Annotated in this window: 99 protein-coding genes, 1 tRNA gene and 2 riboswitches (2 of these 102 running past the window's edge); of the genes, 37 read left to right on the forward strand and 63 right to left on the reverse strand. The window is 60.0% G+C overall.

Annotated elements, in window-relative coordinates:
- From C9E91_RS18850 to epmA, 7 genes are all read right to left on the reverse strand, one after another.
- On the reverse strand, positions 1–246 hold the 5' portion of the coding sequence (locus tag C9E91_RS18850; RefSeq protein WP_107109789.1) for a glycoside hydrolase family 2 protein. It extends 2,226 nt beyond the left edge of the window; only the first 246 of its 2,472 coding nucleotides appear in the window; it begins with the start codon at positions 244–246; its stop codon lies off the left edge, out of view.
- A 62-nt stretch (positions 247–308) separates the two neighbouring features.
- Positions 309–1,268: a DUF1839 family protein gene (locus C9E91_RS18855; protein ID WP_107109949.1), complete on the reverse strand. Its 960-nt coding sequence runs from the start codon at positions 1,266–1,268 to the stop codon at positions 309–311.
- Between the two features lie 8 nt (positions 1,269–1,276).
- Positions 1,277–2,185, reverse strand: a complete 909-nt coding sequence (locus C9E91_RS18860; protein ID WP_107109790.1) for an amino acid--[acyl-carrier-protein] ligase — start codon at positions 2,183–2,185, stop codon at positions 1,277–1,279.
- A gap of 5 nt (positions 2,186–2,190) precedes the next feature.
- On the reverse strand, positions 2,191–3,384 hold the full coding sequence (locus C9E91_RS18865) for an acyl-CoA dehydrogenase family protein (protein ID WP_107109791.1): 1,194 nt from the start codon (positions 3,382–3,384) through the stop codon (positions 2,191–2,193).
- On the reverse strand, positions 3,384–3,635 hold the full coding sequence (locus C9E91_RS18870; protein WP_107109792.1) for an acyl carrier protein: 252 nt from the start codon (positions 3,633–3,635) through the stop codon (positions 3,384–3,386). Before C9E91_RS18870 ends, C9E91_RS18865 begins: the two co-directional genes overlap by 1 nt.
- Before the next feature lie 356 nt (positions 3,636–3,991).
- A complete protein-coding gene (locus C9E91_RS18875) occupies positions 3,992–5,044 on the reverse strand; it encodes a lysine-2,3-aminomutase-like protein (protein ID WP_107109793.1) in 1,053 nt (350 codons plus the stop codon).
- Positions 5,041–6,105 carry an EF-P lysine aminoacylase EpmA gene (gene epmA / locus C9E91_RS18880; protein WP_107109794.1) on the reverse strand — a complete coding sequence of 355 codons (1,065 nt, stop codon included), beginning with the start codon at positions 6,103–6,105 and terminating at the stop codon, positions 5,041–5,043. The genes C9E91_RS18875 and epmA overlap by 4 nt, the downstream gene beginning before the upstream one ends.
- 149 nt (positions 6,106–6,254) lie before the next feature.
- On the opposite strand from epmA, the gene efp reads away from it, so the two are divergent.
- Positions 6,255–6,824, forward strand: coding sequence for an elongation factor P (gene efp, locus C9E91_RS18885; protein WP_028751515.1), 570 nt, complete (start codon positions 6,255–6,257; stop codon positions 6,822–6,824).
- Positions 6,825–6,957: 133 nt separating this feature from the next.
- Here the strand turns inward: efp and C9E91_RS18890 are convergent, their stop codons facing one another.
- Together C9E91_RS18890 and C9E91_RS18895 are read right to left on the reverse strand one after the other, a co-directional pair.
- Positions 6,958–9,138, reverse strand: coding sequence for a mechanosensitive ion channel family protein (locus C9E91_RS18890; protein ID WP_245407527.1), 2,181 nt, complete (start codon positions 9,136–9,138; stop codon positions 6,958–6,960).
- Positions 9,139–9,342: 204 nt separating this feature from the next.
- Positions 9,343–11,196 (reverse strand): ABC transporter ATP-binding protein/permease, encoded by a 1,854-nt coding sequence (locus C9E91_RS18895; RefSeq protein ID WP_107109795.1) that lies wholly within the window; start codon positions 11,194–11,196, stop codon positions 9,343–9,345.
- Positions 11,197–11,364: 168 nt separating this feature from the next.
- Between C9E91_RS18895 and C9E91_RS18900 the strand changes: the two genes are divergently transcribed.
- From C9E91_RS18900 to C9E91_RS18945, 10 genes are all read left to right on the forward strand, one after another.
- A complete protein-coding gene (locus C9E91_RS18900) occupies positions 11,365–12,207 on the forward strand; it encodes an AAA family ATPase (protein ID WP_107109796.1) in 843 nt (280 codons plus the stop codon).
- Positions 12,207–12,629 (forward strand): NUDIX hydrolase, encoded by a 423-nt coding sequence (locus tag C9E91_RS18905; RefSeq protein ID WP_107109797.1) that lies wholly within the window; start codon positions 12,207–12,209, stop codon positions 12,627–12,629. The genes C9E91_RS18900 and C9E91_RS18905 overlap by 1 nt, the downstream gene beginning before the upstream one ends.
- Positions 12,630–12,708: 79 nt before the next feature.
- Positions 12,709–12,786: riboswitch (SAM riboswitch) on the forward strand.
- A gap of 49 nt (positions 12,787–12,835) precedes the next feature.
- On the forward strand, positions 12,836–13,762 hold the full coding sequence (gene metA / locus C9E91_RS18910) for a homoserine O-acetyltransferase MetA (protein ID WP_107109798.1): 927 nt from the start codon (positions 12,836–12,838) through the stop codon (positions 13,760–13,762).
- Positions 13,763–13,764: 2 nt separating this feature from the next.
- Entirely contained in the window at positions 13,765–14,952 is a 1,188-nt protein-coding gene (locus C9E91_RS18915) for a vWA domain-containing protein (protein ID WP_107109799.1), read from the forward strand.
- 133 nt (positions 14,953–15,085) lie between these two features.
- Positions 15,086–15,508 carry a hypothetical protein gene (locus tag C9E91_RS18920; protein WP_146144007.1) on the forward strand — a complete coding sequence of 141 codons (423 nt, stop codon included), beginning with the start codon at positions 15,086–15,088 and terminating at the stop codon, positions 15,506–15,508.
- A gap of 267 nt (positions 15,509–15,775) precedes the next feature.
- Positions 15,776–16,801, forward strand: a complete 1,026-nt coding sequence (locus C9E91_RS18925; protein WP_107109801.1) for an aldose epimerase family protein — start codon at positions 15,776–15,778, stop codon at positions 16,799–16,801.
- Positions 16,802–16,913: 112 nt separating this feature from the next.
- Positions 16,914–17,687, forward strand: coding sequence for a GntR family transcriptional regulator (locus tag C9E91_RS18930; protein ID WP_107109802.1), 774 nt, complete (start codon positions 16,914–16,916; stop codon positions 17,685–17,687).
- Positions 17,684–18,715 carry an SIS domain-containing protein gene (locus C9E91_RS18935; RefSeq protein WP_107109803.1) on the forward strand — a complete coding sequence of 344 codons (1,032 nt, stop codon included), beginning with the start codon at positions 17,684–17,686 and terminating at the stop codon, positions 18,713–18,715. The genes C9E91_RS18930 and C9E91_RS18935 overlap by 4 nt, the downstream gene beginning before the upstream one ends.
- The gene (gene nagA / locus C9E91_RS18940) at positions 18,715–19,872 is read left to right on the forward strand and encodes an N-acetylglucosamine-6-phosphate deacetylase (protein WP_107109804.1); all 1,158 of its coding nucleotides are present in this window, start codon (positions 18,715–18,717) and stop codon (positions 19,870–19,872) included. Before C9E91_RS18935 ends, nagA begins: the two co-directional genes overlap by 1 nt.
- Positions 19,873–19,956: 84 nt before the next feature.
- Positions 19,957–20,685, forward strand: a complete 729-nt coding sequence (locus tag C9E91_RS18945; RefSeq protein ID WP_107109805.1) for an SIS domain-containing protein — start codon at positions 19,957–19,959, stop codon at positions 20,683–20,685.
- A 6-nt stretch (positions 20,686–20,691) separates the two neighbouring features.
- Here C9E91_RS18945 and C9E91_RS18950 read toward each other — a convergent pair whose 3' ends face one another.
- From C9E91_RS18950 to C9E91_RS18970, 5 genes are all read right to left on the reverse strand, one after another.
- Entirely contained in the window at positions 20,692–23,874 is a 3,183-nt protein-coding gene (locus C9E91_RS18950; protein ID WP_107109806.1) for an efflux RND transporter permease subunit, read from the reverse strand.
- Positions 23,871–25,055 (reverse strand): efflux RND transporter periplasmic adaptor subunit, encoded by a 1,185-nt coding sequence (locus C9E91_RS18955; protein WP_107109807.1) that lies wholly within the window; start codon positions 25,053–25,055, stop codon positions 23,871–23,873. Before C9E91_RS18955 ends, C9E91_RS18950 begins: the two co-directional genes overlap by 4 nt.
- A 416-nt stretch (positions 25,056–25,471) precedes the next feature.
- Positions 25,472–27,301, reverse strand: a complete 1,830-nt coding sequence (locus C9E91_RS18960) for an ABC-F family ATP-binding cassette domain-containing protein (protein WP_107109808.1) — start codon at positions 27,299–27,301, stop codon at positions 25,472–25,474.
- A 2-nt stretch (positions 27,302–27,303) separates the two neighbouring features.
- Complete coding sequence (locus C9E91_RS18965) at positions 27,304–27,957, reverse strand: thiamine diphosphokinase (RefSeq protein ID WP_107109809.1); 654 nt, start codon at positions 27,955–27,957, stop codon at positions 27,304–27,306.
- Between the two features lie 72 nt (positions 27,958–28,029).
- Positions 28,030–28,557, reverse strand: a complete 528-nt coding sequence (locus C9E91_RS18970) for a MarR family winged helix-turn-helix transcriptional regulator (RefSeq protein ID WP_107109951.1) — start codon at positions 28,555–28,557, stop codon at positions 28,030–28,032.
- A gap of 213 nt (positions 28,558–28,770) precedes the next feature.
- Here C9E91_RS18970 and C9E91_RS18975 point away from each other — a divergent pair, with 213 nt between their 5' ends.
- The 5 genes from C9E91_RS18975 to C9E91_RS18995 all read left to right on the forward strand — a co-directional run bounded on the left by C9E91_RS18975 (position 28,771) and on the right by C9E91_RS18995 (position 35,758).
- Positions 28,771–30,306, forward strand: a complete 1,536-nt coding sequence (locus C9E91_RS18975) for an MDR family MFS transporter (protein ID WP_107109810.1) — start codon at positions 28,771–28,773, stop codon at positions 30,304–30,306.
- Between the two features lie 80 nt (positions 30,307–30,386).
- Positions 30,387–30,503, forward strand: a riboswitch (TPP riboswitch).
- Positions 30,504–30,552: 49 nt separating this feature from the next.
- Positions 30,553–31,581 (forward strand): thiamine ABC transporter substrate binding subunit, encoded by a 1,029-nt coding sequence (thiB, locus tag C9E91_RS18980; protein WP_107109811.1) that lies wholly within the window; start codon positions 30,553–30,555, stop codon positions 31,579–31,581.
- A gap of 7 nt (positions 31,582–31,588) precedes the next feature.
- Complete coding sequence (gene thiP / locus C9E91_RS18985; protein WP_107109812.1) at positions 31,589–33,235, forward strand: thiamine/thiamine pyrophosphate ABC transporter permease ThiP; 1,647 nt, start codon at positions 31,589–31,591, stop codon at positions 33,233–33,235.
- On the forward strand, positions 33,225–33,953 hold the full coding sequence (locus tag C9E91_RS18990) for a thiamine ABC transporter ATP-binding protein (RefSeq protein WP_107109813.1): 729 nt from the start codon (positions 33,225–33,227) through the stop codon (positions 33,951–33,953). Before thiP ends, C9E91_RS18990 begins: the two co-directional genes overlap by 11 nt.
- A 344-nt stretch (positions 33,954–34,297) precedes the next feature.
- Positions 34,298–35,758: a M48 family metalloprotease gene (locus C9E91_RS18995; protein ID WP_107109814.1), complete on the forward strand. Its 1,461-nt coding sequence runs from the start codon at positions 34,298–34,300 to the stop codon at positions 35,756–35,758.
- A 126-nt stretch (positions 35,759–35,884) separates the two neighbouring features.
- Here the strand turns inward: C9E91_RS18995 and C9E91_RS19000 are convergent, their stop codons facing one another.
- The 5 genes from C9E91_RS19000 to C9E91_RS19020 form a co-directional block, all read right to left on the reverse strand.
- Complete coding sequence (locus C9E91_RS19000; protein ID WP_107109952.1) at positions 35,885–36,748, reverse strand: RNA polymerase factor sigma-32; 864 nt, start codon at positions 36,746–36,748, stop codon at positions 35,885–35,887.
- A gap of 406 nt (positions 36,749–37,154) precedes the next feature.
- A complete protein-coding gene (locus C9E91_RS19005) occupies positions 37,155–37,727 on the reverse strand; it encodes a CarD family transcriptional regulator (protein ID WP_107109815.1) in 573 nt (190 codons plus the stop codon).
- Between the two features lie 400 nt (positions 37,728–38,127).
- Complete coding sequence (fdxA, locus tag C9E91_RS19010; RefSeq protein WP_107109816.1) at positions 38,128–38,466, reverse strand: ferredoxin FdxA; 339 nt, start codon at positions 38,464–38,466, stop codon at positions 38,128–38,130.
- A gap of 207 nt (positions 38,467–38,673) precedes the next feature.
- Complete coding sequence (locus C9E91_RS19015) at positions 38,674–39,078, reverse strand: Hsp15 family ribosome-associated heat shock protein (protein WP_107109817.1); 405 nt, start codon at positions 39,076–39,078, stop codon at positions 38,674–38,676.
- 3 nt (positions 39,079–39,081) lie between these two features.
- Complete coding sequence (locus tag C9E91_RS19020) at positions 39,082–42,249, reverse strand: helicase-related protein (protein ID WP_107109818.1); 3,168 nt, start codon at positions 42,247–42,249, stop codon at positions 39,082–39,084.
- Between the two features lie 1,291 nt (positions 42,250–43,540).
- Between C9E91_RS19020 and C9E91_RS19025 the strand changes: the two genes are divergently transcribed.
- From C9E91_RS19025 to C9E91_RS19865, 3 genes are all read left to right on the forward strand, one after another.
- A complete protein-coding gene (locus tag C9E91_RS19025) occupies positions 43,541–43,696 on the forward strand; it encodes a DUF3309 domain-containing protein (RefSeq protein ID WP_107109819.1) in 156 nt (51 codons plus the stop codon).
- 45 nt (positions 43,697–43,741) lie between these two features.
- Positions 43,742–43,996 (forward strand): YMGG-like glycine zipper-containing protein, encoded by a 255-nt coding sequence (locus C9E91_RS19030; protein ID WP_107109820.1) that lies wholly within the window; start codon positions 43,742–43,744, stop codon positions 43,994–43,996.
- Between the two features lie 170 nt (positions 43,997–44,166).
- A complete protein-coding gene (locus C9E91_RS19865; protein ID WP_181316111.1) occupies positions 44,167–44,340 on the forward strand; it encodes a hypothetical protein in 174 nt (57 codons plus the stop codon).
- Between the two features lie 45 nt (positions 44,341–44,385).
- On the opposite strand, the gene C9E91_RS19035 is transcribed toward C9E91_RS19865, so the two are convergent.
- A complete protein-coding gene (locus C9E91_RS19035) occupies positions 44,386–45,111 on the reverse strand; it encodes a beta-ketoacyl-ACP reductase (RefSeq protein WP_107109821.1) in 726 nt (241 codons plus the stop codon).
- Between the two features lie 209 nt (positions 45,112–45,320).
- Entirely contained in the window at positions 45,321–46,502 is a 1,182-nt protein-coding gene (locus C9E91_RS19040; protein WP_107109822.1) for an acetyl-CoA C-acetyltransferase, read from the reverse strand.
- Between the two features lie 238 nt (positions 46,503–46,740).
- Here C9E91_RS19040 and phaR point away from each other — a divergent pair, with 238 nt between their 5' ends.
- On the forward strand, positions 46,741–47,313 hold the full coding sequence (gene phaR / locus C9E91_RS19045) for a polyhydroxyalkanoate synthesis repressor PhaR (RefSeq protein WP_107109823.1): 573 nt from the start codon (positions 46,741–46,743) through the stop codon (positions 47,311–47,313).
- A 96-nt stretch (positions 47,314–47,409) separates the two neighbouring features.
- On the opposite strand, the gene C9E91_RS19050 is transcribed toward phaR, so the two are convergent.
- From C9E91_RS19050 to mtgA, 5 genes are all read right to left on the reverse strand, one after another.
- Positions 47,410–47,817: a hypothetical protein gene (locus tag C9E91_RS19050; RefSeq protein ID WP_107109824.1), complete on the reverse strand. Its 408-nt coding sequence runs from the start codon at positions 47,815–47,817 to the stop codon at positions 47,410–47,412.
- 164 nt (positions 47,818–47,981) lie between these two features.
- Entirely contained in the window at positions 47,982–48,167 is a 186-nt protein-coding gene (gene rpmF / locus C9E91_RS19055; RefSeq protein WP_003543812.1) for a 50S ribosomal protein L32, read from the reverse strand.
- A 179-nt stretch (positions 48,168–48,346) separates the two neighbouring features.
- Positions 48,347–48,994, reverse strand: coding sequence for a glutathione S-transferase family protein (locus tag C9E91_RS19060; RefSeq protein ID WP_107109825.1), 648 nt, complete (start codon positions 48,992–48,994; stop codon positions 48,347–48,349).
- Between the two features lie 12 nt (positions 48,995–49,006).
- Positions 49,007–49,735: a DUF1868 domain-containing protein gene (locus tag C9E91_RS19065; RefSeq protein WP_107109826.1), complete on the reverse strand. Its 729-nt coding sequence runs from the start codon at positions 49,733–49,735 to the stop codon at positions 49,007–49,009.
- Between the two features lie 88 nt (positions 49,736–49,823).
- Positions 49,824–50,534, reverse strand: coding sequence for a monofunctional biosynthetic peptidoglycan transglycosylase (gene mtgA, locus C9E91_RS19070; RefSeq protein ID WP_107109827.1), 711 nt, complete (start codon positions 50,532–50,534; stop codon positions 49,824–49,826).
- 217 nt (positions 50,535–50,751) lie between these two features.
- Between mtgA and C9E91_RS19075 the strand changes: the two genes are divergently transcribed.
- The gene (locus tag C9E91_RS19075) at positions 50,752–51,666 is read left to right on the forward strand and encodes a polyprenyl synthetase family protein (protein ID WP_107109828.1); all 915 of its coding nucleotides are present in this window, start codon (positions 50,752–50,754) and stop codon (positions 51,664–51,666) included.
- A gap of 44 nt (positions 51,667–51,710) precedes the next feature.
- Here C9E91_RS19075 and C9E91_RS19080 read toward each other — a convergent pair whose 3' ends face one another.
- Positions 51,711–52,739, reverse strand: coding sequence for a GlxA family transcriptional regulator (locus C9E91_RS19080; protein ID WP_107109953.1), 1,029 nt, complete (start codon positions 52,737–52,739; stop codon positions 51,711–51,713).
- A gap of 116 nt (positions 52,740–52,855) precedes the next feature.
- Here C9E91_RS19080 and C9E91_RS19085 point away from each other — a divergent pair, with 116 nt between their 5' ends.
- Positions 52,856–54,250, forward strand: a complete 1,395-nt coding sequence (locus C9E91_RS19085) for an FAD-binding oxidoreductase (RefSeq protein WP_107109829.1) — start codon at positions 52,856–52,858, stop codon at positions 54,248–54,250.
- Between the two features lie 197 nt (positions 54,251–54,447).
- Positions 54,448–55,089 carry a LysE family translocator gene (locus C9E91_RS19090; RefSeq protein WP_107109830.1) on the forward strand — a complete coding sequence of 214 codons (642 nt, stop codon included), beginning with the start codon at positions 54,448–54,450 and terminating at the stop codon, positions 55,087–55,089.
- 33 nt (positions 55,090–55,122) lie between these two features.
- Here C9E91_RS19090 and ispG read toward each other — a convergent pair whose 3' ends face one another.
- Positions 55,123–56,376 carry a flavodoxin-dependent (E)-4-hydroxy-3-methylbut-2-enyl-diphosphate synthase gene (gene ispG / locus C9E91_RS19095; protein ID WP_107109831.1) on the reverse strand — a complete coding sequence of 418 codons (1,254 nt, stop codon included), beginning with the start codon at positions 56,374–56,376 and terminating at the stop codon, positions 55,123–55,125.
- A gap of 129 nt (positions 56,377–56,505) precedes the next feature.
- A complete protein-coding gene (locus C9E91_RS19100) occupies positions 56,506–57,705 on the reverse strand; it encodes an MFS transporter (RefSeq protein ID WP_107109832.1) in 1,200 nt (399 codons plus the stop codon).
- Between the two features lie 254 nt (positions 57,706–57,959).
- On the opposite strand from C9E91_RS19100, the gene C9E91_RS19105 reads away from it, so the two are divergent.
- Complete coding sequence (locus C9E91_RS19105) at positions 57,960–58,832, forward strand: DMT family transporter (RefSeq protein ID WP_107109833.1); 873 nt, start codon at positions 57,960–57,962, stop codon at positions 58,830–58,832.
- A gap of 144 nt (positions 58,833–58,976) precedes the next feature.
- Here C9E91_RS19105 and C9E91_RS19110 read toward each other — a convergent pair whose 3' ends face one another.
- Positions 58,977–59,489, reverse strand: a complete 513-nt coding sequence (locus C9E91_RS19110; protein ID WP_107109954.1) for a BA14K family protein — start codon at positions 59,487–59,489, stop codon at positions 58,977–58,979.
- A gap of 175 nt (positions 59,490–59,664) precedes the next feature.
- Here C9E91_RS19110 and C9E91_RS19115 point away from each other — a divergent pair, with 175 nt between their 5' ends.
- The 4 genes from C9E91_RS19115 to C9E91_RS19130 all read left to right on the forward strand — a co-directional run bounded on the left by C9E91_RS19115 (position 59,665) and on the right by C9E91_RS19130 (position 62,535).
- Entirely contained in the window at positions 59,665–60,129 is a 465-nt protein-coding gene (locus C9E91_RS19115) for a GNAT family N-acetyltransferase (protein ID WP_210203689.1), read from the forward strand.
- A 112-nt stretch (positions 60,130–60,241) separates the two neighbouring features.
- Positions 60,242–61,015: an amino acid ABC transporter substrate-binding protein gene (locus tag C9E91_RS19120; RefSeq protein ID WP_107109835.1), complete on the forward strand. Its 774-nt coding sequence runs from the start codon at positions 60,242–60,244 to the stop codon at positions 61,013–61,015.
- Between the two features lie 81 nt (positions 61,016–61,096).
- The gene (locus tag C9E91_RS19125; RefSeq protein WP_107109955.1) at positions 61,097–61,777 is read left to right on the forward strand and encodes an amino acid ABC transporter permease; all 681 of its coding nucleotides are present in this window, start codon (positions 61,097–61,099) and stop codon (positions 61,775–61,777) included.
- On the forward strand, positions 61,774–62,535 hold the full coding sequence (locus tag C9E91_RS19130; RefSeq protein ID WP_107109836.1) for an amino acid ABC transporter ATP-binding protein: 762 nt from the start codon (positions 61,774–61,776) through the stop codon (positions 62,533–62,535). Before C9E91_RS19125 ends, C9E91_RS19130 begins: the two co-directional genes overlap by 4 nt.
- Positions 62,536–62,651: 116 nt before the next feature.
- On the opposite strand, the gene aidB is transcribed toward C9E91_RS19130, so the two are convergent.
- The 3 genes from aidB to C9E91_RS19145 all read right to left on the reverse strand — a co-directional run bounded on the left by aidB (position 62,652) and on the right by C9E91_RS19145 (position 67,876).
- Positions 62,652–63,473 (reverse strand): AidB family quorum-quenching N-acyl homoserine lactonase, encoded by an 822-nt coding sequence (gene aidB / locus C9E91_RS19135; protein WP_107109837.1) that lies wholly within the window; start codon positions 63,471–63,473, stop codon positions 62,652–62,654.
- Positions 63,474–63,555: 82 nt separating this feature from the next.
- The gene (gene pyc, locus C9E91_RS19140) at positions 63,556–67,017 is read right to left on the reverse strand and encodes a pyruvate carboxylase (protein WP_107109838.1); all 3,462 of its coding nucleotides are present in this window, start codon (positions 67,015–67,017) and stop codon (positions 63,556–63,558) included.
- 118 nt (positions 67,018–67,135) lie between these two features.
- On the reverse strand, positions 67,136–67,876 hold the full coding sequence (locus C9E91_RS19145) for a helix-turn-helix transcriptional regulator (RefSeq protein WP_107109839.1): 741 nt from the start codon (positions 67,874–67,876) through the stop codon (positions 67,136–67,138).
- Between the two features lie 367 nt (positions 67,877–68,243).
- On the opposite strand from C9E91_RS19145, the gene C9E91_RS19150 reads away from it, so the two are divergent.
- The gene (locus C9E91_RS19150; RefSeq protein WP_107109840.1) at positions 68,244–70,013 is read left to right on the forward strand and encodes a glucan ABC transporter ATP-binding protein/ permease; all 1,770 of its coding nucleotides are present in this window, start codon (positions 68,244–68,246) and stop codon (positions 70,011–70,013) included.
- Between the two features lie 448 nt (positions 70,014–70,461).
- On the opposite strand, the gene C9E91_RS19155 is transcribed toward C9E91_RS19150, so the two are convergent.
- The 15 genes from C9E91_RS19155 to C9E91_RS19220 form a co-directional block, all read right to left on the reverse strand.
- Positions 70,462–71,553, reverse strand: coding sequence for a porin (locus C9E91_RS19155; protein WP_107109841.1), 1,092 nt, complete (start codon positions 71,551–71,553; stop codon positions 70,462–70,464).
- A 343-nt stretch (positions 71,554–71,896) separates the two neighbouring features.
- Positions 71,897–73,111: an OpgC family protein gene (locus C9E91_RS19160; RefSeq protein ID WP_107109842.1), complete on the reverse strand. Its 1,215-nt coding sequence runs from the start codon at positions 73,109–73,111 to the stop codon at positions 71,897–71,899.
- A 191-nt stretch (positions 73,112–73,302) separates the two neighbouring features.
- Positions 73,303–81,813 carry a glycoside hydrolase family 94 protein gene (locus tag C9E91_RS19165; protein WP_107109843.1) on the reverse strand — a complete coding sequence of 2,837 codons (8,511 nt, stop codon included), beginning with the start codon at positions 81,811–81,813 and terminating at the stop codon, positions 73,303–73,305.
- Between the two features lie 424 nt (positions 81,814–82,237).
- The gene (locus C9E91_RS19170; protein ID WP_210318822.1) at positions 82,238–82,921 is read right to left on the reverse strand and encodes a helix-turn-helix domain-containing protein; all 684 of its coding nucleotides are present in this window, start codon (positions 82,919–82,921) and stop codon (positions 82,238–82,240) included.
- A 274-nt stretch (positions 82,922–83,195) separates the two neighbouring features.
- Positions 83,196–83,354 carry a hypothetical protein gene (locus tag C9E91_RS19870; RefSeq protein WP_181316113.1) on the reverse strand — a complete coding sequence of 53 codons (159 nt, stop codon included), beginning with the start codon at positions 83,352–83,354 and terminating at the stop codon, positions 83,196–83,198.
- A 167-nt stretch (positions 83,355–83,521) separates the two neighbouring features.
- The gene (locus tag C9E91_RS19175; protein ID WP_107109844.1) at positions 83,522–83,716 is read right to left on the reverse strand and encodes a hypothetical protein; all 195 of its coding nucleotides are present in this window, start codon (positions 83,714–83,716) and stop codon (positions 83,522–83,524) included.
- Positions 83,717–83,880: 164 nt separating this feature from the next.
- Complete coding sequence (locus tag C9E91_RS19180; RefSeq protein WP_107109845.1) at positions 83,881–84,630, reverse strand: ABC transporter ATP-binding protein; 750 nt, start codon at positions 84,628–84,630, stop codon at positions 83,881–83,883.
- On the reverse strand, positions 84,627–85,460 hold the full coding sequence (locus C9E91_RS19185; protein ID WP_107109846.1) for an ABC transporter ATP-binding protein: 834 nt from the start codon (positions 85,458–85,460) through the stop codon (positions 84,627–84,629). The genes C9E91_RS19180 and C9E91_RS19185 overlap by 4 nt, the downstream gene beginning before the upstream one ends.
- Positions 85,457–86,383: an ABC transporter permease gene (locus C9E91_RS19190; RefSeq protein WP_107109847.1), complete on the reverse strand. Its 927-nt coding sequence runs from the start codon at positions 86,381–86,383 to the stop codon at positions 85,457–85,459. The genes C9E91_RS19185 and C9E91_RS19190 overlap by 4 nt, the downstream gene beginning before the upstream one ends.
- The gene (locus C9E91_RS19195; protein ID WP_107109848.1) at positions 86,380–87,447 is read right to left on the reverse strand and encodes an ABC transporter permease; all 1,068 of its coding nucleotides are present in this window, start codon (positions 87,445–87,447) and stop codon (positions 86,380–86,382) included. Before C9E91_RS19195 ends, C9E91_RS19190 begins: the two co-directional genes overlap by 4 nt.
- Positions 87,448–87,468: 21 nt before the next feature.
- Positions 87,469–89,109 carry an ABC transporter substrate-binding protein gene (locus tag C9E91_RS19200; RefSeq protein ID WP_107109849.1) on the reverse strand — a complete coding sequence of 547 codons (1,641 nt, stop codon included), beginning with the start codon at positions 89,107–89,109 and terminating at the stop codon, positions 87,469–87,471.
- Between the two features lie 38 nt (positions 89,110–89,147).
- Positions 89,148–90,215: a dipeptidase gene (locus tag C9E91_RS19205; RefSeq protein WP_107109850.1), complete on the reverse strand. Its 1,068-nt coding sequence runs from the start codon at positions 90,213–90,215 to the stop codon at positions 89,148–89,150.
- 175 nt (positions 90,216–90,390) lie between these two features.
- Positions 90,391–91,416 (reverse strand): ABC transporter permease, encoded by a 1,026-nt coding sequence (locus C9E91_RS19210; protein WP_107109851.1) that lies wholly within the window; start codon positions 91,414–91,416, stop codon positions 90,391–90,393.
- A 33-nt stretch (positions 91,417–91,449) separates the two neighbouring features.
- Complete coding sequence (locus C9E91_RS19215; RefSeq protein WP_107109852.1) at positions 91,450–92,991, reverse strand: sugar ABC transporter ATP-binding protein; 1,542 nt, start codon at positions 92,989–92,991, stop codon at positions 91,450–91,452.
- Positions 92,992–93,066: 75 nt separating this feature from the next.
- The gene (locus C9E91_RS19220; RefSeq protein ID WP_107109853.1) at positions 93,067–93,996 is read right to left on the reverse strand and encodes a sugar ABC transporter substrate-binding protein; all 930 of its coding nucleotides are present in this window, start codon (positions 93,994–93,996) and stop codon (positions 93,067–93,069) included.
- A gap of 387 nt (positions 93,997–94,383) precedes the next feature.
- Between C9E91_RS19220 and C9E91_RS19225 the strand changes: the two genes are divergently transcribed.
- Positions 94,384–94,890 (forward strand): DUF1993 domain-containing protein, encoded by a 507-nt coding sequence (locus C9E91_RS19225; RefSeq protein WP_107109854.1) that lies wholly within the window; start codon positions 94,384–94,386, stop codon positions 94,888–94,890.
- A gap of 21 nt (positions 94,891–94,911) precedes the next feature.
- Here the strand turns inward: C9E91_RS19225 and C9E91_RS19230 are convergent, their stop codons facing one another.
- From C9E91_RS19230 to C9E91_RS19245, 4 genes are all read right to left on the reverse strand, one after another.
- The gene (locus tag C9E91_RS19230) at positions 94,912–96,468 is read right to left on the reverse strand and encodes an alkaline phosphatase family protein (RefSeq protein ID WP_107109855.1); all 1,557 of its coding nucleotides are present in this window, start codon (positions 96,466–96,468) and stop codon (positions 94,912–94,914) included.
- Positions 96,446–97,429: a UDP-glucose 4-epimerase GalE gene (gene galE, locus C9E91_RS19235; RefSeq protein ID WP_028751579.1), complete on the reverse strand. Its 984-nt coding sequence runs from the start codon at positions 97,427–97,429 to the stop codon at positions 96,446–96,448. The genes C9E91_RS19230 and galE overlap by 23 nt, the downstream gene beginning before the upstream one ends.
- Positions 97,430–97,551: 122 nt before the next feature.
- Entirely contained in the window at positions 97,552–97,740 is a 189-nt protein-coding gene (locus C9E91_RS20025) for a hypothetical protein (RefSeq protein ID WP_107109856.1), read from the reverse strand.
- A gap of 130 nt (positions 97,741–97,870) precedes the next feature.
- Positions 97,871–98,437, reverse strand: coding sequence for a cytochrome b (locus C9E91_RS19245; RefSeq protein ID WP_107109857.1), 567 nt, complete (start codon positions 98,435–98,437; stop codon positions 97,871–97,873).
- A 237-nt stretch (positions 98,438–98,674) separates the two neighbouring features.
- On the opposite strand from C9E91_RS19245, the gene C9E91_RS19250 reads away from it, so the two are divergent.
- Complete coding sequence (locus C9E91_RS19250) at positions 98,675–99,961, forward strand: nucleotide sugar dehydrogenase (protein WP_107109858.1); 1,287 nt, start codon at positions 98,675–98,677, stop codon at positions 99,959–99,961.
- A 7-nt stretch (positions 99,962–99,968) separates the two neighbouring features.
- On the opposite strand, the gene C9E91_RS19255 is transcribed toward C9E91_RS19250, so the two are convergent.
- The gene (locus C9E91_RS19255; RefSeq protein ID WP_107109859.1) at positions 99,969–100,901 is read right to left on the reverse strand and encodes an NAD-dependent epimerase/dehydratase family protein; all 933 of its coding nucleotides are present in this window, start codon (positions 100,899–100,901) and stop codon (positions 99,969–99,971) included.
- 189 nt (positions 100,902–101,090) lie between these two features.
- Here C9E91_RS19255 and C9E91_RS19260 point away from each other — a divergent pair, with 189 nt between their 5' ends.
- Complete coding sequence (locus tag C9E91_RS19260) at positions 101,091–101,666, forward strand: sugar transferase (RefSeq protein ID WP_107109860.1); 576 nt, start codon at positions 101,091–101,093, stop codon at positions 101,664–101,666.
- 211 nt (positions 101,667–101,877) lie between these two features.
- Positions 101,878–103,212: an O-antigen ligase family protein gene (locus tag C9E91_RS19265; RefSeq protein WP_245407529.1), complete on the forward strand. Its 1,335-nt coding sequence runs from the start codon at positions 101,878–101,880 to the stop codon at positions 103,210–103,212.
- Positions 103,213–103,235: 23 nt separating this feature from the next.
- On the opposite strand, the gene C9E91_RS19270 is transcribed toward C9E91_RS19265, so the two are convergent.
- The 8 genes from C9E91_RS19270 to C9E91_RS19305 all read right to left on the reverse strand — a co-directional run bounded on the left by C9E91_RS19270 (position 103,236) and on the right by C9E91_RS19305 (position 109,824).
- Positions 103,236–104,372: a glycosyltransferase family 4 protein gene (locus C9E91_RS19270; RefSeq protein ID WP_107109862.1), complete on the reverse strand. Its 1,137-nt coding sequence runs from the start codon at positions 104,370–104,372 to the stop codon at positions 103,236–103,238.
- A 123-nt stretch (positions 104,373–104,495) separates the two neighbouring features.
- Positions 104,496–105,044 carry a dTDP-4-dehydrorhamnose 3,5-epimerase gene (gene rfbC, locus C9E91_RS19275; protein ID WP_107109863.1) on the reverse strand — a complete coding sequence of 183 codons (549 nt, stop codon included), beginning with the start codon at positions 105,042–105,044 and terminating at the stop codon, positions 104,496–104,498.
- A 67-nt stretch (positions 105,045–105,111) separates the two neighbouring features.
- The gene (gene rfbA, locus C9E91_RS19280; RefSeq protein ID WP_107109864.1) at positions 105,112–105,999 is read right to left on the reverse strand and encodes a glucose-1-phosphate thymidylyltransferase RfbA; all 888 of its coding nucleotides are present in this window, start codon (positions 105,997–105,999) and stop codon (positions 105,112–105,114) included.
- A gap of 79 nt (positions 106,000–106,078) precedes the next feature.
- Positions 106,079–106,978, reverse strand: a complete 900-nt coding sequence (gene rfbD / locus C9E91_RS19285; RefSeq protein ID WP_107109865.1) for a dTDP-4-dehydrorhamnose reductase — start codon at positions 106,976–106,978, stop codon at positions 106,079–106,081.
- Positions 106,975–108,042 carry a dTDP-glucose 4,6-dehydratase gene (rfbB, locus tag C9E91_RS19290; RefSeq protein WP_107109866.1) on the reverse strand — a complete coding sequence of 356 codons (1,068 nt, stop codon included), beginning with the start codon at positions 108,040–108,042 and terminating at the stop codon, positions 106,975–106,977. Before rfbB ends, rfbD begins: the two co-directional genes overlap by 4 nt.
- Positions 108,043–108,312: 270 nt before the next feature.
- Positions 108,313–108,386: transfer RNA gene (locus C9E91_RS19295), tRNA-Gln, on the reverse strand.
- A 249-nt stretch (positions 108,387–108,635) separates the two neighbouring features.
- Positions 108,636–109,271, reverse strand: a complete 636-nt coding sequence (locus C9E91_RS19300; protein WP_107109867.1) for an NrsF family protein — start codon at positions 109,269–109,271, stop codon at positions 108,636–108,638.
- Positions 109,258–109,824 (reverse strand): sigma-70 family RNA polymerase sigma factor, encoded by a 567-nt coding sequence (locus C9E91_RS19305; RefSeq protein ID WP_107109868.1) that lies wholly within the window; start codon positions 109,822–109,824, stop codon positions 109,258–109,260. The genes C9E91_RS19300 and C9E91_RS19305 overlap by 14 nt, the downstream gene beginning before the upstream one ends.
- A gap of 388 nt (positions 109,825–110,212) precedes the next feature.
- Here C9E91_RS19305 and C9E91_RS19310 point away from each other — a divergent pair, with 388 nt between their 5' ends.
- Positions 110,213–110,503, forward strand: a complete 291-nt coding sequence (locus tag C9E91_RS19310; protein ID WP_107109869.1) for a BufA1 family periplasmic bufferin-type metallophore — start codon at positions 110,213–110,215, stop codon at positions 110,501–110,503.
- Positions 110,504–110,558: 55 nt separating this feature from the next.
- Here the strand turns inward: C9E91_RS19310 and C9E91_RS20030 are convergent, their stop codons facing one another.
- Complete coding sequence (locus C9E91_RS20030; protein WP_107109957.1) at positions 110,559–111,515, reverse strand: phytanoyl-CoA dioxygenase family protein; 957 nt, start codon at positions 111,513–111,515, stop codon at positions 110,559–110,561.
- A gap of 477 nt (positions 111,516–111,992) precedes the next feature.
- On the opposite strand from C9E91_RS20030, the gene C9E91_RS19320 reads away from it, so the two are divergent.
- Entirely contained in the window at positions 111,993–112,916 is a 924-nt protein-coding gene (locus C9E91_RS19320; RefSeq protein ID WP_107109870.1) for a DUF1003 domain-containing protein, read from the forward strand.
- Positions 112,917–113,037: 121 nt separating this feature from the next.
- On the opposite strand, the gene C9E91_RS19325 is transcribed toward C9E91_RS19320, so the two are convergent.
- Positions 113,038–113,310 carry a hypothetical protein gene (locus tag C9E91_RS19325; protein ID WP_107109871.1) on the reverse strand — a complete coding sequence of 91 codons (273 nt, stop codon included), beginning with the start codon at positions 113,308–113,310 and terminating at the stop codon, positions 113,038–113,040.
- Between the two features lie 284 nt (positions 113,311–113,594).
- Here C9E91_RS19325 and C9E91_RS19330 point away from each other — a divergent pair, with 284 nt between their 5' ends.
- Both C9E91_RS19330 and C9E91_RS19335 read left to right on the forward strand, forming a co-directional pair.
- On the forward strand, positions 113,595–113,813 hold the full coding sequence (locus C9E91_RS19330; protein ID WP_028751596.1) for a hypothetical protein: 219 nt from the start codon (positions 113,595–113,597) through the stop codon (positions 113,811–113,813).
- Positions 113,814–114,788: 975 nt separating this feature from the next.
- Positions 114,789–115,343: the 5' portion of an IS630 family transposase gene (locus C9E91_RS19335; RefSeq protein ID WP_107109872.1), read on the forward strand. Its footprint extends 591 nt past the window's final position; only the first 555 of its 1,146 coding nucleotides appear in the window; its start codon is at positions 114,789–114,791; its stop codon lies off the right edge, out of view.

Below are 115,343 nucleotides of genomic sequence, written 5' to 3' on the forward strand. Positions count from 1 at the left end.
GTCGGCGTCAACCAATCTGCAAAGATACCAGGCGTCCTTGTCGTTCAGCGGATGGGGATGCTCACGATTGAAAAGCCCGGCCTTTTCCAGCGCCCCGGCCACCGTGCCTGGCACCGACGCGGGGATGAACCCGGCCGAAAGCGGCACGTCCGAAGGCGAAGCGCAGGCGCCCGCATCCGTCAGAACCAGGTTCCACCCTTCGCTCAGCAGCGTCTCGCCGCCAATATCAGCCAAACGCCCGTGCATTGCATTCCTCAGCTCAGAACAGGATTCCCAAAGAGCAGGCTTTGGGAGGAGATCACGTTCGCCTACAGCTTTTGTTCAAGCAGCCCCATCATCGAATCCCATGCATCCGCGGCCGGATCAAGGGCCGTCTGCAACGGCTCGAATTTCTTGCGTGTTACGGCGCGGGCGAGCTGAAACTGCACGGATTTCGCCACTTCCGAAATTCGCCGGGCCTCGCCAGCAGCTTCCGAAAACGCCCCCGACAGCCAGTCGAGATGACTGCCCGCCAGCTCGAAATTGGCGCCGAGCTGGCGCAGCGTATTGAAGGCATATTTGTGGAAAAAGCCGAAGGGCCGTTCGGCTACCACTTCCACCTGCGCCGGGAAAACCGCTGCGAAGGCACGGATGGGATTGGCCGCGGGACGGCGGCGGAAATGGAAGGCCAGAAGTTGCCTGGACGTCTGCCGGATGGCGGCCTCGCCCGGCACATTCTCGGGAAACTTCGCGAATTCCGTATAGGGCAGGAAGGGCAGATCTTCATCCGTCAGATGCAATTGAAACAGCCCGTCGAAATCTTCGCCCGACAGCCGGAAGAAGCCGCCATTGTGGAAATAGTCGAGCTCGCGGCCCGCCATGTCCAGCCTGTTGATGGCGACGGTCGTCTTGCCGTGCTCGCGGCGATAGCCGACACCCTGAGTGTCCGGCATGTAGAAGGAATCCATCTCGACCAGGCAGAGCCGGCGACGGCCGATCTGCTCGGCGACGTGGTGCTGGATCTTGTCGTAGATTGCGAGTTCCGTGCAGCGGATGCCGTACAACGCTTCCAGATCTTCGAGCGGCACTTTGAAGAAGGTAAACTGATCACCCTCGAAATCTTGGCCCACCGTGAAGCCGAGCATGGCTTCCGGCGACAGTTTCAGGCTTGAGAGCACCTCGATCCAGAGATCGATATAGCAATTGGTTTCCGGCCACACGCGCTCGCTGTCGTGCAGCGCATGGGACCTGTAGCTGGTGGGATCGAGTCCCGCGAAGACGGAAGCCATGGAACCGATCAGCCCCACAGCGCCTTGCGCACGCTTTCGGGCCATTCCTTGGTGTCGAGACCGTGGTGATGGAACAGCGCCAGCGCAATGCGTTCCAGACCGAAGCCGACGCAGGCCGTGTGTGCAACGCTGCCGTCCTCGAAGTTCAAACCCCATTTCGCGCCGAAGGCGTCCTGGTGATAATTGAAGCTCATGCAAGCGGTCGGATTGGCCGAGGAGGTGATCTGGATCAGCAGCTCGAACTTCAGGTTCTGGTCGCGCTGGTTGTTGGCGAGCATCTTGCCGGCGCGGCCGAAGAACGGGTCGTTGGCGACATCGATGGTCACTTCAAGGCCGACGGCCCTCATCATCTCGACGCCGCGATCCATCCAGTTCTGGCGGAAATCCGTCACATGCTTATCGGTGCCCATGCAGACATATTCGCGCATGCGGAACAGTTGCTGACGGGCCGGATCCTTGGAAGGCTCATGGCGGAAGCAATAGGACTGCAGGTCGAAGAGCGCGCCGCTCTCAGGCAACGCGCCACGCTTGGCGACCGTCGGGTAGAGCGGATAGCAGGCCGCCGGCGTCAGTACGATGTCGGTCGCTTCCTGATCCTTCGTCCAATCTTCTCCCACCTCCATGCACTTCAGGAGGCTCATGTGATCGAGCTCGTTGCCGCAGAAGCTGTGCACCGTGCCGGCAAGCTGCGGGAAGCTCTTCATGTAGCCGCTCTTTTCGAAGAAGGCGCGGTTCATGCCGGGCGGAAAGCGGATGGCCTCGGCACCATCGGCGCCGCCGAACTTGTCGATCAGCCTCTCGAAAGCGGAAATGACGTCTTCGAACTGGCCGCTGCGGCCATAGAGGCCATCAACGCCGGTGTCGATCAGAAGACCGGATTCAAAAAGGCGGTCGAGAAACGAGGTCTGCATATCCATGACGATTATCCCAGTAGGCTGGTATCTTGTTTGTGGACGAGCAACATGGTCGACGTATTGCCGAGAATGCGGTCGTTCGAGATCATCAGTTGAGCGGAGTGCGCATCGCGCAAATGGCGGCCGAGGCTGTAGGGCGTGCCGTTCTTGTAGCCCATGATGCCGCAGATCAGCATCGCATGGTTGATGATCGGCAGGATCATCTCCGACGACGCGATCTTGACGTTGTTCATGGCGACGGCAAACGCCATCGAAGAGAGCCGGTCGGCATCGGCCTTGGCCTCTTCATAGACTTTCAGGCCGGCGACGACATTCGACTTCACCATCTGCAGCAGGCTGGAAACTTCCGCCAGCCGCAACGCGCCGGGCGGCTGCTGGCCAGGCGACTTGCGGGCCGCGGCGCGCACGAAAGCCTGGGCGCGGGCCACCGCGTCGGCTGCGATGCCATACCAGACGCCGCTCCAGAGCAGATGCGAGCTTGCCAACATCGACTGCGCGGCAATCTCGGCAAACGGCTTCGGCAGGATCTGCTCGGCCGGTGCTTCGCCTTTGAACAGGAAGCCGTCGGAGCAGGTGCCGCGCATGCCGAGCGTGTTCCACTCGATGGTGCGCTCCAGCGTGTATTGATCCCTAAGGAATACCGTCATGACCTGATCGGAGGAAGCCGCCTCGGCATGGCTGCGCGAGGTGATGAGAATAGCGTCTGCATGGGCGCCATAGGAAATGACGGTTGCGTCCTTCTCGAGGAAGCACTGGTCGCCTTCCACCTTGATGGCGCAGATACTGTTGCGGAGATTGCCGCCGATGCCGCCTTCGGTCGTCGCCGATGCCAGCAGAAGCTGTTCCTTGGCGATGCGGTGCATGAACTCGCGGTGCCAGTCGCTCTCAGCACCATGCTCGACCAGGCTCGACAGCTTGATCTGATGCATGGCGAAGACCATGGCGCTGGCCGCGCAGGCCTGGCCGAGAATCGAGCAGAGTTCGGCTATTTCGGTGGTCGATGCACCCTCGCCGCCAAGATCGGCGGGGATCTGGATCGACAGCAGCCTTTCGGCGCGCATCGCGTCCACAGCCTCGCGCGGGAACCGGCCCTCTATGTCGACTGCATCAGCATGTTTACCGGCGATCGCCGCAACGCGTGCGGCACGCACCGCCGCCGTATCTGCGGCTCCGGCTTCAACCAAAGCGACCGCGACACTCATCAGGCAACCTTTCGGCTGTCCAGGATCATGCCGACCGTCTTTTCGATGGCGACGATGCTGGCAAAGGATTTGCGGTTCAGCAGATTGTCGGGAAACTCGATGTCGAAGGCTTCTTCGATGCCAAGCATGAGCTGCACCGACGCAAAGGAAGACAGCCCGGCCGCGTAGAGATCGGCGTCGTCGGCAATCTGATCCATCGCAACGGGGAGCGCACCAAACTTGGCCAGCAAATCGCGAATCGTCTCATTCATCCTTTAGTCCCTCCAAGCGATCGTAAACGCGACGGCAGCAACGCCGTCCTATCCTGCGCCGAGAAGTAACAGGGAAAATAGAACATTCCGCTAAGCGACGTGGTAAATATAACCAGGATATACTTATCAAGAAAATCTTATTTTTTAGATTTTTCTAAAAGAAATTTACGATATTTAAGCCATATAACATGTCGTTTACGGGACAATATCTTACAATTCTAAAATCTGTACGGAATGAGGTGCGGAAAAATGGTACTTGACCGCAAGGTTAATGCACCAAATTTTTCCCAGCAAAGTTCATTTACAAAAGCGGCGCTACAGACATCCTGAAGTAGCGGAAACGGCCAGTGAGCAGACTATCCTTCCGGCGGATAGATATGCTCGCCGCCACGATAATCCGAGATGGAATAGCAGCCTTCGCCGATCTCGCGGACGGCGTTTCTGCCGATGTCTGCCTTGCCGTGCCCACCTGGGATATCGAGGATATAGGTGGGCTGGCAGAGGCCGGAAATGCGGCCGCGCAGCGCGGCGACGATCTTCTGCCCCTCCGCTATCGTCAGGCGGAAATGGCTGGTGCCGGGGGCAAGATCGGGATGATGCAGGTAATAAGGCTTGATCCGCGTCTCGACGAAAGCCTTCATCAACGCCGCCAGCACATCCGGATCGTCGTTGACGCCCTTCAGCAAAACGGATTGGCTGACCAGGACAACGCCGGCATCGACAAGCCGCGCGCAGGCGGCACGCGCCTCGGCGGTCAGCTCGCGAGGATGGTTGGCATGCAGCGCCACATAGACCGTCTTGCCGCTCGCCTTCAGCGCCGCGATCAGCGCCTCGTCGATCTTCAGGGGATCGACGACGGGCACGCGAGTGTGGAACCGGACAATCTTCACATGGTCGATATCGGCGAGCGCACTGAGCATCTCCTCCAGCCGGCGCGGCGACAGCACCAACGGATCGCCGCCGGTCAGGATAACCTCCCAGATCTCGCGGTGATCGCGGATATAGGCGAAGGCGGCATCGAGTGCCGCCGCATCCAGCGTGCCGAGACCCTGCGGCCCGACCATCTCGCGACGGAAACAGAAACGGCAATAGACAGGGCAGACATGCACGGCCTTCAACAGCACACGGTCGGGATAGCGATGGACGATCCCCTCGACCGGACTATAGGCATGATCACCGATCGGATCGGCCCGCTCTTCCGGCGTAACGACAAGTTCGACCATGTCAGGCACGAATTGCCGCGCAATCGGATCGGCTGGGTCGCTGCGGTCGATCAGCTTTGCCATCGTAGGCGTCAGGGCAATGGCATAACGCGCGGCAACCGCCTCCAGCGACAGAGCCTCACCGGCATCGATCAAACCGGCCTGTTCAAGGTCGTCGACGCTTCTGATCGGACGCATCACGTTCATGAACCAAACTCCGAAACGGGCGCCCAGAGCACCTGTTCGATCCGCGATGCACCCGTCGCCAGCATCACCAGTCGATCGAAGCCGAGCGCTATGCCGCTCGCCTCCGGCATGACGGCAAGGGCTTCGAGAAACTCCTCATCCAGCGGATAGGTCTCGCCGTAGATGCGAGCCTTCTCGGCCATCTCTATCTCAAACCGCCGCCGCTGCTCGTCGGCATTGGTGAGTTCGCCGAAAGCATTGGCGAGCTCGACGCCGCAAGCATAGAGCTCGAAGCGCTCAGCCACGCGATGATCGCGCGCCGAGGGCCGGGCAAGGGCCGCTTCCGAGACCGGATATTCGTCGAGGATCGTCGCCCGGCCGAAGCCAAGATAGGGCTCGACCTTCTCGACCAGCACGCGGCTGAAAAGATCGGGCCAGTGATCGTCTTTTGCCACACGCATACCCACGCGCTGCATCTCGGCCGCCAAATGTTCGCGATCCGTCGATCCGTCGAGGCCGATCGAGCCCAGCAGATCGATCTTGGCATAACGTTCAAAGGCGGCAGCGACGCTGATGCGCTCCGGCGCAAGGAACGGATCGGTTTCGGCGCCGCGATAGCTGAGTTTCTTTGCCCCCACCGTCTCCGCCGCCAGCGCCAGCAGCGCAGCACAATCGGTCATCAGCGTCTCGTAGGTCTCGCCCGCCCGATACCATTCCAGCATGGTGAATTCCGGATGGTGCAGCGGCCCGCGCTCGCGGTTGCGATAGACATGGGCGAAGCAGGCAATGCGCTCCTCGCCGGCGGCGAGCAACTTCTTGCAGGCGAACTCCGGCGAAGTGTGGAGATAGAAGGGCGCCTTCTGGCCATCCGTCGTCAGCGCCTCGGTGGCGAAGGCATGAAGATGCGCCTCGTTGCCCGGCGACACCTGCAGCGTCGGCGTGTCGACTTCGATGAAATCGTTGCGGATGAAGAATTCACGCAGAGCCGCCTGGATGGCATTGCGGCCAATGAGGAACGGCCGCCGATCCGCGTGGACGGTGCGGGTCCACCAGGGGGACGCTTTGCTGCTCGTTGGCTCCATTGCACGCTTTCTTCTCGGGTCGCCAGGGATGGGGGTGGCTATTTCTGTTGATTTAGGGTAGTTGCGCCCCCAAGCAAACAATAGCTGCGTCGCGAGGTGCATTTCGACAGTCCTCTACGACGTGACAGGCCGAGTTACAAGGAAGTCTTATGGTCAAGGTCATCGCCTCTTCAGTCCGCAAGGGCAACGTTCTCGACGTCGACGGCAAACTCTACGTCGTTCTCACCGCTCAGAACTTTCATCCGGGCAAGGGCACGCCGGTCACCCAGGTCGACATGCGCCGCATCGTCGACGGCGTAAAGGTGTCCGAGCGCTGGCGCACCACTGAGCAGGTCGAGCGCGCCTTCGTCGAAGACGTGAACTTCCAGTACCTCTATGAAGATGGCGAAGGCTTCCACTTCATGAACCCGGCCAACTACGACCAGGTCGTCGTCGACGTCGAAACCATGGGTGACCAGAAGGCCTATCTGCAGGAAGGCATGACCTGCATCCTGTCGATCCACGAAGGCATTCCGCTGGCACTTGAGCTGCCGCGCCACGTCACGCTGGAAATCACCGAGACCGAACCGGTCGTGAAGGGCCAGACGGCATCGTCCTCCTACAAGCCCGCCATGCTGTCGAACGGCGTGCGCACCATGGTGCCGCCGCATATCAACGCCGGCACCCGCGTCGTCATCGCCACGGAAGACAATTCCTACGTCGAGCGCGCCAAGGACTGAGTGATCGGCCTATCGTTCAACGGAAACGCCCTATCCTTGCGGATGGGGCGTTTTTGTTTTTGGGCCTTGGCATGGTGATGGTCAGGTGAACGTTCTACCGCCGCGATTACGTGCGTGGCCCCTCAGCCCAGCTTCAGCCGCCCTCTTCTGCGGTCGGGGCGGCCTTTCTCAACGCAATCGCATTGTTCACTGCAAGTGCAGCGGCTGTGGCGGTCGAGGTGCTGGACACTGTAGGCGCGCCGTCAGCGCCAACCTTTCCTTCATTGGCGACCTGAACCGTCGGAGAGGCGAATTCAATGCCGTTTTCGGCGAATACCTCGCGGATCATCGCGTAGGCGCGCCGTCGGATCCCGGACTGATGACCGGGCTTGGTGGTCATAGCAAAGCTGACGGTCATTCCGTAGTCTCCGAACTGCTCGACGCCCTTGAACTTTACGGTCTCGAGGATCAGCGGCCCGAATTCCGGATCTTCGAGCAACGTCGCTCCGACTCCCTTCACCAGCTTCTTCACCTTGACGAGATCAGTGTCGAAGGCCACGTCGATCTTAAACTTGTCGATCGCCCAATCCCGCGACATGTTTTGGACCGCGCCGAGGACGCCAAAGGGCACGGTAAAGACCGGACCGCGATGGTGCCGCAATCGCACCGATCGGATGCTGAAGGATTCAACGGTGCCCTTGTAGCTGCCGCTCTGGATGTATTCGCCGACACGGAAGGCGTCGTCCATCATGTAAAACACGCCGCTGAGGACGTCCTTGACAAGTGTCTGCGAGCCGAAACCGATGGCTACGCCGAAGATGCCTGCGCCGGCTATCAGCGGGCCAATCGCGACCCCGAGTCCCGACAGCACCGTCAGGATCGCGATGACGGCAATCAAGACGGCGAGGAAGTTCTTGAGAATCGGCAGCAGCGTCAGAAGGCGGCCATTCCGGGCTGCTTCTGCAGCATCGTTATCGGCAGCATGCGCCTTTGCTAGCCTACTCTCGATCAGAGCCTTCACAACTTGCCAAAGAATGTCGGCCACAAGAAGAATTACGACACCGCTTAGCACGCCGCGGAAGATACGGCTCGCGGTCTCGTCCTGCATCATCATTGAGTTAAGGCGCATCACGCTCGTCAGCCACAGAGCCGCAAGTGCGATGAAGACGGCCCTTGCAGTGCGTTCGACGATGACCTCGAGAACCGGCTTCGCGGCACCCGCATCGCTAGCGGAGCGCAGAAACGCGCCGTGGGTAACGGCGGTCACGATCTTTAGACCGGCGGGGACAAGAATGAGATAAGCGCAAAGCCACATCAGGACGCTCGCGCCACCCACCCAGAGGACCCAGATCAGGCATAGCCAGAAAACGAGTAGCCAGTCCAACACGCCATGGCGGCTGTGATGCTCGGTCTCGCGCGGACGGTGCCATGCCATCTCAATCGCCGATGCAAGCAGGAGAAGGCCGAGGCAATAGACGACCACTTCCCTCGCTGCAGGCAGGAAGCCGAGATCAAGCATGATACCATTCGCTGCCCAGCCAAAAACGAAGATTGAAATGAACAGGGTTAGGCGGCTGAACCAGAAATGGGCGGCACTTTCCCCGATCGGAATCAAGCGCGTCGCGCCATCGCCACTTTCGTTGGGGTAGGGCGTCAGCAAGATCCTGGTAAGACGGATCATGAAGCGTCCGGCAATCAATCCAAGCAGAGTTGGCACTATAAGTTCTGTCAATAGTTGCGGCCAACTGAAACTCAAGAAAAGGCCCAGGCTTGCGATGCCGAAGATCACGAGGGGCGCAATCTCCGCAAAGAGATACCGGCCCAGAATTTGGAAACCACTCGGTGGAGACTGCGAGGCATCTACCTCCCGGTTCGTTTGCATGCGGCGTGCAAAACGGCCAAATACCCATTCAACAGTTCGACCAATCGCCACAAGAAGCAGGAAGAAAGTCAGGACGGTGATTGGTCGGCGATCGTTAATGCCCGCCATCGTCGTCTCTCTGGCCTTCTCGAACTCGCCCGGCACGAGTGGCACTGCGGCCACGACCGACGTCACATGATCCCTTATGGCGTTGAGCCGCTGCGTGAATTCGTTGGCGGAGGCGCCCGGCATCCCTTCGTCTGCTGGGGCCGGCTTGGCGCGCGAAGCGAGCAACGACCGAATGTCGGCGTCGTCGAGGAGCTTTGTAAGCTGATTGATCTTCTGCTGCGTCGCCTCAGAGACGGCAGTTTGATCGGCGGCTAGGCCGGCGCTGCCGCTGGCCACAATCAACAGAAACGCCGCCAAGATAATGAATGGCCTTGACCAGACTAATCGCGCACTCGTGAACATCATGCTCCGCCCCCTCCCTCAATATACAGTCATTATCCGCTCACTTTCGAAAAAAGCCTAATTTTGTTGAAGCATCATCTCGCTTTTTGGCGGACTGCGGCGCTCAACGACACGCTCACAGGCGGTAGATGATAAGTTACAAGAGCGGGGGGAGGGGCCAGGCAGAAAATTGCGTCGTCCGTAGCCGTGCCTGACTATCGCCCCAAACTACCGCGACGGCGAATTCGCCCTCTTGGGGCTTATATCCGGTATCGCTACGGCCGGCGGCACGACTTCGGCGACGACCTCCTCGTGCGGCACCAGTGCCTGCAGGTGCAGCACGCGCGGCGACATTGCCTGGAGATAGGCTTCGGAACGGCCGATATAGATGACGGTGGCGTCGGTGAATTCCGTCAGCAGCGCCGAGAACTTGGCCTGGATATCCGGCTCCAGCCCTTCCATGACTTCGTCGAGGATGATCCATTTCGGTTGCGCCAGCAGCAGATGCGCGAAGGAGAGCGCCTTTTGCTCGTCATTGTCCAGCAGCCGATCCCAACGCGCCTGCGTATCGAGCCGGCTCTTCAGGCGGCTAAGGCCGACCCTGTCCATCGCGGCCTCGACGGCGGCATCCTCATAGGCATCCCGATCCTCGGGGAAGCAGATCGCTTCGCGGAGCGTACCGCCCGGGACATAGGGCGTATGCGGCATGAACAACATGTCTTCCATCGGCGGCAGGCTGATCTTGCCGGCGCCGCAGTTCCACTGATGCGCCAGCGACTGGAACAGCAGCCTGCGGTTCACGCCATGATCGCCGTTGACCATGATGTGCTCGCCGGCGGCAATCGTCACCGTGCCTTCGCGGATACGGAAACCGTTCTCGATGACATCCTCGCTGGTCTTGGTGGAAATCTCCATATCCGTCCAGACCATTTCACCGGGCGCAGCATGATCGAAAGCAATGGTGTGCGGCATGACCGTGCCGTCATCCATCTCCGTCAACGCCTGACGGAAATCGGTGACACGCATCAGTGTGGCCCGCCACTCTGCGATCGGGCCGAAATTGGCGACATACCAACGCAAGGCGGAATTGACCTGGTTGAAGGCACCGACCGCCACCATCAACTGACCGATGGTCAGTCCGCCGGAGAAATAGGCGGGCGCAGCCACCAGGATCGGAATGATCAGCACCAGCCAGCCATAACCGGCCGAAACCCAGGTGAGATTGGTATTGGCGATGGCGAGCTGGCGGATGACGGCAAGCACAGCGGAGATATCGAGATTGATCCGCCGGCGCTCATTCTCCTCGCCGCCGGCAATGGTGATCGCCGGCATATGCTCATTGGCATGCATCAGCGCAAAGCGCAGCTCGGCTTCCTTGGAATAGCGGTCGGCGTTCAGCCGCACCAGCCGGCGGCCGACGAACTGGCTGAGGAACGAGGCAGACCCCGCATAGATGATCGCCGCCCAGACCATGTAACCGGGAATGGAGAAGCTCATGCCTTTGAAATTGAAGACCATGCCGCTGGACAATTCCCAGAGCACGCCGATGAAGCTCAGCAGCAGGATCGTCGCCTGCACCAGGCCGATCGCGAGGCCTGTCGTGCTTTCAGCCAGATTGCGCGCATCCTCATGCAGCCGCTGATCCGGATTGACGCCGATCAAGCCGGAGGAGGCGAGACGAAGCGCACGCTTGGCCTGCAGCCATTGGTCGACGAGATCGCGCGCCAAGCCCTCGCGCATATAGAGCGCGGTCATTTGATTGAGCCATGCCTGCACGACGTTGAGGACCAAAAGCAGGCCTGCGATAATGCCGAAGACGCCGAGCTGATGGAAGAACGCATGGGTGTCGCGCCGCGCCAGCGAATCGTAAAATGGCGCATTCCAATTGTTGAGAAGAACCTGGACGTACGCCGTAACCAGGATAATCACGAACAATGCGATCGTAAGGGAAATAATCTTGATGCGTACCGCCGAATTCCAAAAAGCGGAAAACATCATGCGCAGCCGATAGAGAACGCTAAAGTCGTAACCGACCCGGTCAGCACTCTCGATATTCGGCTTGGCTTGTGCTTCAACTGCCATCAACAGGTCCCTGCAACGCACTTAATCCCCAGTTAATCATGACCTGCTCACATGTCCATCCATGCGTTACATCAGCGTGATCACGTTCAGTATATACACCGTTTCACGCCTTGAACCGAATAAGGCCAAGGGATAGCTTGCGCCCGAAAGATTGATGAAAGCCTTCCAATGCAATTTCACGGCACCGCGGACTATATTGCCGACAAGGATCTGATGGTCGCCGTCAATGCCGCCATACGGCTGGAACGACCGCTTTTGGTGAAAGGCGAGCCGGGAACCGGCAAGACGGAACTGGCTCGTCAGGTCGCCGCGGCCCTGGGTCTCGACCTCATCGAATGGAACATCAAATCCACCACGAAGGCGCAGCAAGGCCTCTACGAGTATGATGCCGTCTCGCGCCTGCGCGACAGCCAATTGGGCGACGCCCACGTCAATGACGTCAGGAACTACATCCGCCAAGGCAAGCTCTGGCAGGCCTTTACGGCACCGAAGAAATGCGTGCTGCTGATCGACGAGATCGACAAGGCCGACATCGAATTCCCGAACGATCTGCTGCAGGAACTCGACCGCATGGAGTTCCATGTCTACGAAACCGGCGAAACGATCCACGCCGCTGTCAGACCGATCGTCATCATTACTTCGAACAATGAAAAGGAGCTGCCAGACGCCTTCCTGCGCCGCTGCTTCTTCCACTATATCCGCTTCCCCGATGCTGAAACGCTGACGCATATCGTCGAGGTGCACTATCCCGGCATCAAGCAGGCGCTGGTGCGGGCGGCACTCACCCAATTTTTCGAGATCCGCGATGTGCCGGGGCTGAAGAAGAAACCCTCGACCTCCGAAGCGCTCGATTGGATCCGCCTGCTGGTCGCCGACGACGTCGATCCCGCCACCCTGCGTGCCGATGCGAAGAGCGCGCTGCCGAAGCTGCATGGCGCGCTGCTAAAGAACGAGCAGGACGTCCATCTCTTCGAACGGCTGGCCTTCATGGCGCGCGGGCAAGGGAAATGATGCAGCCGGATGCAGTGAAGGTCTTGATCTACGCGTTGCGCGACCGGCATCTGCTGGTATTCGATGAGCCGGATTTTCCCGCCATCCAGCTCCAGGTTCCCGGCGGCACCGTCGAACCCGGCGAAGATATTGCAACGGCGGCGGCGCGCGAATTCGAAGAGGAGACCGGTTTTGCGCCGGACGAACTCCATCCGCTCGACGTCCATGACTACCGTTTCGAGAAGGAAGGTCGCGAGCACCATCACCGCCGGCACTATTTCCGCTGCCATATCTCCGAGACGGCGCCTGCCACCTGGCTTCACTACGAAATGACGCCGTTCGGCGGCGGCGATCCGATTGGCTTCCGTTTCTTCTGGCTGCCGATCGAGGACGCCAAGCAACGTCTGGGCTATGGCATGCAGGCACTCCTTGAACATCTGTAGGCTACATCCGAAATAGGGCGCGGCCGCCAGCTTCCTTCAACGCTTGCCCCATTGACCCGCCGGGGTAGCAGGTCTATTGAATTTCTCCCGTGGTGATTTGGCCGGCCGGCTTGCAGCCACGTTAAAAAAGTCGCTAAAGGGCCGCGTGCGGACCGGTAGCGATTCTTATCGCGGCCGGTTTTTTTGTTTTTGGTCGAGTGACAACGATGCCCATCAAGATTCCCGATACGCTGCCCGCGTTTGAAGCCCTCCAGAGCGAGGGTGTGCGGGTGATGACCGAAACGGTGGCAATCCGGCAGGATATTCGCCCCCTTCAGATCGGGCTTCTCAATCTCATGCCGAACAAGATCAAGACCGAAGTTCAGATGGCGCGCCTTGTCGGCGCCTCGCCGCTCCAGGTGGAATTCTCGCTGATCCGCGTTGGCGGCCACAAGGCCAAGAATACATCCGAAGAGCATCTGCTCGCCTTCTACCAAACCTGGGAGGAGGTGAAGCACCGCAAATATGATGGCTTCATCATCACCGGCGCGCCGATCGAGCTGCTGGATTATGAGGAAGTCACCTACTGGGACGAGATGCAGCAGATCTTCGACTGGACGGCGACCAATGTCCATTCCACAATGAACGTCTGCTGGGGCGCAATGGCGGCTGCCTATCATTTCCATAAGGTGCCAAAATATACGCTGAAGGAAAAAGCCTTCGGGGTCTATCGCCACCAGAACCTGAAGCCCTCCTCGGTCTATCTCAACGGCTTCTCCGATGATTTCGCCATTCCGGTCTCGCGTTGGACGGAAGTGCGTCGCGCCGACATCGAAAAGGTGCTGGGATTGCAGATCTTGATGGAATCGAGCGAGATGGGCGTCTGCCTGGTCCACGAGCAGGCCTGTAATCGGCTCTACATGTTCAATCATGTGGAGTATGATTCCACTTCGCTGGCGGACGAATATTTTCGGGACGTGAATGCGGGCGTGCCGATCAAGATGCCGCATAATTATTTCCCGCATAACGACCCGGAGATCGCACCGCAGAACCGTTGGCGCAGCCATGCGCATCTGTTCTTCGGCAACTGGATCAACGAGATCTACCAGACGACGCCTTATGATCTCGAGGAGATCGGCCAAGAGAGGTTCTGAGCTTGTTCATTCCCTTCCTCCTGAAGCTGAAGGAAGCAAAGGTTCCGGTGACACTCCGGGAATTCCTGTCGCTTCTGGAGGGAATGGAAGAGGGGATCGCCGATTACGACGTCGAGGCCTTCTATTATCTGGCCCGCGCGACGCTGATCAAGGACGAGCGCTTCATCGACCGTTTCGATCAGGTCTTTGCCGATTATTTCCGCGGTGTCGAGGCCGTCGGCGGCGATACGGCGCCGGCTGAGGCGGTCGCTATCCCCGATGAATGGCTGCGCAAGCTGGCCGAAAGACATCTGGCGGACGAGGAAAAGAAGCTGGTCGAGGCGCTCGGCGGTTTCGAAAAGCTGATGGAGACGCTGCGTGAGCGTCTTGCCGAACAACAGGGCCGACATCAGGGCGGCTCGAAATGGATCGGCACGGCGGGCACGGCGCCATTCGGCGCCTATGGCTATAACCCGGAAGGCGTGCGCATTGGCCAGGATGCGTCCCGTCACCGCAAGGCGGCGAAAGTCTGGGACCGTCGAGAATTTCAAAACCTCGACGACAGCGTCGAGCTCGGCACCCGCAACATCAAGGTGGCGCTGAAACGGCTGCGTCGCTGGGTGCGCGAAGGGGCGGCCGAAGAGCTCGACCTTTCCGGCACGATCCGCTCCACCGCCGAGCACGGCTATCTCGACGTCCAGACCCGGCCCGAACGGCGCAATGCCATCAAACTGCTGATGTTCTTCGATGTCGGCGGCTCGATGGACGATCATATCCGCGTGGTCGAGGAACTATTCTCCGCGGCCCGCGCCGAATTCCGGCACATGGAATATTTCTACTTCCACAACTGTCTCTACGAAGGCGTGTGGAAGGACAATCGCCGCCGGCGCGCCGATGCCACCGCGACGACCGATCTGATCCGTACCTTCGGCCCGGATTATCGCGTCGTCTTCGTCGGCGATGCCTCGATGAGCCCCTATGAGATCACCCATCCCGGCGGCTCGGTGGAACATTGGAACAAGGAGGCTGGCGATATTTGGCTCAGCCGCATCACCGGCCATTTCCGCAAATGCGTCTGGCTCAATCCCGTGCCGGAAAATTACTGGGGCTACACGACCTCGATCTCCATCATCCGCCGCCTGCTTACGGAGCGGATGTATCCTCTGACGCTCGGCGGCTTGGAGAAGGCGACGAGGGAATTGTCGCGCTGAGCTACGTCTCCTCGGGGCAGCCGCAGCCTTTGCAAGCCGAAATGCCACCAAATCACCACAACCCCTTGTAGAAAGAAACATGCGGCATTGGTGAATACTATCCCGGATCACGGGGAAATTGGTGGAGATGTGCGTGCGCTACGCTGTTAAATTGCTTCTCTTCATCTCAACCGTTTTGTTGGTCTCGCATCAGGCAAGATCGGAAGAAGGTAACTTCTCCGGTCAGTGGGAGCAGATCCATTCCGACGCCGGTCCATGCGAAAAATGCCTTGTGGGAATAGTAAGGCAGGGCAAATTCATGATGATCAGCGCAAACAACGGCTGGAGCGCCACGGCGGAGACGAGCAGAAACGGAAATGTGAGCTACGCGGCAGGCACAGGCCAATGGGACGCCCAGATAGAAAAATATAGCCAAAAGGCGTTCGATATCCTTCTTACCATTCGCGGCGATAGGCTGATGGTGATCATAACAACCGAAAAAGCGGACGGGTCGAAACAATCGATCAAAGCGTTTTTCAGCAGGCGGGCAGCTAAACTTCTTTACGACAAGGCGTAGCTCGAACGCACATCTTCACGGATCAGGCAACGAGCACTCTTGCTCGGTATAGGCAAAGCACACACAGATGATGGGAAAATCGGCCGCCTGTCGTACGCGCTGCACATTTGCGGCGCAATTTGCCAGTCCGAAGCTATCGGCGAACGCCGTATGCAGCCTTGATCCCCCTCTGCCCGCCCCTAAATTTCGCGATCGGACCGGTTGCGGAGCGGCGCAAATGGGGGCAGGGTCTGGCCTCGAATTTTCGATAGAAATGGATGAGTTGATATGACGAAAGATAGTTTGGAGCGGGAAGTTTTCGGAACGACGGCCGATGGAGAAACGGTCTATCGCGTCAAGATATCAGGCGGCGGTCTGACGGCCCATATCATGACCTGGGGTGCCGTCATTCAGGACCTGCGGCTGGACGGCCACGGCCCGGCGCTGCTGCTCGGCTTCGACAATTTCGCCGATTATCCGGCCCATTCCTCCTATTTCGGCGCCACACCCGGCCGCTGCGCCAACCGCATCGGCGCCGGCCGTTTCACGCTGGACGGCAAGGACTATCAGCTCGATCTCAACGAAAAAGGCGTTACCCATCTGCACGGCGGCAGGGACAACACCGCCAAGCGCAACTGGACGATCGTCGAGCACGCCGCCGACCGCGTCGTGTTGAAGATCGTCGATCCCGACGGCCGGGCCGGCTATCCTGGCAATTGCACGATCCAGGCGACCTATTGGGTACATGGCAATGGCGAATTCTCGGTCACCTATGAATCGACGACCGACAAGCCGACGCTCGCCAATGTCTGCCAGCATGCCTATTTCAACCTCGATGGACGCGACGACGCGCTCGGCCACGACATCATGATCGCCGCCGACCATTACACGCCGACGGACGAGAAGCAGATACCGACGGGCGAAGTGCGTCCCGTTGCCGGCACCGTCTTCGATTTCCGCGAAATGGCGCCGATGAAGCGCTTCGATGGCGCCGAACAGGCGCTCTACGACCATAATTTCTGCCTGTCATCCGAACGCACCGCCAAGCGCTCTGTGGTGCTGGCGCGCAGCGTCAATTCCGGCGTGTCGCTGGAAGTGCGCACGACCGAGCCCGGCGTGCAGTTCTATGCCGGTTTCAAGCTGGATGTGCCCGTTCCCGGTCACGATGGCCAGAAGATCGGTCCCTTCGCAGGTTTCTGCCTGGAAACTCAGGTCTGGCCGGATGCCATCAACCACCAGAACTTCCCGAACGCCGTCCTTCGCCCCGGTGAAGTGCTGCGGCAGGAAACGGACTACATCTTCACCAAGAATTGAGCTGACGACATCCTTTTCGACCGGGCGCACATCACGCCCGGTCGATTCATTTTTGGCCGATAGATCAGATTCACCTTGCAGATTGGTTCTAAATAGGTTCTATAAAGAACTCATGGATAGAACCAGTTTGATCGCTGAATTGAACAGCCGTGGTCTGCGCGACGAGGCCATGACCGGCCCGTTGTACAAACGCCTGGCACAGGCGCTGACCGGCCTTATCCAGGAAGGCCTGCTGAAATCCGGAACGGCTTTGCCGGGAGAGCGTGATCTGGCCGAGGCGCTGCAGGTCGGCCGCGTCACGGTCCGCACCGCCTATCGCGATCTGCTTGCCTCCGGCGCGATCGAGTCGCGCCATGGCAGCGGCACTTTCGTGTCGCAGCGCGTCGAGCGTATCGAACAACCGCTCTGGCGCCTCTCTTCCTTCTCGGCCGATATGCGCTCGCGTGGCCGCGAGCCGGCGGCAAAGATCCTATCGCGCACCGTCAGCGCCCCTGCCCCCGAAGAATCCTTCCTGCTCGGTCTCGGCCTGGACGAGCCGGTGCTGCGGCTCGACCGCCTGCGCCTGGCGGACGGCCAGCCGCTCGCCATCGAGCGCGCCGTCGTGCCGATCAAATTTCTCGGCGAGGATGCGGTTTCAGAGGGTTCGCTCTATGATGCGCTGGCTGGGAACGGCTTCAAGCCGGTCCGGGCTCTGCAGCGACTGACAGCAGTGACGCTCGATCCGACCTCCGCGTCGATCCTCAACGTCAAAGCCGGCGCGCCCGCGCTTTTGATCGAACGTATTTCACGCCTGGAAGACCAGCGCGTCGTTGAATACACCCGCTCGCATTATCGCGGCGATGCCTATGATTTCGTTGCCGAATTGAGAATTGGAGATGACTTATGAGCGAGACCCAATCCCTGATGCTGACGGAAGCCGGCCAGTCGCCGGACGTCGTCGCGGCCCTGCTTGAAAAAGAAAAGCCCGTCTTTGCGGAAATCGCAAAGCTCTTCGCCTCCACCCGCCCCTCCCTGATCACCACGGCGGCGCGCGGTTCTTCCGATCACGCAGCCACTTTCTTCAAATATCTCTTCGAAATCTCCCACGGCGTGCCCGTCGCCTCGGTCGGCCCATCGATCGCCTCGGTCTATGGCGCCCCTCTGCACCTGAAGGGCGGCATCCACTTCACCGTATCGCAATCCGGCGGCAGCCCCGACATCATTGCGCTGCAGGCCGCCGCCAAACAGGGCGACGCCACCACAATCGCCGTCGTCAACGTCACCGACAGCCCGCTCGCCAAGGAGGCCGATATCGTGCTCGGCCTCAATGCCGGCCCGGAAAAAAGCGTCGCCGCCACGAAATCCTTCATCGCCTCCGCCGCAGCACTTGCCGGCGTCACTGCCGCAATCTCGAAAGACCAGGCGCTTGCCGCCGGCCTCACCAAATTGCCGGAAGCGCTAGCCGCGACATCGGGGATCGACGGCCAGGCCGCCGAGGACGTGCTGTTCAACGCCACATCGCTTTATACCGGCGGACGCGGTCCTGCCTTCGCTATTGCGCTGGAGGCAGCGCTGAAGGCCAAGGAAACCTCCGGCCTGCATGCCGAAGCCTTTTCGCTTGCCGAGCTGATGCACGGACCGATGCGACTGGTGCAGCCGGGCTTCCCGATCGTCGCCTTTTCACCCGATGATGCGGCCTTCGCCAACAACGCCCAGGCGCTGGAGCGCCTGCAGAAGCTCGGCGCCACCGCCGTATCCTTCTCCACCGCGCCCCTCCCCGGCATCAATCTGCGCATGCCGAGCACCGGCAACGGCCTGCTCGACCCGCTGGTGTCGCTGCTCTGCTATTATCGCCTCATCGAGTCAGTGACCCGGCGCAAGGGTTTCGATCCGGATAAGCCGGCTAATCTTCTTAAGGTAACGGAGACCATGTGATGGACTACAAGGTCTTTACCGGCGCCCGCATCTTCGATGGCGACCGGTTTCATGAGGACAGTGCGCTTGTGATCGGCAATGGCCGCGTACACGCCATTACAGGCGCGAACGACGTGCCCGACAATGCCGAAACGATCCGCTTCAATGGCGGCGTGTTGGCCCCCGGTTTCATCGATGCGCAGGTGAACGGCGGCGGCGGCCGCATGCTGAACGACGAGCCCTCGCCCGAATCCATGTACATGATCGCCGAGGGGCACCGTCCCTACGGCACGACATCGGTGCTGCCGACGCTCATCACCGATGTCGCAGCAGCTACGACGGCGGCGATCGAAGCCGCCATCGAGGCCGTCAAGGCCAATCGCGGCGTCGCCGGCCTGCATCTCGAAGGTCCGCATCTGGCGCCGGCCCGCAAGGGTGCGCATCTCGCGGAACTGATGCGCCCGGTCGAAGACGGCGACGTCAAGACCTTCATCCGCGCCCGCGAAGCGATCGGCACCCTGTTGATCACTATGGCGGCCGAGCAGGTTACAGAACGCCAAGTGCAGGCGCTGAACGAAGGCGGCGTCATCGTCAGCATCGGCCACAGCGACAGCACGGCGGACGCGGCCGATGCCCGCTTCGACGCAGGCGCCCGTGGCGTCACGCATCTGTTCAATGCCATGAGCCAGTTGGGCCATCGCGCCCCGGGCCTCGTGGGAGCTGCGATCGACCATCCCGCGCCCTGGTGCGGCATCATCGCCGATGGCCACCATGTCGATCCGCGAGCCCTGCGCATCGCGCTGCGCGCCAAGCGTGGCGAAGGCCGGCTGTTCTTCGTCACCGACGCCATGTCGCTCGTCGGCACCGACCTTCCGAGCTTTACCCTGAACGGCCGCACGGTCTATCGCACCAAGGGCGGCTATTGCTCGAAGCTGACGCTGGACGACGGCACGCTTGCCGGCTCCGACGTCGATATGGCCTCGACGATCCGCTACGGCGTCGACATCCTTGAATTGCCGCTGGCGGAAGCCCTGCGCATGGCGACGTCCTATCCGGCACAGTTCCTGCGGCTCACCGACCGTGGATATCTGACGCCCGGCACGAGGGCCGATCTCGTCCATATCAACAACGGCATCGAAGTCACCGCAACGTGGATTTCCGGCCAGCGATCGGCCTAGAGCAATTCCAGGAAAAGTGCGTGAGCCGCTTTCCATTCGGAATTGCGTGGAAACAAAGAGATAGAGCAAACGAGAGAGGCACAGATGACCGCAGTCACGGACAGCTATTTCTCCGCCCTCATTGGCCGGCTGGAAACCTTGCGCGAAACGCTTGCCGAGCCGATGGAAAAGGCAGTCGACGTCATCTCAGCGGCGGCGCGCGCCGATCGGCGCGTCTATGTCTTCGGCACCGGTCATTCGCATATGCTGGCGGAAGAGGTGCATTACCGCGCCGGCGGTCTGGCCTTCACCATCCCGGTGCTGGTCGGCTCCGCCATGCTACATGAAGGCGCAGTCATCAGCTCGGTCTACGAGCGCACCGAGGGTCTGATACGGCCGATTTTCGAGCGCTACGGCATGCAGCCCGGCGATGTCCTGATCATCGCCTCCAATTCCGGCGTCAATGCCGCCCCGATCGAGGCCGCCGATTACGGCCGTGAGATCGGCGCGACCGTTATCGCCATCACCTCACTCGCCTACTCCGCAGCCATTGCCAATGGCCGCCTGCGCTTGGCCGATATTGCCGACATCGTCCTCGACAACGGCCTGCCGCCGGGCGACGCCATCATCGATCTGCCGGGGAGCGATTTGAAGGTCGGGCCCGCGTCGACCGCGATCGGCGCGACCGTGCTGAACGCCATCTTCGCCGAAGTCGCCGCCGAGCTTTGCAAGGACGGCGACCCGCCGGTCTATCTCAGCGCCAACATGCCGCGCGCCAAGGAGATCAATCAGCGGCTGGTCAAAAAATACCGGCCGCGCAATCCGCATCTCTGATCGGCATTACTGCGCCGCTGCATCGTGGGCCGAAGACGCTTCCGCCGCAGCCTCCTCCGCCTGCCGGCGACGCCTGCGCAGCACGACGTAGAAGACGGGCGTCAGGAACAGGCCGAACAGCGTCACGCCGAGCATGCCCGAGAAGACCGCAGTCCCCAGCGACTGGCGCATCTCGGCACCGGGGCCGGTTGCGATCATCAGCGGCACGACGCCAAAGATGAAGGCAAAGGCGGTCATCAGGATCGGCCGCAGGCGCAGATGGCTGGCCTCGATTGCTGCTTCAACGGCAGTCTTGCCCTCCAATTGCGCCTGGCGGGCAAATTCCACGATCAGGATCGCGTTCTTCGCCGCAAGGCCGATCAGCACGATGAGGCCGATCTGCGTCAGGATATTGTTGTCCATGCCCCTCAGATGCACGCCGATGAGAGCAGCGAGCACCGCCAGCGGCACGATCAGGATGATGGCAAGCGGCAGGATCCAGCTTTCATACTGCGCCGAAAGCGCCAGGAAGACGAAGATGACCGACAGCGCGAAAATATAAACCGCCGTGTTGCCGGTATTCCTTTCCTGATAGGCGAGCTCCGTCCATTCGAAGGTGGTGCCGGGCGGCAGGAGGTTCTTTGCCAGTCCCTCCATCGTATCGAGCGCGCTGCCGGTCGAAACACCCGGCCCCGGGTTACCCTGCAGGGGAACCGAGACATACATGTTGTACCGCTGAACGAGCGTCGGCCCGGTCGTATCCTGAATGTCGACAAGCGTGCCGAGCGGCACGAGCGCACCGGTTGCCGAACGAACCTTCAGAGCAAGGATATCGTCGCGGTCCATGCGGTATTCCTGATCCGCCTGCGCGCGCACCTGGTAGACGCGACCGAAAGCGTTGAAGTCATTGACATAGGACGTGCCGAGATTGATCGACAAGGTCTCGAAGATATTCGGGATCGGCACGTTCAACGCCCGCGCCTTGTCGCGATCGACCGCCAGGAAATATTGCGGACTGTTGGCGGAGAAGGTGGTGAAGACGCCGCTGACACCCTTGTTCTGCGCGGCCGCACCCATGAGCTGATAGGCAAGCGGGAGAATCCGGCGCATGTCGGCATTTTCCCGGTCCATGATCTGCATCTTGAAGCCGCCGGAATTGCCGACGCCGCGAATCGAAGGCGGCGGAATGGCAATGATGAAGGCCTCCTGGATTCCTTGCAGGCTGCCATAGAGCTGGCCGATGATCTTGCTGGCCGATTCTCCGCTCTTCAACCTTTCCTCGAATGGCTTGAAGGGCGTGAAGATGACGCCGGAATTCGAGGCATTCGTGAAGGTCGCACCGTTGAAGCCGGCGAAAGCAACGGCATTTTCGACGCCCGGTGTCTTCCTGATGATCTCCGTCGCCTTCTGAATGACCGAATTGGTGCGCGCGAGCGACGCGCCGTCCGGAAGCTGCACGACGACGATGGCATAGCCCTGGTCCATGGTCGGCACGAAGCCTTGCGGCACGATCTTGCCCATGTACCACGTCGCACCAAGCAGCCCGGCAAACACGATGAGAGCGCAGGCGAGCGCCACCCAGGTCGTGACGAGATGACTGATGACCCAGGAATAGCCGCTGCTCATCCGGTCGAAACCGCGGTTGAAACCGTTGCCAAGAGCGCGGCCGAAGCGGGAGAAGATGTTCGTCGATTTCTTATGGTCGTGCGGGCGCAGCACGATCGACGCAAGCGCCGGCGACAGCGTCAGCGAATTCAGGCAGGAAATCGCCGTCGCAACGGAAATCGTCACCGCGAACTGCCGGTAGAACTGCCCCGATATGCCGGGAATGAAAGCCGTCGGCAGGAACACGGCGATAAGGACCAGCGAAATCGCCAGCACCGCCGTGCCGACCTCGTTCATGGTGACGTGCGACGCCTCTTTCGGCGTCATCCCGAGCGCGAGATTGCGCTCGACATTTTCGACGACGACGATCGCATCGTCGACGACGATGCCGATGGCAAGCACCAGGCCGAACAGCGTCAGCATGTTCAGCGAGAAGCCGAAGGCAAGCAGAAAGGCAAAGGTGCCGATCAGCGATACCGGGATGGCGACGATCGGAATGATCGCCGTTCGCCAGGATTGCAGAAAGACCAGCACGACGATGGCGACGAGGATCGCCGCCTCGAAGATCGTCTTATAGACCTCGTTGATCGATTCCGAGATGAACTCGGTCGGATTGTAGACGATGCGATATTCGAGGCCCTGCGGGAAATCCTGCGCCAGATCCTTCATCGTCTTCTGAATATCTGCAGCAGCGGCGAGCGCATTGGTGCCCGGCCGGGCAAAAATGCCGAGCGCAACGGCAGGGGCGCCGTTCAAATAGCTGTTGGTAACATAGTCCTGCGCGCCGAGTTCGATACGCGCCACATCCTGCAACTGCACGAGCCGGCCGCTATCCGTCGCCTTGACGATGACATAGCGGAATTGCCGCGGATCGGAAAAACGCCCTTGGGTCGTCACCGTATATTGGAAGGCGTTGGTGCCCGAAATCGGCGGTCCACCGATCGAGCCGCCCGATACCTGCACGTTCTGATCCCTCAATGCCTGGACGATATCGCCGGCGGTCATGCCGTAGGCGGCAAGTTTTTCCGGGTCGAGCCAAATGCGCAGGGAATATTGGCGCTCACCAAAGAGCTGCACGTCGCCGACGCCGTCGAGCCTGACGAGAAGGTCGCGGATGCGTGTGCGAGCATAGTTGGAAATATAGAGCTGATCGTAGCGATTGCTCGGCGAGAGCAGATGCACGACCATCATCAGATCGGGCGAGCTTTTGACCGTTGTGATGCCGATGCGGCGGACTTCATCCGGCAAGCGCGGTTCGGCGATAGAGACGCGATTCTGGACCAGAACCTGCGCCTTATCGAGATCGGTGCCGAGCTTGAAGGTGATGGTCAGCGACATCGAACCATCGGCGCTGGAATAGGAGGACATGTAGAGCATGTCCTCGACGCCGTTGACCTCCTGCTCGATCGGCGTCGCCACCGTATCGGCGATGGTCTGCGAGTCAGCGCCCGGATAGGAAGTGCGCACCACGATCGTCGGTGGCGCGACCTCCGGATATTGCGCGACCGGAAGCTGGAAATAGGCGATGCCGCCGACGATTAGCAGCACGATGGAAAGGACCGACGCGAAAATCGGCCGGTCGACGAAGAAATGGGAGAATCTCATTGGTCCGACCCCTGGACCGATGCCTGAGCCGGCGCCTCTTCGTTCGCTGCTTCCTGCGGAAGCTGGATCAATTGCGGCGCAACCTTGACGCCGGGCCGGATACGCATCAGCCCGTTGACGACGATGGTTTCGTCACCGGTCATGCCGCTGCGGATGACGCGGTAGCCGTAAAGCTTCGGCCCAAGCCGCACGGATTTCGGGGTAACGCTGCCATCGGCGCCGACGACATAGACGACGCGCTGATCTTGATCGGCGCCGATGGCCTCATCAGGAACAAGGACCGCCTTGTAGCTGTTGGAACCCGCGACCTGAATGCGGCCGAACAGGCCGGGCTGCAAGATGAGATCCGGATTGGGGAAGCGGGCGCGCACGCGGATCGTACCGGTTTGGTTGTCGACGCGGTTTTCCGCGAAATCGAGCTTGCCCTTGAACGGCTTCTGGCGCGAATCGGCGATCATCACGGTGACATCGAGGCCGCCGCCGCCCTGCTGCAGGGCACTGCCGTTCTTGCGCGCTTCATCGGCATAGGAAAGCAGCCGGCGCTCGTCGACGTCGAAATAGAAATCGATCGGATCGAGCGAAACAATGGTGGTCAAAACGGTCTGGTCGGCCTGAACGAGGTTGCCGACCGAAATCAGACGCCGGTCGATGCGGCCGCTGAGCGGTGCGGTAATCCTGGTATATTCCATGTCGAGCGAGGCGCGATCGACCGCCGCCTGCGCGCCGCGGACATTTGCCTGCGCCGAGATCAGATCGCGACGGCGATCGTCAAGATTGGATGCGGACAAACTGCCGGTGCCCGCCAGTGCCTGCGTGCGCGCAAATTGCGCATCGGCATTCGTCAGCGTCGATTTCGCGACCTCCAGGGAAGCCGTGGCTTCATTCAGCGCGTTGACATAAGGCCGCTGGTCGATGACGAAGAGCAGGTCGCCTTGCTTGACGATAGTGCCGTCCTGAAAATGGACTTCCTGCAGATAGCCGCCGATGCGCGAGCGCACGGAGACTTCGTCCACCGCCTGGAAGCGCCCGATGAATTCATCACTGTCGATGACATCGCGGACGACGGGCTTGGCGACCGTCACGGGTGCCGCGGGCGGCGCGCTCTGCGCCAGCACCTGAGATCCCGGGAAAACAGCAATTGCACAGCTCAATAAAGCGACACGCGCCAGCGTCATCGGCATGAAGGACCCCCTGGACAATAGATCACCTACGGCAAAACTGCCGGGTCAAGCGTTCGTGATGTCTGCCTGCAGCCTTCCGCGAAGGACCCGTCACCGCCAGCGGCGGAATTTCGTCAGGTCTCTTCGGACTTCCCAATGCGTCGCGGATGACTGACGATCCGCGGCGTCCTCCAGCTCTGGAACGCCGTGCGTTGGTTTAAACGCAGAAGGGGCGCTCTGGACGTTTGAACCTGGAGCATCTGTTCGCTTGGAGGGGATGTTTACCTGAAAGCAGGATGCTCTGGTCTGGTACTTTCAACACAATGTATAAACAGTTTATCGAATTCGACAACAGGGAATAGCATCGGCTGCAACCATCTGTTTTCTTTAATATACCGATGGCTATGAAAGGTTGATGACACGGTTTGAGCCGCGTCTCAGCCCTCCAGCTCCTCCCGCAGCATCTCCAGCTCCAGCCATTCCTCTTCCATTTTCGTCAGGCTGTCGCGCAGCTTTTCCATCTCGGCCGCAAGACGGTTGAAGCTTGCCGGGTCCTTGGCGAAGAGGTTGGGATCGGCCATTTTCTGTTCGCGGGCGGCGATATCAGCTTCGGCCTTCGCCATCTCCTTCGGGAGGTTTTCTAGGGCGAATTTCTGCTTGTAGGAGAGCTTGCCCTTACCCTTCGAAGCCTCGGCGGTGGCTGCTGACGTCTCCGCTGCCTTCGGCTTCTCGGCTGCCTTTTCGGCCCGCTTGCGCTCGTCGATCGCGCCCTTGCGCTGGGCGAGCATGTCGGAATAGCCGCCGGCATATTCGATCCAGCGGCCGTCCGGCTCTTCGGGATTGGCCGGCGCGATGGTCGAAGTCACGGTACGATCGAGGAAATCACGGTCGTGGCTGACGAGGATAACGGTGCCGTTGAAGCCGGCGACGATCTCCTGCAGCAGGTCCAGCGTCTCGATGTCGAGATCGTTGGTCGGTTCGTCGAGGATCAGGAGATTGGTCGGCCGCGACAGGATGCGCGCCAGGATCAGCCGGGCGCGCTCGCCACCGGAAAGATTTTTGATCGGCGTGCGCGCCTGTTCCGGCTGGAAGAGAAATTCCTTCATATAGCCGGTGACATGCCGCTGCTCGCCATTGACCAGCAGGTTTTCGCCGCGGCCATCCGTCAGATAGTTGGCGAGCGTGTCCTCCGGATTGAGGTCCTCGCGCTTCTGATCGAGGGTAGCGATCTCCAGATTGGTGCCGAGTTTGACCGTGCCGCTATCCGCTGCCAATTGCCCGGTCAGCATCTTCAGCAGTGTCGTCTTGCCAGCGCCGTTCGGGCCGACGAGACCGATGCAATCGCCGCGATGCACGCGGATCGAAAACGGCGCGACGATGACGCGTTCGTCATAGACCTTTGTGATCTTGTCCGCCTCGATCACCAGCTTGCCGCTCTCCTGCGCATCGGAGGCTGCCGCCTGTACGGTGCCTAGAGCGCCCTTGTGGCCGCGATGACGCGCGCGCATGTCCTGCAATTCACCGAGGCGGCGCATGTTGCGCTTGCGCCGCGCGGTCACGCCATACCGCAGCCAATGTTCCTCGCGCTCGATCGCCTTGCCGAGCTTGTGCTGTTCCAGCTCCTCGGCTTCCAGCACCTGGTCGCGCCAGGCTTCGAAGAAGGCGAAGCCACGATCGAGCCGCCGCGACGTGCCGCGGTCGAGCCAGACGGTCGCGGTCGATACTTTTTCCAGGAAGCGCCGGTCGTGCGAGATCAGCACCAGTGCGCTGCGGCTCTTCTGCAGCTCGCCTTCCAGCCATTCGATGGTCGGCAGGTCGAGATGGTTGGTCGGTTCGTCGAGCAGCAGGATATCCGGTTCCGGCGCGAGAACGCGGGCGAGAGCCGCGCGGCGCGCCTCGCCGCCTGAAAGAGTCCTCGGGTCCTCCTCGCCGGTCAGGCCGAGATGGGAGAGCAGATAGATGACGCGATAGGGATCGTCGCCCGGGCCAAGCCCGGCTTCGGCATAGGCTGCCACCGTCTTGTAATCGGCGAAATCCGGCGCCTGCTCGAGATAGCGCACCGTTGACGACGGATGGCGGAACACGTCGCCGGACTGGGCCTCGACGAGGCCGGCAGCGATCTTGAGAAGGGTCGACTTGCCAGAACCGTTGCGGCCGACAAGGCAGATCTTATCGCCCGGCTCCACCTGCAGCCCGGCGCCGGCCAAGAGCGGCGCGCCGCCGAAGCTCAGGAAGATATCATCGAGTTTCAGGATAGGAGGGGCCAAGATCAGACTCCGCTGAGATCATAAGGGCGGGCAAGCACGATCGCCCTGCCGCTGCCGAGCGAAAGGCGCACAGGGCCTTCCGCCACATTGGAAATAGTACGCGATGCGCCGAAAGGCAGATGGAAATCGCGCAGGGGATAGCGAGCGTTGTGAATGAAGAGACCCGTCAGATCGCTGAAGCCAAGGACGGAAAACAGCGAGCCGGCCGGCAGCGCCAGTTCCAGTTCACCCGGCAGCAGCGGCAGGGCCTCTTCGTCGCCTGAGGTCAGCAGCACGTCGAAACCTTTTTCGGCAAGCTGAACGCCATAGAGCATATGCTGGATCGCATGGTCCGAACGTTCCCCGCCCATCGCGCCAGCAAGGATCAGCCGCGTCGCTCCACGGTCGATCGCTTCCGATATAGCGATCTCGCCGTCGGTCGCCGCCTTTGCCGCCGGATAGGGCTGCTTGGGCACATTTGGGAACGCGCCCCGCAGGTCCGCCGGCGTCGAGTCAAAATCGCCGACCCAGAGCTCGGGCGTCGCATTGAGCGCCACGGCATGGCGCATGCCGCCATCCGCCGCGATGAACCGGCTACCGGCGACCGCGGCGCGCAGCCGGTCCGTCAGACGAAGCTCGCCGCCGAGAAGGATGGTGAAGGTGGTGGATTGGCTCATGTGCCAAGCCCATAGCGCAAAGACGCGTCACTAGGGAAGAGCGCTGTTGGCAAGAACGGCAGCGTCGGCCGCTCAGCCGTCCGTTTCCTTGATGCGCGCCTGGAAAACCCGCTCATAACCGCCGACGAACCGATCGAACAGCAGCGAGAAAGCCTCGACATCCTCCGTCGACCAGTCGGCGATAATGCTCTCGATGACCGAAAACTTCTGCGCCTGGATCTCGGCAAGCAACCTTTGCCCAAGCGCGGTCAGTACGACGACAATGCGCCGCGCATCGGCCTGCGAGGCCTTGCGGCGCAGCACCCCGCGGGTGACCATCTCGGCGACGATGCGGCTTGCCCGCGATGGATCGATGCGCAGGATGTCGGCGATCGTTCCGACCGTGACTTCGCCGGCCTCTTCCGCGCGCCTCACGGCATCGATGACGTCGAGATGCGAAAGCTCCAGACCCGGCGCGACGTTCTGGATGGCAAGCCGGCCGATCATGCGGCGGCCGGTCATCAGGCGCATGCGCGTCATTACCTGCCCGATGCGCAGCAGGTTTTCGTCTTCGGGCAGCGGCGAGGCTTCAACTTCTCGTGTGTTCGTTGCTGTTGTCATCATTCCAACATATCAGAGACGGACAGGAATTAAAATATGCAGACAGCATTCACTTGCCATTGACAATTATATGCTGATAGCACATATGTTGCTCCGGAACGTCCGCTTTCGAAGACCTGCCCGAAAACGCCACGTTCCGCATTCAGGAACCGGGGCGTTCCCATGCGTTCGATCGAATGCATAGCGTTTCGGCAAGCTCGGATTTCTCGTCCCATGGATATGCAAGTCACGCACGCGCCACTCGTGGCGGATCATCGCCGCCGGCTGATTCTCTTCCTTTTCCTGATGACCGCCATGTTCATGGCAACCCTCGACAACCAGATCGTCTCGACGGCGCTGCCGACCATTGTCGGCGAATTCGGGCATTTGGAACGCTTCGGCTGGATCGGCTCGGCCTATCTGCTCGCCCTTTCCGCCTCGATGCCCGTCTACGGCAAGCTCGGCGACCTCTTCGGCCGCAAATATGTGATGATGACCGCAATCGCGATCTTCACCGTCGGCTCGGCCGTTTGCGGCCTTGCGGTATCGATGAACACGCTGATCGCCGCCCGCGTGCTGCAGGGCCTTGGCGGCGGCGGCATTCTGGTGTCGATCTTCGCCGTCAACGCCGATCTCTTCGAGCCGCGCGAACGCGCCCGTTATCAAAGCTATTCCAGCCTGGTGCTGATGGCCTCCGGCGCCATCGGCCCGGTTCTCGGCGGCACGATGAGCGACCTCTTCGGCTGGCGCTCGATCTTCCTCGTCAACGTGCCGATCGGCTTTATCGTTCTGACCGGCCTCGCCCTCATGCTGCCGTATCGCAAACCGGCCCGCAAACCGAAGATTGATTACGCCGGCGCACTCCTCCTTGCGCTAACCACCACCAGCATCGTGCTTGCCGCCGACGGCACCGAGCTTTTCGGATCGCTGCTTTCGCCGCAATGCCTTGGGATCATCGCCTTCGGCGCGTTTTGCGCATTGGCCTGGGTCTTCGTCGAACGCCGCGCGCCGGAGCCGATCGTACCCATGACGCTGTTCCGCAACCCGACCTTCGGCCTGCTGCTGATCATCTCGGTCACCAGCGGTGCAGTCGCGATCGGCATGGTCAACTACTTCGCGCTCTTCCTGCAGACGACAACCGGCTTGTCACCCTCCATGGCCGGTCTTCTGTTCATCCTGTTGACCGGAGGCATCGTATGCGGTTCGCTTTCGGCCGGCCGGCTGATCTCGGCCAGGGGCCGCTACAAGCCCTTCGCCATCGCCAGCGCCGCCTGCAGCACCATCGCCTTCGCCACGCTGGCGCAGGTCCATGCCGGCACGCCGATCGTCTTCATCGGCGCCCTGATGCTGCTGCACGGCATCGGCATCGGCCTGGCACAGCAGGTCCCGGTCATCGGCGTGCAGAATGCCGCCGCAAGGGGTGACGTCGGTGCCGCCACCGGCGCCGTGACGCTCTCGCGCATGGGTGGCGCCTCGATCGCCATTTCCATCTACGGCGCCATCATCGCCGCCAAGCTCAGCAATATCGGCCTCTCCATTCCGGGCGTCGCCAACATCGAGGAACTGACGCCGAAGATGATGGCGGCCCTGCCGGAGGCCACGCGCGAAAGCGTTGCCAATGCCTATGCAAGCGCCTTCAGTCCGCTGTTCATGACGGCCGCCGCCATATGCTTCCTCGGCCTGCTGACGGCGATCATATTGAAGAACGTGCAATTGCCCAGTGCCGCCAAGAAGCTCGACAGCCAGGCAGCCGCCCACGCTGCCGAGTAAAAACGCGGTCCTGCAATCGACAAGGGAATCATCCTCTTTTTATCCCCTTGTCATCCCTTCGTCACAGGACTAAACCTGCCAACGCTCTAACGGGGTGCCTTATGTCTTCGAAGACATCTGGCTGAGAGGCTTTCACCGGCCAACCCGCGGAACCTGATCCGGCTAACACCGGCGGAGGGATTAGACGCGTGACAAAATCATAGCGCCCTTTTCCCGTTCAAGACAAACCAACGAGGAGGCGCTGTCATGCCCAACCGATCGCTGCTATCACTGTTTACCGGCTTGGCTCTCGCCGCCGGCGCAACGCTTTTTGCCGCCCAAGGCGCCGAAGCCGCAGACAAGACGCTCACCATCTACACCTATGAAAGCTTCACCGCCGACTGGGGTCCGGGCGCCAAGGTCAAGGCCGCCTTCGAGAAGACCTGCGGTTGCACAGTCAATTACGTCAGCGTCACCGACGGCGTGGCACTGCTTTCCCGGCTGAAGCTGGAAGGCACCGGCACCAAAGCCGACGTCGTTCTCGGCCTCGACACCAACCTCGTCGACGAAGCCAAGGACACCGGCCTGTTCGATGCCAGCGGCATAGACACATCGGGCCTCAAGGTTCCCGGCGATTTCAAGGACGACGTCTTCGTGCCCTATGATTACGGCCATTTCGCCGTCGTCTACGATACGCAGGCGATCAAGAACCCGCCGAAGAGCCTGAAGGATCTGGTCGAAGGCGATCCGTCGCAGAAGATCGTCATCGAAGATCCCCGCACCTCGACGCCGGGCCTCGGCCTGTTACTCTGGGTGAAGTCGGTCTATGGCGACAAGGCAGCCGATGCCTGGACGAAGCTCAAGGGCCGCATCCTGACCGTGACGCCCGGCTGGTCGGAAGCCTACGACCTGTTCACCAAGGGCGAAGCGCCGATGGTGCTCTCCTATACGACATCGCCGGCCTATCACATGATCACGGACAAGACCGACCGCTATCAGGCGGCCGCCTTCTCCGAGGGTCATTACATCCAGATCGAAGTCGCCGGCCTAATCAAGTCGTCGCCGAACAAGGAGCTTGCCCGCGACTTCCTGAAGTTCATGATCTCGCCTGGCTTCCAGGACACCATTCCGACCAATAACTGGATGATGCCGGCCGCGGCCACATCCGAGCCGCTGCCGGATGCATTCAGCAAGCTGGTCGTCCCATCGAAGACCTTCCTGATGAGCCCTGACGTGGTCGAGAAGAACCGCAAGGCCTGGGTCGACGAATGGCTGGCCGCCACCAGCACCAATTAACGGTGAGATGTTGCTGACGGCACCCGAGAAAAGACATGCCATTGCCGGCGGGGCGTTCAGTCTTGCCGGCATCGTGTTTTTCATCAGCCTTGCCATCGCCACCCTGCTTACCGCCGGCATCGAAACCGCCGGCGGCGGCAATCCGCTCGCCGATCCCTACCTTCTGCGCGTGCTGCGCTTCACCCTGCTGCAGGCGACGCTATCCACCCTTCTTTCCGTTGTTCTCGCAATTCCCGTGGCTCGCGCGTTGGCGCGGCAACCGCGTTTTCTCGGCCGACTCTGGCTGATCCGCCTGATGGCTGTCCCCATGGGCCTACCGGTGCTGATCGGTGCGCTCGGGCTGCTCGGCATATGGGGCCGCCAGGGCCTTCTAAACCAGGCGCTGACGGGGCTCGGCCTGGCGCAGCCGGTGAGCATCTACGGGCTGATGGGCATCCTGCTCGCGCACGTCTTCTTTAATCTGCCGCTGGCCGCCCGCCTGATGCTTGCCGGGCTGGAGCGCGTGCCGGCGGAATATTGGCTGATGGCCGGCGGGCTCGGCATGCGTCCGGCCTCCGTCTTTCGTTTCATCGAATGGCCAATACTGCGCGGCCTCATTCCCGGTATCGCCGGTCTGATCTTCATGCTCTGTGCCACCAGTTTCACGCTGGTGCTGATCCTTGGTGGCGGCCCAGCCGCGACCACGCTCGAAGTGGCGATCTATCAGGCGCTTCGCTTCGATTTCGACCCCGGTCGCGCCGTAGCTCTGTCCCTGCTGCAGATCGTGGTGACCGCCGCCATTCTCGGCGCAATGGCCCTGCTTCCGGCACCCGACGATCACGGGCTGACGTCCGGCCGCGCCGTACGGCGCATCGACGGAACATTGCCCATCGCCAAACTGGTCGATAGCCTGCTGCTCCTGCTCACCACCCTGTTCATCGGCCTGCCGCTCGGTTCAGTAGTCGTCACCGGCCTGAAGGCAGATCTTCTCAGGCTTGTCGGCCAGACGATCTTCCTGCAGGCGACCTTGACCAGCCTCGCAATCGCTTTTGCTGCCGGCATTCTGGCGGTCCTCGCCTCCTTCACCATTATCCGCGCCCGCGCAGCCATATCGGCCGAACGCCGGAAAGCGCCGAGCCTGCGCGGCTTGGCCGTTGCCTTGAGCGGCACATCCTCCCTCGTCTTGCTGGTGCCGCCGATCGTCCTGGCGACCGGATGGTTCCTGGCGCTCAGGCTGGTTGACGATCCCGCCCGCTTCGCGGCGCTGCTGATCGTCGTCATCAACGCCCTTATGGCGCTTCCCTTTGTCATCCGCGTCATCGAACCGGCCCATGCCGTCCATCGCCGCCGCACCGAACGGCTCGCCGCAAGCCTCGGCCTTCATGGCCTCGCGCGGTTACGGCTGGTCGACTGGCCGGGCCTGCGCAAACCGCTTTTCACGGCGCTCTCCTTCGCCATGGCACTGTCGCTCGGCGATCTCGGCGCCATCGCTCTTTTCGGCTCCGATAGCCTGATGACCCTGCCCTGGCTGGTCTACAGCAAGCTCGGCAGCTATCGCACCAACGATGCAGACGGACTTGCTTTCATTCTGGGGCTGATATGTCTTCTCCTGACCATCGCCGGCACGGCCGGTCAAGGCAAGCATGAGGACGAAGGCAGGCGGAATGACCGATAATCAAGGCATGGCGGCACGAGGCCTCGCGATGACCGGCGTCGAATTGCGGCTCGGCACGCATGATTTCCGCTTTGATTGCGAACTGCCACAGGCGCGGATTATCGCCATCACCGGCCCGTCCGGATCGGGCAAATCCACCTTCCTCAATCTGCTCGCCGGCTTCGAGACGCCGGACCGTGGCCGCATCATGCTTGCCGGACAGGAGGTGACCAAGCTGCATCCTTCAGCACGGCCGGTCTCCCTGGTTTTCCAGGATAACAACCTCTTTGCCCATCTCGATCTCTTCACCAATGTCGGGCTTGGCATCAGCCCATCGCTAAGACTCTCGGCAGACGATCGGCAAAGGATTTCTGAGGCCCTGGCCCGCGTCGGGCTTGCCGGCTTTGACAGACGCATGCCCGGCACCCTCTCCGGCGGCGAGCGCCAACGCGCCGCCTTCGCCCGGGCGCTGGTGCGGGATAGGCCGATCCTGCTGCTCGATGAACCCTTCGCCGCGCTCGATCCGGGCCTGCGCTCCGGCATGGCCGAGCTTTTGTCCACGCTTCACCGCGAGACCGGCAATACGGTGCTGATCGTCTCGCACGACCCAGCCGAAGTTCGCCGTCTCGCCGACCATGCCGTCTTCATCGATGGCGGAACCATTCGGCTTTCAGCTCCCATCGAACGTTTCCTGACACAGGAAGGCATTCCGGCACTGACCACATTTTTGCAGCATTGAATGCGATGCAGCAATTTTGCTGCCGGTTTTGCCTTAATTTCGTCGTGGCGAGCGGCTGAAAGCGTGGCATATGCTTGCCAAAATACAACGCTGCCACATTTTAAACGGAGTCTCGCTATGCAACTGCTGCCGAAATCGGCTACAGCAAAGGGCAGAGACCATCCGGATGAACTCAGGTTTGATCGGGATGGATGCAACCTTTGACGAAACCCGGCGATGATCGGCCTAGCCATGATCAACCGAGTTCGGTGTTCGGCCGGCATGGCAGCGAGATGAGTGGGATACAGGCACTGAAGCAGAGCGAGTACGCAGGACGAAGGATCAGCGTGACAGTTGCGGCCCTTATGCGCCGCTTCGCCCCCGTCCTCATTGCCGCAACGGTGCTCAACGGCTGTCAGTCGGTGCTGGATCAATCCTACCAGCCGAATGTTTCCCCCTCGTCCAGTCCGCAGATCGTTTCCGAAGTGCAGAAGAACGATCCGCGCGCGCAGATGGGCGCCCGCGAGCATCCGCGCATCCTGGCTAGCTATGGCGGCGAGTACAAGGATGCCAGGACCGAGCGCCTGGTCGCCCGCATTGCCGGCGCACTGACCAGCGTGTCGGAAAATCCGCAGCAATCCTATCGCATCACCATTTTGAATTCGCCGTCGATCAATGCCTTCGCGCTGCCCGGCGGCTACCTCTACGTCACGCGCGGTCTGCTGGCCCTTGCCAACGATGCCTCGGAAGTTGCTGCCGTGCTGTCGCATGAGATGGCGCACGTCACCGCCAATCACGGCATCGAGCGCCAGAAGCGTGAAGAGGCCGAAGTCATCGCTAGCCGCGTCGTCTCGGAAGTTCTGTCGAGCGATCTTGCCGGTAAGCAGGCGCTCGCGCGCGGCAAGCTGCGCCTTGCCGCCTTCTCCCGCCAGCAGGAGCTGCAAGCGGACGAGATCGGCATCCGCACGCTTGGCCAGGCCGGCTACGACCCCTACGCGGCGGCCCGCTTCCTCAATGCGATGGAAGACTACAGCCATTTCATGACGGCCAATTCCGACGCGGACCAGAGCCTCGACTTCCTATCGAGCCATCCGAGCACGCCGCAGCGCATCGATCTTGCCAAGACGCATGCCCGCGAATTCGGCGAGGAGGGCAAGGTCGGCGATACCGGCCGCGACTATTACCTCAATGGCATCGACGGCCTGCTTTATGGCGACAGCCCCGAAGAAGGCTATGTGCGCGGCCAGACCTTCCTGCACGGCGGTCTCGGCATTCGCTTCGAAGTGCCGCCCGATTTCCACATCGATAACAAGGTCGAGGCGGTCATGGCGACTGGCCCCGGCGACATCGCCGTCCGCTTCGATGGCGTGGCGGACAGCCAGAATCAGAACCTGACGAATTATATTTCGAGCGGCTGGGTCACCGGTCTCGATCCCTCGACCATCCGGCCCATCACGGTCAACGGCATGGAGGCGGCCACCGCGCGCGCCTCGGCCGATCGCTGGGATTTCGACGTCACCGTCATCCGCGACCGCTCGCAGATCTTCCGCTTCCTGACGGCCGTGCCGAAAGGCAACACTGCCGCTCTGCAGCAAACGGCCGATGTGCTTCGCTCCAGCTTCCGGCACATGACGCCGGAGGAAGCCTCGTCGCTGAAGCCGCTGCGCGTGCGCGTCGTCACCGTCAAGGCGGGCGATAACATCACCACCCTCGCCGCCCGCATGATGGGCACCGACCGCAAGCTCGATCTCTTCAAGCTGATCAACGCCTTGCCATCAGGCGCAAACGTCGCGCCCGGCGACAGGGTCAAGATCATTTCCGAATAATTGAATCGCGTACCTTCGCCCCAACGCGAAAAAGCCGCGCACAAAGCGGCTTGAAGGGCGTTATCGGGAAAGCTGCTTTTTTGGCTGGCGCCTCGACCCTTCTCCCCATGGGGAGAAGGGTTTTCATCAGGCATAACTCGCCATGCGCGGATCGGCGTCGACCAGGGCGCTGCGGAGTTTCTCCATGGCGCGGCTTTCGATCTGGCGCACGCGTTCCTTGGAAATGCCGAGATCGGCACCCAGCTCCTCCAGCGTCGCACCATCCTCCACCAGGCGGCGTGCGCGGATGATCTTCATTTCACGCTCGTTGAGGTGCTTCAACGCGGAAGCCAGCCAGATGCGGCGGCGTTCGCCGTCGATCATATTGGAGACCTGTTCGTCCGGCAGAGGCTCGTCGCTGATCAGGAAATCCATGCGCTCGGCGCTTTCGGCGTCGCCGGAAATAGACGGCGCCTGCAAGGATGCATCGTTGCTGGAAAGGCGCGCATCCATGGTCTGCACATCGGCAAGGCTGACGCCGAGGGCGATGGCGATTTCCTCGTGGATGGACTGCACGGTGACGCCGGTATTGCCTCTGGCGAGCTTGGCGCGCAGGCGGCGGAGATTGAAAAACAATGCCTTCTGCGCCGAACTCGTGCCTCCGCGCACGATCGACCAGTTGCGCAGGATATAATCCTGGATCGAAGCGCGGATCCACCAGCTAGCATAGGTCGAGAATCGTACTTCCCGTTCCGGTTCGAACCTTGCCGCCGCTTCCAGGAGACCTACATAGCCTTCCTGTACCAGATCGCTCATCGGCAAGCCGAAATTGCGGAATTTGCCCGCCATCGAAATAACGAGGCGCATGTGGGCTGTGGCGATCTTGTTGCGAGCGCCGCGGTCGTCGTGATCCTTCCAGCGGATGGCGAGATCGTGCTCTTCGTCACGGCCGAGATAGGGAGCGGCCATCGCGATCTTAATCATACGCCGATCTGCAGACATATTCTTCATATGCATATCCCCTAATCCTGCCCCAAAATCGTCTCTGTGCCACGGTCAACGGAAAAGGCAGCAAACATCGTTTCCGGACATTGCTGCGCGGGTGAAAATCTATGAATGGAATTCAATTGGAGGCCGATCTCCGGATATCCGACGATCGGTTACGGGTCTAATTCGGCTTCACCAAAATGACCTAGCGAACGAAATGACTTCCGATCGCCGGGAAATTTCCAATCAAAACACATGGGGTCCGGTCCTCGTGAATGTTAAGGGAAACGGCTGCCCGAGAAACTCACATCATGAGAAAGCGCGCAGCAGTCGCGAATACGAGGCATAAACGCATCAGACCAAAAAAGGTTCCAAAGAAAAAACCCGGCGCGAGGGCCGGGTTTTTTGACGTGGTATGTGACCTCTGGCCTTATGCGGCTTCGTCCTGGGAATCGTCTTCTTCGACGACCTTGCCGCGCTTCGGGCCCTTGTTCAGGTTGACTTCGACGAGGCGAACGGCCTCGGTCTCGGACATCTTGTTGACGGCGGCGATTTCGCGCGCCATGCGATCGAGTGCAGCTTCATAGAGCTGACGTTCGGAATAAGACTGCTCAGGCTGGTTCTCAGCGCGATAGAGATCGCGAACAACTTCGGCAATCGAGATAAGATCGCCCGAATTGATCTTGGCATCATATTCCTGGGCCCGGCGCGACCACATGGTGCGCTTGACGCGGGCCTTGCCCTGAACAACCTTAAGCGCCCGATCGACAAAATCCGTCTCGGAAAGCTTACGCATTCCAATGCTCATGGCCTTTGCCACAGGCACCTTCAGACGCATCTTGTCTTTTTCGAAGTCGATTACAAAAAGCTCAAGCTTCATGCCTGCGACTTCCTGCTCTTCAATCGCGGTGATCGTACCAACGCCGTGGGCGGGGTATACGATCGCTTCACCGGTCTTGAAGCCATGGCGTGCTGCTGAAGGTTTTTTCTGCTGGATCGTCATTCTTTTCAAAAACTCCCTGTTACGCACCCAGCGTGAGCCGGGGCCGGGTCAGTCAGGCCCGGTTGAGACGGAAGCACCGTCGGGGTGACTTCATCCTGGTCCAGCCAGACGCGTGCAAAAAGAAATCCGTTCATCGCGATCCCAGACCCCGACACCTCAAAACGTTGATATGTCAAGGAAACCGCGTACGGATTTGTTAGTTGCTTTCGTGATGGTTTGGGGCACGCGAAATGCCGCAGTGGATCAGTATGAGGAAGCTATCACAAAAATCTGACTAAATCAATAATTTGCTTTACGCACACCAAAGCGGCCACGTCGACCGCTCCAGCGGCCAACGGCAATGATTCGTCTTTATGCGCTATCGACTACACCTTTATCGGCGGCCTGTCACGACCTTCAATCAGTCACCTGAACCGGGGTTGGCCGAGAAGTATTTCTCAAACTTGCCCTGTTCGCCATCCATTTCCTTGGCTTCCGGAAGGGGATCGCGCTTGACTGTGATGTTCGGCCAGATCGATGCGTAATCCGCATTGATTTTCAGCCACTTGTCGAGACCCGGCTCGGTATCGGGCTTGATAGCCTCGGCGGGACATTCCGGCTCGCAAACGCCACAATCGATGCATTCATCCGGATGGATGACGAGAAAATTCTCACCCTCGTAGAAGCAGTCCACGGGGCAGACTTCCACGCAATCGGTGTATTTGCAGCGAACGCAATTGTCGGTCACGACATATGTCATGAAGCACTCCAGGAATGTCTCTCGTTTCCGCGGATGCGCAACCTGGAACGTCGCGCTTTTCCCTCGGAAGCCGGCGGGCAAGCGGACGCGCTAGGCGCAGGCATGCCGACCGGCTGGTTACCAGCGGGTTGACCGTGAGGTATCGACTTTGCCAACCAATTTCAAGGGATAAACAATCCCAAAATCATAGAGGCCGGGCAGAGTTTTCTAATCATCGTCGGAGGTCAGGCGGTCGATAGCGCGTCGGTCGCGCTTCGTCGGCCGTCCGCTACCGGGCGCGCGGAGCGCCTGTTCGAAGGGAGTGAGACGTTTTGTCTCATCTGGCGGCGGCGTCAGGTCCTCGTAAAGCAGCTTCGCTTCTTCGAAAGGCCCCCTCCGCTCGCCCGTCTGACGCACGATCAGGACGACGTCGCGCCGCTCCAACGACAGCTCGATCCGGTCGCCGGCCTTGACGCCATAGCTCGGCTGCGCGACCCGCTCGCCGTTCACCCGCACGCTGCCGTTCTGGACATAGACCTGCGCCAGCGAGCGGGATTTTACCATGCGGGCAAAGAACAGCCACTTGTCGATGCGCTGACGCGAACCGGAAGATGGCTGTTTTTCGTCCGTCATGGCCTATTTCTTCATCTGCTCCTTGAGGGCTGCGAGCTTGGCGAAAGGAGAATCCGGATCGATCGGCTTTTCCTTGCGCGGCGGCTTGGCCTCGAAGCGCAACGGCTGCGATGCACCGCGATTGTTGCGGTCGTTCCGGTCATTGCGATCGTTACGCTCTTTCCGGTCGCCACGATCCTGGCGGTCGTTGCGGTCGGAACGATTGCCCTGGTGCTGCGGACGGCCGCCGTCGCGATTGCCGCGCGGTCCCTTGTTGTCACCACGGGCTTCACGCCCTTCGCGATTGCCTTCACCGCTCGCTTGCTGCTCACCACCGCCATTGCGGCGATTGCCCTGCTGACCGCGTCCCTCGCCCTGATGGCCGCGACGATCGCCATGGCCGCGTCCGCCCTGACGCTGCTGGTTGTCGCTGCGTCCGCCAAGACGCCAAAGCAGAACCGGCTTCGGCTCTACCGGCTCGGCGGTGACGATATCGGCACCCGCCAGCTCGGTTGCGGCCTCGGCAGCTTCCGTCGACTCTGCAGCGGCAGCAGCCGGCTCAGCAGGGGCTTGCTCTACGGCAGCGGCGTCCTGCGCGGCAGCTTCACCTTCCGTAGCCGGCTCATCGCTGTGGCTGTCGGCATCATCATGATCGGCTTTGTCGGCGACAGCTTCGGCAGCCTGCGCCGCCGCAGGCGCCGAGGAGGCATCCTGCTGCGAAAGGAAGGCTGTCGCGTCTTCGGCCTTCACAGCGTCAGCGCGGTAGCCGAGACCCTTCAGGATCTCTTCCATATCTTCCAGCGTCGCGCCGAGAATGGAAAGCATTGCCGTCGTCGTCGTGAAGCGACGACCATCATAGGCGCCTTCCGGACGCGACGCCTGGCCGGGCTTCCACTGCAACAGCGGACGGATGATATCCGCCAGCCGCTCGAGAATATCGATACGCACCGCGCGCTTGCCGAGGAAACGGAAGCCGGCGAGCTTGTAGAACATACGTTCGAAAGTCGGATCGGTAACCACGGACGTGCGGCCCGCCGCCAAAACCGGGATCAGGTCGCCATAACCCGGCTTGTCGAGGCCGTCGTTCTTCAGCGCCCAAAGCAGGGTGATGAGTTCGGCCGGAGCCGGCTTCAGCAGGGCGGGGACGAAAATGTGGTAGGCGCCGAAGCGGACGCCATAGCGGCGCATCGAGGCGCGCGCATCCTGGTCCAGCGACTTCACCTCTTCCGTGACGTCGCGGCGGAAGAGCACGCCAAGATTTTCGACGAGCTGGAAGGCCAGCCCCTTGGCAAGACCCTGCAAATCCTCGGCGCGCGACAGATCGTCGAGCGGCTTCAGCACCGTGCTGATATGATGGTTCACGAAGCGCTCAATACGCGCAGCGACATGATCGCGCGCATTGCCCGTCAATTGCTCGTCGGCGAGCAGGATGACGCGCGGACGCATGACGTGATCGCTGCCCGACAGCCGCGCCACAGGATCGCCAAGCCAACGGACGAGACCGTCCGCACTGATCGCCAGATCGCTGTTGCCGGCCGCATGGATACGGGCGGCCCGCGCCTCGAACTCCAGCGCCAGCGCCTTTTGCGAGGCGGTCTGGACGGCCTTCGCGTCCGGCCCCTCGGTTCCCGCGATTGGCGTGAACCGGAATCCGGTCAACTGTCCCACATGATGCCCCTCAACGAAGACATCCCCATTCACACTGATTTCAGCTTCCAGCATCGCATTCTCTCTCAGGCGCTTCATGAGCACAGATGTCCTGCGATCAACAAAGCGTTTCGTCAACCTTTCATGTAACGCATCGGACAATCGATCTTCGATTTCCCGCGTCTTTTCTTGCCAGTGTGTCGGATCGGCAAGCCAACCGGGCCGGTTCGACACATAGGTCCAAGTCCTTATCTGCGCGATTCGCGCCGAAAGCGTGTCGATCTCACCATCTGTCCGATCGGCGCGGTGCACCTGCTCGGCCAGGAAGTCCTCTTTTACCGTGCCATAGCGTACAAGGTCGGAAAAGAGGGTGGCGATAAGATCGGCATGCTGGGCGGGCGTAATCCGCCGATAGTCCGGAAGCGCACAGGCTTCCCATAATTTTTCCACTCGCGCCGGATTATTGGCAAGATCGGAAATTTCCAGATCGCGCGACAAATATTCCAGCGCCTGCTGATCGACCGATGGCAGCGCGCGTGTCAAGCCCTGCACACGCGGCGCGCTCTCAAGACTCGCCCGCAGCGATGCGATCGAGGAGAAATCGAATTCCTTGGTGCGCCACTGTAGCACTTTAACCGTATCGAACTCGTGACCTTCGATGCGCCGAACCAATTCATCGTCGAAGGGATCGACCTGGCCCGTGACACCAAAAGTGCCGTCCTTCAGATGGCGCCCGGCGCGGCCGGCGATCTGGCCGAGTTCGGCCGGATTGAGATTGCGGAACTGATAGCCGTCGAACTTGCGATCCTGGGCAAAGGCGACGTGGTCGACATCGAGATTGAGGCCCATGCCGATCGCGTCGGTCGCCACCAGATATTCGACATCGCCGTCCTGATAGAGCGCCACTTGCGCATTGCGCGTCCGCGGGCTGAGCGCGCCGAGAACGACAGCCGCTCCGCCGCGCTGGCGACGAATGAGTTCGGCGATGGCATAGACTTCATCGGCGGAGAAGGCGACGATCGCCGTGCGCTGCGGCAGGCGGGTGATCTTCTTCTGCCCGGCATAAAAGAGATGCGACAGCCGCGGCCGCTCGACGACGGTGATCCCCGGCAAAAGCTGCTCAAGGATCGGCCGCATCGTGCCGGCGCCGAGCAGCAGCGTCTCCTCGCGCCCCCGCAAATGCAGGATGCGGTCGGTAAAGATATGGCCGCGCTCCAGATCACCAGCGAGCTGCACTTCATCGATGGCGACGAAAGAGGCCCGCGTCTCGCGCGGCATGGCTTCGACGGTGCAGACGGAATAACGCGCATTCGGCGGCGAAATCTTCTCTTCGCCGGTGACCAGCGCGACATACTGCGCCCCAACCTTCTCGACGACACGCGTATAGACCTCGCGCGCCAGCAGCCGCAGCGGCAGGCCGATCACGCCGTTGCCGTGCGCCACCATGCGCTCGATGGCATAATGGGTTTTGCCGGTGTTGGTGGGTCCGAGCACCGCGGTCACGCCGCGTCCGCTCAGGATCATTGGCTGCGAAGTCTGAGTCATAGGTCCATGCATGGGCGAGAAACCACTGTCTTCCGATCAGCAAGGTCCCCAAGGAAGAAAAGAAGAGATGACGACCATATGTGACAAAGGCAAGACCTGATTCAAAAAACAACGGCCGCAATATGCGATTTTATCTTCGGCAGGTTCAACCAAGAGCTACATTCTCCCTACATCCCACACGAGTCCTGTCGAGTGGGGAACAGCTTGAGAACGAATCGGCGACGAATCGCTGACTCCGTTTAGTTCCGCTTCTGTTCACTACTATATATGGATTTTGATTCGCAAATGCCCACCAGATCGTGAATCGCCATTTGGACCGCTTTTTCACATGAATCATGAGTCAAGCGACGAGTCCGGCGGAACGATGCCCTCACACAAGAACATGGTTAACCGTTTGTAAATTTGGCGAATTTCTCAGAACAAGACCCGAATGATTTCGGCATTAAGATTCGGGCCAAAGCCGGAACGAATCGGCGACGAATCGCTGACTCCCATCAGTTCCGCATCCGTTCTCCACAATATCTAGTGTCTTAGCCAACGAAATACACAGGACTCTGCAGGGTTGAAGCGCCGAATCACGTCGAATCGTGGATTGCAATTAACCTTTGAGCGAAACGTAATATAAAAAGCTCACAATTTCGCGTGGTGATTGAATCCGTTAACTTATCGATCAAAGCCGGAACGAATCGGCGACGAATCGCAGATCAACTCATGTACTGTATTTGTTCACGGCTAGATATAGCGTTCGGATGAGGAAGCTCATCCAAATGGGGAATGACGCAACAAAGGAGGTAGAAAAAAAATTGCGCGGTATTAACCATTTCGACCGGGATAGTACCACTTTTGGGCGATGAGGCCTAAATTCCCTCTCCTAAAGAGGTAGGTCCTTCCGGGACGCAATCCCTGCCGCCGTTAACCAAAGCCCAAATGCAGAACGAATCGCTGACGAAACACGGACACGTCCGCTTTCTCGTTTCGTTCACCGCAACATATTGTATTTAAAGCAATTTTTAACCATATGCGGAACTCGTTGTTATGTATTCTCCGCATGACGCCGATGCCTACGTTAACATTTTGACTCGACATGCCGGCTCATCTTCATGTCTTGTTATTTCTGAGCCGGAACAATTTCTCGTGAAATAAGTTTCTATCGACAGCGGCATTGGTGCGCTCCTATTCGCCAGGAACGGTAGATAAGGACGCACCGGCACTTGTAATCTAGCGCATCTATCCGCCTGCGTGCGGTCGCTCTGGCGGGATGCTCTAGGCGCTGGACGCGGAGGAATACGCCATGCTTGGTACAGTACTGCTCGTGATTTTGATTCTATTGTTGATCGGAGCGCTCCCGAACTGGGGTTACAGCCGAGGTTGGGGTTACGGTCCATCGGGTGGTCTCGGACTGGTTTTTGTTATCATTCTCATTCTGCTATTGATGGGCCGGATCTAATCCGGCCGATATTGTTGAAGACCTCACACACTAGGGAGCAATGCTATGAAGAAAATTATCGTCGCGATCGCCCTTGTCGGAGCACTTGCTTCGTGCACGGCAACGGAAAAGGGGACAGCCATCGGCGCCGGAACCGGCGCGATCATAGGCGGCGTCGCCAGCAATAGCTGGGGCGGCGCCGCAATCGGCGCCGTCGCCGGTGGTGCCGTCGGCTACCTGATCGGCCGGTCCCAGGAGCGCCCAGGCTATTGCATCTATCGCGACCGCAACGGCCACCGCTATGAGGCTCGTTGCCGCTAAGCGCTTACACGCAAGGATCGATTTCCTTCAGCCCGATCATCAACGCTTCGTTGACGATCGGGCATGAACTTTATCTTTCGAAAATTTCGGGCCGATTTTCTTAAGACGAACACTCACATCCACGCCGGTTTCGGGGGATCGCGTCAACGTTTTTTGAAAGGAACGGCACCATGGCCGAATTCATCGCGAGCGCCGCGGCGCTCACACTTCTCGGCACCACATTTTATGTACTGGGTCATGCCGTACGAATGCGGGAGAAGGAAATGCGCCGCGTGGCCCTCGAGGCCGTCGTTTTGGAATTCAAACCCCGGCCGCAGCAGCCCAGGAATTCAAGCCGGCAATGACTGCCGGGCATTCCCGGCAATCATCCGCCACGTCATTCCATCAGCTCAAACGAAGAACTGCCCGCCATTGGCGCTGATGGTCGATCCCGTAATGAAGCCGGCGTCGTCGCTGGCAAGGAAGACCGCGATGCGGGCGATTTCCTGGGGCTCGCCGAGACGACCAACCGGGATCTGCGGGATAATGCGCTCGTTCAGCACCTTTTCCGGCACCGCAAGCACCATCTCCGTGCCGATATAGCCGGGGCAAATGGCGTTGACCGTAATGTTCTTGGCAGCACCTTCCTGTGCAAGCGCCTTGGTAAAGCCGAGATCGCCAGCCTTGGCGGCGGAATAATTCGCCTGACCCATCTGGCCTTTCTGACCGTTGATCGAGGAGATGTTGATCACACGGCCGAAGCTGCGATCGCGCATGCCCTGCCAAACATGATGGGTCATGTTGAACAGGCCGGTGAGGTTCGTATTGATGACATCATGCCACTGCTGCGGCGTCATCTTGTGGAACATGGCGTCGCGGGTGATCCCGGCATTGTTGACGAGGATGTCGATCGGACCAAGCTCGTCCTGGACCTTGGCGATGCCCGCACCGCAGGCTTCGTAGTCAGACACATCCCACTTGTGAACGGAAATGCCGGTCTCGTCCCGGAAAGCCTGCGCCTTCTCGTCATTGCCGGCATAGGTTGCCGCAACCCGGTAGCCCGCATTGCGCAACGCAATCGAAATGGCCGCTCCAATACCGCGCGTACCGCCTGTCACCAACGCTACTCTGCTCATAGTCCACTCCCCTCTGTTGTCGCCAAAACGGGATGAGCAATCTCGAATCGTTCATCCGTCGCTTGCCATTTATTTTAGAATGATCTTATTCACAACCCTCGCGCGTTTGATATTCGAGCGAAGCGACCAGAGCGCTATGCCGCTCCGGTCTTTTGAATCAAGAGCATCCCTATCCGTTTGCAGGAAATTCCACCTGACAGCGGATGCTCTTAGAGCGCCTCGAAACACATGGCGACGCCCATGCCGCCGCCGATGCAGAGCGTTGCGAGGCCCTTCTTGGCGCCGCGACGCTTCATTTCGAACAGCAGCGTGTTGAGGATGCGGGCGCCGGAGGCACCGATCGGATGGCCGATGGCGATGGCGCCGCCATTGACGTTGACAATCGACGTATCCCAGCCGAGATCCTTGTTGACGGCGCAGGCCTGCGCGGCAAATGCCTCATTGGCCTCGACGAGATCAAGATCGCCGACGGACCAGCCCGCCTTTTCCAAGGCCTTGCGCGAGGCCGGGATCGGGCCGCTGCCCATGATCTGCGGGTCGACGCCGGCGGTTGCCCAGGAGACGATGCGGGCCAGCGGCTGGATGCCGCGGCGCGAGGCTTCCGCCTCGGTCATGAGCACGGTAGCGGCCGCGCCGTCGTTGAGGCCCGACGCATTGCCGGCCGTCACCGTGCCTTCCTTGTCGAAGGCCGGGCGCAGCTTGGTCATGCCGTCCAGCGTCGCGCCGAGACGGATATACTCGTCGGCGTCGACGCTGACGTCGCCCTTGCGGCCCTTCACGATGAAAGGCACGATCTCATCCTTGAAGCGGCCGGCAAGCTGGGCAGCCTCGGCCTTGTTCTGCGAGGAAACGGCGAACTGATCCTGGTCGTCGCGCGAAAGTTGCCACTGGCGGGCGATGTTTTCCGCCGTGATGCCCATGTGATAGCCGTAGAAGGCGTCCGTCAGACCATCCTTGATCATCGTGTCGATCATCTTCATGTCGCCCATCTTGGTGCCACCGCGAAGATGCGCGGCATGGGGAGCCATCGACATGGATTCCTGGCCGCCGGCGACGATGATCTTGGCATCGCCGGAAGCGATTTGCTGCATGCCGAGCGCAACGGCGCGCAAACCCGAACCGCAGAGCTGGTTGACGCTCCAGGCGGTCGCTTCCTGCGGGATGCCGGCTTTCATCGCAGCCTGGCGGGCCGGATTCTGCCCTTCGCCAGCCTGCAGCACCTGGCCGAGGATCACCTCGTCGACTTCCCTGCCCTCGACACCAGCGCGCTCCAATGCGCCCTTGATCGCAGCTGCGCCGAGCTCATGAGCCGGAATGGTCGCAAAGGCGCCGTTGAAGGAACCGACAGCAGTGCGAGCTGCACTGGCGACGACGATAGATGGATTGCTCATGGAAGCCTCCTCACAGGTTGAACATATATAAGTCGAAACTGTCAAAGCTTTGCGCCCGAGTCAAACGCCAAGAATTTCGATCTTGCAGATTTCATGAAGCCGTCATTGCCGGCAAAAAATCCAATTAATGGAAAGGGCTTGCCGCATTGCACAAAGCGATTGTCACCAAGCTTCTTTTGCGTCTACACTTAGCGGTGGAGGAGTTTCCATACAATCAGACGGGTCCAGGAGACTGATAATGGCAAAGAATGAGGGCCAGATCGTAATCAAGAAATATGCCAATCGCCGCCTATACAATACTGGCACCAGCACATACGTGACGCTGGATGACCTGGCGGAGATGGTGAAGAAGGGAGAAGAATTTATCGTCCAGGATGCAAAAAGCGGCGAAGAAATCACGCATTCGGTGCTGACGCAGATTATTTTCGAACAGGAATCGAAGACCGGAAATACGCTGTTGCCGATTTCATTCCTGAGGCAACTGATCACCTATTACGGCGATCAGATGCAGATGGTCGTACCGAGCTTCCTCGAACATTCCATGCGCGCCTTCACCGAGCAGCAGACGCAGATGCGCGAGCAGATCAACCGCGCCTTCGGCGAAACGCCGCTTGGCAAGAATCTGCAATTGCCGATCCAGATGGTCGAGGAACAGGTCCGTCGCAATACCGAAATGTTCCAGCAGGCCATGCAGATGTTCTCGCCCTTCATGAAGCCGCCGGCGAAAGAAAGCCGCAAGGCAGAGGCAAAAGACATCGACGAGCTGAAAGAGCAGCTCCGCGCGATGCAGAATAAGCTGGATAGTTTGTGAGTTCCTCCCCTCGCCCCAGCGGGGCGAGGGTGGCGCAACGCCTGCTCAATCATGCTCCGTATAACCTTCTCCCCGCCGGGGAGAAGTCAAAAGCCCTTACAAGCCGATCGAAACATCCCGTCCCGCCGAGCGGATCGAAATCGTGAATCCGCCGATGACGTCGATGAAGGCAATCGTCATAAGGACGAAGAAAGTCTGCGTCGCCGCATCCTTGACCAGCAGGAATTCGACGAGATAGGCGATGAACACCAGCATCGACAGCATGTGATTGAGCAGTGAGCCCGAACCATTGCGCGTCGCCTTCAGGATTTCGAAGAACAGCATGATCAGCGCGATGACGATAAAGAGATCGCCGAGCTGCAGCGTCCATGTCGCGCTCGAAAGCATCGCGAGAGCAAGCATGACATCGTTAAGGGAAGCAATGCCGCCGGCGCCCATCAAACCCAGCATCGCCAGATTGTAGAGCACGAGGGGAACGATCATCAGCGGGAAGGCAACAATCATAGTCGGGAAAATCTCTTCGAAATTGAAGTCGCCGCGAGTTTTAGCGCAAAGGCCCAAAAGTGCGAAGCGGTTTTCGGACGCAACCTGCTGGACGAAATGCGCAAACAGAAAAAGGCCGGCGAAACGCCAGCCTTTGAATCTCAGCCCTTACGGGAGCGCTTAAATTATGCGCTTTCCTTCGGCGTCAGAACCTGACGGCCGCGATACATGCCGGTCTTCAGGTCGATATGATGCGGGCGACGCAGTTCGCCGGAGTTCTTGTCTTCGACATAGGTCGGAGCCTTCAGCGCATCAGCCGAGCGGCGCATACCGCGCTTGGACGGGCTCGTTTTTCTCTTCGGTACAGCCATTCTCGTTACTCCACTTTGCGGACGAAACATATCAGCGGCCAGCCAGGCGGCCGAAACAGACATGGATCAATTTCGGAAATTGGGCGGGCTTATACATGGCTAAAGGGGCTTTGACCAGTCCCTTCCCGCATTTTTTGCCCGCACCGTCGGATTCAGCCGGATGGAAGCCGAATCACCGATCAGGCTTCGTCCTCCGGCACGATCCACGGCTCCTCACGCGCCGCCTTTTCCCATTTCTGCCAGGCGGGCAGGGCTTTCATCGCAGCCATGTAGTCCAGCGTATCGGCAGCACTGACGAGATCATAAACCTCCAACCGATTGACGATCGGCGCGAACATGGCGTCTGCGCCGGAGAAAGCGCCGAACAGGAAGGGGCCGCCGGAACGGGCGCGCATCTCGCGCCAGATCGTCTCGATCCGCGCCACATCCTCCATGACGCCTTCCGGCAGATCGAGCCGGCTGATGGGACGACGGATGTTCATCGGGCAGGCATTGCGCAGCGCCCGGAAGCCCGCCAGCATTTCCATGGAGATCGAACGCGCCATCGCACGCGCCTGCCGCTCTCTGGGCCAGAGGCCGGCGTCAGGGAAAAGCTCGGCCGCATATTCGATAATGGCGAGTGATTCCCAGACCTTCAAGCCGTCATGAACCAGCAACGGCACCCTGCCCGTCGGCGAAACCTCGCGGATGCGCGGGTTGCCGGCCGGAAAATCGAAGGGGATCAGCACCTCTTCGAAAGCGATGCCGCAACCCTCCAAGGCGATCCACGGCCGAAACGACCAGGAGGAATAGTTCTTGTTTCCGATATAGAGGGTCAGCTTGTCCATGGTTTGTCCTTCTTATTTTTGGAACTCGAACACCAGAAGTTCCTCGAAATGCTTCATGTCGTCGAAGGCGCAGAAGGCCGGCGGGCGCAGTTCGAGAACCGGCACTTCGGCGCGGACTTCGGCGGCAACCTTGTCCAGCATTGCCTGCCAGCCTGGCAGCGCCTCATCATCCAGCCGCTCGATGACATAGGCGAAGGTGATGTGGAACGGATAGACGTCATGATCGGGGTGGCGATAGCCGAGAAGATCCGCAAGAGCGTTGCGCCACTCCCGTATCACCTTCCGATCCGTCTCGGTCGCACCATCCATCAAAAGGCCGCTCGGCCGCGCATGCGTCACCGCCACCTTGAAGGGATCGCGCATGGAAAAGGCCTTCAGGCGCTCGCCCATGATCTCGGTCATCTCGTCGACCGGCGTATCCTGGGCAATATCCGCCGGCCAATAGGGCTGGTTGCGGCGGTATTCGATAATACCCTGAAACAGCGTCATATGCAGGCTGGAAATCGGCGTGAAGGTGAATTGCGAAGCTTCCGGCATGGCCAGAAATTGCTCGCGAGCAGCAACGAGGGCGCGCTGCGTTTCGGAGCCCTCCACCACATGGCAGACGATCGTATTGCCCGGCTCATATTGGAAATTGCCCGAGAGATCAAAGCGCGTGCCGAGATGAATGGACGGTTCGGGATGACGGCTCTTGGAATATTGCAGCAGTTCGGGCGAAAAGACATCGAGCTCATGGGGCAGGTCCGATTTGGTTGGCAGATCACCCGCCCTTACGTCAGAAGCAAGAATGCCAGATGACGGTTAGCCGATCGAACGACAAGTTCTGATATCAGTTATAAAGGCATTTGATGTACTCGCCGGAATTCTTCGCCCGCCGCTGGATCAGCGAGGCGAGCTGGCGCAGTCCGCGCCCCGGCTTGCTCGCCACCCGGTCGATCGGATTGGGCAGGGAAACGGCGAGAAGGGCGGCCTGACGAGCGTTCAACTTGGAGGCCGGCACTTTGAAGTGATAGCGAGCCGCCGCCTCTATGCCATAAATGCCCGGCCCCCATTCGGCGATATTCAGATAGATTTCCATCATTCGTCGCTTCGACCAGACGAAGGATGAGGAAACGGCCAGCGGCAGTTCCAACGCCTTGCGCACGAAGGAGCGGCTGTTCCAGAGGAAAAGATTCTTCGAGGTCTGCATCGGGATGGTGCTGCCGCCCCGCGTGGCCTGGCCCCGCAGCGTATCCTGCACCAGCATGCGCATCTCGCCCCAGTCGACCCCGCCATGAAAACAGAACTGCCCGTCCTCGGAGACCATGACCGACTGCACCAGCACCGGCGCTATCTCATCGAAGGAAACCCATCGGCGATCGTATCCCTGAAAGGTGACGGCATCGCGCAGCATCAGGGTCGAAATGGGGTGAATGAACGGCAGAACATAAAGGAGGATGAGCAGATAGGGCAGCAGCATCAAACCGACGACGACGAGAACAATGCGCTGCCAGAGCGGACGGGCCTTGAACCGCGCAAGCCGGCCTGGGCTTTGCCGCATCTCGGCTTCCTCATCGCTGTCAGTCGATATGTCCAATTGCTGAAGGCCCTCAGTCACTCCACCCCCCGAACATCCTTGCACGTCCGAGGAACACGCCAGGAATGTTCCAATTGTCATACCGTCTACACAGAGCGATGACCAGAGTGCGACGAGATTCCCACCTTGGCTGTTGACAATTCTCGTTGCCAGCAACACGCACTCATGCCAAACAGCGGCCATGGACAGCACCAACTCCTCCTTCGAACATCGCCTCAGGGACAATGCCGGCAAGGTCGAGGCTATCCTGAGCCAGCTACTTGCCGATGCTTGCCTGAGCGGCGAAATCACTCGCCCCACCCGCCTGCTCGAAGCGATGCGCCATGGTGTGCTGAATGGTGGCAAGCGGCTGAGACCGTTTCTCGTGATGGAGACTGCCGCACTTCTCGGTGGTAACGACGACGCAGCACTCCGCATCGGCGCGGCGCTCGAATGTGTGCACTGTTATTCGCTGGTGCATGACGACCTGCCGGCCATGGATGACGACGACCTGCGCCGCGGCCAGCCGACCGTGCATATCGCCTTCGACTATGCGACAGCGATCCTCGCCGGCGACAGCCTGCTGACCTACGCTTTCGATATCATCGCCGCACCGGAAACCGACCTGCCATCGAACCGAAAGATCGAACTCGTGCTGGCGCTGTCGCGCGCCGCCGGCATTGGCGGCATGGCCGGCGGCCAGACCCTTGATCTCGCTGCCGAAAAAGAGGCTCCCGATGAGCGCGGCATCACCATGCTGCAAGCGATGAAGACTGGTGCGCTGATCCGCTTTGCCTGCGAAGCCGGCGCCATCATTGCCGGCGCCTCGGCTGAAAACCGTCAGCGGCTGCGAACCTTCGGCGAAAAGATCGGCCTCGCCTTCCAACTCGCCGACGATCTCCTCGACCTCACCGCCGATGCCGCCACCATGGGCAAGGCCACCGGCAAGGATGCCGGCCGCGGCAAAGGAACATTGGTGGCGCTGCACGGCCAGGCCTGGGCCGAAACCACGCTTGCCCGCCTGGTGACGGAAGCTGCGGAGCTGCTATCCCCTTATGGAGAGAAGGCGACGTTGCTGATCGAGACGGCACGCTTCGTGGCGAGCCGCAGGAGCTGAAATTTTCGTGCCGAGAGCACGGGTGGACGAGCGAAGTTGTCGTGTCAGCTAGCGGCCAGCTTTGACAAATGGCCGAAACGAAGCCTGTACTGGGCGGGCGTCAGGCCGGTCTTGCGTCGGAACAGGCGGTTCAGAAAGCTAACGTCCTCGTAGCCGACCTCGTCGGCTATGGCTTCCACACTCATCTCACTCGTCTCAAGCAGTTGCTTGGCTTCCTCAATCCGAACCGCATGGAGATAATCGATCGGCTTCATCCCGGTCGCCTTCGTGAAACGACGAAGGAAGGATCGTTCGGGCAATCCGGATCGTGCGATGATCGATGCGATCGGCGCACGTGTCCGGTAGTGGAGCGCCAGCCATTCCTGACAACTGCCGATCATAGGATCGTCCGAGCAGCGGCGACAGGTAAGAGATGCGAATGGCTGCTGGCCAAGGTCATGCCACTGCAGCATATAGACCTTGGCGACCTCGATCGCCTCCTTCAGCCCCACGAATCTCGCGATGACATAGAGTGCGAGATCCTGCCAGCTCGAACCTCCTCCGGCCATGACGATCCGCTCACCTTCGCCCGTGAGAACGAGGGAACGGTTGATGTTCACGTGCACACGAGGATAATTGTCCGCCAACGTCGAGACATAGCCCCAATGTATGGTCGCCTCGCAATCCGAGAGCAATCCCGCTTCGCCGAACAGGACTGCCCCGGAGCACGCGCTCGCAAGGAATGATCCACGTTGGTAGTTTTCGGCCAGCCATTGCGCTTCGGGATCATATTGGCCGGAGACGCTTTCGCCTGGGTTCACGAAGAAGTCGGGAATGCAGACGATGTCTGGCGACGGGCAGTCATGTAGGGCGAAGTCTGGATGGATCCGCACCTCGTTTATCGCCCGAAAATTCTCGACGCTTCTAGCGACGACATAAGGCCGCATCCGTGCCTCGCAGATCTCGCCCCTGGTTATGAACGGCCAGTCGCGACCGGGCGACGAGAACAGATCGAGCATGCCGTAGAGGGTCGAGGCCGTCGCCGCGGGGACGGCGAGTATCGCGACGTTCAGTGGTCGATCGCCTGCGGACATCGAAATCACCCCCATCAAATGGCGGAAATCACCAGGTCATGGCATTTATAGCTTTAGCACCTCATCCGACGTTGAACTAGCTTTGAGACATTTCGGGCAGAAGGCGGAGGTTCGACATGTCGACTGACCAGCTACGCAATGGCTTTCGCGGAGAACTGCTGGAGCCTGATGACGCCGGATATGAGCAGGCCAGGATCGTCTGGAACGGCATGATCGACAGGCGGCCGGCGGTGATCGCGCGGTGTCGCAACGCCGCCGACGTCGTTCTCGCCGTAAACTATGCCCGGGAACACGATCTCCTGATCGCCGTGCGAGGCGGCGGCCACAACGTCGCGGGATACGCTGTCTGCGATCGCGGGATGATGATCGACTTGTCGCAGATGAACTCCGTGCGCGTGCCTCCCGAACTCGATCGCGTGTTCGTGGAAGGAGGCGCGACCTGGGGCGACGTCGACGCGGCCACGACGCCGTTCGGCAGGGCCACTCCCGGCGGCCTCATTTCCGCGACCGGCGTCGCTGGCCTCGCCCTTGTCGGCGGCATCGGCTGGCTGCGGGGAAAGCATGGATTGAGTTGCGACAACATAATCTCGGTGGAATTGGTGACCGCCGACGGGCGCTTGGTTCGCGCCAGCGCAGCGGAAAATCCAGATCTCTTCTGGGCGCTTAGAGGCGGAGGCGGCAATTTCGGTGTCGTCGTCAATTTCGAGTTCATGCTCCATGAGATCCCGCCGCTGCTCATGTTCTGCGCGCCAGTCTATCCGGAGGAGAGAGCCGTGGAGGTACTCGCCCTGTGGCGCGACTATATGGCGGGGGCGCCCGACGAAGTCACAGGATTGGCCGAGTTCTCCACGGTCCCCGACGATCCGGCCTATCCGCAGAATTGTTGGGGCCGCAGGGTATTGAGCTTGGCGACAGTCTACGACGGTCCGGCGGAGACCGGCGAGCTGGTCACGATGCCGCTTCGTCAGTTCGGTGAACCCCTGATGGATTTCAGCGACCGCCTGCCATACCGCACCCTGCAGACGCTCTATGATGGTCTTTTTCCAAAAGGGCGCGACCGGTGCTACTGGAAGTCCACCTATCTCGCGCATCTAAGGCAGGAGACGATCGAGGCGATTGCGGCTGGACTGGACAGACGGCCATCGGAGATGACATTCGCATCCATCTGGAAGTTTGGTGGACAGTTGGGCCGCGTCGCCGCCGACGCCACCGCCTTCGGCGACAGGTCCATGCCCTTCATGCTTAGCCTCGACGCCATTTGGTCGTCGCCGTCGAACGATGAAGCCAACATCGCATGGGTGAAGTCGGTTTGGAACGACATGCAGGTTCATGGCACCGGGAGGAGTTACCTGAACTTCCCGGGCCTCGGGGAGGCCCAAAATCTTGTAAGGGACGCCTTTGGGCCTGATGTCTTCGAGCGACTTCTGCGGATCAAGAGAAAATACGATCCGGGCAATCTGTTTCGAATGAATCAGAACATCTGCGAGCAGCAGCAAGCTTTAATGGGCTAGAGAGCCGGCCAACTCTATTTCGCCGGAGGCGAATGCGAGAAGATCGCACCATGGCGACATGGCGCAAAATGTCACCATGACAAGAAATCTTCGGGACAAGAGTGACGTTCCGACGATTCCATGGCAAGTCTGGCGCCAATTGCAGTTTCAGGCACGCGGAATAGGCCGCGTCGTCTGAAATCCTGCGGAGCCATCCCATGCATGAGGCACTTGCCTATCTGCCGCAGATCCTGCCGGCCTATATTGCCTATCTCATTGCCGTCGTCAGTCCCGGACCGGCGATCATGGCCATCATCGCAACGTCGATGACGCATGGCCGTAAGGCGGGCATGACAATTTCGCTTGGCATTTTCGGTGGTTCGCTGACCTGGGCGACCGCTGCCGCCGCCGGGCTTGCCACGCTGTTGCAGACCTATGCGATGGCACTCGAGATCCTGAAGATTTTTGGCGGGCTCTATTTGCTCTATCTCGCCTACAAGGCATTTCGCGCGGTGCGGGCAAGCGGCGACTTGCCGGCCGTCAAGGAAGAAACAAGAAGCCCCAGCTTTAAGTCGCTGATCCTGCGCGGCTACGGCATTCACGTCACCAATCCGAAAGCGATCTTCGCCTGGCTCGCCATCATCGCGCTGGGCATGCCGCAGGGCGCACCGGCCTCCGTCGCCGTGCTGATCATCGCAGTCTGCTGCACGACCGGTTTTGTCGTGTTCATGGGCTACGCGGCGCTGTTCTCCACGCCGCATGCCTTGAAAATCTACAGGAATGCACGCCGGTGGATCGAAGGCGCCATGGCTGGCTTCTATTGCTTCGCCGGAATCAAACTTTTGACCAGCAATATCTGAGGCCAAGTATCTGAGGGCAGATCCAGCGGCGGATCACTCCGCCGCTGCGCTCTTCTGGCCGAAACGCTTCTCGATGTAATCGGTCACCAACGCTTCGAAGTCCGAAGCGATATTGGGGCCGCGCAACGTCATCGCCTTCTGGCCATCGATGAAGACGGGGGCCGCCGGCGTTTCGCCGGTGCCGGGCAGCGAGATGCCGATATCGGCATGCTTGCTTTCGCCGGGGCCGTTGACGATGCAGCCCATGACGGCAACGTTCAGTGCCTCGACGCCCGGATATTTCTCGCGCCAGACCGGCATGTTCTTGCGGATGTCGTTCTGGATGTTCTGGGCCAGTTCCTGGAACACAGTCGAAGTCGTGCGGCCGCAGCCGGGACAAGCGGCGACGACAGGAATAAACTGACGGAAGCCCATGACCTGCAGCAGCTCCTGCGCCACCTGCACTTCGCGGGTACGATCGCCATTCGGCTCCGGCGTCAGCGAAACGCGGATGGTGTCGCCGATGCCATGCTGCAGAACATAACCCATGGCCGCCGACGAGGCGACGATGCCCTTGCTGCCCATGCCGGCCTCGGTCAGGCCGAGATGCAGCGCGTGATCGGAGCGGGCGGCGAGCATGGAATAGACGGCGATCAGGTCCTGCACTTGGCTGACCTTAGCCGAGAGAATGATGCGATTGCGCGGCAGGCCGATTTCCTCGGCGAGATCGGCTGATATCAGCGCCGACTGCACGATCGTCTCGCGCGTCACCTCGCGGGCCGACAGAGGCGAACCTTCGGCAGCATTCTTATCCATCAGCGCGGTCAAGAGATCCTGGTCGAGCGAGCCCCAGTTGACGCCGATGCGCACCGGTTTGTCATAGCGGATCGCCATCTCGATGATTTCGGCGAACTGCTTGTCCTTCTTGTCCTTGAAGCCGACATTGCCGGGATTGATGCGGTATTTCGCCAGCGCCTCGGCGCAAGCCGGGTGGTCGGCGAGCAGCTTATGACCGATATAATGGAAATCGCCGATCAGCGGCACGTCCATGCCGAGGCGCAACAGCCGCTCGCGGATCTTCGGCACGGCGGCGGCACTTTCGTCGCGATCGACGGTAATCCGCACCAGCTCCGAACCGGACCTATAGAGCGCCGCGACCTGCGCCACCGTCGAATCGACATCGGCGGTATCGGTGTTGGTCATGGACTGCACGACCACGGGCGCGCCGCCGCCGACAATGACGCCGCCGACATCGACGGCAACGGAGGAACGGCGCGGCTTCGGATCGAAATCACTGGCGGACGACATGGAGAACTCTCGTTAGCCTCGGGAAATGGGTGCCTTTCAGGTGGATCACGGAGCGGTCGTTGTCAACCGCTTCGGGCATCACTTTTGCTCAGGCGAAAGCATGGTCGATAGCAGGCGAAAGCGACCAAATTAATGCGAGCCGCCGCCGATGCCATCGGCATAACGCGCCAAGGACGACAGCGCCAGCACGACAAGCAGCAGGACCGGCAACGCCATCAAAACCGGCGAGAAGCCGACGTGTTCGGCAGCAAAGCCGATCGCAGACGGGGCGACCAGCATGCCGGAATAGCCCATGGTGGTGACGACGGAGATGCCGATGCCCGGCTGCAGCCCCGGAATATTGCCCGCAGCCGAAAAGGCGATCGGCACCATGTTGGAAATGCCGATGCCGCATAGCGCGAAACCGACAATGGCCAGCTCTGCATTCGGCGCCAGCGCCGCGAGCAACATGCCGACAATCGCAAAGACCGTGCAGACACGCAGCGTCTTGACGGCGCCCAGCCGGTCGCGAACGAAATCACCGGCAAAACGCATCGTTGCCATGGTGAGCGAGAAGGCGGCGAAGCCGAAGCCCGACAGCGTTACCGATGCGCCCTTTTCCTGGCCGAGATAGAGCGCGCTCCAGTCGAGCACCGCCCCTTCCGGGATCATGCAGAACAGCGCCATCATGCCAAGCAGCCAGGGCAGCGGGATCATCGGCAACCGCGCCTTCGGCTTTGCCTCATCCGGATGCGGCTGGTCACCGAGGATCATCGGCCAGGCGACGGCGAGAAAGAGAAGAGCAAGGGCGGTGGAGACTTCGGCATGGCCGAGCACGCCCCAGCGCGAGATCAGAAAACCGCCGATCGCCGAGCCAATGAGACCACCGAGGCTCCAGAAGGCATGGCAGGACGACATGATCGCCCGATGCATGGATTTCTCCACCGATACGGCATTGGCGTTCATCGCCACATCCATGGCGCCGATGAAGCCGCCGAACAGGAAGAGAGCGATCGCGGCGGTCCAGACATTCTGGGTGACGGTCAAGGCGAGCAGCATCGGCAGCAGCAGCACGGCAAAAGCCTTGACGACGATCTTCGAGCCGCGCCCTGCAATCTGCGCACCCGCCATCGGCATCATTACCAGCGACCCCAGGCCGAAGACCAGGATCATCAGGCCGAGTTCGAATTTGGTCAGTTGCAGCCGCTCGGCGAACTCCGGAATCTTTGGCGCCCAGCAGCCGACGGTGAAGCCATTCATCAAAAATAGCAGGGAAACGGCGGCGCGAGATTTTGTGAAAAATCCGCTTCTACGAGCCTGAAAGCTACCGGATCGTGTCATATCATCCATAAGAAATCCCCCAAATCGGTGGCCGCAGGATATTTAAATCGATTAGAATCTCAATATCCGAAAAGACTCACATTGGTCACGTTTCGTCTCCGCCTGTTAAATCGGAGGCAAGGAAGTCACAACCGCAAATAATATTATGAACCCGGTCTACCCCGCCCATATGGCCTATTGACGGCGAAAAACTAGGCTCCTATCGGTTGAGCCTTAAAAGAGTTTTCGGCCGGCCTGCTTCGAGCCATTCCCCTGGTGCTTCCGTGAAAAACCCCATCAGCTACGGCATCCTGCTTACGGTGTTTGCCTACATGCTGTTCACTGCCCATGATTCGGTGGTGAAACTGCTCGTCACCGACATTCCGGTCTGGCAGATCCTCTTCTGGCGCAGTTGCACCATCCTTGCCGGCTGCTTCCTCTTCGAGGGGCCGGCACTGGTGCGCAAGGTCCGCCGCTCGCCGATCATCAAGCCGATGATCGTGCGCAGCATATTGCTGGTGATCGCCTGGACTTCCTACTATTCCGCCGCCCGCTACCTGCAGCTCGCCGAAGTAACGACGCTTTACTACGCCGCCCCGGTCGTCGGCACGATTCTCGCGACCTTCGTGCTCCGCGAGAAGGTCAGCTTCGTCCGCTGGATGGCGGTTGGCCTCGGCTTTTGCGGCGTGGTGATCGCCTCCAATCCAGTCGGCCTGTCGATCTCCTGGCCCGTCTATCTAGCGCTGCAGGCCGCCGTGCTCTGGGCAACCGGCATGGTACTGCTGCGCAAGACCGCGCTGCACGAGAAGAGCCATATCCAGATGGCCGTCTCGAACATCATCTTCATCCTGTTGACCGCCACCATGGCCATCCTGCATTGGCATACGCCAAGCGCCTATCAGGTGCTGCTGCTTTTCGGCGGCGGCGTCATCGCCGGCGCGGGACAGCTTGCCCTGTTCGAAGGCATGCGGCAGGCTCCGGTCTCCGTGCTGGCGCCGTTCGAATATACCTCGCTCATCTCAGCCTTCCTGCTCGGCTTCCTGATCTGGGGCGATATCCCGAAGGCCAACACCTTCGTCGGCGCAGCCTTCATCCTCAGCGCCGGCCTGATCATCATCGTCAGCGAGCGGATGAAGGGAAGAGTAGCAACCGTTTGAGGTGGAGCAGATAGCGGTTTCTGAGGCTCGTTATGCACTGTCGCTTCTGTTGGCCATACGCGCGACTCGACGGCAATCACGATCCGGCCGACCGGCGGCTCTGCGCCACCGGCAGCCATTCCGATAGATAGTTTTACGCCATCACTAGTATGGCGCAACGCACGGCCGTCGCGGACCGTAAGAGGGCTGGAACGTGTCGTCGTAAGCCCTGTAGGACCGATAACGCGCATAGCACCAGCGCACATGCCCACTGCCACCATAATAGGCCCGGCGGTAGTACCGTGGTGCGTAGTAGTACCGCGGCGCGTAATAGCCCGAACCATAGTAGGACGGGCCGTAATAGCCTGGGTCGTAGTAGCCAGAGCCATAATAACCAGAGCCGTAGTAATTCGGCTGCGCCAGCAGCCCGCCGATTAGTGCGCCTGCGGCGAGGCCGCCAAGCGCCCAGCCCCAGTTGTCGCCATGGTGGTGATGATAGTACCCGCCATATCCGCCGTATCCACCATGATAGTATCCGCCGTGACCGCCATGATAGTCCACCGGCTGCGCCTTCGGCGCCTCGACCTTCGGAATGACAATGGTCGGAAACGCCAGGGCCGGCGAGACGCTCATCAACGTCGTCGCGAGCGACAAGGCAACGATTGCTAGCCTCTTCATTGACTTCACCTTTCCGTCTAAATCGCAGCCGGACATTATAGCGCGGAAAGGGCCATATGGCACTTAATTTCCAGGCCGGCGGCAGCGCCTATAGGGCCGACTTTTGTGGCCATTTCGCACCGGCGGGACGCTTCATTCCATCCGGCGTGGAACCAATGTTATGAATGGACTTATGATGACGCGCGAACCTGGACCCCAAGACAAGGATTGGATCGTCAAGCTCCTCACGGAACGATGGGGCGACACGAAGGTCGTCGCTCATGACGAGACTTTTGATCTACTGGATCTGCCGGCTCTCGTCGTTGATCCTGACCAGGGATTGGCAACCTACCGGATGCAAGGCAATGAGGCGGAACTGATGTCGCTGGATGCTGTTCGCCCCGGTCAGGGCGTGGGAACGGCCTTGATCGACGCTCTGGCCGATCAGTTGCGTCGGCAAGGCCTATCCGCACTCTGGGTCATGACCACGAACGACAATCTCGATGCTCTCCGCTTTTACCAACGCCGAGGTTTTGAACTTCGGCGGGTTCGACCTGGGGCGGTCGACAAAGCGCGGTTGCTGAAGCCAAGTATTCCAAGGATCGCCGACAACGGAATCCCCATCAGAGACGAACTCGATTTGTGCCTTCGGCTTCTTTGAGAAAAATATTCGCAATTGCCGATTTCTTTTGCAGTTTTCTACGCTTCACTGCCCTAGATTTTCTGCAATGTATTCATCATCGATTGAACCGATCAAGAAACGGAAGAAAACAATGAACTGGTTGAAGACTGTCGCCGCTGCCGCCCTCGTTCAGGCTGCGTTCCTGCTGCCCGCCCATGCCGGCGATAACCTGAAGGCGATCCAGTCCGCCGGCGTCCTGAAGGTCGGCACGGAAGGCACCTATGCTCCCTTCACCTATCATGACGAAAGCGGCAAACTCGTCGGCTTCGATGTCGAGATCGCCGAAGCGGTCGCCGGCAAGCTCGGCGTCAAGGCACAGTTTCTGGAAGGCAAGTGGGACGGCCTGATCGCCGGCCTCGACGCCAACCGTTACGACACCGTCATCAACGAAGTCGGCATTACCGATGCCCGCAAGCAGAAATATGATTTCTCCGATCCCTATATTGCTTCCAAGGCCGTGCTGATCGTCAAGGAAAGCAATAGCGACATCAAGGACTTCGCCGATCTCAAGGGCAAGAAGGCCGCGCAGTCGCTGACCAGCAATTTCGGCAAGCTCGCCACGCAGTCCGGTGCTGAACTCGTCGGCACGGATGGCTTCGACCAATCGATCCAGCTCGTGCTGACCGGCCGCGCCGATGCCACCATCAATGACAGCCTGTCCTTCTTCGATTTCAAGAAGCATAAGCCCGATGCGCCGGTGAAGATCGTCGCCCAGCAGGCCAATGCCGATTATTCCGCCGCCATCATCCGCAAGGGCGAACCGGAGCTGCAGGCTGCCATCAACAAGGCGCTGGCCGACATCAAGGCCGACGGCACCTATGCCAAGATTTCGCAGAAATACTTCGGCCAGGACGTTTCGAAGTAATAGGCATAGACGCCAAATTGTGAAAAAGATGCGTCCGGACCCGTTTCCGGACGCATTCTCTTATTGAAAGGCCGCTTTTTCGTGCAGCACTGGTTGCAATTGTGGTGGGAGTCTCTGGGCACGCTGCTTTGGGCGGGGCTCGTCTTCACCATCCCGCTCACCCTGATCACTTTCGTTCTCGGCTTGCTGCTCGGCCTGCTCACCGCCGTCACGCGGCTTTTCGGCCCGCGCCCGCTCGTCGCCGTTGCACGCTTCTACGTCTGGGTGATCCGCGGCACGCCGCTGCTGGTGCAGCTCTACGTCATCTTCTACGGCCTGCCGAACATCGGCATCCTGCTCGACGCCTTTCCGGCCGCTGTGATCGGCTTCACGCTGAGTGTCGGCGCCTATACGTCGGAGATCATCCGCGCCGTGATCTCCTCCGTTCCGAAGGGACAATGGGAAGCCGCCTATTCCATCGGCATGAGCTGGCGCCAGGCGATGAGCCGCACCATCCTGCCGCAGGCTGCGCGCGTCGCCGTGCCGCCGCTGTCGAACACCTTCATCTCGCTCGTCAAGGATACGTCGCTTGCCGCGGCGATCACCGTGCCGGAGCTGTTTATGGCAGCACAGCGTATCGTGGCAACGACCTATGAGCCGCTGATCCTCTATATCGAAGCGGCCCTGATCTATCTTGCCATGAGTTCTGTCCTGTCAATGCTACAGGTCTCTCTCGAACGCCGTTTCGCCCGCTATGGCGGCACGCTGGAGGCGCAGACATGATCGAGCTGTCGCACATCGAAAAACGCTTCGGCGATAATGTCATCCTGAGAGACATCAGCCTGCTCATTCCGGAAGGCACCGTGACGGCGCTGGTCGGCCCTTCAGGCGGTGGCAAGAGCACGCTGCTGCGCTGCATCAACCTTCTGGAAATCCCAACGGCCGGCATGATCCGCATCGGCGAGGAAACGACCACCTTTCAGCCGGGCAAGAAGATCGGCTGGCAGGATATCCAGAAAATTCGCCGCCAGACCGGCATGGTCTTCCAGAATTTCCAGCTCTTTCCGCATCAGACGGCGATCGAAAACGTCATGGAAGGTCTGGTGACCGTGTTGCGCTGGCCGGCCGAAAGGGCGCGCGACCGCGCCGTCGAGCTTTTGACCAAGGTCGGCATGGCGCACAAGATGGATGCCTGGCCCTCGACGCTATCGGGCGGGCAGCAGCAGCGCGTGGCGATCGCCCGTGCGCTTGCCCCCTCGCCCCGCGTTCTCCTCTGCGACGAACCGACTTCGGCGCTGGACCCCGAACTCGCCGCCGAAGTCGTCGACGTTCTCGGCCGGCTCGCCAACGAAGGCACGACCATGGTGATGGCAACGCACGACCTGCGCCTCGCCTCGAAGATCGCCACCAGCGTCGTCTTCCTCGAGGCCGGCAACATCGTCGAAACCGGCCCCTCCCGCACCCTCTTCGGCGCCCCCACACAGGAGCGCACGAAGCAGTTCATCTCGACGCTGAATGCGGGGCACAGCTACGATATCTGAGGGAAAAACCCTCGCCCCATCGGGGATCCGAAGGGTGGGTTGAGACCCGTGGCTCGACCCCGGTATGGGTCGCGTGGAACGCGTGGGGTGAGGGGGCAGGAAAAGGGCCAAGTATGTCACACCGGCAAGATTTGGTAGCCCTCGGAGACCCGCTGTACGCGACCGAAACCGCTGATGTGGCCACCGGCGATGATCCATCCTTCGCGGGCAGCATTTTCCAGTGTTGCTTGGCGAGTTTGCGCCGCCATCTCGGGGTCGACATCGAAGACCAGCCCGATCTTTGGATCACCGGGTTGAAGATCTTGTAGGTGCAAGGTGTCGCCCCAGATCAAGAGAGCGTTGTCCTCGCCACGAACCAGATATCCGGTGTGACCGGGAGTGTGGCCCGGTAGAAGACGCGCCTCTATGCTGGGGAACACCGGACCTTCCGGAATCGGCCGCACCCGCGATCCATATACGCGCTGGAGCTGTTCGGCCGCCTTGAAGCCACCCCGCCGCGCCTCCGGCGTCGCCTGCCGAGCCGCCGGATCGGTAAAAAAGGCGAAGTCGCTCTCCGGCACGAACACATCGGCATGAGGGAAATACGGGGTATCTCCATCGAGCAAGCCGAGAGCATGGTCGCCATGGATATGGGTGATCAATATACGCTGGATCTGGTCCGATGTGATTCCAACCTCATGCAGCGCAGATCGCGCGTGACCATATTGAGGTCCCCACGATGTCCCGGTGCCGGTATCCACGAGAATGATACCGTCGGCGCCCCGCAGGGCGAAACAGTTTACATCCACCTGAAGCGTCGGTTTTCCCCACGCGTCGATGGCGCGCTGCCGTGCAACGCTGCCATCTGTATGGATCAACACATCCGCTGGCGCTTCGAAGACGCCGTCACGCAAAAGGATGACGTCATATTGCCCGAAGCGATGAGAACTGATTGTCATCGATGGGATTTCGTCTTCAATTCCGCATTCAGAGAAGGGGCAGGCTCAAAGAGCTGCCCCTTCCTTGTTTCGCTATGGACGTTCAAGCCCCGTAAACCACCAGCAGGTCCTTGGCGTCGATCTGGTCGCCGGCGCGGACGAGGACTTCGGCGATGGTGCCGTCTTTCTCCGCATGCAGGGCCGTTTCCATCTTCATCGCCTCGATGGAGACCAACACGTCGCCGGCCTTGATCTCCTGGCCGGGTGTGACGAAAACCGTCGAGATGACGCCCGGCATCGGTGCGCCGACATGGGCGGCATTGCCGACTTCGGCCTTGCGGCGGATGGCACTGCCCGACGCACCATGGGCACGGTCCGGCACCTTGATGCGGCGCGGCTGGCCGTTGAGTTCGAAGAACACGGTGACCATACCCTTGTCATCGGTGGCCGTCATTGCCTGGTTGACAATGACGAGCGTCTTGCCCTTCTCGATCTCGGCAAACAGCTCGTCGCCTTCCTTCAGACCGTAGAAATAGGCAGGCGTCGACAGGACCGACACCGGACCATAGGTATCGGCGGCCAGCGCATAGTCGGTGAAGACCTTCGGATACATCAGGTAGGAGGCGAATTCGAAGTCGTCGACCTTGCGTTCCAGCTTGGTCTCGATGACCTTGCGTTCGGCATCGAGATCGGCTTCGGCAAGCAGCGAGCCGGGGCGGACCGTATAGGGCTTCTCCCCCTTCAGCGCCTTCTTCTGCAGCGCTGCCGGCCATCCGGACGGCGGCTGGCCGAGATCGCCCTTCAGCATGGAAACAACCGAATCCGGGAAGGCGATGTCCTTGGCGGGATTTTCGACATCGGCAACCGTCAGGTCCTGGGACACCATCATCAGCGCCATGTCGCCGACCACCTTCGAGGACGGCGTCACCTTGACGATGTCGCCGAACATCTGGTTGGCATCAGCATAGGCCTGCGCCACCCGATGCCAGCGGGTCTCGAGACCGAGCGAACGCGCCTGCTCCTTGAGATTGGTGAACTGGCCGCCCGGCATTTCGTGCAGATAAACTTCCGAGGCCGGTCCCTTGAGGTCGCTTTCGAAGGCCGCATATTGATGGCGCACCGCCTCCCAATAGAAGGAGATGCGACGGATCCATTCGGGATCGAGGCCCGGATCGCGCTCGGTGCCCTTGAGCGCTTCGACGATCGAGCCGAGGCAGGGCTGCGAGGTGTTGCCGGAGAGCGCATCCATCGCCGCATCGACCGCATCGACGCCGGCATCGACCGCTGCCAGTACGGTTGCGGCTGCAATGCCCGAGGTGTCGTGCGTGTGGAAGTGGATCGGCAAGCCGGTCGCCTCACGCAGCGCCTTGAACAGCACCTTGGCCGCAGCCGGCTTCAAGAGGCCGGCCATGTCCTTCAGCGCGATGATATGGGCGCCCGCCTTTTCCAGCTCGACGGCGAGATCGGTATAATATTTCAGGTCGTATTTCGGGCGGGCGGAATTGAGGATATCGCCGGTGTAGCAAATCGCTGCTTCACAAAGCTTGTTCTCCTCGGCAATGGCATCCATCGACACGCGCATGTTTTCGACCCAGTTCAGGCAGTCGAAGACGCGGAAGAGGTCGATGCCGCCCTTGGCCGCCTGGCGGACAAAATATTTGACGACATTGTCGGGATAGTTGGTGTAGCCGACGCCGTTGGCGCCGCGCAGCAGCATCTGCAAGAGCAGGTTCGGCGCACCCTCGCGGATCAGCGACAGGCGCTCCCACGGATCTTCGGTCAGGAAGCGCATGGAGACGTCGAAGGTGGCGCCGCCCCAGCATTCCAGCGACAGCAACTGCGGCAGAGCGCGCGCATAGGTGCCGGCGACCCGGGCGATGTCGAAGGTGCGCATGCGGGTGGCAAGCAGCGACTGATGGCCGTCGCGCATCGTCGTGTCGGTCATCAGTACACGCTTTTCGCCGCGCATCCACTCGGCGAATTTCTGCGGGCCGAGCTGATCCAGACGCTGCTTGCTGCCGTCGGGAACCTTACCGTCGATATAGGGCAATACCGGCTCGGCCGCCTTCGGCGACGGCGCCGGCCGGCCGCGGGCTTCCGGATGGCCGTTGACGGTGACGTCGGCGAGATAGGTCAAAAGCTTGGTGGCGCGGTCCTGACGCTTGACCTGCTGGAACAGCTCCGGCGTCGTGTCGATGAAGCGCGTCGTATAGCTGTTATCCTTGAACTTCGGATGGGTGATGATCGCTTCGAGGAAGGTCAGGTTCGTGGCGACGCCGCGGATGCGGAATTCGCGCAGCGCGCGGTCCATGCGGGCAATCGCTTCCGACGGGCTCGGCGCCCATGCCGTCACCTTGACGAGCAGCGGATCGTAATAGCGGGTGATGATGGCGCCGGAATAGGAGGTGCCGCCGTCGAGGCGGATGCCGAAGCCGGAGGCCGAACGATAGGCGGTGATGCGGCCGTAATCCGGAATAAAATTATGCTCCGGATCTTCCGTCGTCACGCGGCACTGCAGGGCATGGCCGTTGAGGCGGATGTCCGCCTGCTTCGGAACGCCCGATTCCGGCGTGCCGATGGCGAAGCCGTCGAGGATATGGATCTGCGCCTTGACGATATCGATGCCGGTGACGACTTCGGTCACCGTATGCTCGACCTGGATGCGCGGATTGACTTCGATGAAGTAGAATTTGCCGGTATCGGCATCCATCAGATATTCGACGGTGCCGGCGCCGACATAGTTCGTGGCTTCAGCGATCTTCAGCGAATAGGCGGCGAGTTCCTGGCGCTGCGCTTCTGTGAGATAGGGTGCCGGTGCACGCTCGACGACCTTCTGATTGCGGCGCTGAACCGAACAGTCACGCTCGAACAGATGCACGACATTGCCGTGCGTGTCGCCCAGCACCTGGCTTTCGACATGGCGGGCGCGCTCGACCAGCTTTTCCAGATAGACCTCATCCTTGCCGAAAGCGGCCATCGCCTCGCGCTTGGCTTCGGTCACTTCCTTGGCGAGATCGGCCTTGGAGCGGATGACGCGCATGCCGCGGCCGCCGCCGCCCCAGGAGGCCTTGAGCATGACCGGATAGCCGATCGCCTCGGCCATCTTGGCAACCTCCGCCATGTCATCCGGCAGCGGCTCGGTGGCCGGCACGACGGGAACGCCGACCGAAATCGCCAGATTGCGGGCTGCCACCTTGTTGCCGAGCTGGCGCATCGTATCGGCGCGCGGGCCGATGAAGATGATGCCGGCGGCATCGCAGGCATCGACGAATTCCGGGCTTTCCGACAGCAAGCCGTAGCCGGGATGGATGGCATCGGCGCCGGACAACTTGGCGACGCGGATGATCTCGTCGATCGACAGATAGCTTTCGATCGGCCCGAGATCGCGGGCCAGATGCGGGCCGCGGCCGACCTGATAACTTTCATCCGCTTTGAAACGATGCAGCGCGAGTTTGTCTTCCTCGGCCCAGATGGCGACTGTTTTTATGCCGAGCTCATTGGCCGCGCGGAACACGCGGATCGCTATCTCGGAACGGTTGGCAACCAGGATCTTGGAAATGGGCAATGCGCTCTCCCTCACGAAGCCGAAAGCGGGCCATGCTGCACCCGCGAAGGGAATTCTTAACTTCTTGTCACAAGAAGTTCAATTTCCCCTGCGACATCCGACATCAAAATAGTTGCCATTACGGAATAAGTCCGTTTCTGAACGCGATGGCAACGATATGCTGGCGGTTTTTGGCGTTCAGCTTATCCTGGATGCTGTTCATATACCAATCGACCGTGTGATTGGAGATCTTGAGCATCCGGCTGATCTCCATGGAGGTCATGCCTTCTGCCAGAAGATTCAACACCTCCGTCTCGCGCCGCGTCAGCTTGACGTCGATTGTAGACGGCTGTTCCAGCGAATGCGCTTCATTGCGCAGCTCCAGTAGCCGCCAGAAGGCTTTTTTCGCCACCGCCTCGAACAGGGAGATTTCGACGGGCGACAGGTCGACCACGTTGCCGCCGATCGTCATGCTGCCGAGCAAGCCGCTGCGTCCATAGATGGGGAAGATGTAGCCATCGATCAGCCCGTTGGCGCGGGCATCGGCCATCATCTGCTCCATGCGCCGGCGCAGCGGATCGCCCTTCAGCGCCGACATGGCTTCGCGCCAGCGAAAAGGCCGTTGCGCCCGGCCGAGATAGCGGATGGTAGGGTCGACAAGCAGGTATTTCTTGGAGACATAAGTGAGGGGCCATTTGTCGGGCCAGCGCCCGGCCAGCATCACCGTCATGGGGTCCGTATTCGGCCGCGGCTGCTTCAGCAGACCATAGAAATCGAACTTATAGGACCTAAGAACCAGCTCCAGTTCCGCCACGACATTCTTGGCAAGCTTGCATTCTTCAATGACCACAAGCAATTGTATTAAGGAATGAATATTCACATATACCCCCTGGCCTAAAAGCCTGGTCGTTCGTCAGCAGATGCCGCCCGCATTTCCCGCGAGCCTCCGAGGCGGCTGATGGCGCGCAAACATAATCGGATCGAAATTAAATTAAACGTCTTTGGCGAAAAATTTTGTGATCAACCCTGAATAGCAACCACATCGCCGCCCGACAATGCCATGATATAAACTATTCTCAAATTGTCGCATTTTCCTGACAACCGATTGCACGCCCCTGCAGCACCCGGCAAAACGCCAAAAAATTCGCCTGAAAAAACAGTGTAGGATTCCGTTAATCGCCGGTTCAGGAACCAATCTGTAGCATCCGAGCATTCCGTATTTCGCAGATGCACAGAGGGTGCCAGACGTGTCGCTGTTCAAAGTCTATGCAAGAGCCCTGAAGTATCTTGGCGCGTATCGATATCGCGTCTGGATGGTTGTCATTGCAAACATCGCATTGGCGATGACGACTATTTACGAGCCGGTTCTGTTCGGCCGCATCTTCGACGCCATTGCCAAAAAGCAGGCTGCGGCGCCGACGATGATGCTGTGGGCTGGTTTCGCCGTCTTCAGTGCGGTTGCCTTCATCGTCGTTTCCCGCGAGGCGGATCGTCTTGCCCATGGACGCCGCGCCTCGCTGCTGACCGAAGCGTTCAGCCGCATCATCTCCATGCCGCTCTCCTGGCATAGCCAGCGCGGCACGGCGAGTGCGTTGAACACGCTGCTGCGCGCTTGCGAAGCCCTCTTCGGTCTGTGGCTCGAATTCATGCGCAACCATCTGACGACGGCAGTCGCTCTCATCGTGATGATCCCGACCGCCATCGCCATGGACCTGCGCCTGTCGGCCGTTCTCATCCTGCTCGGCGTCTTTTACTGGATCATCGGCCGTCTGGTCATGAACCGGACGAAGGATGGCCAGACCTCGGTGGAGAGCCATTACAATACCGTGTTCTCGCACGTCAGCGACTCGATCAGCAACGTCTCGGTGCTGCATAGCTACAACCGTATCGAAGCCGAAACCAAGGCGTTGAAGTCCTTCACCGAACGACTGCTCGCCGCCCAGTATCCGGTTCTCGACTGGTGGGCGCTGGCCGGCGCGCTGAACCGTACGGCTTCGACCGTCGCGATGATGGCGATCCTGATGATCGGTACGCTGCTCGTCCAGGACGGCAGCCTGAGCCTCGGTGCGCTCATCACCTTCATCGCTTTCGCCAACGTGCTGATCGGCCGTCTGGAACAGCTCCGCAACTTCGCCAACCAGATCTTCGAAGCACGCGCCAAGCTAGAAGACTTCTACACGCTGGAAGATTCCGTCCGCGACCGCGAAGAGCCGGCCGGCCTTGCTGAAATCAAGGACGTCAAGGGCGAGGTTGAGTTCCGCAACGTGTCCTTCGGCTTCGGCAATACGTCGCAGGGCCTGCGCAACATCAACTTCACGGTGAAGGCCGGTCAGACGGTCGCCATCGTCGGCCCGACCGGCGCCGGCAAGACGACGCTGGTCAACCTGCTGCAGCGCGTCTTCGACCCGCAGGACGGCCAGATCCTCGTCGACGGCAATGACATCACCAAGGTGACGCGCAAGTCGCTGCGCCGCTACATTGCCACCGTCTTCCAGGATGCCGGCCTGCTGAACCGCTCGATCAGCGACAACATCCGTCTCGGCCGCGAGGGCGCGACGGAAGAGGAAATGGTTCGCGCTGCCGAGGCGGCTGCCGCCAATGACTTCATCGAGAATCGCGAGAGCGGTTACGAGACCCGGGTCGGCGAACGCGGCAACAAGCTCTCCGGCGGCGAGCGCCAGCGTATCGCTATTGCCCGCGCCATCCTCAAGGACGCGCCGATCCTCGTGCTCGACGAGGCGACCAGCGCGCTCGACGTGGAGACCGAGAACCGGGTCAAGGCGGCGATCGACAATCTGCGCCAGAACCGCACGACCTTCATCATCGCTCACCGCCTGTCGACGGTACGCGAGGCCGATATCGTGCTCTTCCTCGACAACGGCCGCGTCATTGAAAACGGCAGCTTCAACGAGCTCAGCCAGAGCAACGGCCGCTTCGCCGCCCTGCTCCGCGCCAGCGGCATCCTGACGGACGACGAAGTCCGCAAGGCACACGCAACGGAAAACGAAGCCGCCTAGCATTTCGCAGGGGCCTAAAGATCGAAGCCGGGAGAGTGATACTCTCCCGGCTTTTTTGTTGCCGAATTTTCGCCAGACGGCATTTGTCAGGCGAGCGCGTTACCGCCGCAGCTTTGTGCCTGGCCCCTCACCCCAACCCTCTCCCCGCTTATGCGGGAGAGGGAGCTTACCGAGCAAAGTCAGCACATTTAGTCCATGGCACAGAGCGTGCCCCAAACACGGAACTGGTCCCCTCTCCCCGCAAGCGGGGAGAGGGCTAGGGTGAGGGGCTCTGCCAAATACCCGGGCCATACCCAAAAACAAGAAAGGCCCGGCAGGGAAAACCGGGCCTTTCTCCTTCTCTGATCGGAGGTCAAATCGGTAGTGGCGTCAAGCTGGAGTTACGGCCGACGTCAAACCGGTAGTGACGGGTCAACCTGGTTATGACCAAGGTCAACCCGGGATCAGATCAGAACTTGCGTTCGAAGCGAAGCACGCCGGCCCACTGGTCCTTGTCGGCCGCATCCCAATCTGTGTAGGAGACTTCCGGCTCGATCAGCAGGTCCTTGACCGGACGCCAAGCGACGTTGGCGGTGGCGGCAAAGATCTTCGAGTCGGTATAGGCTACCTGCGCATTGGCCTGCAGCTTCGGCGTCAATTGATAGCTGGCGCCGGTCCAGAAGGCCCAGTCGCCCCAGCCGCAATCCGCACCATTGGTCGGGCAGGCAGAACGGTTGCTGTTGAGGTAGGACCCGGCATACTTGTTGAGCTTGTCGCCGTCCGTGTTCCAGCCGCCCATCAGGAAGGCCTTGAAGTCACCGAAATCGGCATCGATACGCGCCTTGATGGCGCCTTCCTCGACAATGCTGTCATAGCCGCCGATAACCCGCAGCGTCCATGCACCTGCCTTGTAGCCAGCGCCGGCGACAACGTCGGGAGCATAGTGATCGGCCTTGCCGGTTCGCCATGCGCCGCCGTAGGAGGAGGTGTCGGCGGACGAGTTGGAATCTTCCAGCGAGATCACCGCCGTGAAGCCGTTGCCAGCATCATATTTGTAGGTGAACTGGTTGAGTTCCTTCGGGCCGTCATAGACGACGTCGTCGTTGATGACGTTGCCGGCATAGCCCATGTAGAGATTGTACTGCGAGTCGAGCTTACCGACGGTGAAGCCGGCGAGGCTGATATTGGCCCACAGCAGCTTGGTGGAGGTGCTGCCGCCTTCTTGCCAGTCCCAACGGTAGACGGTGTTGGTCTTCAGCGGGCCGTATTCGGTATCGCTGGCCGTGTCGATGTAGAGCTCGGCGCGGGTGTGCCAGAGCGTACCGTTCCTGCTGTTGGCGTTGTAGGCATCGTACCACTCGCCTTCGGTACGGACGCGGCCGCCGATCTTGAGGCAGGTTTCGGTGCCCGGAATAAAGAAGTAGCCGGCGCCATAGGCGTCGCAAATGCGAACATATTGAAGCGGTTCCGGTTCGGCGGCCACGATGGCGTCAGCCGCCTGCGCCCCCGATACGGCGGCCAGGGCGGCGGCCGAACCGAGAAGAAGACTTCTGATATTCATAGATTACTCCAATCCAGTATCGATTGGGCATGAGTGATCGCGCCGAGAATTCGACGTCCCTACCCCATTCCCGTTTTGACAATCCCCACGAATGCGTCGCGTCCGTTTGGACGCGTATAGCGCCGGGGTGACGGCACTCCCCGAGCGCCCTCACAAACCGGATGTATGTAATTCAATTTTGCACAACAAGATTTTGAGCAATAGAATCTTTGCTGCAGCGCAATGAGCCGCCATTGCGTTGCAGAAAGATCACGTCACACTTCGTTCACATAGCGTCGCAAATCGAATTACCGATATAAATCAGTAAATTATTCGTTGTGGTACCAAATGGCCGCAGAGCCGACTATCGGCGCTTTTCGATTTGCACCGGCAGCGGAATGCTCGCGACAGACGTTGAAAGCGGCCGGCGGCTGGCGCCATCCAGCCGTTTGTGCTCGAGATAATAGGCATAGGCGAACTGCGCGACGAGGCCGACGATGACATAGGCACCGCCGACGGCCGGGTCCTTGTCGGTGACGTAGAGGATCACCTGGCCGGCCATGGCGAGAATCGTGCCCGCAACGAAGATGCTGAGGGAATGCCGCCCGAGGATTGCCAACGGATGATCGGCGGACCGACGCAGCAGCCGCGAAATGGTCGGTAGAGTGATGATGAGATAGGCAAGCGCCAGCACATGCAGCAAGCGCGGCAGCGACAGAAACGTCTTGTCGAAACCGGTGACGACCGTCGGCAGGCCGAACGCCGCGAGATGATCGCCCAGCACCCAGAGCTTGTCGGTGACCCAGATGAAGGACAGGATCACATAGGCGAGCGATAGCGCAAACAGGACCGGATTATAGGATATCCGGCCACCGCGCTTCACATGCATGACGGCAACGAAGCCGATGACGAACAGGAACTGCCAGGAGAGCGGATTGAGGAACCAGAAGCCGTCCAGCAGCATGGTGTGCGGCGCGATCTGATAGATGCCCGCGACCAGCCAGACGCCAGCCGAAACCGAAAGCAGAAGCAGCGGGCTTCGCGCCTCCAGCACCATGATCAGCGGCAGCATCAGGAACAATGCGCCATACATCGGCAGGATGTTGTTGTAACCGATCTGGTGTCCGAGCAGCAGCAGGGCGGCAATGCCGCGGGCGGGATCCATCAGCACGGCGAGGATGTTCACCTCGCAGAGCAGGCCCGCATGCCGGAATATCCAAGCGCCGGAAATGAACAGCACCAGCGTGATGAAAGTGGTGATCATGTGCGCCGTATAGAGCGTGAAGGCGCGCCTGACCGCTTTCCAGGCGATCGACAATCGGTTGCCGGGCTTGAACCGCGTGCCGTAGGCAAGACCGACGGAGATGCCAGAGATCAGCACGAAAGCTTCCGCCCCATCGGAGAAGCCGAAATTCTTGGTGGTCAGCCGCTCAAGGAACTGACCGGGCACATGATTGATGAAGATCGTGATCAGGGCCAAAGCCCTTAGAACATCCAGTCTGGTATCCCGCTGCGCCCCTGGCATCGGCAAGCGCACCGGACTTGCCGAGGCTAGATCGATATTCGCCCTGGAATTCATGGATCTCTCCTGTTCCGACAATCAAATGCGATCGTGGCCAAAGAGTTCCCATTGCTGCGCCCCCGCGCCCCGGAGGGCGCGTAAGGTCGCAGCAACGTTTTTGATGGCGCATAGTTTTTCCGGAAATCGATTCCGACTTTCGGGGCTATGCGCTGGCCCCGATCGTCAAAGCGAAACAGTGCGGGAAAACCCTACTGTCCGATCGGATAGCCCTCTTCGGGATGGGCGATCGCCCTGTCATTCACGGTAACCAAGTATCCCTTAGCATCGGGCGCTTTTGAGACGGAAATACGGTATTTTCCGCTCGGCAGATCGAGGTCCGCCGCAAAACCATCCCACTTCGACGGCAGTGCCGGCTTGACGTAGAGATGGCCGTTTTTGACACGGATACCGAGAATCCCCTCAATTGCTACGCGATAAAGCCATCCGGCCGAGCCCGTGTACCATGTCCAGCCGCCGCGGCCGGTCAATTGCCCCTCGCCATAGACGTCGGCGGCAATGACATAAGGCTCCACACGGTAAGTATCGGCCTGATCACGATTTCGTGCATGGTTCACCGGATTCAGCAGTTCGAAGCAATGCCAGGCATCGTCGCCGCGATTCATTTCCGCCAGTGCCATGACCACCCAGGTAGCGGCATGGGTATACTGGCCACCGTTTTCGCGGACACCCGGCGGGTAGGCCTTGATGTAACCCGGATCTCGCGCCGACTTGGCGAAAGGCGGCGTGAACAGCCGGATGATGCGGTTGTCATCATCGACCAGCTTTTCGAGAACGGCGTTCAGCGCCTTCTCGCCGCGCTCGCGGTCGCCTTGGCCGGAGAGAATATTCCAGGACTGCGCGATCGAATCGATCTGGCATTCGAAATTCTCGTCCGAGCCGAGCGGGCTGCCATCGTCGAAGTAGCCGCGACGATAATGACCGCCATCCCAGCCCGCCGTTTCCAGCGCCTTGCGCAATTCCGGCAGATGCTTCTTCCAGCGCTCGACGCGCTCCTTGTCGCCGCGGGCTTCCGCGTAGGGCAGAAAAGCGTTGAGCGTGCCAGCCAGGAACCAGCCGAGCCAAACGCTTTCACCACGACCCTGGATGCCGACGCGGTTCATGCCGTCGTTCCAGTCGCCGCCGAGGATCAGCGGCAGACCGTTGCCGCCCTTGCGCTTGATCGCGAGATCGAGCGCCAAAGCCGCATGCTCGTAGACGCTGACCTTATCCTGCGACACGGTCGGCTGGTAGAAAACGTCATGCGTGCCGGGCATGAGGGCCGCACCTTCGACGAAGGCAAGCTCTTCATCGAGGAGCGACTTGTCGCCGGTCACGGTGCAATACTGGTCGATGGCATAGGCGAGCCAGACGACATCGTCAGAGATACTCGTGCGTACGCCGGCGCCGCTGCCCGGCAGCCACCAATGCTGCACATCACCTTCGCGGAATTGGCGTTGCGCCGCATTCAGGATCTGGTTGCGGGCAAGCTCCGGTGCGTGCATCAGGAATGCCAGCGTATCCTGCAACTGGTCGCGGAAGCCGAAAGCACCCGACGACTGATAGAAGGCCGTACGTGACAAGATGCGGCAACCGAGGCTCTGGTAGGGAAGCCAGGCATTGATCAGGTTGTCCATCGCCTTGTCCGGCGTCGAGATCTGCAGACGGCCGGTGAAGCCGTCCCAGAAGCCGCGGCTGGCCGAAAGCACGGCCTCGAAATCGGCCTTGCGGATATCGGCAACCAACGCACGCGCCTCTTCGATCGAAGCGGTATCGCCCATATAGAGGCAGATATCCTTCTGCTCGCCGGCTCCGACAGTCAGGTCGAAGGCGAGTGCCGCGCAGGGATCGCCGTCGAGATCGGTGGAGTTGGAGAGGACCGCGCCGGAAACGACCGCTTCCGGCATCTGCACCGTGCCATGGCGGCCGATGAATTCGCGGCGGCTGGCTGAGAAGCTCGAATGTCCTTCGCTCGCCGCCATGAAAGCGACACGCTTGGAATAGTCGATGCTGTAGGCATTGTTGGCAAACAGCGCACCCGTTTCCTCATCCAGCGACGATAGGATGAACGGCCGCGTCTTGTTCGGATTGGTGCCGAGGACCCATTCCGCATAATTGTAGAGCCGCAGCCGGCGGGCGCCGTCGCCCGTATTGCGGATGCGCAGGCGGAAGAGCTTGACCGGACGCTCGCGGTCGACCGTTTGCGTCAGTTCCAGCGCAATGCCGTTTTGCTTGCTCGAGAACACCGAATAGCCAAGCCCGTGACGGGCCTCATATCGCACATTCGGATTGCGCGACAGGCTCGCATAGGGAGTCATGACCGTGTTGCTGTCGAGATCGGTCACGTAAAGCGCCTCGCCCGGACGGTTGATGACCATGTCGTTGGTCCACGGGGTCAACTGATAGTCGCGTGAGTTATGGCTCCAGGTGAAGCCACCGCCTTCGGCCGGCACATGGAAGCCGAAGCGCTCGTTGGAGATGACGTTGATCCACGGCTGCGGCGTCGACTGACCGCCGGCGAGCCGGACGACATATTCGCGGCCATTGTCGGCAAAGCCGCCATAACCGTTCCAGAAGTCCAGATCGTCCTGCGCTTCCAGTTCGTCGGCTGCGAAAACCGATTTCTGCGGCACCATCGGCACGGCAAGACGATTGACCGGCGCCGGCCCATCGGATTGCGCGGAACCGAACAGCGTCGCCGCACGGGCGATTTGATCGACGAGCTTGCCGTTGCGTGCATGGAAGATCACGCGCGAGGCAGCAAGAATCTGCTGGTAAGTCTCCTGCTCGATCAGATCCTTGCGGACCGAGAAGATATTCTGACGCAGCCCTTCGCCCTGATTGTGGCGAATATGCTCGACGAGCTTGTCCAGCTCGCGCTGCATGTCCTGGGCCTGATCGACGGCGCGCTCGTTGACGATCACCAGATCGGCATTGATGCCGCGCGAACGCATATATTCCGCCGCGCTCAGCGCTTCCCTGGCGATTTCGAGATCGATATCGTCATTGATGCGCAGCGTGAAGATCGGGAAATCACCCGAGATCGTCACCGGCCAGAGCGCCGACTGCGAATGCAGGCCAGCCTGAACGGTGGCGCCGTCGGCGCGCAGATGCATATCCGGATAGACGAGATAGCGCGCAAGCTTCTGGAAGGCTGCGGCCTGCTGCGAGGTGACGCCGACATGGCGCATCTGCATCTGCGTGCGCGTCCAGGCCTGCGTGAGCTCGATGCCGAACGTATCGGGATTGCGGTAGCGATCGACCGCCTTGTCGACATCCTCACGATGCGGTGCGGCGATCGTCCAGAAGATCACGCTGACCTTCTTGCCCGCCGGCACGCGCACGACGCGGCGCAGCGAAAGGCAGGCGTCCATGGTGAAGCCATCCGTACCGGAGAGGACTGCACCCGGATCGAAAGCAGCAGCTTCCGCCAGCGTCCGGCCACGGCCGAGGAACTTGCGGCGGTCCGTCTCGAATTCAGTCGGACGCTCGGTGCCGGCATTGTCGACGACCAGGTGGGCGACAGACATGTCAGGCTCGTTATAGTCGCGCTTGTTGCGCTCAGCGCGGATCACATCGCCGCTGCTGCCGATTTCGGTGCGCACGAACATGCGGGCAAAGACCGGATGGCCGGAATCGACGTCATCGCTTGCGATAGCCGGCTCGAGATAGGAGGTCACCTCGATGAAGCGATCCTCCGCGCCCATGTTGAGCAGCGTCACGCGGCGGCCTTCGGCATCGTGTTCGGTTGCGACGATGCACTCGACGTCGCTGGTGAGATCACCCACCGTCTTGCTGTATTCCGCCTTTTCATCGCTGAAGGTGACCTTGACCTTCTCGCCTTCGACGCTGCGCGGCTCGGAGGTGGCCGACCACCACTGGCCGGACGCGGTATCGCGTAGGAAGATGAAGGTGCCCCAACGGTCTTCCGTCGGATCGGCCCGCCAACGCGAGACGGACAAGCCGTTCCAGCGCGAATAACCGGCGCCAGTCGCCGTGAGCATGACGGCATAATGACCGTTGGAGAGGAAGGCGAGTTCGCGGTCCTGCGTGGCCGGATCGGCGATCTTGCGGATTTCCGGACGCAGCATGTCTTCCTGGATATTCGCCGGCTGGTCGCTCTCGTGCTTGGCGGCCATGACCGGGATGTCGCGCGGCGCCTTTTCCTGCAGCAGCAGTTCGGCCGCTTCGATCACCGGATCGGCGTGGAAGAGCTCGCGCAGGCGACCATTGAAGGCGACGTTGGCAATAGCCGCAATCGACATGCCGTGATGGTGGGCATAATAGTTGAAGACCACCGCGCACTTCTTGCCTTCCGGAACGCGGGTCGGCGTGAAGTCGACGGCGTCGTGGAAGCCATAGGTGCCGAGGGCGCCGACCTTGCGCAGCTTCTGCAGGTTTTCGAGCGCCGCTTCCGGCCGGTATTGGCTGGCGAGGATAGAGGCATAAGGCGCGATGACGGCATTCTGGCCGAGGCCGCGCTTCAGGCCGAGCGAAGGCACACCGAAGTTGGTGTACTGGTAGTGCATATAGTGGTCGCGGGCGTTGAACGCCGCTTCCGAAATGCCCCAGGGAATGCCGGCGCCGAGGCGCTTGGCATAGTTCATCTGCTCCTGAACGATCAGATTGTTGGTCTGGTTCAGGATACCGCCCTGACGCTCCTGCATGACGAGCGGCGGCATCAGATATTCGAACATCGAGCCGGACCAGGAAACCAGCGCGCCACGCGAGCCGATCGGCACGACCTGGCGGCCGAGACGATACCAATGCTCCGTCGGCAGGTCGCCCTTGGCGATGGCGAAGAGGCTGGTAAGACGGGCTTCGGACGCCAGCAAGTCGTAGCAGGCGGCATCGAGTTCGTTGGTTTCGACGCGGAAGCCGATGGAAAGCAGGCGCCGTTCCGGGCGGTAGAGGAAACCGAATTCCATACCGAAGGCGGTCTCGCGCATGCGGTCGCGCAGCTTGGCCAGGCGCTGACGCAGCGCATCGACATTGGCGAGATCGAAGACGCTGTCGGCGATATGGCCTTCGCAGACCTTCACCAGCGATTCCGACCAGGTGAGCACCTCGCCGCTCTGCGGCGACTTGACCTCGTGGTCGAGGTTGGCGGCGAGTTTCTGGATATCATGCGCCAGGACGGACAGGTTGATGATGCGGATCGAGGCGAACTCGTGCTCGCGCTTGACGGCCGCCAGAGCGTTGCGGAAGCCGATGATGCGCTCTTCCAGGCGATGGCGCAGCGGACGAACGGTCTTGCGGTCATCCGGCAGTTCGGCAAGCATTTCGCCGAGAATGCCGGCGACATCGCCGATACCGTCGAGGTTGCCCTGCATATGCGCGGAAGGTGCTTCCGCCCAGATGCGGCAGGCCGAAGACACGGCGATCAGATGGCCGGCAAAGTTACCGCTATCGACCGCCGAGACGTAGCGCGCGCCCATCGGCTTCAGCGTATCCGTATGATACCAGTTGCAGAGATGCCCGCGGAATTTCTCGAGCTTCTCGACGGTCGCCATGGTCTTTTCCATGCGATCGATGGTTTCTTCGAAGGAAATCCAGCCGAAATTGCGGGCCGAAATCACCGAGAGCAGGTAGACGCCGATATTGGTCGGCGAGGTACGCGAAGCAACCACCGCATGCGGCGTCTGCTGCACATTGTCCGGCGGCAGGTGGTTCTGCTGCTCGACAACGAAGGTGTCGAAATAACGCCAGGTGCGCCGCGCGATCTTGCGCAGCTCGGCCGAAACGCTTTCCGGCACTTCGAGCTTGTCTTCGGTTTCCGCCGTCTGGCTGACATACCAGGCGATCGCCGGCGACAGAATCCACAGCAGCGCGAAGGGAATGCCGACAAAGAAGGCGTTGTCGCCGGAAAGAGACGCGAAAGCCAATGCCAGCAGCGCCAGCACCGGTGCGTGCCACATGACGCGGTAATGGCCGAGGATCGTCGTCTGGGCAGCCGCCTGGGCGCTGGCCGCCGTGCGCCATTGCAGCATCAGCTTGCGGCTGACGAAGGCACGGTAGAGCGAGCGGCCGATAGCGTCAGCCATGATGCAGGCGCCGTCGGCGATGAAGACGATCCGTAGCGCTACTTGCGCATTGGCGGCACGAATATCCGACCAGACCGTATAGAGATGGGCGCGGGCGACGATATCGCTGGTGCGCGGAATGATGCCGTTGATCAGCGACAGCGTCGGTGCCACGAACAGGCAGAAGATCAGCAGGATCTGCCAGATCAGGGCGGCGAACGGCCCCATGAAATACCAGCCGAGCACGGAGGCGAAGAACCAGGCGATCGGCGTCAGCGAGCGGCGCAGATTGTCCATCATCTTCCAGCGGCCGAGGCCGGTGACACCGCGCTTCGGATTGAAGAGATAGGGAAGCAACTGCCAGTCGCCGCGAGCCCAGCGATGCTGGCGCGAGACTTCGACTTCGTAACGGATCGGGAAATCCTCGACGAGTTCGCAGTCAGTAACTAGGGCGCAGCGCGCCATCGAGCCTTCGAGCAAGTCGTGGCTGAGAACCGCGTTCTCCTCGATCTTGCCCTTCAGCGAAGCTTCGAACGCGTCGACATGATAGAGGCCCTTGCCGGTGAACGTACCTTCCTCGACCAGGTCCTGATAGACGTCGGAGACAGCAAAGACATAGGGGTCGAGACCGCGGTTGACGGAGAAGACGCGCTGGAACACCGAAGCGTCCTTGCCGGTCGTCAGCGACGGGGTGACGCGCGGCTGCAGCACGCCGTAGCCACGCACGACACGCTTGGTTTCAGGATCGAAGACCGGGCGGTTGGTCGGATGATGCAGCTTGCCGACGAGCTTCGTGACCGTGTCGCGCACCAGGCGCGTATCGGAATCGAGCGTCATGACGTATTGCACGTTCTTCGGCACGGTATTGGCGCCGGGCAGGAAGGTCGTGTCGCGGTCGCCGCGCAGCAACAGGTTCAGTTCGTGCAGCTTGCCGCGTTTGCGCTCCCAGCCCATCCAGGCGCCTTCGGCCGGATTGTAGAGGCGGCGGCGATGCAGCAAATAGAAGCGCTGCTTGCCGTCTTCCGCATAGCGGGCCGAGAGATTGGCGACTTCGCGACGGGCGTAATCCAGAATTTCCAGATCGCGTTCGCTCTCTTCTTCCTTGCTGTCCGGCCAGTCGCTCAGCAGCGCGTAATAGACTTCGCCAAGCGGATTGGCGAGATAATGAACTTCGATGTTGCGCACCAGTTCGTCGACGCTGTCGCGATTGGCGATCAATGTCGGCACGACGACCAGCGTGCGGGCCTCTTCCGGAATGCCCTCCTTGAACTCATAGCCGACGAGACGCGCCGGCGTGAGGTACATGGTGACCACGAAGTTGAACAGGCCGGTGGCGCCTTCCGATGCCGGCAGCGAGAACATCAGCAGCAGGATTATGGTTTCAGCCCAGCCCATGCCGGCCTGGATCATGAAATAACCAACGATCCAGAGAGCGATGACGGTGAGCAGAAGAACGGGGGCGGCGATCGCCAGCCAGTTGAACTTGCGCCACTGGCGGACGAAGCGCTGCGACAGCTTCGGGCGGAAGCCGATCGCCTTTTCCAACTTCTCGATCTGCTGGCCGACAATGAAATCGCCGATATTCGGCTCATGCGGCTGCGGCTCGCCCGAGGCCTTGGCCGCTTCGGTCATGGCCATGGCGACCTGGGCGATCTCCATTTCCGTCTTGTCGGAGCGGCGGGCAAGCTTCTCGATGGCGCGGCGATAGCTGTTGCGTGAGCCGGGATCGAGCTTTGCGTAATCGGTCTCGTCCCAGAGCAGCTTGTCGACCGCGCTGACCTCCTCGACCCAGCCCGACCAGTCGGTGTCGTCGATCAGCCGCAGGCTTTTGATGATGTTGCCCATCGTCACATTGCCGGACGACAGGCGGTTATGCTCGGCCATCATGACGGTTTCGGCATCGGTGCCGGCTTCCGTCAGGCGCCTTTCCAGCCAGGTGACGGCAAGGCCAGAGGTATGCGAGCCATCGCGCAGGCGATAGAGGAACTGCGTGGCGAAGGTATTGTCTGATGTATAGGGCTCGAGCGTCCTCAGGAACTCGGTGACCTTGGCGTCGTCATTGAGGCGAATGAGCTCATCGACCGCGGCGTTGGCCTTCTTGCGCGTCAGGCGGCTCTGCTCGACGCGGCTGGAGATGCGACGCAGATTGTCGACGAGAACATAGCGCACCAGCGACGGAACCGCCCAGAGTTCACCGATCTTCAGCATCTCGTGCGACTGGAAGCCTTCGACGAGCGCCAGCAGGCCCTGGTTGGATACGGTGCTGTGCGTGTGGGCGACATAGAGCCAGGCAAGCGCCAGCGTGCGCGGCATCACCATGCCGTCTATGGTGATCTTCTGCAGTTGATCGTAGTACTTCTTCGGGAAATCGCGGCGGACTTCCTGGATCGCTTCCTCGATGATGTAGTGGTTGTCGAGCAGCCATTCGGCCGCAGGTGTGATCGATTCGCCGGCGTCGACGTCGGCATTGGCCGAACGATAGACGCGCAGGATCTCTTTTTCGTTCTCCTTGTGCCGGTCGAAGAAATCGAAGGACGCAAAGCCCGGCAGCTTCGTCGCAGCGCCGTTGCGGGCGAAGATCGCACCGCATTCCCGGATCTGATCGTTGGAGAAGTAGGTGGCACGGATCGAATCGTTATGATCGATCTGCTTGGCTTCAGAATCGCGCGGCGGAACAGTGGAGAGATTTTGAGATGTCATGGATTCGTGTTCTGGGTCCAAACAGAGTGACAGGCATTGTCGCCTTTAACGTCTCTTGTCCTGCCTCACACAACTATTCATGCATTTGGACCCTTTGCTTCGCTTCCCGGCGTGCGAAGGGGATGAATTCGAAGTGGCGGCTTAGAACAAACGTATTCAGGCGAAGATTTTCACGGCCTCTTCGTCAAGATCATGGCAATTTTGCGCCACCATTCGAAACAGGCTTCCGTGAAACTTGAGACGCAACCGGATGATTCCGGCAGCAGTCCGCTCGTGTCAAAGACAATCGATCAAGGTCATGAGGCATTCTCCTTAGGCTGATTTCTTGCGACCGCAAATCGGCAGGGCTTGGTAGGTTGAGCCCTGCATATCCCGCGGAAGATGAACTTAAACTGAACTCCCTCAAAAGATTCGCAAATTCCTCTCAAGAGCCGTTTTTTTCCGGGTAGGAAATGATCGACAGAAAGCGGATCGGCAGACTTGTCAGCACCTCCGGACCATGCGGCGCATCGGCGTCGAAGAACAGGCTGTCGCCGGGCCGCATCGCATAGAGCTTGTCGGCGTGACGGTATTCGACCTCTCCTTCCAGCATATAGATCAATTCCAGCCCTTCATGTTGAAACGCCGGAAAAACATCGGAATTGGCCGTTAGCGTGATGAGATAGGGTTCGACCTGCAATCCGCTAGACCCGTTGGCGATATGGCCGAGCAGATTGTACTGATGACCGGCGCGCGTCCCTCGCCGCTCCATCTCCAAACCCTCGCCGGCCCTGACGAAGACGGCGTTGCGTTTTTCTTCGAAACGCCGGAATAGCGATGTGACAGGCACACCGAGCGCCCGAGCCAGGGCCTGCAATGTGGTGAGAGACGGCGACGTGTTGCCGTTTTCGATCTTTGAGAGCATGCCGAGCGATATGCCGGTTGCCGAGGCAAGATCGGCGCCGGTGATGCCGAGCTTCTTGCGAAAGGCACGAACCTCGTGGCCGATCGCCAATTCGAGATTATTCTCCTTGGCGTCGCGTACGGCATGCGAATCCTGGTTCAGGACCGCCTTCACGTCGAGAGCACCACTCCGCCTGCTGCTGCGCCCAGCCCCCACCTTGGTCATGCTTCCGCCCCACTGTACTTTGTGTTTTGGCGGAGCTTACTGTTTTCATGAAGCGCATTCTATTGGGCGCAAGAAATTTTCTTTGCCCAGCAAAGTTTTGACAACGGTGGGAAAGAAGAGTTGCCGTAAGGTAAGGTTTCAACTTGGAACAAATAGGAATGTAATGGTAACCGTCAGGAAACAGAGAGGGGATGACCATCATCCTACAGCGCGCCGCAACGGCAGGCGCAAGATATGACCGATCAATGCCGGTCATATCATTCTTGCGGCGCGCTTAGATAACGATGCCGCAGACGATTGCAGCGATAAAGACAAACGCGGCTGAAAACAGCGCAACGTGGATCGCAGTCTGAATCTTGCTCCGCGTCGTTGCTACGCGCTTAGAACCGTCGAACTGATTCACATGCGTATTAGACATACCCAAATTCGCCATGTGTTGCCTCCGTTCGTTATTTTTTCGATGTTTTGCGGGCGAGTTCACGCCCGACATTCATACAATCCCTATCAATTAGGTAGAGATGGTTTTTCTTCCAGAGGCCAACGAAGGAAAAAATAAACCACTGGATGACGGTCGGGCTCGAAAGATCAGCAAAGCCGAAATCAGCAGAGAATACGGCGAGCCCAGATCAAAGTGCGCTCTACGGCGCTTACTTCGGGTTCGGGAGCCGCAGCTTCGGTCGGACCGATCTGACGGCGGCTCTTTTCTTCCGGCAGAGTGACGGCCAACGCGTCCTCCTCTTTCGCCGGCTGTGGCGGATGAAGATAACCCATGGTCATGCCACCCATGAAAAACATGCCTGCCTCCACTCGTGTATGACCCGTAACAGGGATCACGAAAGTTAACCGCCATTAATGGGATCATGACAGAATTGCGGCACGAGTCAATAGTCTATACGATTGGTCGTCTTTTAAGCGCTGCTTAACTAAAAGAGTGTTGAAGACACAACGAATACAGCTAGTTAGGCGCGGACAAAACCCTTGCTCGCAATCATCAGGTTGCGCGTGTAGTCCTGCTTGACATCGCCAGCCGCCAATTCTTTTGCGCTCAGACGCTCGACGACGGCGCCATTCTGCATCACCACCAGACGTTCGCACATATGCGTGACGACGCCGAGATCGTGGCTGACCATGACGAAAGTCAGGTGACGATCCCTGCGCACCTGCTCCAGCAGATTGAGCACTTCCGCCTGCACGGAAGCGTCCAGCGCCGAGGTCGGCTCGTCGAGCAACAGGATCGACGGCTCGACAATCAAGGCCCGGGCGATCGCCACGCGCTGACGCTGGCCGCCCGACAATTGGTGCGGATAGCGAAAACGGAAGCCCGACCCAAGGCCGACTTCGTCGAGCGCCCGGGTGATGCGCGTCTCGCTGTCGCCGATACCGTGGATCGCCAGCGGCTCCAGCAGCAGCCGGTCGATGGTCTGACGCGGGTGCAGCGAACCATAGGGGTCCTGAAACACCATCTGGACCTGGCGATAGAACGCCTTGGCGCGTTTCGCCCCCTTCAGCACCTCGCCATCGACGCGGATTGAGCCGCCGCTGACGGGCGCAAGACCGGCGACGGCGCGTAACAAGGTCGACTTGCCGGAACCGGACTCGCCGACAAGACCGAAGGATTCGCCCTTGTTCACATCGATACTGACCGCATCGAGGGCAGAATAACCGTCATAGACGACGCTGAGGCCGTCGACTGCAAGCGCTGCCGTCATGCCGCCCACTCCGGCTTGCGGTCGAGGACCGGCAGCGGATGGCGGTTCTCACCGATCACGGGCATGCAGTTCAACAGGCCGCGCGTATAGGGATGCTGCGCATTGTTGAGATCGGCAGCCTTCAGTTCCTCGACGATCTTGCCGGCATACATGACGATGACCCGATCACAGAAGGAAGATACCAGCCTCAAATCGTGCGACACGAAAATCAGCCCCATGCCACGTTCCGATACCAGCCTGTCCATGATCCTCAGCACATCGAGCTGCACGGTGACGTCGAGCGCCGAGGTCGGCTCGTCGGCGATCAGCAGTTCCGGCCCGGCGATCAGCATCATCGCGATCATCGCGCGCTGTCCCATGCCGCCGGACACCTCATGCGGATGCAGCTCGTAGACGCGTTTGGGATCGCGGATCTGCACGGCTTCCAGCATGGCCAGCGCACGGTCGCGCGCTTCCGCCTTGCTGACCTTCTCGTGCGTTCGCAGCGTCTCGGTGATCTGCTTGCCGATGGTCATCACCGGGTCGAGCGAATATTTCGGGTCCTGCAGCACCATGGCGATGCGCTTGCCGCGCAGAGACCGGCGCTCCCTGGCCGAGACCGACAGCAGGTCTATGCCGCTGAAGTTCAGCTTGTCCGCCGTGACGATGCCATGTGACGGCGTCAGCCCCATGATGGCGCGGCCGGTCTGCGATTTGCCCGAACCGCTCTCGCCGACGATGCCGAGCCGCTCGCGGCCGAGCGTGAAGGATACGCCGCGCACGGCCTCGATCACGCCGGTGCGGGTAGGATAACGAACCCTGAGGTTCTCGACCGTCAACAATGCCGTCATTGGCCGCTCTCCTTCGGATCGAGCGCATCGCGCAGGCCGTCACCGAGCAGGTTGAAGCCCAGGCTGACGATCAGGATGGCGATACCTGGCATCGCCGCGACCCACCATTGATCGAGATAATATTTGAACCCGGTGGCGATCATCGCGCCCCATTCTGGCAGGGGCGGCTGTGCGCCGAGGCCAAGGAAACCGAGGCCCGCTGCGGTCAGAATGACACCGGCCATATCGAGTGTCACGCGCACGATCACCGAGGAAATGCAAAGCGGCATGATATGGCGAAAAACGATACGCATCGGCGAGGCGCCCATGAGCTGCACGGCGGCGATGTAATCGGAGCGCCGCACTGTCATCGTCTCGGCCCGCGCCAGGCGCGCATAGGGTGGCCAGGAGGTGATGGCGATAGCGATGATGGCATTCTCGATGCCGGGGCCGAGCGCGCCTGCAAAAGCGAGCGCCAGCACCAGTTTCGGAAAGGCGAGGAAAATATCGGTGATGCGCATCAGCACGGTATCGATCCAGCCACCTGCATAGCCAGCTATCATACCGATAAACAGCCCCAACGGCGCCGAAATGATCGCGACGAGCACAACGATATAGAGGGTCCATCGCGACCCATAGATCAAACGGGACAGGATATCGCGCCCGAGATTGTCGGTGCCGAGAAGATAGCCACCAGTGCCGGGCGGTTTCAGATAGGCGTTGGTCAGATCGCCGATCGTTGGCGGATAGGGGGCGATGACATCGGCAAGGGCCGCCACGAGAACGAGGGCGACAATAATCAGCAATCCGAGAACGGCCAGCCGATTGGCGGAAAATTGCCGCCAGGTGACATAGGCGCGCCCGAGGCTCGCCTGCCGGCGCGACTGCGGCCGATCCGACAGCAGCCAGTCACGCCAGGAAAGTTGCGTGGTCCCAGCCGTCATTTACGTCGCGTCCTTGGATCGAGAGTGCGGTAGAGCAAGTCGGAGAGCAGGTTGATCCCGATGAAGACCGTACCGACGATGACCGTGCCGCCGAGCACGGCGTTCATGTCGGCATTTTGCAGCGAACTGGTGATATAGAAACCGATGCCCGGCCAGGAAAAGACGATCTCGGTCAGCACAGAGCCTTCCAGCAATCCGGCATAGGAGAGCGCAATCACCGTGATCAGCGGCACGACGGCACTGCGCAGCGCATGGCCCCAGATCACCCGCGTCTCCGAAAGCCCTTTGGCGCGGGCAGCGACGATATATTCCTGACCCAGCTCGTTCAGCATGAAACTGCGTGTCATCCGGCTGATATAGGCCAGCGAGAAATAGCCGAGCAGCGAGGCCGGCAGAATAATGTGACGGAAGGCATCCCAGAACACATCCCATTGCCCCTGCATGGCACTGTCGAGCAGATAGAAACCAGTGATCGGCGTGAACGTATATTCGAAGGCGATGTCGATGCGGCCAGGATAGGCCACCCAACCCAGCTTGGCGTAGAAGATGACGAGCGACACCATCGCCAGCCAGAACACCGGCACCGAATAGCCGACAAGTCCGATGACACGGACGATCTGGTCGACGAAGCTGTTGCGGCGCACGGCGGCTAGCACACCAAAGGGAACGCCGAAAACCGCGCCGATGATCGTGCCGACGGTCGCAAGCTCCATCGTCGCCGGAAAGACACGCCGGATATCGTCCATCACCGGATTGGTCGTCAGCACGGAGGTACCGAAATCGCCGGTCAGGGCACTCAGCAGATAATAGTAGAACTGCAGATAGAGCGGCTGATCGAGATGCATTTGGCGGCGCAGCCGCTCCAGCACCTGCGCAGGCGCATGGTCGCCGGCAATCGCCAGCGCCGGATCGATCGGGATAACGCGCCCGATGAAAAACGTGACGGCGAGAAGGCCGAGATAGGTCGTGACCGCCACGACGAGGAAGCGCAAAACACCCATCGCAATGGGCGCGGCACGGCCCTTTTTGGGCCGCACCTCCATTTTCCGTTCGACTGTGCTCAAAGAACTAGTCCTATCGGACCATTACTTCGACACTGGCCAGACGAAGTTGGTGTCGAAGCTCGGGCCGAGCTTGAAGTCCTTCACATCCTTGCGATAGCCGGCGACTTCCGTCTGCTGGAACAGGAAGACGAACGGGCTGGCATCCAGGTACTTCTTCTGGATATCTTGATACATGGCGCCGCGCTTGGTGGCGTCGACCTCGAACAGGGCAGCCTTTGTTTCCTTGTCGAGCTCCGGCGTCGTCCAGTCGTTGCGCCAGGCGAGCGTCTTGTTGGTGCCTGCGTCGGAGTTGTCAGGATTGTTCGTGAACGTATCGGCGTTGGAATGGGGGTCCCAATAGTCGTTGCCCCAGTTGCCGAAATAGATGTCGTGGTTACGGGCGCGATACTTGGTGAGCTTCTGCTTGCCGTCGCCGGGAATGATCTCGACCTTGATCCCGGCCTGGCCGAGCGTCTGCTGGATCGAGGTGGCGACACCCGTATCCGGCTCGATGCTGCGCACGTCCATCGTCACGGAGAAGCCATTGGGCAGACCGGCCTTGGCGAGCAGTTCCTTGGCCTTGGCGACATCGAGCTTGAACGGATTTTCATCCAGAGAGCCAAGCATGCCCTTCGGCTCGAAGGTCTGATGGATTTCGCCGATGCCCTTGATCAGCGTCTTGCTGATGGCGTCGTAATCGACCAGGTACTTGAACGCCTGCTGCACTTCCGGCTTGGCAAGGTTCGGGTTCTTCTGGTTGAGGCTGACGTAGTAGATCGTGCCCTTCGGCGCATTGGTGGAGGTAAGTTCAGCGTTCTTCTCGACGGCCGCGAGGTCCGTCGGCGACAGGTTGCGGGCAACGTCGATGTCACCATTCTCCAGCGCCAGGCGCTGTGCGGAGCTTTCCTTCATGAAGCGGTAGATGACGCGCGCAAGCTTCGGCTTTTCGCCGTAATAATTGTCGTTGCGCTCCAGAACGACGGCCTCGTTGGCGCGCCATTCGCGCAGCTTGAACGGACCGGAGCCGGCAAAGCCGGTCTTCAGCCAGCCATTGCCGAAGTCGTTGTCATACTTGTAATCGGCCGACGGTGTCACCGGCTTGACGTGCTGCGTCACCAGCTTCTTGTCGACCACTTCCGCAACGGTCGCCGTCAGGCAGTTCAGCACGAAGCTCGGCGCGTAGGGCTTGTCGACGGTGAAGGTGAAGGTGCTCGGATCGGTCGCTTTCGCCTTTTCCGTGACATTGGCGCCGGTCAGGCCGAACTGAGTGAGGATGAAGGCCGGGCTCTTGTCGAGCTTGACGACGCGCTCAAAAGACCAGGCGACGTCATCGGCGGTGATCGGATTGCCCGAAGCAAACTTCAAGCCGGGCTTCAGCTTGAACGTATAGGTCAGGTGATCGTCGGAAACCGACCAGCTCTCGGCAATATCGCCCTGGATCTTGGAGGTGTCGTTGATATCTAGGCGAACGAGCAGGCTGTAGGTGTTGCCGGTGACTTCGGCAGCGGAGAGTTCGTAGGCTTCGGCCGGGTCCATGCTGAGAATGTCGTCGAAGGCGAAGCCTTCGACCAGCGTGTCCTTCGGCGTCGTGGCGAAGGCGCTCGGCACGGCCATCGTCAAAAGCGAGAGAGCCGCACCGGCCGAAAGGATGCGGAAGCTGCGGTTCATCTTGGTCATCATCATTGTTTTCGTTCCCTTATTTTAGCTTTTGTTACTACGAATCACATACGCGGTCTGCTGCTCTCTCCCCAAGCAGAGGCCAGGATACGAAGCCAGTTCTCCCTGCACAGCTTCACAAGATCGGCTTCACCATAGCCAACGTTCCTGAGCGCAGCAATCAGCTTTTGATTGCCTGCAGCATCGCTGATTTCATGCGGAATCGTCGCCCCGTCGAAGTCCGATCCGAGGCCGACGCAATCGATGCCAACGCGGCTGACGAGGTGGTCGACATGGCGAACCATCACCTCGATCGGCGTGTTGGCATCCGAGCGGCCATCCTCACGCAGCATGGCCGTCGCATAGTTCAGGCCGACGATGCCGCGGCTCTCCCGGATAGCGTCGAGTTGCCTGTCGGTGAGATTGCGAGCGACGGGGGTCAGCGCATGTGCATTGGAATGGCTGGCAACCAGCGGCTGATCCGATGTCTTCGCCACATCCCAGAAGCCCTTTTCGGTGATATGGGCGAGGTCGATGACGATGCCGAGGCGGTTGCATTCGCGCACTAGCGCAAAACCTGCATCCGTCAGGCCCGGCCCTGTATCCGGTGAACTCGGATAGGCGAAGGGTACGCCATGGGCAAAGACGTTGTTGCGGCTCCAGACGGGACCGAGCGAACGCAGGCCGGCCGCGTAGAAGGTTTCAAGCGCGACGAGATCCGCGTCGATCGCCTCGCAGCCTTCCATATGCATCACCGCAGCGAAGATGCCCTTTTCCATGCAATCGCGGATTTCCGCGGTCGAGCGGCAAAGCTTCCAGACACCGGCGCGATCGAGCTTGAGGGCGATCGCTGCCATTTCGAGCGCGATATCGAGCGACGGCGCACGCTCCAGCGGCGGCGAGAGCGGCGTGGCATAGTGGCCGTTGCGGTCGGGATCGGCGAAGACCAGATTTCCGGAGGGGATGTAGATGGCGCAGAGGCCACCGGCCAGCCCACCAGCCTTGGCGCGACGCGCATCGATGTGGCCGGTCGATGCCCCATCCCTGAATTCCGCGACCGGATCGGTTCCGTCGCGGGCATGATTCCAGAGTCTTAAGAGAACGTCGTTATGGCCATCGAATACGGATTGCATTGTCTATCCTGGATAGTGTGCTCGAAGGAGCAGCGGGAAGCGGCCAGAATAGAAAAGATGGCAGGATTCGCCATAGCTAAATGAAAAAAATCTGCATTAGCATAGAATGACGCCGCAAACGAAAAAGGCGGGGGCAAAACCCCCGCCTCGAGATATCAGATGAAACGCGGCCGTTTCAGTGTTTGGCCCGCTTCTTCTGGCGGTAGACGTCGATTGCGACAGCGGCAACGATGATGACGCCCTTGGCAATCTCCTGGTAGTAGGCATCGACGTTCAGGAAGGTGAAGCCCGAGATCATCACACCGAGAATGACGGTACCGATGATCGTGCCGGTGATACGGCCAACACCGCCCGTGAGCGAGGTGCCGCCGATAACGGCAGCGGCGATCGCATCCAATTCATATGTCACACCCATGCCGGCCTGCGCAGTCTGGACGCGGGCGGCGGTGATGATGCCGGCGAGACCGGCGAGCAGACCGGCAATCGCGTAGACCTTCACCAGATGCGCCTCGACATTGATACCCGAGACGCGTGCCGCTTGCACATTGGCGCCGATCGCATAGGTGAACTTGCCGTAGCGCGTGTAGCGCAGCACGATATGGAACACCAACGCGACGAGCAGGAAGACGACGACGGGCCAGATGCCGGTGCCGATGAAATTGAACTGATCGGTGAGGCCGGAGACCGGCTGCCCCTTCGTGTACAATTTCGACAGGCCGCGGGCCGAAACCATCATGCCGAGCGTCGCGATGAATGGCGGAATCTTGGTTTTCGTGATGAGCTGGCCGTTGACGTAACCGGCGGCCAGACCGATCAGCAGGCCGACGCCGATCGGAATGAAAAACGGCAAATCGGTCAGAGATGGATAAAGCGCCCGCGCCCAGGTCGAGGACTGTGCGAAGCTCGCCGCCACCATGGCCGTCAACCCGACGACGGAGCCCGATGACAGATCGATACCGCCGGTGATGATGACCTGCGTCACCCCGACCGAGATGATGCCGATGACGGAAACCTGCAGGATCATGATCTTCAGGCGCTGCACATTGAGCAGGAAGCTCTGGCCGACGAAAATCCAGCCGAGGATTTCGCAGACGAGCGCAATGCCGATCAGCACGAGGAAGATCCCGAGTTCCGGCGGCACGCGGCGGCGCCTGGGGCGCGTCACTGACGGTGCGGTCGCCTCTGCAACTTTGCTAACCATGGTTCAATCCTCCCTTTGCGACGGCCGGGCCGATCATTGCGCCGCCAGCTCCATCACCTTGACTTGGGTTGCTTCCGCGCGATCGAGAAAACCGGTCACCCGTCCCTCATGCATCACCATGATGCGGTCGCTCATACCGAGCACTTCCGGCATCTCCGATGAGATCATGATGATGGCGACGCCATTGCGCGCCATTTCCGTGACCAGACGGTGTATTTCCGCCTTGGCGCCGACATCGATGCCGCGGGTCGGTTCATCCAGGATCAGAATACGCGGATTGGTGAGCAGCCAACGGCCGATCAGCACCTTCTGCTGATTGCCGCCGGATAGATTTTCGACCCGCTCATCGAGATTCGGCGTCTTGACGCGCAGCTTGCGCGCCATGTCTTCGCAGGTCTCCTCGATCGCGCCCTCCTGCACGAAACCGGCCCGCACGAACTTGTCGTGCAGCACGGCGACCTGCATGTTCTCGAGCACGCTGAGGATCAGCAGACAGCCGGTATCCTTCCGGTCTTCCGTCAGGAACGCCATGCCGTGCCGGATGGCCATCGCCGGCGAGGAGATATCGACCTTCTTGCCGAAAAGCTCGATCGTCCCGGACGAGGCCGGCGTCACGCCGAAGATCGTCTCGGCGACATTCGACCGGCCGGAGCCGACGAGACCCGCGACCCCCAGGATTTCACCGGCCTTCACATCGAAGGAAACATCGGAGAAGACGCCGTTCAGAGTGAGCCCCTTGACGGAAAGGACCGTATCACCGATCGGCACTTCCTCTTTCGGGAACATCTGGGTGATCTCGCGGCCGACCATCATGCGGATGATGTCGTCGCGGGTGACATCGGTGGACAAATGCGTGCCGATGTATTTTCCGTCGCGGAACACCGAAAATTCATCGGCGATCTCGAACAGCTCGTTCATCTTGTGGGTAATGTAGACGATGCCGATGCCCTGGGCACGCAGATCGCGGATGATCTCGAAGAGATGCGCCACCTCGCGTTCTGTCAGCGCCGAAGTCGGCTCGTCCATGATCAGTACGTCGGAATTGTAGGATACCGCCTTGGCGATTTCGACCATCTGGCGGTTGGCGACCGAAAGATCGCGCACCTGAATTTCAGGATCGATGGTGATGTTCAGCCGACGAAAGAGCTCTTCAGTCTTCCTGTTCATCTCGGCATGATCCACGAAGCCCAAGCGGTTCTTCGGCTCGCGGCGGATCCAGATATTCTCGGCGACCGTCATGAATGGCATCAGGTTGAGTTCCTGATGGATCATCGCGATGCCGTTCTCCAGCGCATCCAGCGGCGATTTCAGGCGGATCTCGACGCCCTTCAGGCGCACTTCGCCCTGATCCGGTATATAAATGCCGGCCAAAATTTTCATCAGCGTCGACTTGCCGGCGCCGTTTTCGCCCATCAGCGCATGCACGGTGCCGCGCTTCAGACGGAAGGAAACATCATCGAGGGCCAGCACGCCCGGAAATTCCTTGCGAATGCCTTCGGCACTCAGCAGATAGGCGGCATTGGGGACCGCGCCGCTGGCGCGCACCGCAGCCATGGTGGATGGGCTCACAACCATCTTTTCCCTCCCGGGAGCTGTCGGAATTTGGGGATGCGGGCTGTTGCGCCCGCATCCGTCGCTAACAGCGCTCTGTTAGTTCTTCTTGACGAAGTCCTTGACGTTCTGGGGCGTCACGAGCTGGAAGGGAATATAGACCTTCTTGTCGACCTTATCACCCTTGGCAAGCTTCAGCGCGGCATCGACCGCACCCTTGCCCTGACCGGCTGCGTCCTGGAAAACGGTGACATCGAGGTCACCGGCCTGCATGGCTGCCAAGGCGTCCTGCGTCGCGTCGACACCGCCGATGACTACCTTATCCATCGACTTTCCGGCTGCCTTCAGCGCCTGAATGGCACCGATCGCCATTTCGTCATTGTTGGAAATGACGGCATCGAATTCCAAACCGCTGGAGAGCCAGTTGGTCATCAGGTCGGAGCCCTGGGTACGCTGCCAGTTGGCGGTCTGTTCCTGAACGATCTGGATGCCCTTGCATTCGTCGGTGGCGAGAACGTCATGCACGTCCTTGGTACGCATGCGGGCTGCCTGGTTCGACAGTTCGCCCATCATGACGACGGCCTTGCCCTTGCCCTTCAGCAGGCGGCAAACTTCCTTGGCTTCCAGCGTGCCGGATTCCTGCTCGTTGGAAGCGACGAAAGCCTGTTTATCCGGCAGGCTGTCGACGTTTGCCGGTTCGCGGTTGACGTAGATCAGCGGAATTTTCGCATCAGCGGCCAGTTTCGAAATGGCAGCCGTGGCGTCCGTATCAACTGGGTTGACGATGATGGCGTCAACGTGGCTGGCGATGAAGTTCTGGATCTGGCTCTGCTGCTTGGCGACGTCGTTCTGAGCGTCTTCGACCTGTAGCGACACGCCCTTCATGGTCTTGGCATAATCCTGCATGCCGTTGCGCAGAACGGTCAGGAAGTTGTCGTCGAACAGCGCCATCGAGACACCGATGGTCTGGGCATGGGCCGCAGTCGACAGCATAAGGGCCATCGCGGAGCCCAGGATGAGTTTTCTCATGATTTTTTCCTCCAACTACGGTGTCCGGCTACACCCCTCCTTAACGCCGGAGCCCCCGGTCTCCACCGTAGGGCCAGCAATCCGAGCTGCCATCTCCCATAACGGCAACCCAAAAACGGAACAAACAAACCGTAAAATTCCATCTGCGGAATATTTATTCCATTTTTCGACAAAAACGTCAACACTATTTTGTAGTCGCAATGACGGAACTGGCGATCGAAGCGCAGCCGGTAATTTTCGGCCGAAAAAGGCTGTAAAAGGCGGTGATCAAGCCTACATGTGAGCGGCCAATCCGATGGAACAGACATTCCATCGACATTTGAATGGCGTAAAATTCCGTCGATATCGGGCCGAGACCACCTCATCGGCCGACCATGGAGAACCAGCATGCCCTCGATGTACCGCTTCTCAGTCCCCATCTTTCAACGCGGCCTCGCAAAACTTTCGACCTATCTCGACAAGATCGAGGCCTATGCGGCCGAAAACGACACCGATCCGAACGACCTTGTCGGCGCACGCCTCATTGACGACATGCTGCCGCTCTCCGGCCAGTTTCAGCGCGCCACCGACAGCGCCAAACTCGCGATCGCCCGCCTGACCGGCATCGACGCACCGCGCTTCGAGGACAACGAGACCACCGTTGCCGAGCTGCGCGAACGCCTAAAGAAGACTGAGGATTTCCTGGCGACGGTGACGCCGGAGACGATGGAAGGCAGCGAAAACCGGGAGGTGATCGTTACGCCCGGCGGCAACAAGATCGTGTTCAGCGGCGAAAGCTATCTCGCAACCTTCGCGCTGCCGAACTTCTTCTTCCACGTTACCACGGTGCACGACATTCTGCGCAGCCGCGGGCTGCCGGTCGGCAAGATGACCTATCTCGGCTCGTTTTCCTGATAGCCTGCTATGTAAATCTGATCAGGGCCGGCGAGAGACCGGCCCTGTTTCCGTCAGTTCGGTATAGGCGAGCGTCTGATCGAGATGCCGCGCCCTGAGCGACAGCAGCTTTTCGGCATAGGCAAGCCGGGTCGCCGCATAATTCGGGTCGTCCGCGAGATTGATAAGTTCCATCGGATCCTTCGCCAAATCGAATAGCAAGGGCGGCAGTCCGGCGAAATGGACGTATTTGAAGCGCTCGCCTCGGATGACAGCGAGATTGCAGGCATTCGACCTGAGCCCAAAATGCCGTTCTGCGTCGCCCCTGGCGATATCGCGGAAATCGAACTCCCAGAAGGCCGCATCGCGCCAGTCCTCCGGCTCCGCACCCTCGATAAAGGGCAGAAGCGTCTCGCCGTCGAGGTGATTGTCGGGCAGGAGGCCCAGGCGATCGCAGAGGGTCGGAAAAATATCGGCGGCGCTGGTGAAGTGGTCTACCTGCTGGCCCATACCGCCAGGCTGTCCCGGATCGCGGATGACCAGCGGGATGTGATAGCTGCCATCGAAAAAGCCGCCCTTGCCGAGCATCCAGTGATCGCCCATCATTTCCGCGTGGTCCGATGTGAACACGATCAGCGTATCGTCCCAGGCATCCGCATCTCTCAGCGCCTGCCAGATCCGCCCGAGCTGCGTGTCCACTTCGGCGATCATGCCGTAATAGATGGCGCGGATCGCCGACAGATCTTCAGCCGTCCAGTCGCTTGCAGGCCCCTCACCGCCATGGATGAAGCCGCCCTTGCCGATCAGTGGCATGGCGTAGGCGAGAAAGGGATGCGCCGTCTGCTCCGTCTGGCGGTCCGCTGCGCGCGCAAAAGCCGGTCCGTCGCTTGCGGCAAACATGCGGTTATAGGGTTCCGGCACCGAAAACGGCGGATGCGGCCTGAGAAAGGAGACATGCGCGAACCAGGGCTCGTCCTGTTCGCCGAGCCAGCGAATGAACTCCCCGGCAAGAAAAGCCGTCTGCGTCTCATCCTTGGAATAGGCAGGCGCCGCATTGGAGATTTCACCGGGCTTGGCACCGACGGGAATATGAATATTGCGGCTCGTCGCACCCACATGGCCGTGCGAGCGCAGCCATGAGAGCCATTGCTTTTCATGCTCCGGCAGAAGCTGACGCGCGCTGAAGCCCGGAAGCACGCCCTCATAGGTCGTCAGATACGGATCATTCGGGTCCATGCCGCGCGGATCCGGCGCCGTATCGGTATAGCCGAACAAGGTCGGATCGTAGCCGGCGCGGCGGGAGGCGGCCGCCAGATTGTCGAAGCGGGCATCCAGCGGCGAACCATTGCGGCAGACGCGATGGTTCATTTGATAGAGACCGGTATAAAGCGTCGCCCGCGCCGGCGAGCAGGGCGCTGCTCCGGCGAAATGCCGGCGGAACAACACGCCGTCCCGCGCCAGAGCATCGACATTGGGCGTCTTGACGCAAGAATGACCGACGGCGGAGAGACAATCGCCCCGCCATTGATCGGCCGATATCAGCAGCACGTTCGGGCGTTTGCCCGAAGCGCGCCGCTCAATGCTGGTTGGATTTGGCATGCCAATTCCAGGCGGATTCGATAATGCGCGACAGGTCATATTTCGGCGACCAGCCGAGAACGTCGCGGGCCTTATCGTTATTGGCAACCAGCGTGGTCGAATCGCCCTCGCGGCGGCCAACATATTCGACGGGGAAAGGCCGGTTCGACACCGTCTCGATCGTCGACAGCAATTCCTTGACCGTCGTGCCCGTACCCGTACCGAGATTGAGCGCCACCGATTCACCGCCCCGCAGCAGATATTCCACCGCCCGGACATGTGCATCCGCAAGATCGAGGACGTGGATATAGTCGCGCACGCAGGTGCCGTCGCGTGTGTCATAGTCGCTGCCGAACACCTTGAAGCCCTGACGACGGCCAAGCGCCGCATCGATCGCCAACGGGATGGCGTGGGTTTCCGGCGTATGCCATTCACCGATGCGCCCTTCGAAATCGGCGCCGGCCGCATTGAAATAGCGCAGCACCACGGAGCGCAGCCCCTTGTATTGGTCATAATCGGCAAGCGCCTGCTCGACGATATATTTGGTGCGGCCATAGGGATTGATCGGCACCTGCCGGTGGCTTTCGTCGAGCGGCACGCTCTGCGGCAGGCCATAGGTCGCGCAGGTGGAGGAAAACACGAAAGCGCCGATGCCGGCCGCCTGCGCCGCCGATAGCAGCGTCAGCGTGCCGATGACGTTGTTCTCATAGAAGGAGACAGGGTCCTTGACCGACTCGCCGACTTCGATCAGCGCCGCAAAATGCAGGATAGCGGCCGGCTTGTATTTCGCCAGGACTTCATCGAGCCGCGCCCGGTCGCGAATATCACCCTCTTCCGCCGGACCCCATTTGACGAATTCGCGGTGACCGTTGGAAAAATTGTCGTAGACGACGGGCTGAAACCCCTTGTTCGCCAGATCCAGACATGTATGCGAGCCGATATAACCGGCTCCCCCGACCACCAGAACCGTTTCTCCTGCCATGACCATCCCTTCTCAAAGACTGACTGCTCAAGCACGCAACATCGTGCTCGAATCCCCGCGTAGAGTTAGAGACCTGTAGATCAGTTGCAAGACCAGAAAAAGACTGGAGCTTTGAAGCCGCTCTAATGGCTATGCTCGCTTTCCAGCGCGGAGATCTCGTCGGAAACCTCCCGGATCCTGTCCCTCAGCTCCACCTCGGTGCCGTCGTCGACCTCTCCCTCGCCAAAACAATAGCGTGCTATATGCAGCTCGAGCCTGGATTCGAGCTCCGCGCGCCTGGCGTATAAATGGGCAAGATATGTGTTACGCATTGCGAACCACGCATTCCGAGAAATATGTCTCTGAATACTAAAATAGGTTCGCAGCGAAGGGTTTCGATAGGGGACGCCGCGACCTTTTGGCCTGCCGCGGCGATTTGAGGGTGAACCAGTCCGGCAGCGCCTATCCGCGCGCAGGGATCATCCGGACAAGCACGCGGTCGCGAAGCACATAATGATGCATGAGGGCCGCTGCGGCATGAGTTCCCGCGATGGCGATGATTGCCCAGGCGGTGTAGTCGTGCAATTCACTCATCAGATGCCGTGTCGGCTGATCAAGAACGAGCAAAGGCGGCACCGAGAACAGGCCGAAGAAGCTCGGTCCGTTGCCGGAGACCCAGATCATCAGGAAGCCATAGGACACCTGCGAAATCATCAGCGCGTAGAGAGCGAGATGCGTAAGCGTCGCCACCACATGCTGAAGCCCGGAGACGGCTGGCGCTGTGCGCTGGCGGGTCGCGACGCGCCAGACAATGCGCAGGATGAGGACAGCCGCTAGCAGAACGCCGAGCGAGATATGCACGAAGATCAGGTCTCCACGAAGAGGCGTTCCACGGGCAACGAAGCCTCGGGCCTCGGCCAATGCGAACAAGGTCAGAACCAGAAATGCCGTCAGCCAGTGGAGTGCGATGGTGAAATGGTCATAGCGGGCCGCCCGCTTGTCCGCGGCGGCGATATTGAAATTACTCATGATTTGCGATCTCCTTGGGAGGGAACGAGCAGAAAACACGCAAGACTTCCGTTTTATTCGTTCACCTCGAAAAGATGGCCGGCGTGCGGCGACGCCCCGCGGATGCGTCTATTGCAAAGCCTCGGCCTGATCGTCACATTGATCTGACTTGCACCCGAATTGGCCTCTTCTAACAAAGATTTGCGCTGACACGCCGCTTAGGTTTGGCTAATTCAGGTCGATTGTTCGAGGTGGATTGTGTTGAGCGAAAAAATTGCCGTCATTGGCCTGGGTTATGTCGGATTGCCTGTCGCGATCGCCCTGGCTGAGAAATTCTCCGACGTGGTCGGCTTCGATATCAAGACGTCCCGCGTCGCGGCCCTGAAAGCCGGAGAGGATGATACCCGCGAGGTTTCATCCGCACGTCTGAAGGAAAGCGGGCTGCGCATCAGCAGCGACATTCACGACCTGCAAGACCGGGATATCTTCATTGTCGCCGTTCCGACGCCGATCGATAGGAACCGGCAGCCGGATCTGCGCCCGATGATCTCCGCCTCACGCACCGTCGGCCAGGCTTTGAAGAAGGGCGGCATCGTCGTCTATGAATCGACGGTCTATCCCGGCGTGACGGAAGACGTGTGCGGCCCCGTGCTTGCCGAGGTCTCGGGCCTGCGCCAGGGCGAGGATTTTCACGTCGGCTATTCGCCTGAGCGGATCAACCCCGGCGACAAGGAGCATACGTTCGAACGCATCGTGAAGGTCGTCGCCGGAGACAACGAGGAAACGCTCGATAGGATCGCCGCCGTCTATGGCGCGGTGGTCCAGGCTGGTATCCACCGCGCGCCCAGCATCAAGGTGGCGGAAGCCGCCAAGGTGATCGAAAACACCCAGCGCGACCTCAACATCGCCTTGATGAACGAGCTGTCGATCATCTTCGAGAAAATGGACATCCGCACGGCCGACGTGCTGAAAGCGGCCAGGACGAAATGGAATTTCCTGCCCTTCACGCCCGGTCTGGTTGGCGGCCACTGCATCGGCGTCGACCCCTATTATCTCACCGCCAAGGCTGAGGAACTCGGCTATCATCCGGAAGTCATCCTCTCCGGCCGCCGCATCAATGACGGCATGGGCGCCTTCATCGCCCAGAAACTCATCAAGATGCTGGTATCAGCGCAAAAGCCGATCAACGGCGCCCGGATCGGCATCTTCGGCCTGACCTTCAAGGAAAACGTCCCCGATCTGCGCAACAGCCGCGTGCCGGACATCATCCGCGAACTGCATCAATTCGGCCTCGAACCGCTGGTGCACGACCCCATGGCCAGCCATCACGAGGCGGAGGAGGAATACGGCGTGCGGCTGGCGGCACTCGAGGATTTCGGCAAGCTCGACGCCCTCGTCCTTGCCGTGCCGCACAAGTCCTATTTGACCGATGGCGCTGCGCAGATTCTTGGTCTGCTTGGCGAGAACGGCGTGGTGGTCGACGTGAAGGCCGCGTTGGAGCAGAGCAATCCGCTGCTCGAGGGGCATGCTGTCTGGAGCCTGTAAGCAGCAGTCAGCGATCCCGCTCGGATGCCGCAACCGTCAGCCGCAGACCGTCCTCGACCGAAAAAGGCGGCGACCAGCCGGTGATCGCCGTCGTCTCGCCAATATCGACCTGCAGCGACCCCAAGAGACGTTGCGCCGCCGCGCGACGGCCAAGCAGCGCCGCAAGCCCTTCCAGCAGTCGCGGCGGTACGGGCAGCAGCAGCGCTTTTCGCCCCATCGTCGAAGACAGCTTGCCGATCAATTCGCCGATCGAAAGATCCGCGCCGTCGCTGATCAGGAACACGCGATTTCCCACATCGGTATGGCGCGCGCAGAGCAGGATGAAATCGACGAGATTGCCGACGAACACGAGGGATCTCCGGTTTGCGACCAGGCCGAACGGCCAAGGGAACGGCCGCTTGGCCCATTTCATCAAGCTCGCGAAATTCGCCTTCACCCCAGGGCCATAGACAAGAGGCGGGCGGATGATGACGACATCCATCTTCGTTTCGTTGCCGATGGCCAGGAGCGCCTCCTCCGCTTCCCGCTTCGATTGACCATAGGCGTCCTCCGGATGCGGCGTATCGGACGCGGTAAACGGCTTGCCCGGTGCGATCGCCTCACCATTGACCTTGATCGAACTCAGGAAAATGAAGCGCTTGACGCCGGCCTTCGCCGCCTGCCGCGCCAGATTGACGGTGGCGTCGACATTGGCGGCGCGAAAGGCGGCAAGCGGATCGGCCGAGGTGTCGTTCATGACATGGACACGCGCCGCCAGATGCACGACCGTTTCGACGCCGGCGAGCGCGCCGGCCCAATCCGTCCCGCTATCGATGTTGCCCATGGCCAGAAAACCCGGCTTCGCCGCGCGGCTGACCGGTCGATAGGCCATCTGTCTCCGCGAAAGCTCGGCACAAAGCGCCTGCCCGACAAAACCCGTCGCGCCCGTCACCAGGATCATGCGTCTGCCACCCCTTGTTCTGCCCGATTTTCATTCCCGTCATGCTTTGCACAATCCCTCCTCGGGGAACAAGCCCGGCAAAATTCGTGATGAGGGCGATTGTGAACAAGTCCACGATATGAGATGCACTCCGCACAAAGCCGTCATCGGCGCAACGACACACGAGCCCCGGCAGAACTACCAGAAACGATGCCCTATACGATCGCCAAGCGCCTTTTCGACTTCCTTGCCGCCCTCGGGGCAACATTGGTCTTTTCCATCCCGATCCTGATCGTCGCCATCGCCGTCCGATTGACCTCCCCCGGTCCCGTTCTCTACTGGTCGGACCGTGTCGGCCGTGGAAACAAGATTTTCCGCATGCCGAAATTCCGCAGCATGCGGACCGACACGCCGGCGGTTGCGACCCATCTGCTGAAGGACGCCAACGCCTATCTGACGCCGATCGGTTCCTTCCTGCGCAAATCCAGCCTGGATGAGCTGCCGCAGCTCTGGTGCATCCTGAAGGGCGAGATGAGCATTGTCGGCCCTCGCCCGGCCCTCTTCAACCAGCATGACCTGATTGCGCTGCGCACCGAGCGTGGCGTCGACGCCCTGCCGCCGGGTTTGACTGGCTGGGCGCAGGTCAATGGCCGTGATGAGCTGCCGATCCCGCAGAAAGTGGCGTTGGACGAAGACTATTTGCGCCGGCGCTCGTTTCTCTTCGATCTCAAGATCATCGTCCTGACGGTGCTGAAAGTTCTGCGCAGCGACGGAGTGACGCATTAGCGACGCGGCGATATCAGAAGGTTTTGATATCATAAACGGACCGCATAAAGTGTCGGCCACCGAAATGCCGTATTCATGCCGGCTTGCGACCTTACGGGCCAGCGGAGACCGGCTGGCAGAAATATGAACAAAGGCGGACGCAATATTGGCTCAGTTGCAGGCGAATAAACCACAAGTCGATCGTGGGTCCGGAAGCAATGCCGGAGAACTCGTGCCTGTCGTCCTGCCGCAGCGCTTGATCGTCCTTGGCAGTCTCCTATGGCTCATCGTCGTATCGCCGCTCTTTGTCGAAAGCGCCGCCTATCGGTATGTCGCGCCCTTCATCGCCCTCATCGCCCTGCACTATTACCGGAAAGCGTCGGTCCGCCCGCGCACAGACTGGCTCGGATGGCTGTGCATGGCCTGGGGCACCTATGTGCTCGTCCGCTTCGTCGCCATCTTCCTCCTGACGCCGGCGCATTTGATCGGCGCATCCGACTGGCTCTATGCCTATCCCCTCTTCTTTCCGATCCTCGGCGTTGCCTTGTTGCTCTACGAACCGGTGCTGGAAAAAATCGTCGCCGCTGTTCTTGCGATGGCGCTGATCATGCTGATCGCCACGCAGCATTTTCGCGAGGTCTTTGCCGGCGAAACGGTGCGCCCGCTGATCATGAACAATCAGATTCATGGTGCAGTCGCCTGCGGCCTGATCCTGATCCTCACCGCTTTCTGGCTGCTGCACTATCTGACGGACAAATCCAGCAACCGGTCGATCGCTCGCTTCGCGTATATCGTCTCGCCATTGATTGCCATTCTCTGTCTGATCGCCATCTACGGCGCCAAGTCGAAAGGCGTCTGGCTAGCGCTCGCCGCCACGCTGCCAGTGCTGGGGCTGGTGACCGTGACCTATCTGCGCTTGAAAACCGGCCTCATCGTCGTCGCCTGCGCAGCAGTGCTTTTGCTGGCGGGCGCCTATGCGGTGCGGCACAATATCGAAAAGACCGCTGGCCCGACGGTGGCTTCCACCATCGAGATGTTCGACAACATCACCAAGAGCCGCGATCTCGGCGACGCCGTATCAAGCACCATCACCTCTGATGCCACGCCCTTTGCCATGGATGCCCGACTTCAGCTTTGGTCGAATGGCTGGGAACTGTTCTCCTCCGCGCCCATTTTCGGCTGGGGCGGCGAATGGGTGGAGCGCTGGAAGCATACGCGCTATGCCGACGTCCAATATACGCTGCTGCACAACGGCTATCTCGAAATGCTGGTGCGGCACGGATTGTTCGGCGGCCTCGTCATGGCCCTCATTCTCGCCGCGCTCATCTCCAATGTCTGGCGTGCCCGTAAAGCTGGCCTGATACCGCGTACCGCCTGGCATGCCTATGCCGTCTGTCTGTTCTTCTTTTCGCTGACGCTGCTCAGCAACTCCAACAACCGCCTCGCGATCGGCGAAAGCCTAGCGCTGACAAGCTCCGCCTTCGCCTTCTGGTGCCGCATGCGCTTGAAAGGGGAACGCTTGTTGATGCCGAGGACGAAACCACAGGCGGAAGCGGTCAGCGCCTGATCACGAGCGGGTCCCCTACGCTGTTAGCGCTTACCTGCGCCGGACGGCATTTGACTGTGCAGTCGTTTGTAGAGCACAGCATAGGCATTACCCATCCGCTCGGCGGTAAAGCACTCTTCGTATCGCAGGCGAGCCGCTTTGCCTAAAGACGATGCCGTCTCGCCATCGGCAATAAGACGTCCCATTGCATCTGCAAGTGCCGCTGGGTCGTTCGGCCGCACGACATAGCCCGTTTTGCCGTTTTGATTCACGAAACTGGTGCCCGTACCGATTTCACAGGAAATCATCGGTTTACCGAACATCGCGGCTTCGACAAGCGAAAGGCCGAATGCTTCCGAGCGGAGATTGGAAGGGAATACGAATCCCGTGCAGAGTTCGAGAAGGGCAGTCTTGTCCGCATCCGGCAGCGCGCCGAGAAAGATGACGTTTCCGAGGCCGTGCTGCTGCGCATATTCCTTCAACGATGCTTCCATCGGACCTTCGCCGACGATGACAATATCGCTGGCCGTCTGTCGCGCAGCCTCAAGAAGGATGTGAACGCCCTTATAATAGCGCAGTACGCCTACAAAGAGGAAAAACGGCTTGGGGAATCGTGCCCGCCAACGCGCCCTATCCTCTTCCTTTGCCTTCCGATAATCCGCCTCGTCCAGGCCAAGCGGGATGACGGTGGTCTTGTCCTTGTAGCGCTGCAAGACCGCGCTCGTCGCCAGATAGTTCGGGGAGGTGGCCACGATCGCGCCGACGCTCGCCAGGAAACGGTGCATGACCGGTTCGTAGAGCTTCAACAGAAACTTCTGCTTCACGATGTCGGAATGGTAGGTCACGATCGTCGGCTTGCCGGGCGGGGCGGCAAGATGGACGATATCCATCATCGGCCACGGGAAATGGTAGTGGATGATGTCGGCCTTCCGGCTCAGCTCCCGAAAGCGGCCGAATGCCTCGCGCGAAAAGCCGGTGGAGGCAAATTCCAAATCGAGCTTCGCCTTATGGGCCATATGGCCGTCGAATTCGACGTTGCCATTCTCAGGCGTCTTGCTGAGCGAGAGGACGTCGGACTGTATGTCGTGCCCTGCGACGCCCTTGACGATCGCATGGATTGTCCGCTCGATCCCGCCGAAAGTATCCGGCCAGTATGTTTTGAAAAAATGTAGAACGCGCATGTCATTCCTGTAGCGAGAGAAGCTGCGCAGGTCCATAACCGGCATCGCTCGAAGCGCCGGATGTCAGATCAACCCTTCATGCCGCAGACGATCCACCATCTTCTGCACGCGGCATATGCAGGCTCAATCGAAGATCTCGGCATCCGCCAGCAGCGGTTGCCGCTGATCCTTGTCGGAAAACGTCAGGGGGCCGACCGTTTTCCAGTCGATTGCGAGCGTCGGATCGTCCCAGCGAATCCCGCGGTCGCACTGCGGCGCATAATAGTCGGTGGTCTTGTAAAGGAATTCGACGCGGTCGCTCAGCGTCAGGAATCCATGCGCAAACCCTTCCGGAATCCAAAGCTGACGCTTGTTCTCCTCCGACAGAAGGACGCCGACCCATTGCCCGAAGGTCGATGAAGACCGTCTGATGTCGACGGCGACATCATACACCTCTCCGATGACGACGCGAACGAGCTTGGCCTGAGCATGTGGCGGCAACTGATAATGCAGGCCGCGCAGGACGCCCTTCCCGGACCGGCTGTGATTGTCCTGCACGAATGTCGCGCTTCGCCCGATCGCCGCTTCGAATTTGACCTGGCTGAAGCTCTCGAAGAAAAAACCGCGATCGTCGGCAAACACCGTCGGTTCGATGATCTTGACGTCCGGTATGGCGGTATCGATGGCCTTCATCTGTCTTTCCTGCTTCACTCTGCCCGCATCGGAGGGACCAGCGGGTGCAACATTACCAAGCGCGTGGTTAAAATACCCGTTCCCGCAAAATCCCGAGAAGATACTGCCCATAGGCGTTCTTCTTCAGCGGATCGGCCAGGGCCTCGACCTGGGAAGCATCGATCCAGCGGCTCCGATAGGCGATTTCCTCGGGGCAGGCGACCTTCAGGCCCTGCCGGCTTTCGATGGTGGCGATGTAATGGCTCGCCTCCAGCATCGATTCATGCGTGCCGGTGTCGAGCCAGGCGTAGCCGCGGCCCATCGTCTGGACATCGAGCTGCCCTGCCCTAAGGTAATGCGCGTTGACATCGGTTATTTCCAGTTCGCCGCGCGGCGAAGGACGTATGGACTTCGCCACATCGACCACATCGGCATCGTAGAAATAGAGCCCTGTGACAGCATAGTTGCTCTTGGGGACTTTCGGCTTTTCTTCGAGGCTGATCGCGCGACCCTGAGCATCAAATTCGACCACGCCATAACGATGCGGGTCCTGCACATGGTAGGCAAAAACGGTGGCACCGCCCTGCTTGTCGCTTGCTTGATGAAGAAGCTTGGTGAAATCGTGCCCGTAGAAGATGTTGTCTCCCAGCACCAAGGCCGACGGGGCGCCGTCGAGAAACGACTCGCCGATAAGAAACGCCTGCGCAAGACCATCGGGGCTCGGCTGAACCGCATAGTCGAGCTTGATGCCCCACTGGCTTCCGTCTCTTAACAACTGCTCGAAACGAGGCGTATCCTGCGGCGTCGAAATGATGAGGATTTCGCGAATGCCGGCCAACATCAAAGTCGTCAGCGGATAGTAGATCATCGGCTTGTCGTAGATCGGCAGGAGCTGCTTGCTGACGGCAAGGGTCGCTGGGTATAGGCGCGTTCCGGATCCGCCGGCGAGAATGATGCCCTTACGTGCTGTATTCATTGTAGAAAAGTCTCGACTCGAATTCTTTGCAGGCAATCGGATAAAAAACGACAACTATAATTTTAGAACTTCGCGCAACTCAACTTGAAGCGGGAGAAAGCCTCGCGATCACCTCCGTCACACCCTCCTGCCAAGCCGGAAGATCCAACCCAAAACCACCCGTCAGTTTCGCGCAGTCCAACCTGGAATTATGCGGCCGCTTCGCCGGCGTCGGATATTCGGCGGTCGAGATCGGCTTGAGAGCATCGAGCGTCAGCGCAAGATTGAAGTTTTTCGCGGATGCTTCGCGGACGATATGTGCGGCATAACCATGCCATGACGTCTTGCCCTCAGCGCTCAGGTGATAGGTGCCCGATACATCAGGCGTATTCGAACCACTGACGATGTCGACGATCCTGCGCGTGACATCCGCAATCAACGCCGCCGAAGTCGGTGCGCCGATCTGATCGGCGACGACGTTCAACGCACTGCGCTCCTGCGCAAGACGCAGGATGGTCTTGAGGAAGTTGTTGCCGTGATGGCCGTAAACCCAGCTCGTCCGCAGGATGACGTGATTTGCGCCAGCGGAGCGCACCGCCTCTTCGCCCAGCCACTTGCTTTCGCCATAAACCGACTGCGGATTGACAGCATCGCTCTCCACATAAGGATCGGCTTTCATGCCGTCGAAGACGTAGTCCGTCGAATAATGCACGAGATAGGCGCCGTTATCGGCGGCCCAGCGGGCCAGCACGCCGGGTGCCGTGGCATTGACCGCCATCGCCTGCCCTTTTTCGCTCTCGGCACGATCGACGGCCGTATAGGCGGCGGGATTTACGATGATCGCCGGCTTGTGCTCCCTGAGCACCGAGAGAATGCTCGCCTCATCCGACAAATCCATCTCCGCGCGCGTCGCGGCGATTATTTTGCCCAGGGGCGCCAGGGAACGCTGCAATTCGAAACCGACCTGCCCATTGGCGCCGGTGACCAGAAGCGCGCTCACGCCTGAACCTCATACTGCTTGCCGACCCATTCGCGGTAAGCGCCGCTGGTGACGTTCCCTACCCAATCCTGATTGGCGAGATACCATTCGATCGTCTTGCGAATGCCGGTTTCGAACGTCTCTTCAGGCTTCCAGCCCAGTTCGCGCTCGAGCTTGCGGGCATCGATCGCGTAGCGGCGATCATGACCAGGCCTGTCCTTCACGAAGGCGACCTGGTCCTTGTAACGACCGCCGCCAGCCTTCGGCCGTAGCTCGTCGAGGATGCTGCAGATCGTATGCACGACGTCGAGATTGGGTTTTTCGTTCCAGCCGCCGACATTGTAGGTCTCGCCGACCTTGCCGGATTGAAGCACGCGACGGATGGCGCTGCAGTGATCTCTGACATAGAGCCAATCGCGAATCTGCTGACCATCGCCGTAGATCGGAAGGCTCTTGCCTGAGAGCGCATTCAAGATCACCAGCGGGATCAGCTTCTCCGGGAAATGGTAAGGGCCGTAGTTGTTGCTGCAATTCGTCGTCAATACCGGCAGGCCGTAGGTATGATGCCAGGCGCGCACCAGATGGTCCGACGCAGCCTTGCTTGCTGAGTAGGGGCTGTTCGGCTCGTATCGATTGAGTTCGTTGAACGGCGCATCATCCTTAGAAAGCGTGCCGTAGACCTCGTCGGTCGAGACATGAAGCAAGCGAAACGCCTGCTTCTCGTCACCCGGCAGGCCGTCCCAATAACCACGAACCGATTCGAGCAAATTGAACGTGCCGACGACATTCGTCTGAATGAACTCGCCAGGTCCATGAATGGAGCGGTCGACATGGCTTTCGGCGGCAAAATTGACGACGGCGCGCGGTCTATGGGTGGCGAGCACATCACCGACCAAATCGCGGTCTCCAATGTCGCCATGAACGAACACATGGCGATGATTGCCGTTCAATCCTTTCAGCGTATCCAGATTGCCGGCATAAGTCAGCTTGTCGAGGTTGATCACCACCTCATCGAAGCGATCCAACCAATCAAGAACGAAGTTCCCCCCGATGAAACCGGCGCCCCCAGAAACCAATATCGTCATTTCGCTTTCAGTCTCACTAAGCCTTTTAATACAACTTCCAATATGACAGCGGTCGCCAGACCTATATTTTCGGGAAAAATTGCCGATGAATGGCTGACTTCTACAACGTCTACGAACGTTTTGAAAAGCGTTTCGCTGCGACTTCGCTTAAAAATTGTCCCAGCATCCAGCGATTTTCGGTCGCGAAAAATGCTAACAACAGCGCATGGGGAATCATGGCCCGGACAGCTATGCCTGCGAAGGAAGATCTGTTGATTGGAGCGCTTAGATTGGCTGGGAAACCTGGATTCGAACCAAGATTAACGGAGTCAGAGTCCGCTGTTCTACCATTGAACTATTTCCCAACAGCCGCCGGACGTTGAACGCCCCCGCGGGGAAAGCAGCGCCTCTATAATGGAATTCGCCGCGGATGCAAACACTTTAACGCCCATGAATGAGATTTTTTGGGCAAGGCACAGCCAACAGACAAGATAGTCCCTGAACAACGGCGTTTCCAGCCACTATTTGAAAACTGGCCGGACGCCTTCCCGGCAGCTTCGATCAATCCAGCGATAGCGTTTACGACCGCCGCGTCGCCGTCCAGCCCCAATCCATCACCAGCGCAGCATGCGCCTGCCGACGAGATATCCAACCGACGTCACCGCAGCAATGGCGATCGGATACCACAGCAGGACGAAGAGCGGGCTGTCATCCGTGCAATTGGAAGCATAGAAGGTGGCGGCGACGCCGCTCGCGGCAAGCCCGGCGACTGCGCCGGCGAAACCCGGATTTTCCGGCGCCCCTTGGCGCAGCGCAAAGAGGAAACAGGCAAGCGGGCCGATCGACAGCAGCGGAATGAGTGTCAGGCAGAAGCGGGCATTGTGCCCGATCATGCGTGCGCCCCAGCTATCGGCCGGCATGACCATCATCTCGGCGAGAGCTGCAGCGACCAGCAGTAGCGGTGCCGCAAAAAGCGCCCAGCCCCAGGGACGCAGCGACACGCCGGGACGGCCGACGCGAAAGACGACGGCCCCGGCGGTGACGGCCAGCGCGATCGTGACGACGAATTTGAACAGGAAGCGCACCGTTTCCATGGCGGTGCCTATATCGGCACGAAAACCGATCGCCGCGAAGAAGATCGCGCCGCTGATGAGGATGCCACCGACGACCGCCAGCATCAGCGCCTGCCCGATCCGCGAACGGACCGGCGCATCCTGCGCCAGAAGATTGATGAGGTCATCGGTTTTCACGTGTCTCGCTCCGATATAAGGCGGCAAGCGCCTTCAATGCGCGATGCAGGGCGACGCGCACTGCACCCTCCGTCATCTTCAGCCGATCGGCGGTCTCGCGCACGCTGGTTCCCTCGACGGAAATCGAGCGTACGATGGTCCGCTGCGGATCTTTCAGTTGCTCCAGCATACGATCGACATCAAGCCGATCCAAGGTATCCGTCTGCTCTTCCGCCTCCAAAATATCGATGACATCGTCGATCGGCACGTTCACATGCCGCCCGCGTCGCCTCAGGCTGTCGATCAGCTTGTTGCGCACGATGGTCGATATCCACGGGCCGATCGGACGCGAGGTATCCCACGTTCCGCGTTTCAGATGTATCGTCAGCAACACTTCCTGGACCACGTCCTCGGCCTCGCTTGCCGGCGCGCCGAACTGATCGCAACGCCGGCGCGCCATTGCGCGCAGGTATGGAGTGACGGCAGACAGGAAGCGATGATAGGCCTGCGCATCGCCATCGATGGCGGCCCGCATCCAGACTGCCCATTCCTCTTCGCGCGCCGAATAATTCATTCGGCATCTCCTTCTACGCGCGACCGCAGGCTTTTGTTACCGGCAATGGTCATTCTTTTGCAAAACCTTGCCTCAATCGGATTTCGGCCAAGACAGATGCGCCAGAGATTGGGCATCGTCAGGTGATTCGACCACTATGAGGCATGAAAGAGTGCCGCTTGGAAAGGTCGTTATTCCACATCCGCTACGTATTGACCCTCGGCCTCAGCGATCTTCCCTGCCGCTCCCTTTGTCTCACGGAAACCAAACCTCATTTATTGCTTCCGATATACATCCAAAGAATGGAATAATGGACTGCGTTGAACAGACGTTTGCCCGTGGCGTCTGTAATCGCCGCAGACGCCTGCGCAATCCGCGGACAGCTCATGCTTTTTAGGGAAACAAGCTTATGAGGGACAGCGTCGTCACTGTGGCTATTGCCAGCATGCTGGTGTCCGCGGTCGCATCCCTTATTGCGGCTCCAGCCGCAGCGGCCGACGGCAAGGCGAAGGAAAAGTGCTACGGCGTGGCCCTCAAGGGCCAGAACGATTGCGCGGCCGGCGCAGGCACCACCTGTGCCGGCACGTCGACAATCGACTATCAAGAGAATTCCTGGAAGCTGGTGCCCGCCGGGACCTGTGAAATGATCAAGACGCCGAACGGCCATGGCACCCTGGCACAAGGACCGGCGCCCGCTTGACCGAAGCCAGCCGTCGGGAGCCCGGATGTCCGGGCAGAGCCCAACGGATCACCACCTATCGCAGAACCGGCTCTCCATGGAATCGGCGGCGCGACGGCTTCGAAACGCCGAAACCGACTTCCATCATCAGCCGTGGCTTTTGCGTCGGCACGGTACCCATGTGGAAACCGAAGGGATCTTCGACGAAGCCGAAACCGGCTTTGCCGGTCAGCGTGACGGCGCTTTCCTCTCCGTAAAATCGAAGAACCTCTTCTGCCGGATGGCCGACCAGGAGGGTCAATTGATGCTTCACCCGCCGCCTTCTATGGCTGCCCTTGACGAAGACGTGCGGCCCGGTGCCTTCATCCACATCGACCAGATTGAAGAAGAACTTCAGCATTCGCCAGTCATCGAGGTCGAAATGATATTTGTCGAGCGAAGCGAGGCTGCGATCCGCCTCCGAGGCCTGCGTCGGAAAACTCCACCAGATGCGCGTGGTTATCACTTGGGCCTGCCCGCCGAGATAGTGCCGGGCCACGTCGCCAAGCAGAGGATCGCGCTGAACCGCGAGGACCGCATCGCAATCGAGCGAACGCTCGAAAAAATGTCCGCTGAGAAGAGGCCGGCCGAAACGCGCCTCCGCATCCGCATGTTCGGGCGCCACGAATTCAAGCTTCCTATCAAAATTGCCGAAGCAGCCGGTGGTTCGGGCAAATTCGGCAATGTCGCGGTGAATGCTCTCGGGCAGGATCAAACCGGGGAAAAGCCCATCCGTCCGCAGCGCATTGACAACTGCGTCGCACTCGATCCCTGAAAACATCGATTGGCCGGCCCCCGGACGCGCCACAGGCCGCCTGGTCGCCAACCAATGCATACGCCGAAACGGCATCGTTCGGGCCAGCAGAAACATCGGCAGCCAAGCCGGATTTTCCCGCACGTCCGTCAAATAGGTGGGTATTCGAACAGCCATTCGCTTCAGGCGGCCGCCCTTCCGGGCGATGGACTCCAAGTCGTCAGCCGGAGGATTGTGCATCGGTATCCTTTCCGCACGCGCATGAATCGACAACAACAGGCGAAGCTTGTTGAAAAATTCGCCGGAGGTAATCCTTTTCGGCGCCGCAAGACGCCTGTTGCAGCGCGGCAAATAGAAGCTCCTCAACCGGGGTCAAGAGGCTGGAAAGGCACATTCCTGCTTGTTTTACGAAAATCCGCGAGACGATCGCCTTACGATTTTACAAATGTTTTCAAGGACTCACGGGTCGGTTGTTAAATGTTGCTGTACTTTGCTGGCGATGAACGGATGTAGCGCTATTCGCTCCGCCGACCGCAATTTATTTGCCATTGTTTAGGATAAGAGCGCTAGGAAGCATTTACAGCGAACGGGTGGCCGACCGAGACTGAGGCGAAACTGGAACAGTTTTCTAGGAGTCGATCGCGCAGTCAATTTACAGTCACAATCCTGTTCCGATCATCGGCTAGACGAACGAGCAACTGCGAAAGAGGGCGGCATATGACAGAGACAAAGACCTTTGATCCGGCGGAAGGCATCGTCGACTTTGACGCGGGCGAAGGTGAAGCAGCGACCGTGGTGATGGACGACTACACGAAAAGCCTCGCCCGGGCGAAGGCCAAGTCCGTCAAGCTCGTCGACGCTATCACCGGCGCAACGCTCAAGAAGAAGGATGCGGTGCATTTTGATGACCTGCGCCCCTCGCTTGCGGAATTCGTGCGCCACAGACATCCGGACATCCGCTCCGACGACTATATCAGCCGCAAGGCGATGGACGATTATCGCGCCCAATATATCGCCGAACTGCTGGTAGACGAGCGCGGCGAACTTTCCAACCTCGAAGACGAAGTCGTCGAAAGCCTGAAGACGCACGACACGCTCGCCGAGAACATCGAAGAGGACTACGAGGATCATCGCTCCATCGGCGACCGCATGGCCGATATGGTCGCGTCCTTCGGCGGAAGCTGGACCTTCATCATCTCGTTCTGCTTGTTTCTGACGGTGTGGATGGGCATCAACCTCGCCATGGGCGAAAAGAGCGCCTTCGACGTCTATCCCTTCATCCTGTTGAACCTGATCCTTTCAACGATCGCCGCCCTGCAGGCGCCGATCATCATGATGAGCCAGCGCCGGCAGGAAGCTAAGGACCGCTTGCGCGCCCTCAACGACTACAAGGTCAACCTGAAGGCCGAATTGGAAATCCGCCACCTGCATGAAAAAGTCGACCATCTCCTCAATCGCCAATGGGAGCGGCTGACCGAAATCCAGCAGATCCAGATCGAGATGATGCTGGAACAGGCCAAGGCGGCCACCCGCGCGCTGAAGGTCAGCAAGGCATCGAAAGTGAAGACCAATGCCTTGAAGAACCTCTTCGGCGGCAAGCCCAAGCCGGAAGCCGAGGAGCCGGAGGATTCGGCGGAATAAAGCCGATTGGCTTGGTGGGCGCCGCCCGCCAGGCCTGCCGTCTTAACACATGCTCGTACATTCAGAGGCCGCCATTGTCCCCTCGGCCTCTTCTCTCGAACAGAAAAATACGCCTGGTTTCCTATGGCTGCGGATGAACGGCCATCCGCGCTCCCGTGGGCGCATATTCGCTCGACGACAGGCCGGAAGCCCGCCGGCAGCATAGCCGAACCCCGTCGGAAACGTATTTCTTGTTGTAGACGCAGGGAGCCCTCTCCGCGGTGCCGGGCAGCAACAAAGCGCTTTCCGCGATCTCGGCTGCGGGTATTATCGACGACACACGGATAATGTTTTGCGCCGCATCAGCGGCCGTAGCACCCCAAAATACGACGAGAAAACACACGATCGTTCTCATGCCCCTCTCCTTTATGTTAGAAATTAAACAATAAACCTGAAGTTGTTTGTCGTCAATTTAACACTCTTAAGGTAGCTAGAACGGATGAGGCTGGCACGCGACGCAGCTCTGCCGGATGCGATTTTCGCGATGCTGCACAAGACGATAGATCGAATAAGCTCAGCATTGTGGGCCTGGGAAGGACGCTAGGCGACGTAATACCTACGTGTTAGCCACCATAGTAAGGTTGACTCGCGGTTTGCGCGTCCTAAGCTTCACCTTGGAACTACCACTGAGGTGTCGCCATGACCTACTTCGAGGAGACCAAAAGAATAGCATGCGAAAATGACGCCGGGCGCCGCATCGTCATTATCGAACAATTGAAATGGCCCAAATTCGCCTTCTCGGACCGACCGGGAGGCCCCGTCTTCGACTACATGACGGAAGACGGACAGATCGCCAACAAGCTGGACGACGAGAACTTCCTTTTGCTCCTGACGGACGAAGTCTTCCATCGCGCCTAGCGCACCCGCTTTCGGGTGAAATCGCCAGCAAACGGAAAAATGCCCCTGGAGTCAAAGACCGGAGCGACCTTTGTGCGTTCAAATGAACGCACGGCGCTCTGACCGAACAAGTCAGCCTCCATCACAAGCGCGGCAAGCTTCGCACATCCCTCATACAAGATACTCCTAATGCGCCGTTGAACTCGGCGCAAATAGAGAAGGGGGATATAGTTATGGACTACGACTGGGACGGCGTGAAGACACGCCGCATGAGGATGCTGAAGCTCGGCATATCACTATTCATCTTCGCGATGACCTTGGTAGGGCCGACGATGTTTCTTTTACATTTTAGGTAGGGAAGGGCGTATTTAATCGGCGGGCTAGAGCTTGGCCGTAGGCGGAAGCCGCTGACGCTTGGCGGAAAGTCAGCATGCTGCGCAAGCAATATGGCGACGGAGAGGCGAATTCGACCACTCTGCCATCTCTTCGGGTATGTTGGTCGACGCATTTGAAGCGCAGGCGTTCTCAATAACGATAGAAGAATGGGTGGCAATTTGGGACACCTTCCGAAGTATCGTTTCTCTGCAGAGTTTTGAGCGCAATTGCCTCACGGAGATTGTCTCAGGATTGTCGAAAGCATTGATGCCGCTTTGATTGATACCATCGTCTGGCACGAGATCGGGACAAGTTGATGACAACGTTGATTAAAATCCTAAAGATTGAATTTATCGGCCTCTAGCATATGGCGAGCTAGTCTCTCTCCAGACAACTTTTCCTTTGGTTGAGGCCGGAATGATTAGGATTGCTGGACCCTTGGCTCTCTGCGCAGTGACGCTGGGCTCATGCTCGGGTGAGAACCAAAGTCCGGACGTGCAGAAATTTGAACGGAGCGAACTCCACGCCCTAGACGAGCGATTCCATGAAAGCGGCCTTTGATGGAACCTGAAGCGGGCTGGCGGATTCCTGGTTTGAGTTATCCAAATGAGGAGTTTCATCATGGCACCCAGACGGCGCGTAATCGAGTTAGCGATGAGCGAGCAGGAGATCGAAACGTTGACGGCTCTTTCGCGGTCTCGAAGCGAACCGGCGAGCCGGGTATCGCGGGCAGCTATGCTTTTGGCCTATCGGGAGAACCCGTCGTTCTTTGCCGTGGGACGAAGACTTGGCGTGCACCATCAAACGGTCCAGCGCTGTGTTGAGCGCGCCGAGAGCTATGGCCCGCTTTCGGCGCTCGACGACCGGCCGCGGCCGGGCAAGGAGCCGGTGATCACGCCGGAGGCCAAGGCCTGGCTGGTGTCTTTGGCGTGCGACAAGGCCAAGGACCATGGCTATCCGCACGAACTGTGGACGACGCGGCTGCTGGCCCGCCATGCGCGCGAGCACGGACCGGGGGCCGGACATTCCTGTCTGGCCCGCCTGGTTCAGGGCACGGTCAGCAAGCTTCTTGGCCAGGAGGAAATCAAACCGCACAAGATGCGCTACTATCTGGAACGTCGCGATGCCGAGTTCGAGCAGAAGATGGCGGAGGTCTTGTGTGTCTATCGCGAGGTC

This window comes from Rhizobium sp. SEMIA4064, assembly GCF_003025035.1.
Classification (GTDB): Bacteria; Pseudomonadota; Alphaproteobacteria; order Rhizobiales; family Rhizobiaceae; genus Rhizobium; species Rhizobium paranaense.

Bases quoted from the DNA above. Each gene is read 5' to 3' on its own strand.
- C9E91_RS18865 (WP_107109791.1), bottom strand. From the start codon at position 3,384: ATGAGTGTCGCGGTCGCTTTGGTTGAAGCCGGAGCCGCAGATACGGCG.
- thiB (WP_107109811.1), top strand. From the start codon at position 30,553: ATGCCCAACCGATCGCTGCTATCACTGTTTACCGGCTTGGCTCTCGCC.
- C9E91_RS19255 (WP_107109859.1), bottom strand. From the start codon at position 100,901: ATGATCCTGGTGACGGGCGCGACGGGTTTTGTCGGGCAGGCGCTTTGT.
- C9E91_RS18955 (WP_107109807.1), bottom strand. From the start codon at position 25,055: ATGCCGATGACGCTGGCGCGTGTCGCTTTATTGAGCTGTGCAATTGCT.
- C9E91_RS19170 (WP_210318822.1), bottom strand. From the start codon at position 82,921: ATGACCAAGGTGGGGGCTGGGCGCAGCAGCAGGCGGAGTGGTGCTCTC.
- C9E91_RS19215 (WP_107109852.1), bottom strand. From the start codon at position 92,991: ATGGTTGTGAGCCCATCCACCATGGCTGCGGTGCGCGCCAGCGGCGCG.
- rpmF (WP_003543812.1), bottom strand. From the start codon at position 48,167: ATGGCTGTACCGAAGAGAAAAACGAGCCCGTCCAAGCGCGGTATGCGC.
- C9E91_RS18895 (WP_107109795.1), bottom strand. From the start codon at position 11,196: ATGGCAGTTGAAGCACAAGCCAAGCCGAATATCGAGAGTGCTGACCGG.
- C9E91_RS19160 (WP_107109842.1), bottom strand. From the start codon at position 73,111: ATGAATTCCAGGGCGAATATCGATCTAGCCTCGGCAAGTCCGGTGCGC.
- C9E91_RS18935 (WP_107109803.1), top strand. From the start codon at position 17,684: ATGAGCGAGACCCAATCCCTGATGCTGACGGAAGCCGGCCAGTCGCCG.
- rfbC (WP_107109863.1), bottom strand. From the start codon at position 105,044: ATGAAGGCCATCGATACCGCCATACCGGACGTCAAGATCATCGAACCG.
- C9E91_RS19130 (WP_107109836.1), top strand. From the start codon at position 61,774: ATGATCGAGCTGTCGCACATCGAAAAACGCTTCGGCGATAATGTCATC.
- C9E91_RS20030 (WP_107109957.1), bottom strand. From the start codon at position 111,515: ATGCACAATCCTCCGGCTGACGACTTGGAGTCCATCGCCCGGAAGGGC.
- C9E91_RS18855 (WP_107109949.1), bottom strand. From the start codon at position 1,268: ATGGCTTCCGTCTTCGCGGGACTCGATCCCACCAGCTACAGGTCCCAT.
- C9E91_RS18900 (WP_107109796.1), top strand. From the start codon at position 11,365: ATGCAATTTCACGGCACCGCGGACTATATTGCCGACAAGGATCTGATG.
- metA (WP_107109798.1), top strand. From the start codon at position 12,836: ATGCCCATCAAGATTCCCGATACGCTGCCCGCGTTTGAAGCCCTCCAG.
- C9E91_RS18925 (WP_107109801.1), top strand. From the start codon at position 15,776: ATGACGAAAGATAGTTTGGAGCGGGAAGTTTTCGGAACGACGGCCGAT.
- C9E91_RS19090 (WP_107109830.1), top strand. From the start codon at position 54,448: ATGCATGAGGCACTTGCCTATCTGCCGCAGATCCTGCCGGCCTATATT.
- C9E91_RS19005 (WP_107109815.1), bottom strand. From the start codon at position 37,727: ATGACGATCCAGCAGAAAAAACCTTCAGCAGCACGCCATGGCTTCAAG.
- aidB (WP_107109837.1), bottom strand. From the start codon at position 63,473: ATGACAATCAGTTCTCATCGCTTCGGGCAATATGACGTCATCCTTTTG.
- C9E91_RS19110 (WP_107109954.1), bottom strand. From the start codon at position 59,489: ATGAAGAGGCTAGCAATCGTTGCCTTGTCGCTCGCGACGACGTTGATG.
- phaR (WP_107109823.1), top strand. From the start codon at position 46,741: ATGGCAAAGAATGAGGGCCAGATCGTAATCAAGAAATATGCCAATCGC.
- fdxA (WP_107109816.1), bottom strand. From the start codon at position 38,466: ATGACATATGTCGTGACCGACAATTGCGTTCGCTGCAAATACACCGAT.
- C9E91_RS19310 (WP_107109869.1), top strand. From the start codon at position 110,213: ATGAGGGACAGCGTCGTCACTGTGGCTATTGCCAGCATGCTGGTGTCC.
- C9E91_RS19115 (WP_210203689.1), top strand. From the start codon at position 59,665: ATGACGCGCGAACCTGGACCCCAAGACAAGGATTGGATCGTCAAGCTC.
- C9E91_RS19225 (WP_107109854.1), top strand. From the start codon at position 94,384: ATGCCCTCGATGTACCGCTTCTCAGTCCCCATCTTTCAACGCGGCCTC.
- C9E91_RS19870 (WP_181316113.1), bottom strand. From the start codon at position 83,354: ATGGCGAATTTGGGTATGTCTAATACGCATGTGAATCAGTTCGACGGT.
- C9E91_RS19020 (WP_107109818.1), bottom strand. From the start codon at position 42,249: ATGACTCAGACTTCGCAGCCAATGATCCTGAGCGGACGCGGCGTGACC.
- C9E91_RS19075 (WP_107109828.1), top strand. From the start codon at position 50,752: ATGGACAGCACCAACTCCTCCTTCGAACATCGCCTCAGGGACAATGCC.
- C9E91_RS19305 (WP_107109868.1), bottom strand. From the start codon at position 109,824: ATGAATTATTCGGCGCGCGAAGAGGAATGGGCAGTCTGGATGCGGGCC.
- C9E91_RS18930 (WP_107109802.1), top strand. From the start codon at position 16,914: ATGGATAGAACCAGTTTGATCGCTGAATTGAACAGCCGTGGTCTGCGC.
- C9E91_RS19205 (WP_107109850.1), bottom strand. From the start codon at position 90,215: ATGCAATCCGTATTCGATGGCCATAACGACGTTCTCTTAAGACTCTGG.
- C9E91_RS19190 (WP_107109847.1), bottom strand. From the start codon at position 86,383: ATGACGGCTGGGACCACGCAACTTTCCTGGCGTGACTGGCTGCTGTCG.
- C9E91_RS19185 (WP_107109846.1), bottom strand. From the start codon at position 85,460: ATGACGGCATTGTTGACGGTCGAGAACCTCAGGGTTCGTTATCCTACC.
- C9E91_RS19325 (WP_107109871.1), bottom strand. From the start codon at position 113,310: ATGAGAACGATCGTGTGTTTTCTCGTCGTATTTTGGGGTGCTACGGCC.
- C9E91_RS19230 (WP_107109855.1), bottom strand. From the start codon at position 96,468: ATGCCAAATCCAACCAGCATTGAGCGGCGCGCTTCGGGCAAACGCCCG.
- efp (WP_028751515.1), top strand. From the start codon at position 6,255: ATGGTCAAGGTCATCGCCTCTTCAGTCCGCAAGGGCAACGTTCTCGAC.
- mtgA (WP_107109827.1), bottom strand. From the start codon at position 50,534: ATGCGGCAAAGCCCAGGCCGGCTTGCGCGGTTCAAGGCCCGTCCGCTC.
- epmA (WP_107109794.1), bottom strand. From the start codon at position 6,105: ATGGAGCCAACGAGCAGCAAAGCGTCCCCCTGGTGGACCCGCACCGTC.
- C9E91_RS18945 (WP_107109805.1), top strand. From the start codon at position 19,957: ATGACCGCAGTCACGGACAGCTATTTCTCCGCCCTCATTGGCCGGCTG.
- nagA (WP_107109804.1), top strand. From the start codon at position 18,715: ATGGACTACAAGGTCTTTACCGGCGCCCGCATCTTCGATGGCGACCGG.
- C9E91_RS19155 (WP_107109841.1), bottom strand. From the start codon at position 71,553: ATGAATATCAGAAGTCTTCTTCTCGGTTCGGCCGCCGCCCTGGCCGCC.
- ispG (WP_107109831.1), bottom strand. From the start codon at position 56,376: ATGTCGTCCGCCAGTGATTTCGATCCGAAGCCGCGCCGTTCCTCCGTT.
- C9E91_RS19040 (WP_107109822.1), bottom strand. From the start codon at position 46,502: ATGAGCAATCCATCTATCGTCGTCGCCAGTGCAGCTCGCACTGCTGTC.
- C9E91_RS20025 (WP_107109856.1), bottom strand. From the start codon at position 97,740: ATGCGTAACACATATCTTGCCCATTTATACGCCAGGCGCGCGGAGCTC.
- C9E91_RS18995 (WP_107109814.1), top strand. From the start codon at position 34,298: ATGCGCCGCTTCGCCCCCGTCCTCATTGCCGCAACGGTGCTCAACGGC.
- C9E91_RS19320 (WP_107109870.1), top strand. From the start codon at position 111,993: ATGACAGAGACAAAGACCTTTGATCCGGCGGAAGGCATCGTCGACTTT.
- C9E91_RS19080 (WP_107109953.1), bottom strand. From the start codon at position 52,739: ATGTCCGCAGGCGATCGACCACTGAACGTCGCGATACTCGCCGTCCCC.
- C9E91_RS18890 (WP_245407527.1), bottom strand. From the start codon at position 9,138: ATGATGTTCACGAGTGCGCGATTAGTCTGGTCAAGGCCATTCATTATC.
- C9E91_RS19030 (WP_107109820.1), top strand. From the start codon at position 43,742: ATGAAGAAAATTATCGTCGCGATCGCCCTTGTCGGAGCACTTGCTTCG.
- C9E91_RS19025 (WP_107109819.1), top strand. From the start codon at position 43,541: ATGCTTGGTACAGTACTGCTCGTGATTTTGATTCTATTGTTGATCGGA.
- C9E91_RS19245 (WP_107109857.1), bottom strand. From the start codon at position 98,437: ATGAGTAATTTCAATATCGCCGCCGCGGACAAGCGGGCGGCCCGCTAT.
- C9E91_RS19165 (WP_107109843.1), bottom strand. From the start codon at position 81,813: ATGACATCTCAAAATCTCTCCACTGTTCCGCCGCGCGATTCTGAAGCC.
- C9E91_RS19060 (WP_107109825.1), bottom strand. From the start codon at position 48,994: ATGGACAAGCTGACCCTCTATATCGGAAACAAGAACTATTCCTCCTGG.
- rfbA (WP_107109864.1), bottom strand. From the start codon at position 105,999: ATGAATACAGCACGTAAGGGCATCATTCTCGCCGGCGGATCCGGAACG.
- C9E91_RS18860 (WP_107109790.1), bottom strand. From the start codon at position 2,185: ATGGATATGCAGACCTCGTTTCTCGACCGCCTTTTTGAATCCGGTCTT.
- C9E91_RS19035 (WP_107109821.1), bottom strand. From the start codon at position 45,111: ATGAGCAGAGTAGCGTTGGTGACAGGCGGTACGCGCGGTATTGGAGCG.
- C9E91_RS18990 (WP_107109813.1), top strand. From the start codon at position 33,225: ATGACCGATAATCAAGGCATGGCGGCACGAGGCCTCGCGATGACCGGC.
- C9E91_RS19050 (WP_107109824.1), bottom strand. From the start codon at position 47,817: ATGATTGTTGCCTTCCCGCTGATGATCGTTCCCCTCGTGCTCTACAAT.
- C9E91_RS19330 (WP_028751596.1), top strand. From the start codon at position 113,595: ATGACCTACTTCGAGGAGACCAAAAGAATAGCATGCGAAAATGACGCC.
- rfbB (WP_107109866.1), bottom strand. From the start codon at position 108,042: ATGACGATATTGGTTTCTGGGGGCGCCGGTTTCATCGGGGGGAACTTC.
- C9E91_RS18870 (WP_107109792.1), bottom strand. From the start codon at position 3,635: ATGAATGAGACGATTCGCGATTTGCTGGCCAAGTTTGGTGCGCTCCCC.
- C9E91_RS19120 (WP_107109835.1), top strand. From the start codon at position 60,242: ATGAACTGGTTGAAGACTGTCGCCGCTGCCGCCCTCGTTCAGGCTGCG.
- C9E91_RS19100 (WP_107109832.1), bottom strand. From the start codon at position 57,705: ATGGATGATATGACACGATCCGGTAGCTTTCAGGCTCGTAGAAGCGGA.
- C9E91_RS18975 (WP_107109810.1), top strand. From the start codon at position 28,771: ATGGATATGCAAGTCACGCACGCGCCACTCGTGGCGGATCATCGCCGC.
- C9E91_RS18965 (WP_107109809.1), bottom strand. From the start codon at position 27,957: ATGAGCCAATCCACCACCTTCACCATCCTTCTCGGCGGCGAGCTTCGT.
- C9E91_RS18905 (WP_107109797.1), top strand. From the start codon at position 12,207: ATGCAGCCGGATGCAGTGAAGGTCTTGATCTACGCGTTGCGCGACCGG.
- C9E91_RS19260 (WP_107109860.1), top strand. From the start codon at position 101,091: ATGCCCTATACGATCGCCAAGCGCCTTTTCGACTTCCTTGCCGCCCTC.
- C9E91_RS18875 (WP_107109793.1), bottom strand. From the start codon at position 5,044: ATGAACGTGATGCGTCCGATCAGAAGCGTCGACGACCTTGAACAGGCC.
- C9E91_RS19180 (WP_107109845.1), bottom strand. From the start codon at position 84,630: ATGACGGCAGCGCTTGCAGTCGACGGCCTCAGCGTCGTCTATGACGGT.
- C9E91_RS18970 (WP_107109951.1), bottom strand. From the start codon at position 28,557: ATGACAACAGCAACGAACACACGAGAAGTTGAAGCCTCGCCGCTGCCC.
- C9E91_RS19865 (WP_181316111.1), top strand. From the start codon at position 44,167: ATGGCCGAATTCATCGCGAGCGCCGCGGCGCTCACACTTCTCGGCACC.
- galE (WP_028751579.1), bottom strand. From the start codon at position 97,429: ATGGCAGGAGAAACGGTTCTGGTGGTCGGGGGAGCCGGTTATATCGGC.
- C9E91_RS19175 (WP_107109844.1), bottom strand. From the start codon at position 83,716: ATGTTTTTCATGGGTGGCATGACCATGGGTTATCTTCATCCGCCACAG.
- C9E91_RS19000 (WP_107109952.1), bottom strand. From the start codon at position 36,748: ATGAAGAATATGTCTGCAGATCGGCGTATGATTAAGATCGCGATGGCC.
- C9E91_RS19200 (WP_107109849.1), bottom strand. From the start codon at position 89,109: ATGATGATGACCAAGATGAACCGCAGCTTCCGCATCCTTTCGGCCGGT.
- C9E91_RS19015 (WP_107109817.1), bottom strand. From the start codon at position 39,078: ATGACGGACGAAAAACAGCCATCTTCCGGTTCGCGTCAGCGCATCGAC.
- C9E91_RS19085 (WP_107109829.1), top strand. From the start codon at position 52,856: ATGTCGACTGACCAGCTACGCAATGGCTTTCGCGGAGAACTGCTGGAG.
- C9E91_RS19210 (WP_107109851.1), bottom strand. From the start codon at position 91,416: ATGGTTAGCAAAGTTGCAGAGGCGACCGCACCGTCAGTGACGCGCCCC.
- thiP (WP_107109812.1), top strand. From the start codon at position 31,589: ATGTTGCTGACGGCACCCGAGAAAAGACATGCCATTGCCGGCGGGGCG.
- C9E91_RS19220 (WP_107109853.1), bottom strand. From the start codon at position 93,996: ATGAGAAAACTCATCCTGGGCTCCGCGATGGCCCTTATGCTGTCGACT.
- C9E91_RS19270 (WP_107109862.1), bottom strand. From the start codon at position 104,372: ATGCGCGTTCTACATTTTTTCAAAACATACTGGCCGGATACTTTCGGC.
- C9E91_RS18950 (WP_107109806.1), bottom strand. From the start codon at position 23,874: ATGAGATTCTCCCATTTCTTCGTCGACCGGCCGATTTTCGCGTCGGTC.